The organism is Pseudomonas sp. NyZ480 (assembly GCF_029537255.1).
GTDB classification, from domain to species: domain Bacteria; phylum Pseudomonadota; class Gammaproteobacteria; order Pseudomonadales; family Pseudomonadaceae; genus Aquipseudomonas; species Aquipseudomonas taiwanensis.
The window spans coordinates 1,481,488-1,590,362 of sequence record NZ_CP120626.1; the positions used below are offsets into that span (position 1 = coordinate 1,481,488).

111 protein-coding genes, 7 tRNA genes and 1 pseudogene (2 of these 119 only partly in view) are annotated in these 108,875 nt (G+C 62.1%); 75 read left to right on the forward strand and 44 right to left on the reverse strand.

Annotated elements, in window-relative coordinates; all coding sequences use genetic code 11:
- Positions 1-80, reverse strand: the 5' portion of a protein-coding gene (gene tnpB / locus P3R38_RS06665) for an IS66 family insertion sequence element accessory protein TnpB (RefSeq protein WP_177325242.1). Its footprint begins 121 nt before the window's first position; only the first 80 of its 201 coding nucleotides appear in the window; it begins with the start codon at positions 78-80; the stop codon falls past the left edge of the window.
- A gap of 889 nt (positions 81-969) precedes the next feature.
- On the opposite strand from tnpB, the gene rfbB reads away from it, so the two are divergent.
- The 5 genes from rfbB (at position 970) to P3R38_RS06690 (ending at position 5,061) form a co-directional block, all read left to right on the forward strand.
- The gene (rfbB, locus tag P3R38_RS06670) at positions 970-2,040 is read left to right on the forward strand and encodes a dTDP-glucose 4,6-dehydratase (protein ID WP_023379294.1); all 1,071 of its coding nucleotides are present in this window, start codon (positions 970-972) and stop codon (positions 2,038-2,040) included.
- Entirely contained in the window at positions 2,037-2,942 is a 906-nt protein-coding gene (gene rfbD / locus P3R38_RS06675) for a dTDP-4-dehydrorhamnose reductase (protein ID WP_023379295.1), read from the forward strand. The genes rfbB and rfbD overlap by 4 nt, the downstream gene beginning before the upstream one ends.
- A gap of 8 nt (positions 2,943-2,950) precedes the next feature.
- Positions 2,951-3,820, forward strand: a complete 870-nt coding sequence (gene rfbA, locus P3R38_RS06680) for a glucose-1-phosphate thymidylyltransferase RfbA (RefSeq protein ID WP_023379296.1) — start codon at positions 2,951-2,953, stop codon at positions 3,818-3,820.
- 10 nt (positions 3,821-3,830) lie between these two features.
- The gene (gene rfbC, locus P3R38_RS06685) at positions 3,831-4,379 is read left to right on the forward strand and encodes a dTDP-4-dehydrorhamnose 3,5-epimerase (RefSeq protein WP_023379297.1); all 549 of its coding nucleotides are present in this window, start codon (positions 3,831-3,833) and stop codon (positions 4,377-4,379) included.
- Between the two features lie 349 nt (positions 4,380-4,728).
- Entirely contained in the window at positions 4,729-5,061 is a 333-nt protein-coding gene (locus P3R38_RS06690) for a helix-hairpin-helix domain-containing protein (RefSeq protein ID WP_277686933.1), read from the forward strand.
- A 146-nt stretch (positions 5,062-5,207) separates the two neighbouring features.
- On the opposite strand, the gene P3R38_RS06695 is transcribed toward P3R38_RS06690, so the two are convergent.
- A complete protein-coding gene (locus P3R38_RS06695; RefSeq protein WP_010952850.1) occupies positions 5,208-5,375 on the reverse strand; it encodes a DUF2897 family protein in 168 nt (55 codons plus the stop codon).
- A gap of 183 nt (positions 5,376-5,558) precedes the next feature.
- On the opposite strand from P3R38_RS06695, the gene pyrF reads away from it, so the two are divergent.
- Both pyrF and P3R38_RS06705 read left to right on the forward strand, forming a co-directional pair.
- A complete protein-coding gene (pyrF, locus tag P3R38_RS06700) occupies positions 5,559-6,260 on the forward strand; it encodes an orotidine-5'-phosphate decarboxylase (protein WP_023379299.1) in 702 nt (233 codons plus the stop codon).
- Between the two features lie 82 nt (positions 6,261-6,342).
- On the forward strand, positions 6,343-7,539 hold the full coding sequence (locus tag P3R38_RS06705; protein ID WP_104882835.1) for an O-antigen ligase family protein: 1,197 nt from the start codon (positions 6,343-6,345) through the stop codon (positions 7,537-7,539).
- Here P3R38_RS06705 and P3R38_RS06710 read toward each other — a convergent pair.
- A complete protein-coding gene (locus P3R38_RS06710) occupies positions 7,536-8,426 on the reverse strand; it encodes a glycosyltransferase (protein ID WP_277686934.1) in 891 nt (296 codons plus the stop codon). The two genes, P3R38_RS06705 and P3R38_RS06710, sit on opposite strands and share 4 nt — an antisense overlap.
- A gap of 530 nt (positions 8,427-8,956) precedes the next feature.
- On the opposite strand from P3R38_RS06710, the gene P3R38_RS06715 reads away from it, so the two are divergent.
- Positions 8,957-9,511 carry a serine acetyltransferase gene (locus P3R38_RS06715; protein WP_027907240.1) on the forward strand — a complete coding sequence of 185 codons (555 nt, stop codon included), beginning with the start codon at positions 8,957-8,959 and terminating at the stop codon, positions 9,509-9,511.
- A 97-nt stretch (positions 9,512-9,608) separates the two neighbouring features.
- The gene (locus P3R38_RS06720) at positions 9,609-10,412 is read left to right on the forward strand and encodes a lipopolysaccharide biosynthesis protein (RefSeq protein WP_277686935.1); all 804 of its coding nucleotides are present in this window, start codon (positions 9,609-9,611) and stop codon (positions 10,410-10,412) included.
- A gap of 74 nt (positions 10,413-10,486) precedes the next feature.
- On the opposite strand, the gene P3R38_RS06725 is transcribed toward P3R38_RS06720, so the two are convergent.
- Complete coding sequence (locus P3R38_RS06725) at positions 10,487-11,488, reverse strand: NADP-dependent oxidoreductase (protein WP_023379307.1); 1,002 nt, start codon at positions 11,486-11,488, stop codon at positions 10,487-10,489.
- A gap of 243 nt (positions 11,489-11,731) precedes the next feature.
- Here P3R38_RS06725 and P3R38_RS06730 point away from each other — a divergent pair, with 243 nt between their 5' ends.
- Entirely contained in the window at positions 11,732-12,493 is a 762-nt protein-coding gene (locus P3R38_RS06730; protein ID WP_202675965.1) for an SDR family oxidoreductase, read from the forward strand.
- On the opposite strand, the gene P3R38_RS06735 is transcribed toward P3R38_RS06730, so the two are convergent.
- Positions 12,490-13,656, reverse strand: coding sequence for an MFS transporter (locus P3R38_RS06735; RefSeq protein WP_023379310.1), 1,167 nt, complete (start codon positions 13,654-13,656; stop codon positions 12,490-12,492). The genes P3R38_RS06730 and P3R38_RS06735 overlap by 4 nt on opposite strands.
- 413 nt (positions 13,657-14,069) lie before the next feature.
- On the opposite strand from P3R38_RS06735, the gene P3R38_RS06740 reads away from it, so the two are divergent.
- Both P3R38_RS06740 and P3R38_RS06745 read left to right on the forward strand, forming a co-directional pair.
- The gene (locus tag P3R38_RS06740; RefSeq protein ID WP_277686936.1) at positions 14,070-15,467 is read left to right on the forward strand and encodes a PLP-dependent aminotransferase family protein; all 1,398 of its coding nucleotides are present in this window, start codon (positions 14,070-14,072) and stop codon (positions 15,465-15,467) included.
- A 117-nt stretch (positions 15,468-15,584) separates the two neighbouring features.
- Positions 15,585-17,525: a methyl-accepting chemotaxis protein gene (locus P3R38_RS06745; RefSeq protein ID WP_104882830.1), complete on the forward strand. Its 1,941-nt coding sequence runs from the start codon at positions 15,585-15,587 to the stop codon at positions 17,523-17,525.
- A 297-nt stretch (positions 17,526-17,822) separates the two neighbouring features.
- Here the strand turns inward: P3R38_RS06745 and P3R38_RS06750 are convergent, their stop codons facing one another.
- Positions 17,823-19,019, reverse strand: a complete 1,197-nt coding sequence (locus P3R38_RS06750; protein WP_277686937.1) for a benzoate/H(+) symporter BenE family transporter — start codon at positions 19,017-19,019, stop codon at positions 17,823-17,825.
- Positions 19,020-19,163: 144 nt separating this feature from the next.
- Between P3R38_RS06750 and P3R38_RS06755 the strand changes: the two genes are divergently transcribed.
- Positions 19,164-19,766: a glutathione S-transferase family protein gene (locus tag P3R38_RS06755; protein WP_023379317.1), complete on the forward strand. Its 603-nt coding sequence runs from the start codon at positions 19,164-19,166 to the stop codon at positions 19,764-19,766.
- Between the two features lie 60 nt (positions 19,767-19,826).
- On the opposite strand, the gene P3R38_RS06760 is transcribed toward P3R38_RS06755, so the two are convergent.
- The 5 genes from P3R38_RS06760 to P3R38_RS06780 form a co-directional block, all read right to left on the reverse strand.
- Positions 19,827-20,192, reverse strand: a complete 366-nt coding sequence (locus P3R38_RS06760) for a glutaredoxin (protein ID WP_023379319.1) — start codon at positions 20,190-20,192, stop codon at positions 19,827-19,829.
- A gap of 59 nt (positions 20,193-20,251) precedes the next feature.
- A complete protein-coding gene (gene folE / locus P3R38_RS06765; RefSeq protein WP_023379320.1) occupies positions 20,252-20,797 on the reverse strand; it encodes a GTP cyclohydrolase I FolE in 546 nt (181 codons plus the stop codon).
- Between the two features lie 71 nt (positions 20,798-20,868).
- Complete coding sequence (locus tag P3R38_RS06770) at positions 20,869-21,429, reverse strand: Smr/MutS family protein (RefSeq protein ID WP_027907245.1); 561 nt, start codon at positions 21,427-21,429, stop codon at positions 20,869-20,871.
- A gap of 92 nt (positions 21,430-21,521) precedes the next feature.
- Entirely contained in the window at positions 21,522-21,842 is a 321-nt protein-coding gene (locus P3R38_RS06775) for a hypothetical protein (RefSeq protein ID WP_023379323.1), read from the reverse strand.
- An 87-nt stretch (positions 21,843-21,929) separates the two neighbouring features.
- Positions 21,930-22,520, reverse strand: coding sequence for a cysteine hydrolase family protein (locus P3R38_RS06780; RefSeq protein WP_023379325.1), 591 nt, complete (start codon positions 22,518-22,520; stop codon positions 21,930-21,932).
- 179 nt (positions 22,521-22,699) lie between these two features.
- Here P3R38_RS06780 and prmB point away from each other — a divergent pair, with 179 nt between their 5' ends.
- Positions 22,700-23,608 carry a 50S ribosomal protein L3 N(5)-glutamine methyltransferase gene (gene prmB, locus P3R38_RS06785; protein ID WP_023379327.1) on the forward strand — a complete coding sequence of 303 codons (909 nt, stop codon included), beginning with the start codon at positions 22,700-22,702 and terminating at the stop codon, positions 23,606-23,608.
- 125 nt (positions 23,609-23,733) lie between these two features.
- Here prmB and P3R38_RS06790 read toward each other — a convergent pair whose 3' ends face one another.
- Positions 23,734-24,522 (reverse strand): hypothetical protein, encoded by a 789-nt coding sequence (locus P3R38_RS06790; protein ID WP_023379329.1) that lies wholly within the window; start codon positions 24,520-24,522, stop codon positions 23,734-23,736.
- Positions 24,523-24,627: 105 nt separating this feature from the next.
- Positions 24,628-25,590, reverse strand: a complete 963-nt coding sequence (locus P3R38_RS06795) for an alpha/beta fold hydrolase (protein WP_023379330.1) — start codon at positions 25,588-25,590, stop codon at positions 24,628-24,630.
- Between the two features lie 140 nt (positions 25,591-25,730).
- On the opposite strand from P3R38_RS06795, the gene aroC reads away from it, so the two are divergent.
- From aroC to P3R38_RS06810, 3 genes are all read left to right on the forward strand, one after another.
- Entirely contained in the window at positions 25,731-26,822 is a 1,092-nt protein-coding gene (gene aroC, locus P3R38_RS06800; RefSeq protein ID WP_023379332.1) for a chorismate synthase, read from the forward strand.
- 117 nt (positions 26,823-26,939) lie between these two features.
- Positions 26,940-28,094 (forward strand): MFS transporter, encoded by a 1,155-nt coding sequence (locus P3R38_RS06805; RefSeq protein WP_023379334.1) that lies wholly within the window; start codon positions 26,940-26,942, stop codon positions 28,092-28,094.
- Positions 28,094-28,630 (forward strand): oxidase, encoded by a 537-nt coding sequence (locus P3R38_RS06810; protein ID WP_023379335.1) that lies wholly within the window; start codon positions 28,094-28,096, stop codon positions 28,628-28,630. The genes P3R38_RS06805 and P3R38_RS06810 overlap by 1 nt, the downstream gene beginning before the upstream one ends.
- A gap of 75 nt (positions 28,631-28,705) precedes the next feature.
- Here P3R38_RS06810 and P3R38_RS06815 read toward each other — a convergent pair whose 3' ends face one another.
- Positions 28,706-28,978 (reverse strand): DUF3509 domain-containing protein, encoded by a 273-nt coding sequence (locus P3R38_RS06815; protein ID WP_023379336.1) that lies wholly within the window; start codon positions 28,976-28,978, stop codon positions 28,706-28,708.
- Positions 28,979-29,225: 247 nt separating this feature from the next.
- Between P3R38_RS06815 and P3R38_RS06820 the strand changes: the two genes are divergently transcribed.
- On the forward strand, positions 29,226-29,756 hold the full coding sequence (locus tag P3R38_RS06820; RefSeq protein ID WP_023379337.1) for a hypothetical protein: 531 nt from the start codon (positions 29,226-29,228) through the stop codon (positions 29,754-29,756).
- A gap of 116 nt (positions 29,757-29,872) precedes the next feature.
- Here P3R38_RS06820 and P3R38_RS06825 read toward each other — a convergent pair whose 3' ends face one another.
- Positions 29,873-30,811: a ZIP family metal transporter gene (locus P3R38_RS06825; RefSeq protein ID WP_027907247.1), complete on the reverse strand. Its 939-nt coding sequence runs from the start codon at positions 30,809-30,811 to the stop codon at positions 29,873-29,875.
- Positions 30,812-30,938: 127 nt separating this feature from the next.
- Between P3R38_RS06825 and P3R38_RS06830 the strand changes: the two genes are divergently transcribed.
- The 4 genes from P3R38_RS06830 (at position 30,939) to P3R38_RS06845 (ending at position 34,265) form a co-directional block, all read left to right on the forward strand.
- Complete coding sequence (locus P3R38_RS06830) at positions 30,939-31,130, forward strand: PLD nuclease N-terminal domain-containing protein (protein ID WP_023379339.1); 192 nt, start codon at positions 30,939-30,941, stop codon at positions 31,128-31,130.
- Between the two features lie 167 nt (positions 31,131-31,297).
- A complete protein-coding gene (locus tag P3R38_RS06835; protein WP_023379340.1) occupies positions 31,298-33,373 on the forward strand; it encodes an LTA synthase family protein in 2,076 nt (691 codons plus the stop codon).
- Between the two features lie 148 nt (positions 33,374-33,521).
- Positions 33,522-33,758, forward strand: coding sequence for a hypothetical protein (locus tag P3R38_RS06840; protein ID WP_023379341.1), 237 nt, complete (start codon positions 33,522-33,524; stop codon positions 33,756-33,758).
- Positions 33,759-33,932: 174 nt separating this feature from the next.
- Positions 33,933-34,265 carry a ribonuclease E inhibitor RraB gene (locus P3R38_RS06845; RefSeq protein WP_023379342.1) on the forward strand — a complete coding sequence of 111 codons (333 nt, stop codon included), beginning with the start codon at positions 33,933-33,935 and terminating at the stop codon, positions 34,263-34,265.
- Between the two features lie 27 nt (positions 34,266-34,292).
- Here the strand turns inward: P3R38_RS06845 and P3R38_RS06850 are convergent, their stop codons facing one another.
- Entirely contained in the window at positions 34,293-35,093 is an 801-nt protein-coding gene (locus P3R38_RS06850; RefSeq protein ID WP_023379343.1) for a cytochrome c, read from the reverse strand.
- Between the two features lie 527 nt (positions 35,094-35,620).
- Here P3R38_RS06850 and P3R38_RS06855 point away from each other — a divergent pair.
- Positions 35,621-36,355: an amidotransferase gene (locus P3R38_RS06855; protein ID WP_023379344.1), complete on the forward strand. Its 735-nt coding sequence runs from the start codon at positions 35,621-35,623 to the stop codon at positions 36,353-36,355.
- A gap of 64 nt (positions 36,356-36,419) precedes the next feature.
- Here the strand turns inward: P3R38_RS06855 and P3R38_RS06860 are convergent, their stop codons facing one another.
- The 3 genes from P3R38_RS06860 to P3R38_RS06870 form a co-directional block, all read right to left on the reverse strand.
- Entirely contained in the window at positions 36,420-37,391 is a 972-nt protein-coding gene (locus P3R38_RS06860; RefSeq protein WP_023379345.1) for a magnesium and cobalt transport protein CorA, read from the reverse strand.
- Positions 37,392-37,472: 81 nt separating this feature from the next.
- Entirely contained in the window at positions 37,473-38,192 is a 720-nt protein-coding gene (locus P3R38_RS06865; RefSeq protein WP_023379346.1) for a lysophospholipid acyltransferase family protein, read from the reverse strand.
- A 153-nt stretch (positions 38,193-38,345) separates the two neighbouring features.
- Entirely contained in the window at positions 38,346-39,035 is a 690-nt protein-coding gene (locus tag P3R38_RS06870; RefSeq protein WP_023379347.1) for a crotonase/enoyl-CoA hydratase family protein, read from the reverse strand.
- A gap of 290 nt (positions 39,036-39,325) precedes the next feature.
- Between P3R38_RS06870 and P3R38_RS06875 the strand changes: the two genes are divergently transcribed.
- Positions 39,326-39,415, forward strand: a tRNA-Ser gene (locus P3R38_RS06875).
- A gap of 242 nt (positions 39,416-39,657) precedes the next feature.
- Here P3R38_RS06875 and P3R38_RS06880 read toward each other — a convergent pair.
- Positions 39,658-40,038 (reverse strand): hypothetical protein, encoded by a 381-nt coding sequence (locus P3R38_RS06880; protein WP_023379348.1) that lies wholly within the window; start codon positions 40,036-40,038, stop codon positions 39,658-39,660.
- A gap of 123 nt (positions 40,039-40,161) precedes the next feature.
- Positions 40,162-41,349 carry an MFS transporter gene (locus P3R38_RS06885; RefSeq protein WP_023379349.1) on the reverse strand — a complete coding sequence of 396 codons (1,188 nt, stop codon included), beginning with the start codon at positions 41,347-41,349 and terminating at the stop codon, positions 40,162-40,164.
- A 108-nt stretch (positions 41,350-41,457) separates the two neighbouring features.
- On the opposite strand from P3R38_RS06885, the gene P3R38_RS06890 reads away from it, so the two are divergent.
- Entirely contained in the window at positions 41,458-42,342 is an 885-nt protein-coding gene (locus P3R38_RS06890) for a LysR family transcriptional regulator (protein ID WP_023379350.1), read from the forward strand.
- 74 nt (positions 42,343-42,416) lie between these two features.
- Here P3R38_RS06890 and P3R38_RS06895 read toward each other — a convergent pair whose 3' ends face one another.
- On the reverse strand, positions 42,417-43,166 hold the full coding sequence (locus P3R38_RS06895; RefSeq protein ID WP_023379351.1) for a 3-oxoacyl-ACP reductase family protein: 750 nt from the start codon (positions 43,164-43,166) through the stop codon (positions 42,417-42,419).
- A gap of 117 nt (positions 43,167-43,283) precedes the next feature.
- Between P3R38_RS06895 and P3R38_RS06900 the strand changes: the two genes are divergently transcribed.
- The gene (locus tag P3R38_RS06900; protein WP_027907249.1) at positions 43,284-44,222 is read left to right on the forward strand and encodes a LysR family transcriptional regulator; all 939 of its coding nucleotides are present in this window, start codon (positions 43,284-43,286) and stop codon (positions 44,220-44,222) included.
- Between the two features lie 32 nt (positions 44,223-44,254).
- Here the strand turns inward: P3R38_RS06900 and P3R38_RS06905 are convergent, their stop codons facing one another.
- Together P3R38_RS06905 and P3R38_RS06910 are read right to left on the reverse strand one after the other, a co-directional pair.
- Positions 44,255-44,725 (reverse strand): GreA/GreB family elongation factor, encoded by a 471-nt coding sequence (locus tag P3R38_RS06905; protein WP_023379353.1) that lies wholly within the window; start codon positions 44,723-44,725, stop codon positions 44,255-44,257.
- Between the two features lie 2 nt (positions 44,726-44,727).
- Positions 44,728-45,120, reverse strand: coding sequence for a hypothetical protein (locus tag P3R38_RS06910; RefSeq protein WP_023379354.1), 393 nt, complete (start codon positions 45,118-45,120; stop codon positions 44,728-44,730).
- A gap of 133 nt (positions 45,121-45,253) precedes the next feature.
- Here P3R38_RS06910 and earP point away from each other — a divergent pair, with 133 nt between their 5' ends.
- Together earP and efp are read left to right on the forward strand one after the other, a co-directional pair.
- Positions 45,254-46,381: an elongation factor P maturation arginine rhamnosyltransferase EarP gene (earP, locus tag P3R38_RS06915; RefSeq protein ID WP_277686938.1), complete on the forward strand. Its 1,128-nt coding sequence runs from the start codon at positions 45,254-45,256 to the stop codon at positions 46,379-46,381.
- Positions 46,382-46,429: 48 nt separating this feature from the next.
- A complete protein-coding gene (efp, locus tag P3R38_RS06920) occupies positions 46,430-46,999 on the forward strand; it encodes an elongation factor P (RefSeq protein WP_023379356.1) in 570 nt (189 codons plus the stop codon).
- A 133-nt stretch (positions 47,000-47,132) separates the two neighbouring features.
- Here the strand turns inward: efp and P3R38_RS06925 are convergent, their stop codons facing one another.
- From P3R38_RS06925 to P3R38_RS06935, 3 genes are all read right to left on the reverse strand, one after another.
- Positions 47,133-47,561: an organic hydroperoxide resistance protein gene (locus tag P3R38_RS06925; RefSeq protein WP_023379357.1), complete on the reverse strand. Its 429-nt coding sequence runs from the start codon at positions 47,559-47,561 to the stop codon at positions 47,133-47,135.
- Positions 47,562-47,691: 130 nt separating this feature from the next.
- Positions 47,692-48,147 carry a MarR family transcriptional regulator gene (locus P3R38_RS06930; protein WP_023379358.1) on the reverse strand — a complete coding sequence of 152 codons (456 nt, stop codon included), beginning with the start codon at positions 48,145-48,147 and terminating at the stop codon, positions 47,692-47,694.
- 58 nt (positions 48,148-48,205) lie between these two features.
- Positions 48,206-49,159, reverse strand: coding sequence for a LysR family transcriptional regulator (locus tag P3R38_RS06935; protein ID WP_027907250.1), 954 nt, complete (start codon positions 49,157-49,159; stop codon positions 48,206-48,208).
- A 112-nt stretch (positions 49,160-49,271) separates the two neighbouring features.
- On the opposite strand from P3R38_RS06935, the gene P3R38_RS06940 reads away from it, so the two are divergent.
- A complete protein-coding gene (locus P3R38_RS06940; RefSeq protein ID WP_023379360.1) occupies positions 49,272-50,021 on the forward strand; it encodes a sulfite exporter TauE/SafE family protein in 750 nt (249 codons plus the stop codon).
- Positions 50,022-50,041: 20 nt separating this feature from the next.
- Here the strand turns inward: P3R38_RS06940 and P3R38_RS06945 are convergent, their stop codons facing one another.
- A complete protein-coding gene (locus P3R38_RS06945) occupies positions 50,042-50,893 on the reverse strand; it encodes a LysR substrate-binding domain-containing protein (protein WP_023379361.1) in 852 nt (283 codons plus the stop codon).
- Positions 50,894-50,989: 96 nt separating this feature from the next.
- Between P3R38_RS06945 and P3R38_RS06950 the strand changes: the two genes are divergently transcribed.
- Positions 50,990-51,208 carry a DUF1127 domain-containing protein gene (locus P3R38_RS06950; protein WP_277686939.1) on the forward strand — a complete coding sequence of 73 codons (219 nt, stop codon included), beginning with the start codon at positions 50,990-50,992 and terminating at the stop codon, positions 51,206-51,208.
- A 115-nt stretch (positions 51,209-51,323) separates the two neighbouring features.
- On the opposite strand, the gene P3R38_RS06955 is transcribed toward P3R38_RS06950, so the two are convergent.
- Entirely contained in the window at positions 51,324-52,670 is a 1,347-nt protein-coding gene (locus tag P3R38_RS06955) for a 3-deoxy-7-phosphoheptulonate synthase class II (protein ID WP_023379363.1), read from the reverse strand.
- Between the two features lie 116 nt (positions 52,671-52,786).
- Between P3R38_RS06955 and P3R38_RS06960 the strand changes: the two genes are divergently transcribed.
- Complete coding sequence (locus tag P3R38_RS06960) at positions 52,787-53,542, forward strand: spermidine synthase (protein ID WP_202675971.1); 756 nt, start codon at positions 52,787-52,789, stop codon at positions 53,540-53,542.
- Between the two features lie 377 nt (positions 53,543-53,919).
- Positions 53,920-55,633 (forward strand): annotated as a pseudogene (locus tag P3R38_RS06965) (DEAD/DEAH box helicase).
- Positions 55,634-55,732: 99 nt separating this feature from the next.
- On the opposite strand, the gene P3R38_RS06970 reads toward P3R38_RS06965, so the two are convergent.
- Entirely contained in the window at positions 55,733-56,500 is a 768-nt protein-coding gene (locus P3R38_RS06970; RefSeq protein ID WP_023379366.1) for a class III extradiol ring-cleavage dioxygenase, read from the reverse strand.
- Positions 56,501-56,601: 101 nt separating this feature from the next.
- Between P3R38_RS06970 and P3R38_RS06975 the strand changes: the two genes are divergently transcribed.
- Complete coding sequence (locus tag P3R38_RS06975) at positions 56,602-57,252, forward strand: thiopurine S-methyltransferase (RefSeq protein ID WP_023379367.1); 651 nt, start codon at positions 56,602-56,604, stop codon at positions 57,250-57,252.
- A gap of 117 nt (positions 57,253-57,369) precedes the next feature.
- Here the strand turns inward: P3R38_RS06975 and htpX are convergent, their stop codons facing one another.
- Both htpX and P3R38_RS06985 read right to left on the reverse strand, forming a co-directional pair.
- Complete coding sequence (htpX, locus tag P3R38_RS06980) at positions 57,370-58,257, reverse strand: protease HtpX (RefSeq protein ID WP_023379368.1); 888 nt, start codon at positions 58,255-58,257, stop codon at positions 57,370-57,372.
- Between the two features lie 285 nt (positions 58,258-58,542).
- The gene (locus P3R38_RS06985; RefSeq protein WP_023379369.1) at positions 58,543-59,754 is read right to left on the reverse strand and encodes a pyridoxal phosphate-dependent aminotransferase; all 1,212 of its coding nucleotides are present in this window, start codon (positions 59,752-59,754) and stop codon (positions 58,543-58,545) included.
- A gap of 167 nt (positions 59,755-59,921) precedes the next feature.
- Here P3R38_RS06985 and msrB point away from each other — a divergent pair, with 167 nt between their 5' ends.
- Together msrB and P3R38_RS06995 are read left to right on the forward strand one after the other, a co-directional pair.
- Positions 59,922-60,317: a peptide-methionine (R)-S-oxide reductase MsrB gene (gene msrB, locus P3R38_RS06990; RefSeq protein WP_023379370.1), complete on the forward strand. Its 396-nt coding sequence runs from the start codon at positions 59,922-59,924 to the stop codon at positions 60,315-60,317.
- 12 nt (positions 60,318-60,329) lie between these two features.
- Positions 60,330-60,818 carry a glutathione peroxidase gene (locus P3R38_RS06995; protein WP_027907254.1) on the forward strand — a complete coding sequence of 163 codons (489 nt, stop codon included), beginning with the start codon at positions 60,330-60,332 and terminating at the stop codon, positions 60,816-60,818.
- On the opposite strand, the gene P3R38_RS07000 is transcribed toward P3R38_RS06995, so the two are convergent.
- Positions 60,808-63,162, reverse strand: a complete 2,355-nt coding sequence (locus P3R38_RS07000) for a response regulator (protein WP_277686940.1) — start codon at positions 63,160-63,162, stop codon at positions 60,808-60,810. The genes P3R38_RS06995 and P3R38_RS07000 overlap by 11 nt on opposite strands.
- Before the next feature lie 182 nt (positions 63,163-63,344).
- On the opposite strand from P3R38_RS07000, the gene P3R38_RS07005 reads away from it, so the two are divergent.
- Together P3R38_RS07005 and P3R38_RS07010 are read left to right on the forward strand one after the other, a co-directional pair.
- Positions 63,345-64,232, forward strand: coding sequence for an ATP-binding protein (locus P3R38_RS07005; RefSeq protein WP_023379373.1), 888 nt, complete (start codon positions 63,345-63,347; stop codon positions 64,230-64,232).
- Positions 64,233-64,715: a GAF domain-containing protein gene (locus P3R38_RS07010; RefSeq protein ID WP_023379374.1), complete on the forward strand. Its 483-nt coding sequence runs from the start codon at positions 64,233-64,235 to the stop codon at positions 64,713-64,715.
- Positions 64,716-64,801: 86 nt separating this feature from the next.
- Here the strand turns inward: P3R38_RS07010 and P3R38_RS07015 are convergent, their stop codons facing one another.
- On the reverse strand, positions 64,802-65,569 hold the full coding sequence (locus tag P3R38_RS07015) for a hypothetical protein (RefSeq protein WP_023379375.1): 768 nt from the start codon (positions 65,567-65,569) through the stop codon (positions 64,802-64,804).
- A 334-nt stretch (positions 65,570-65,903) separates the two neighbouring features.
- On the opposite strand from P3R38_RS07015, the gene P3R38_RS07020 reads away from it, so the two are divergent.
- From P3R38_RS07020 to P3R38_RS07040, 5 genes are all read left to right on the forward strand, one after another.
- Positions 65,904-65,979, forward strand: a tRNA-Glu gene (locus tag P3R38_RS07020).
- A 2-nt stretch (positions 65,980-65,981) separates the two neighbouring features.
- Positions 65,982-66,057, forward strand: a tRNA-Gly gene (locus P3R38_RS07025).
- Positions 66,058-66,147: 90 nt separating this feature from the next.
- Positions 66,148-66,223 (forward strand) — tRNA-Glu (locus P3R38_RS07030).
- A 3-nt stretch (positions 66,224-66,226) separates the two neighbouring features.
- Positions 66,227-66,302, forward strand: a tRNA-Gly gene (locus P3R38_RS07035).
- A gap of 54 nt (positions 66,303-66,356) precedes the next feature.
- Positions 66,357-66,432, forward strand: a tRNA-Gly gene (locus P3R38_RS07040).
- Between the two features lie 189 nt (positions 66,433-66,621).
- Here P3R38_RS07040 and P3R38_RS07045 read toward each other — a convergent pair.
- Both P3R38_RS07045 and P3R38_RS07050 read right to left on the reverse strand, forming a co-directional pair.
- Positions 66,622-67,347, reverse strand: a complete 726-nt coding sequence (locus P3R38_RS07045) for a molecular chaperone (protein ID WP_277686941.1) — start codon at positions 67,345-67,347, stop codon at positions 66,622-66,624.
- Positions 67,348-67,412: 65 nt separating this feature from the next.
- Positions 67,413-67,952 carry a fimbrial protein gene (locus tag P3R38_RS07050; protein ID WP_277686942.1) on the reverse strand — a complete coding sequence of 180 codons (540 nt, stop codon included), beginning with the start codon at positions 67,950-67,952 and terminating at the stop codon, positions 67,413-67,415.
- Between the two features lie 390 nt (positions 67,953-68,342).
- Between P3R38_RS07050 and P3R38_RS07055 the strand changes: the two genes are divergently transcribed.
- Positions 68,343-69,875 (forward strand): hypothetical protein, encoded by a 1,533-nt coding sequence (locus P3R38_RS07055; RefSeq protein ID WP_277686943.1) that lies wholly within the window; start codon positions 68,343-68,345, stop codon positions 69,873-69,875.
- Between the two features lie 39 nt (positions 69,876-69,914).
- Here the strand turns inward: P3R38_RS07055 and P3R38_RS07060 are convergent, their stop codons facing one another.
- A complete protein-coding gene (locus P3R38_RS07060) occupies positions 69,915-70,322 on the reverse strand; it encodes a PA2817 family protein (RefSeq protein ID WP_277686944.1) in 408 nt (135 codons plus the stop codon).
- 79 nt (positions 70,323-70,401) lie between these two features.
- A complete protein-coding gene (locus tag P3R38_RS07065; protein ID WP_277686945.1) occupies positions 70,402-72,849 on the reverse strand; it encodes an acyl-CoA dehydrogenase in 2,448 nt (815 codons plus the stop codon).
- Positions 72,850-73,131: 282 nt separating this feature from the next.
- Between P3R38_RS07065 and P3R38_RS07070 the strand changes: the two genes are divergently transcribed.
- From P3R38_RS07070 to P3R38_RS07080, 3 genes are all read left to right on the forward strand, one after another.
- Positions 73,132-73,755 carry a glutathione S-transferase gene (locus tag P3R38_RS07070; protein WP_027907741.1) on the forward strand — a complete coding sequence of 208 codons (624 nt, stop codon included), beginning with the start codon at positions 73,132-73,134 and terminating at the stop codon, positions 73,753-73,755.
- Positions 73,756-73,887: 132 nt separating this feature from the next.
- The gene (locus P3R38_RS07075; RefSeq protein WP_023379389.1) at positions 73,888-74,820 is read left to right on the forward strand and encodes an ABC transporter ATP-binding protein; all 933 of its coding nucleotides are present in this window, start codon (positions 73,888-73,890) and stop codon (positions 74,818-74,820) included.
- Complete coding sequence (locus tag P3R38_RS07080) at positions 74,817-75,596, forward strand: ABC transporter permease (RefSeq protein ID WP_104882817.1); 780 nt, start codon at positions 74,817-74,819, stop codon at positions 75,594-75,596. The genes P3R38_RS07075 and P3R38_RS07080 overlap by 4 nt, the downstream gene beginning before the upstream one ends.
- Here the strand turns inward: P3R38_RS07080 and P3R38_RS07085 are convergent.
- The gene (locus P3R38_RS07085; protein WP_023379391.1) at positions 75,480-76,112 is read right to left on the reverse strand and encodes a DUF2062 domain-containing protein; all 633 of its coding nucleotides are present in this window, start codon (positions 76,110-76,112) and stop codon (positions 75,480-75,482) included. The genes P3R38_RS07080 and P3R38_RS07085 overlap by 117 nt on opposite strands.
- Before the next feature lie 142 nt (positions 76,113-76,254).
- Between P3R38_RS07085 and P3R38_RS07090 the strand changes: the two genes are divergently transcribed.
- From P3R38_RS07090 to murB, 8 genes are all read left to right on the forward strand, one after another.
- Complete coding sequence (locus P3R38_RS07090; protein WP_277686946.1) at positions 76,255-78,492, forward strand: DNA internalization-related competence protein ComEC/Rec2; 2,238 nt, start codon at positions 76,255-76,257, stop codon at positions 78,490-78,492.
- Between the two features lie 126 nt (positions 78,493-78,618).
- On the forward strand, positions 78,619-79,254 hold the full coding sequence (locus tag P3R38_RS07095) for a MotA/TolQ/ExbB proton channel family protein (RefSeq protein WP_023379394.1): 636 nt from the start codon (positions 78,619-78,621) through the stop codon (positions 79,252-79,254).
- Positions 79,251-79,685 (forward strand): biopolymer transporter ExbD, encoded by a 435-nt coding sequence (locus P3R38_RS07100; protein WP_023379395.1) that lies wholly within the window; start codon positions 79,251-79,253, stop codon positions 79,683-79,685. The genes P3R38_RS07095 and P3R38_RS07100 overlap by 4 nt, the downstream gene beginning before the upstream one ends.
- Positions 79,685-80,686: a tetraacyldisaccharide 4'-kinase gene (gene lpxK / locus P3R38_RS07105; protein WP_023379396.1), complete on the forward strand. Its 1,002-nt coding sequence runs from the start codon at positions 79,685-79,687 to the stop codon at positions 80,684-80,686. The genes P3R38_RS07100 and lpxK overlap by 1 nt, the downstream gene beginning before the upstream one ends.
- A gap of 44 nt (positions 80,687-80,730) precedes the next feature.
- Positions 80,731-80,916, forward strand: coding sequence for a Trm112 family protein (locus P3R38_RS07110; RefSeq protein ID WP_003247142.1), 186 nt, complete (start codon positions 80,731-80,733; stop codon positions 80,914-80,916).
- Complete coding sequence (gene kdsB, locus P3R38_RS07115) at positions 80,913-81,677, forward strand: 3-deoxy-manno-octulosonate cytidylyltransferase (protein WP_027907743.1); 765 nt, start codon at positions 80,913-80,915, stop codon at positions 81,675-81,677. The genes P3R38_RS07110 and kdsB overlap by 4 nt, the downstream gene beginning before the upstream one ends.
- On the forward strand, positions 81,677-82,141 hold the full coding sequence (locus P3R38_RS07120) for a low molecular weight protein-tyrosine-phosphatase (RefSeq protein WP_104882033.1): 465 nt from the start codon (positions 81,677-81,679) through the stop codon (positions 82,139-82,141). Before kdsB ends, P3R38_RS07120 begins: the two co-directional genes overlap by 1 nt.
- The gene (gene murB, locus P3R38_RS07125) at positions 82,138-83,157 is read left to right on the forward strand and encodes a UDP-N-acetylmuramate dehydrogenase (protein ID WP_104882815.1); all 1,020 of its coding nucleotides are present in this window, start codon (positions 82,138-82,140) and stop codon (positions 83,155-83,157) included. The genes P3R38_RS07120 and murB overlap by 4 nt, the downstream gene beginning before the upstream one ends.
- A 368-nt stretch (positions 83,158-83,525) precedes the next feature.
- Here the strand turns inward: murB and rne are convergent, their stop codons facing one another.
- Positions 83,526-86,708 carry a ribonuclease E gene (gene rne / locus P3R38_RS07130; protein ID WP_202675985.1) on the reverse strand — a complete coding sequence of 1,061 codons (3,183 nt, stop codon included), beginning with the start codon at positions 86,706-86,708 and terminating at the stop codon, positions 83,526-83,528.
- A gap of 782 nt (positions 86,709-87,490) precedes the next feature.
- Here rne and rluC point away from each other — a divergent pair.
- Genes rluC through P3R38_RS07145 form a run of 3 tightly spaced genes read left to right on the forward strand, consistent with a single transcriptional unit; the run spans position 87,491 to position 90,120 of the window.
- On the forward strand, positions 87,491-88,447 hold the full coding sequence (gene rluC, locus P3R38_RS07135) for a 23S rRNA pseudouridine(955/2504/2580) synthase RluC (RefSeq protein WP_023379401.1): 957 nt from the start codon (positions 87,491-87,493) through the stop codon (positions 88,445-88,447).
- A 3-nt stretch (positions 88,448-88,450) separates the two neighbouring features.
- Positions 88,451-89,131, forward strand: a complete 681-nt coding sequence (locus tag P3R38_RS07140; RefSeq protein WP_277686947.1) for an HAD family hydrolase — start codon at positions 88,451-88,453, stop codon at positions 89,129-89,131.
- 2 nt (positions 89,132-89,133) lie between these two features.
- The gene (locus P3R38_RS07145; RefSeq protein WP_023379403.1) at positions 89,134-90,120 is read left to right on the forward strand and encodes a S49 family peptidase; all 987 of its coding nucleotides are present in this window, start codon (positions 89,134-89,136) and stop codon (positions 90,118-90,120) included.
- A gap of 282 nt (positions 90,121-90,402) precedes the next feature.
- On the opposite strand, the gene P3R38_RS07150 is transcribed toward P3R38_RS07145, so the two are convergent.
- On the reverse strand, positions 90,403-90,981 hold the full coding sequence (locus P3R38_RS07150) for a nucleoside triphosphate pyrophosphatase (protein ID WP_027907749.1): 579 nt from the start codon (positions 90,979-90,981) through the stop codon (positions 90,403-90,405).
- A gap of 96 nt (positions 90,982-91,077) precedes the next feature.
- Between P3R38_RS07150 and P3R38_RS07155 the strand changes: the two genes are divergently transcribed.
- From P3R38_RS07155 to P3R38_RS07210, 12 genes are all read left to right on the forward strand, one after another.
- Positions 91,078-91,605: a YceD family protein gene (locus P3R38_RS07155; RefSeq protein ID WP_023379405.1), complete on the forward strand. Its 528-nt coding sequence runs from the start codon at positions 91,078-91,080 to the stop codon at positions 91,603-91,605.
- Positions 91,606-91,618: 13 nt separating this feature from the next.
- The gene (gene rpmF, locus P3R38_RS07160; protein WP_010223221.1) at positions 91,619-91,801 is read left to right on the forward strand and encodes a 50S ribosomal protein L32; all 183 of its coding nucleotides are present in this window, start codon (positions 91,619-91,621) and stop codon (positions 91,799-91,801) included.
- A 33-nt stretch (positions 91,802-91,834) separates the two neighbouring features.
- Positions 91,835-92,815 carry a phosphate acyltransferase PlsX gene (gene plsX / locus P3R38_RS07165; protein ID WP_023379406.1) on the forward strand — a complete coding sequence of 327 codons (981 nt, stop codon included), beginning with the start codon at positions 91,835-91,837 and terminating at the stop codon, positions 92,813-92,815.
- A 240-nt stretch (positions 92,816-93,055) separates the two neighbouring features.
- The gene (gene fabD, locus P3R38_RS07170; RefSeq protein WP_023379407.1) at positions 93,056-93,994 is read left to right on the forward strand and encodes an ACP S-malonyltransferase; all 939 of its coding nucleotides are present in this window, start codon (positions 93,056-93,058) and stop codon (positions 93,992-93,994) included.
- 15 nt (positions 93,995-94,009) lie between these two features.
- Positions 94,010-94,750: a 3-oxoacyl-ACP reductase FabG gene (fabG, locus tag P3R38_RS07175; protein ID WP_277686948.1), complete on the forward strand. Its 741-nt coding sequence runs from the start codon at positions 94,010-94,012 to the stop codon at positions 94,748-94,750.
- Positions 94,751-94,952: 202 nt separating this feature from the next.
- Entirely contained in the window at positions 94,953-95,189 is a 237-nt protein-coding gene (acpP, locus tag P3R38_RS07180; RefSeq protein ID WP_277686949.1) for an acyl carrier protein, read from the forward strand.
- Between the two features lie 174 nt (positions 95,190-95,363).
- A complete protein-coding gene (gene fabF / locus P3R38_RS07185; protein ID WP_023379409.1) occupies positions 95,364-96,608 on the forward strand; it encodes a beta-ketoacyl-ACP synthase II in 1,245 nt (414 codons plus the stop codon).
- Positions 96,608-97,423 (forward strand): aminodeoxychorismate lyase, encoded by an 816-nt coding sequence (gene pabC, locus P3R38_RS07190; RefSeq protein ID WP_023379410.1) that lies wholly within the window; start codon positions 96,608-96,610, stop codon positions 97,421-97,423. The genes fabF and pabC overlap by 1 nt, the downstream gene beginning before the upstream one ends.
- A 4-nt stretch (positions 97,424-97,427) precedes the next feature.
- A complete protein-coding gene (mltG, locus tag P3R38_RS07195; protein ID WP_277686950.1) occupies positions 97,428-98,603 on the forward strand; it encodes an endolytic transglycosylase MltG in 1,176 nt (391 codons plus the stop codon).
- A 9-nt stretch (positions 98,604-98,612) separates the two neighbouring features.
- On the forward strand, positions 98,613-99,245 hold the full coding sequence (gene tmk, locus P3R38_RS07200; protein WP_027907750.1) for a dTMP kinase: 633 nt from the start codon (positions 98,613-98,615) through the stop codon (positions 99,243-99,245).
- Positions 99,238-100,224, forward strand: coding sequence for a DNA polymerase III subunit delta' (locus P3R38_RS07205; RefSeq protein WP_023379412.1), 987 nt, complete (start codon positions 99,238-99,240; stop codon positions 100,222-100,224). The genes tmk and P3R38_RS07205 overlap by 8 nt, the downstream gene beginning before the upstream one ends.
- Before the next feature lie 34 nt (positions 100,225-100,258).
- Complete coding sequence (locus P3R38_RS07210; protein ID WP_027907751.1) at positions 100,259-101,041, forward strand: TatD family hydrolase; 783 nt, start codon at positions 100,259-100,261, stop codon at positions 101,039-101,041.
- Between the two features lie 256 nt (positions 101,042-101,297).
- On the opposite strand, the gene P3R38_RS07215 is transcribed toward P3R38_RS07210, so the two are convergent.
- Positions 101,298-102,431 (reverse strand): aminotransferase class V-fold PLP-dependent enzyme, encoded by a 1,134-nt coding sequence (locus P3R38_RS07215; protein ID WP_277686951.1) that lies wholly within the window; start codon positions 102,429-102,431, stop codon positions 101,298-101,300.
- 72 nt (positions 102,432-102,503) lie between these two features.
- On the opposite strand from P3R38_RS07215, the gene P3R38_RS07220 reads away from it, so the two are divergent.
- The 5 genes from P3R38_RS07220 (at position 102,504) to P3R38_RS07240 (ending at position 106,104) form a co-directional block, all read left to right on the forward strand.
- On the forward strand, positions 102,504-103,139 hold the full coding sequence (locus tag P3R38_RS07220; RefSeq protein ID WP_023379417.1) for a TetR/AcrR family transcriptional regulator: 636 nt from the start codon (positions 102,504-102,506) through the stop codon (positions 103,137-103,139).
- Positions 103,140-103,324: 185 nt separating this feature from the next.
- Positions 103,325-104,293 (forward strand): radical SAM protein, encoded by a 969-nt coding sequence (locus P3R38_RS07225; protein WP_104884026.1) that lies wholly within the window; start codon positions 103,325-103,327, stop codon positions 104,291-104,293.
- A 66-nt stretch (positions 104,294-104,359) separates the two neighbouring features.
- Positions 104,360-104,965 carry a DUF4823 domain-containing protein gene (locus tag P3R38_RS07230; RefSeq protein WP_023379421.1) on the forward strand — a complete coding sequence of 202 codons (606 nt, stop codon included), beginning with the start codon at positions 104,360-104,362 and terminating at the stop codon, positions 104,963-104,965.
- A gap of 10 nt (positions 104,966-104,975) precedes the next feature.
- A complete protein-coding gene (locus P3R38_RS07235) occupies positions 104,976-105,536 on the forward strand; it encodes a DUF1285 domain-containing protein (protein ID WP_277686952.1) in 561 nt (186 codons plus the stop codon).
- Between the two features lie 151 nt (positions 105,537-105,687).
- On the forward strand, positions 105,688-106,104 hold the full coding sequence (locus P3R38_RS07240; protein WP_277686953.1) for a cupin domain-containing protein: 417 nt from the start codon (positions 105,688-105,690) through the stop codon (positions 106,102-106,104).
- 58 nt (positions 106,105-106,162) lie between these two features.
- On the opposite strand, the gene P3R38_RS07245 is transcribed toward P3R38_RS07240, so the two are convergent.
- Positions 106,163-106,238, reverse strand: a tRNA-Asn gene (locus P3R38_RS07245).
- A gap of 62 nt (positions 106,239-106,300) precedes the next feature.
- Positions 106,301-107,497 carry an amino acid aminotransferase gene (locus P3R38_RS07250; RefSeq protein WP_023379424.1) on the reverse strand — a complete coding sequence of 399 codons (1,197 nt, stop codon included), beginning with the start codon at positions 107,495-107,497 and terminating at the stop codon, positions 106,301-106,303.
- A gap of 286 nt (positions 107,498-107,783) precedes the next feature.
- Between P3R38_RS07250 and uvrB the strand changes: the two genes are divergently transcribed.
- Positions 107,784-108,875 carry the 5' portion of an excinuclease ABC subunit UvrB gene (uvrB, locus tag P3R38_RS07255; RefSeq protein WP_023379425.1) on the forward strand. 924 nt of this gene lie beyond the right edge of the window, so the window shows 1,092 of its 2,016 coding nt (coding positions 1-1,092); the start codon lies at positions 107,784-107,786; its stop codon lies beyond the right edge, outside the window.

Here is a 108,875-nt window from a genome sequence, read left to right on the forward strand (position 1 = left end):
ATCTTCACGCGGTTGCTTGGCTTGTCGAGGAATACCAAAAGCACCGGCTGGACCACGGCCACCTTGATATCAAGCTCCACCAGAGAGCCCGTCGTTGGATTTTCGGAAGTCGACGGGCTTGGGATAGATGTAAATCTTGTCGACTTTGGCGTCGGGCCGCATCATGGTAACTGGTTCCTGAGAAATCGGAGTGTAGTATAGAGCATTGAAAAGCAGCTTTGAATGTAGGGTTCATGGAGCGCTTACTTCGATTCAAACCTTTCGACGCTTGGAACTCGGCTTAGCTCGGACTCGCAGGGTTGTTCGGGCTGAGCCAAGGACACATCCTTCCAATATGCATCCTCCTCCTACGGGCTAAGGATCCTACAATTGCTTAGTTTTCGGTTCGAAGCAGAATCAACGGAAAGGAGAATCTCCTTCTTCGAGATGGATAATATTGCCCTTGGTCGGTTGGTACTTACTGCTCGCACGTGCCCGCACGGAAATGCACCTTGGCAACAAGTTGTTTTGACATGAGATTTATGCTTTGGATCATACCGACTCATGGCGTGAAGCGCGGTTTCAGATAGTGACGCGGACAGTTGCGCAGGGAGGGAAGCCGTCCAGTTGCAAGCTTAGGTTTCGGGCGAACAGTGCCAGCTTGGTTGATGCTGGTCATGAAACTTTTCTAGCAGATCAATGCTAGGAGCCGTACTAAGGTAAGCATCGGGTCTCCAAACTGTGCAGACTGTGCATCAGGCCGGTACGCAGGCAAGCAAGGCCGCAAGGGGACCGAATGGGCAAACGGAGGCGTGGACAATCCCCGTGAGCTAGAATGATTTTCCTGACAGGAATTCGTATTTTTCCGGTGGGAAGCAGTGGAACAGCCGTCAATGCGTAAACGGAATCTTACTGCAACACACTTGCAGCGTTCGCGTTTAGAATTGCTCAGGTATCTCTCAACCTTCAGACACGGAAGCGTTCAACCTAATGACAATTCTAGTAACCGGCGGCGCCGGGTTCATCGGTGCGAATTTTGTTCTGGACTGGGTAAGCCAGTCAGGCGAAACCATCGTCAACCTGGACAAGCTAACCTATGCCGGTAACATGCAGAGCTTGGTTAGCCTAGAAGGTAATCCGCAGCATGTGTTTGTGCATGGTGATATCGGCGATAGGCCGTTGGTAGAAAGGCTATGCCTCGAGCACCGCCCGCGCGCGGTGCTTAATTTCGCCGCCGAGTCGCACGTCGACCGCTCCATTCACGGGCCCCAGGCATTCGTTGAAACCAATGTGGTGGGTACCTTCCAGTTACTGGAAGCAGTGCGGGGCTACTGGCAAGGCCTGGATCAGGTGCAGCGGTCGGCGTTCCGCTTCCTGCATGTTTCCACCGATGAGGTTTATGGCTCGCTGAAAGCCGGTGAGCCTGCGTTCACGGAGACCCATCAATACCAGCCAAACAGCCCGTACTCGGCCAGCAAGGCGGCCAGTGACCACTTGGTGCGTTCCTATTACCACACCTATGGCCTGCCGGTGCTTACCACCAACTGTTCGAACAACTACGGGCCGCTGCATTTCCCCGAGAAGCTGATCCCGCTGATGATCGTCAATGCCTTGGCTGGCAAGCCGCTACCGGTGTATGGCGATGGGCAGCAGATTCGTGACTGGCTCTACGTCAAAGACCACTGCAGCGCCATCCGCTGTGTGTTGGAAGCCGGGCAGGTGGGTGAGGTGTACAACGTCGGCGGCTGGAACGAGATGCCCAACCTGGACATCGTCCATCGCGTCTGTGCGCTGCTCGATGAACTTCGCCCGCGGGCTGACGGGCAACCTTATGCTAGCCAGATCAGCTTCGTCACCGACCGCCCAGGCCACGACCGCCGTTATGCAATCGATGCTCGCAAGCTGGAGCGTGAGCTTGGCTGGAGGCCTGTCGAAACTTTTGAAACCGGCATTCGCAAGACAGTTACTTGGTATTTGGCTAATCAGGAATGGGTCAGTGGCGTAGTGGACGGTACCTATCGTGACTGGGTTGCGCAGCAATATGGAGATAAAAAAGTTTGAAAATCTTGCTGTTGGGGAAGAACGGACAAGTAGGTTGGGAGTTGCAGCGTGCGCTAGCGCCATTGGGGGAGGTAATTGCACTCGATCGCCGAGGCTCCGGAAATTTGTGTGGGGATCTGAGTAACGTCGATCATCTGGCAGTAACAGTGCGCTCGCTAGCCCCGGATGTTATCGTCAACGCTGCAGCCTACACCGCCGTGGACAAGGCTGAGAGCGAGCCAGCAATGGCTGCTCGAGTCAATGCCGAAGCGCCAGGCGTTCTGGCGCGTGAGGCGGAGAGGCTGGGCGCGTGGCTGATCCATTACTCCACAGACTACGTGTTCGATGGTAGTGGTCAGGCGCAATGGCATGAGGACGCCCCAACCAGTCCGTTGTCTGTGTATGGCCGTACTAAACTCGATGGCGAGCGGGCCATTCAGGCCAGCGGTGCTGCTGCCGTGGTGCTGCGTACCAGCTGGGTGTATGCTGCCCGCGGCCATAATTTTGCCAAGTCTATACTACGCCTAGCGGCCGAGCGCGATGCGCTCAATGTAGTAGCAGACCAGTATGGTGCTCCCACCGGCGCAGACTTGATCGCGGATGTTACTGCTCATGTTTTGCGTGGGATTTTCAGCGCGCAGGATGCGAGGCACTTAGCTGGCATCTATCACCTTGCTGCTGCTGGTGAAACTAGCTGGCACGAATATGCTCAATTTGTATTGGCGCATGCCCTCCGTAATGGTGTTGCCTTGAAGGTTGCAGCTGAAAAGGTAGGGGCAATCTGTACCGAAGACTACCCGGGACCAGCGCCGCGCCCGCGGAACTCTCGGCTGGCATTGGCTAAAATCGAAAAGACCTTCAATCTAAAGATGCCGCTTTGGCAACAAGGTGTGCAACGTATGCTGGACGAAATCCAGCGCTAGGGATACTTATGCCACGTAAAGGACTCATTTTGGCGGGCGGCTCGGGAACTCGCCTGCACCCCGCCACGCTATCGGTGTCGAAGCAGCTGCTGCCGGTGTACGACAAGCCGATGATCTATTATCCGCTCAGTACACTGCTTCTGGCGGGTATCCGTGACATCTTGATCATTTCGACGCCGCAAGACACCCCGCGCTTTGAGCAGCTGCTGGGTGATGGTAGTCGTTGGGGAATCAATCTCTCGTATGCCGTGCAGGCGAGCCCGGACGGTTTGGCCCAGGCATTCACGATCGGGGCAGACTTTATTGGTAACGCCGCGTCCGCTTTGGTGCTGGGTGACAATATTTTCCACGGACATGACTTTCAGTCATTGCTAATGAATGCTCACCAGCGAGAGGACGGAGCGTCTGTTTTCGCTTATCACGTCCATGACCCGGAGCGTTATGGAGTTGCGGAGTTTGATAAGAGCGGGCGCGTGTTGTCGATCGAGGAAAAGCCCAAGGTACCTAAATCCAGCTATGCGGTTACTGGCCTTTACTTCTATGATAATCAGGTGGTCGAGTTAGCGCGACAATTGAAGCCGTCGGCACGGGGCGAGTTGGAGATCACCGATCTTAACAATCTGTACCTTCAGCAGCAGCAGCTGCACGTACAGATCATGGGGCGCGGTTACGCCTGGTTAGATACTGGCACCCATGACAGCCTGCTTGACGCAAGCCAATACATTGCCACGATGGAGCGGCGCCAAGGGCTCAAAGTCGCATGTCCGGAAGAAATCTGCTTCCGTGCTGGTTGGATCAGTGCTGAACAGCTTGAGGGGTTAGCGCAGCCACTACTCAAAAATGGCTATGGGCAATACTTGAAGAACTTATTGAAGTGAAGGTATTTTGATGCAGGCTATTGCACTAGCCATTCCTGAAGTTGTGCTGTTTACTCCTAAAGTATTCGGCGATGAGCGTGGCTTTTTTTATGAGAGCTTCAATGCGCGTGTTTTCCTGGAAGCAACAGGATTGCAAGCAGACTTTGTTCAGGACAACCACTCTAAATCAGTAAGGGGGGTGCTGCGGGGGTTGCACTACCAACTGCCACCCCATGCTCAAGGCAAACTGGTACGGGTAGTTCAGGGCGAAGTGTTTGACGTGGCAGTTGATATTCGCCGTAGCTCACCTACGTTTGGTAAATGGGTTGGAACAGTGTTGTCTGCTCAGAATAACCAACAATTATGGATTCCACCAGGGTTTGCACACGGCTTTATCACACTGAGTGAGACGGCGGAGTTTCTTTACAAGACCACAGGGTTTTACTCGGTGCAGAGTGAGCGCTGCATTGCTTGGAATGATCCGCTCATCGCTATTGATTGGCCGATAGACGGTGTGCCTGCGCTGTCTGCAAAGGATCAAATTGGTAAGGCCTTGAAGGATGCTGATTTGTTCGAGTGAGGAGGGCGATTGAAGGGGAACTTTTGATGCGTAAGTACGGGAATGCGGTGGTCCGAGCAGCTAGGCGGGCTTAGAGCTCCATGCAGCCTTTGTTGGCCGGTAGCTGTCTTCGCCATCCTTTACTAAGTCTGCAGACATCATTCCGTAACAACGATGAGGGCTGTTTCCAGGTCTCCTTAGGAAGCATGTAAGCTAGGCGTAGGAAGTTGTACCGCAACAAGTTGTGACGTCTAATCCAGTCACAAATCCCACTGCAATCAAGCTGGTGGTATTGCGCGTGAGTCGCTAGGTTGAAGGGGCAGCGATGGAAACAGCTGCACACCCAATCAACTCAAAGGAGTGACTACTCATGCGCAATACCGTCCTCAATTACCTGCTGCTGCCGTTGTTCGCCGGCCTGTCCTTTTCGTTGAGCGCTGCACCGGCTGAAGTCGGTGCCATGAAAGAGCCTGTGCCGCTGGTAAGCCAGATGGAGGCGCCAGCCGGGCGGCTGGACTTGAACCAGGCCGATGCGGCCACCTTGCAGAAAGCACTCAATGGTATCGGCAAGGCCAAGGCTGACGCCATTGTGGCCTATCGGGAGGCTAATGGGCCTTTCACGTCGGTGGATGAGTTGCTGGAAATCAAAGGGATTGGCAATGCGTTGCTCGAGAGGAACCGGGGCAAGTTAATGGTCGAGTAAGCCTGGAGGTAGCGCCGAACGATTGTTGGCGCTGTTCTCTCAGGGCGTGCTCTGCCGGTAATAGGGCCGTTTTGCAGCCCTATTACCGGCAAGCCGGCGATAGAACCTCCGGATAAGCGCCGTTTGCAGCCCCGGTCGCGCGTCTTTCACCTATCCTGCGCATCCTTGGCATCTGCTTCAGCGTTGCGCTCATGCACTTTCCTGAGCTGCTCCTCCGTCAAAGGCAGCTTCTTCGCCGTATCTCGCAGCAACATCAGCCCACCGACAATCGAGCCGAGGGCTATGATGAGTATCAGCCAGGCATACCAGGGCATCTGTTGTTCTCCTGTTATCATCAATGCAATCGCTTGTACAAATTTTGAGCGATTACCGTCTCCGTTGGTTCAATTATAGGAGCCGGCCCCCGTTGGGCCAATTCTGCTGCCCCATGGCCACCCAAGCCTGTGCCACATCGTTTACAATGCGCGCCGTTTTCGAATTGCCAAGAGACCCAGACCATGTCCGCCTGCCAGACGCCCCTGATCGTTGCCCTGGATTTCCCGACCCGCGAGGCCGCCCTGAAGCTGGCTGACCAGCTTGACCCCGCCCTGTGCCGGGTAAAGGTTGGCAAGGAACTGTTCACCAGCAGTGCCTCGGGCATCGTCGAGACCCTCTGCGCCAAGGGTTTCGAAGTGTTCCTCGACCTCAAGTTCCATGACATCCCCAACACCACGGCCATGGCAGTGAAGGCGGCAGCCGAGATGGGTGTGTGGATGGTCAACGTTCATTGCTCTGGTGGCCTGCGCATGATGTCGGCTTGCCGTGAAGAGCTGGCCAAGCGCAGCGGGCCGCAGCCTCTGCTGATTGGCGTGACCGTGCTCACCAGCATGGAGCGTGAAGACTTGGCAGGCATCGGTCTGGATGTCGACCCGCAAGTGCAGGTGCTGCGCCTGGCCGCTCTGGCAGAGAAGGCCGGTATGGACGGTTTGGTGTGCTCGGCACTTGAGGCTCCGGCGCTGAAGGCGGCACATCCTTCGTTGCAACTGGTCACTCCGGGCATTCGCCCGGCGGGCAGTGCCCAGGACGACCAGCGTCGCATTCTGACCCCGCGCCAGGCACTGGATGCGGGCTCGGACTACCTCGTGATTGGACGCCCGATCAGCCAGGCAGCAGACCCGGCCAAAGCCTTGGCTGCGGTCGTGGCAGAGATTCGCGGCTGAGCCAAACGCAATCACTGAAGTTCAGAAACCGAAATCGTATAGGACATACGATTTCGATGTCCTATTTGTCAGAGAACGCTAAATGTCAGTTGATGTTGCAGTTGAATCGCCAGTTCAGCGCTTGGGTAGCCTGATCAATAGCTACGTTTTGCCGGTAGGGTGGGTGGTCATCCTCACAGGGATGTTCTGGGCTTGGGACCGTGCTGCGTTCCATAAACTGTTTTATATCTTTCTGGCGGTTCCCACGCTGCTGATGCTGGTCAAGCAGCGGGATCTGTTCAGGCCTATGGTCATGAACCCGTTGTTTCTGGCTTTCCTGGCGTTCAGTGCGTACACACTGTTGACCATTGCCTGGTCAGACACCGAAAACTCTACAGGCAGTCTGGTCAAGCGGCCCCTGTACATTGCCATGCTGCTGTTTGCTGCGGGTATCATCAGCCTGCGTTCCCCTACGCAACTGGACCAGTGCACACGGTTCGCGGCGATCTTTGCTGCGATGGCAGCGGGTTTGTCGCTGGCTTACTACCTGTACAGCACTCCAGTGCTAGCCGGTCGGCGGTTGAATGGATACGGTGCGCTCTACAATCCTCTGCTCACCGCTCACGTATTTGGGGCATTCGCGGCCTACTGGTTGGCGTCCTGGTTCCAAGCGCGCAGTCCGTTCAGCCCGCTGCCATTGCTCTCTCTCGCAGTGCTGGGGCTGGCAGTGCTGGCAACGGGTTCGCGTACACCATTGGTTGGCTTGGCTGCCGCTTTAGGCTGGCTTCTGATAGTAGGAGATCGTCGACGTGGTCTGCTGGCCATTGCGGCGGTCGCAATCGCAGCCATCTGCGTGGTACTGGCTTACCCTGAGGCTGTTATCCAGCGTGGTATGTCATACCGTCCGGCTATTTGGATGGAAGCCCTGCGTCAGATCGGTGAGCATCCCTGGCTTGGCCATGGTTTCGACGCTCCGATGACGGTGATCATTCCCGGCTTGACCAAAACCTTGGCCGACCCGCACAACATCGAATTGGGTGTGTTGTACGCGGGTGGCATCGTAGGGCTAGTGCTGTGGATGACGCTTTACGGATTGGCGATGCACTTCAGCTGGCTTTATCGCAAGCACCCCGGCGTTACAATTGCAGCCACTTGGCTGATCTTCGGCTTCGCCTCGGGCCTGACAGAAGGCAGCGCTTTCATGTCACGCCCTAAGGAGCATTGGTTCCTGATCTGGATCCCCATGGCGCTCGTCTATGGCCAATCGCTGATCCACTGGAAGCGCGGTCGGTCTGCTTAAGAACAGACCAGTCGCCACATGCCGCGCAAGGTCTTCCGGTTCCAGTACCTGACCGGGATTTCCGAAAGGATTTCCCGGCTCAGCGCCTTGTCTCGGTTGGCGTACTTCAACACCATCGAGTTACGGAAGTTCATGCACACCTGCTCATACTGTGGGTGGTCCTGGAACACCGCGTAGGTTTGCAACACATTGTCGACCATGAAGCGGCCGTTCTTGAAGGTATTGCTCGGGTGGTCGCGGTATTGCGCCAGCACCTCGCCCAGCACATCGATGTAGTAGCCGGCACGGGTAATCGCCAACTCGATGTACACATCCTCCAACCGAATGCTGTCATGGAAGCCACCCACCTTTTCCAGTGCTTCACGGCGTAGCATCAGAGTTGCCGCCATGGGGCCTGGCTTACGGTCCAGGAACAGGTCATCGAAGTCCAGACGGCGGAAGGGCAGGTTACGGTTGCGCTGCTCGCGTGCGCCCATCACTCGACCATTCTGGTCGATTGTTTCGATATTCGCCGAGCAGATGCCGACTTCAGGTTTCCCTTGCAGGTATGCCACTTGGGTGGCGATACGGTGGGGCAGCATGATGTCGTCAGAGCCGAACGGGACAATCAGCGAGCCTTTGGCACGTGCGATGGCGTCATTCAGGGTGCGCGCCAAGCCTTGGTTGGCCTGGAGTCGCAGGTCGAAGCCATGTTGCGCTTGCAACCGCTTTAAGAGAGTTGGGCTTTCATCTTTCGAACCGTCATCGATAATCAACAGCTCAATGTTTTTATAGGTCTGGTTTAAAACGCTGTTGATACTTTCTTCAATGTAGCGCGCGTGGTTGTAAGACGCGATGATGACTGTCACCAGAGGTGTATCAGTAGCATCGAGACATGGGGCGTGCATAGTTAAGCCTCTAACCTTGACTCTTTACTGCATTCATGGTGTGCAGTTTGTTGGCATTTTTTTACCGCTCGACTGGAAGGCCCAAGGATGGCGGTTTCGCAGCAAGGGTACGCGAAGCCCAAAGGCTTGTACACCTGGGCCGGCTCTGGGGAGCGGCTACCGCTAAGCGGGAGCTACCCAGTGCAAGGGCAGGGTCGAGGACCGTAGCTGTTGTAGTTAGGAACCTACTGATTCCTCCAATCCCCTGTTGATTTTCAACCATTCTTTGGTGAATTCTCCTACTTTCATTCCAATTTCTTGGGCTATTGATTTTGTAACAATGATTAACATATTGCAGGATGTAGTAGCTCAATAGGCTACTTGTCTTTAGCGGTCGCCATTGTGGGTATGGGCTGACTAAGGAGAATGCAAATCCAGACGAAGGTTTCCTTTGGCGTCCGCTGAAAGGAGTGGGCGCGGAGTGCAGCAACCTGCTGCATCTCCGTCGCCATTTGGGCATCATGGCGGGTCGATCCCATTGGTACCCGCGTGTGAACCTCGAAAACCTACTCGAATGCTGGCGGCAGGAAGTCTCCAACAAGAAAAAGCCAGGACGCCGAATCAGCCTGTTGTTCAACATCCTCCGACGCATACGGCGGCACAATAAGCTGCGTTTTCTCTTCAAGTACCGGCTTGCTCAGTACCTAAACGCCCGAGGCGGCCTGGCCAGGAGCTACGCTCGGGGAATGCAGCAGAGGCTCAACCTCAAGTACGGGGTAGACATTGACATCGGCGCGCAAATCGGCCCCGGCCTACGCATCGCCCATTTGCCCGGCGTAGTGATCACTGGCTACGTGACTATCGGTCGCAATTTCTTCATCCGTCAGAACTGCACGATCGGCATCAAGACCCTCGGCCTGGAGCAATACTCACTAACCATCGGCGACAACGTCAGCCTCGGTGCCAACAGCTGCATCATCGCCGACTGCATCAGTATTGGCGACAATGTCGTCATAGGCGCCATGTCGCTGGTGACCCGGGACATCCCGGCGAACACCACCTTTTACAATCCTCGGCAGACGATTCTTCTTCCAATATCGGAATAGTCTGATGGTGGACTGGGGCTGTGCGTGGTTGATCTTGGATGGTTCTTGGTAAACGTTTTGTGTATAGTCCGCCGCGCACGATTTCAGTGGAGGCACGGTGGAAGTACTCAGCGTCAAGAGGCAATCTCTTTGGGGGCCTGTAAGAGATTTCGCGACATGCCGTGGTATCGCCAAAGGGCCGGTGTTTATTGTCGCCTCTGGCTCCTCAGCCAAGGATTTTCCCCTCCAGCGTTTTGCCGACATTCCGATGATCACGCTCAACGGCGCGATCTCGATGTTCGAGGGTAGCGGTATCCGTCCGTTCTTCTATGTATGCACGGACACCGGATTCCCTTTGCAGCAACCTGACCTTTACGCCAGTGCTCTTTCGCTGAGCCGCCGGCTCGCTCTTTGGCCGGACGAGATTGAAGCGGCCCAGACTTTGACCAGTGCTGAAATCTACCCACTAACCAAGGCAAGCCGCTCGACCCTTTACGAATCGGCGTTCAATCCACAGCCGGACCTGGTACGCAGCCGTGAATTCTGGCGTTCGCGCTCACGGACATTGGGCTTCAGCAAGGACCTATCCGCTGGCTATTTCGACGCCCGGACCGTTGCCTATGCCGCATTGCAGATTGCCTACCACGTAGGGTTCACGCAGGTGTTCCTGGTGGGCGTTGATCTGACGCAGGCCGCTGGACGTTTCTACGAAACGGCGGGACGAGCTATTTCGCCTTGTGGCCTGGACGATTACTTCGAAAGCCGCATCTTGCCATCGATGAAGTTGATGGCTGACCGTGTCGTGGACGAACGCTTCTCCGTCTACAACCTGTCGCAAACCTCCAGGATTCCGGATGCAGTGATCCCAAAGGTGTCCGTCGAGCAGGCTGAAGACATCATCTTCTCCGGGCTCAGCTTCTAACCGACAAGCCAAGCCAACGGGCGCAGCGTTCATGCAAGCGTTGCGCCCACCGGGTCATCGGAGAGGGGAAGCTATCAAACCTTCAACACCAACTTCCCAAAATTCTCCCCACTGAACAGCTTCAACAACGTCTCCGGAAACGTCTCCAACCCTTCCACCACATCCTCTTTGCTCTTCACCTTCCCGCTGGCCAGCCACCCGGCAATCTCCTGAGCGGCCTTGCCATACTCCTTGGCATGGTCCATCACCACGAAGCCTTCCATGCGCGCCCGGTTCACCAGTAGCGCCAGGTAATTGGCCGGCCCTTTGACCGCTTCCTTGTTGTTGTACTGGCTGATGGCGCCACAAATGACGATGCGTGCCTTGAAGTTGATGCGGGTCAGCACGGCATCGAGGATCTCGCCGCCAACGTTGTCGAAGTACACGTCCACGCCTTTCGGGCACTCACGCTTGAGGCCGGCGAGCACGTCTTCGGCCTTGTAGTCGATCACGCCATCAAAGCCCAGTTCGTCCTTCAGGTACTGGCACTTCTGCGCACCGCCGGCAATACCGACCACACGGCAACCTTTGATCTTGGCGATCTGCCCGACGAGGCTGCCCACCGCGCCCGCAGCGCCAGAGATCACCACCGTCTCCCCAGCCTTGGGTTGACCGACGTCGAGCAGGGCGAAGTAGGCGGTCATGCCGGTCATGCCCAGTGCAGAAAGGTAACGGGGCAGGGGGGCGAGGCGTGGGTCGATCTTGTGCAGGCCCTGGGGCTCGCCGGTGAAATAGTCCTGTACGCCGAGGGCACCGCTGACGTGGTCGCCCGGCTTGTAGTCGGGGTGGCGGGAGCTGATCACTTCGCCCACGCCCAAGGCCCGCATCACCTCGCCCAGGCCAACGGGCGGGATGTAGGACTTGCCTTCGTTCATCCAGCCGCGCATGGCCGGGTCCAGCGATAGGTAGAGGTTGCGCACCAGAACCTGGCCGTCGCCCGGCTCGGCGGCAGGCACCGCCTCGAAGGTGAAGTCGTCGCGGCGCACGGCACCGACCGGGCGTTTGGCAAGCAGGAAGCGGCGATTGGTGTGGGTCATGACAGGTCCTTTAGGCAGGTGGATGGCTCAATTTACCTTGCTGATGCAGGTGGGTCAGTAACATCACTGACAAGCATGTTAGCCCAACTGCTGCCTTGATGATGCTGCCCAGCCTAAAGGCGGTCTGACTAGACTCTGCTCGATATCCGATGAGCCTTCATCGCCGGCCAGCCGGCTCCTGCAACGGCCTCGGAACCCTGTAGGCGCCGGTGAGGCCGGAGCATCCAACCCAAGGAGCGAGCTATGAGCATGACCTTTTCCGGCCAGGTAGCCCTGGTCACCGGCGGCGCGGCGGGCATTGGCCGGGCGACGGCGCTGGCCTTCGCCCGGGAAGGCCTCAAGGTGGTGGTGGCCGACCTGGACGAGGCGGGTGGCGAGGTGACCGCCATGCGGATTCGCGAGGCGGGTGGCGAAGCATTGTTCGTGGCCTGTGACGTGACCCAGGACGCGCAGGTGCGCCACCTGCATGCAAGGACCATCGAGGCCTTCGGGCGACTGGACTACGCCTACAACAATGCCGGCATCGAGATCGAGCAGGGGCGCCTGGCCGAGGGTAGCGAGGCAGAGTTCGACGCCATCATGGGCGTCAACGTCAAGGGTGTCTGGCTGTGCATGAAGTACCAACTGCCGCTGCTGCTGGCCCAGGGCGGCGGGGCGATCGTCAACACGGCGTCGGTGGCGGGCTTGGGGGCAGCGCCGAAGATGAGCATCTACAGCGCATCCAAGCATGCGGTGATCGGCCTGACCAAGTCGGCGGCCATCGAGTATGCGAAGAAGGGCATTCGGGTGAATGCGGTGTGCCCCGCCGTGATCGACACCGATATGTTCCGCCGCGCCTACGAGGCCGACCCGCGCAAGGCGGAATTCGCAGCGGCGATGCACCCGGTTGGGCGCATCGGCAAGGTAGAGGAAATCGCCAGTGCGGTGTTGTACCTGTGCAGTGATGGCGCGGCGTTTACCACTGGGCACTGCCTGACGGTCGACGGCGGCGCGACGGCCATCTAGGACGACGCCTGGGCTGCCAGCTGTGCCGGGCGTGCGCCGCGTACCAGGGCCACGGCCACACTTGCGCAGCCCAGTAGCAATGCCAGCCCGAACACCACCAGTGCCAGCCGCGGCCCGAGCCGGTCGCTCAGCAACCCGGTGAAGATCACCGGCAGGCTGAAGCCGAAGTAGGCCAGCAGAAAGAACCCGGCGCTGGCGCGGGTCTTTTCTGTGCCGGCCAGGTGGTTCACTGCCGCTAATCCACCCAGGTAGATGAACCCGTAACACGCACTGCTGGCGGCGACTGCACCCAACAGCACTGCCGCCAACTGCCCGTGGTCGGCTCCCCAGGCCAGCAAGGCGTAGCTGCACGGTAAAATCGCAAGTCCCAGCAGAGTCGCTTTGCTGCTGGCCATGCGGCGTGCCATGGGCTGGAACGCCAACCCGCAAGTGATCACGCAAAACGTCGAGACCCCCGACCATTCACTCAGGCCGTGCTGGCGCAAAATGCCTGGCAACAGCGCAATCACCAGCCCCGAGCAGGCCCAGGCCAGCAGAATCGCAAAGCCATAGGCAACGCTGCCTCGGGGGTAGAAGGGCAGGCGCAGCATGGCGCCGCGTTGCGCCTGGCGTGGGTCGGGCAGGCGCCACACCAGCAGCACGGCCAAGGCCGCAAGTAGCAGTTGCAAGTGGAAACTGCCGGGTGTGAGGCTGGCTTCGTGCAACAGGAACAGGCTGGTCAGCGCCGCCCCCAGGCCAAAGCCCAGGGAGGTGCTGGCGGTCACCCAGGTGGCGGCGCGTGCGCTGTGGTCGGCGCCCATCAGTTCGCCCATGTAGGCGGTCGCCGTGGCGGTGGCGAGGCCAGTGCCAAGGCCCAGGCACAGGCGCGCCAAGGCGAGGGTGTGCAAGCCGGGGGCCAGCAGCATGAGTGAGGTCGCGATCATCGACAGCAACAGCGCGGCAATGATCAGTGGTCGTCGCCCGATGCGGTCGGCGAGGCCGCCCAGGGCCAGCAGCACGGGAATGACGCCCACCACGTAGGCGGAGAACGCCACGGCAGTGGCGGCGGCGCCTTGGCCGGAGAGGTCGGCGTAGGCGATGTACAGTGGGGCTGGCAGGTTCACCGCAAGGGTGATCAGGCACAGGGCGAAGGCCAGCAGGGCGGGGGTGGGGTGCGGGGGCATGGTGTTCAGGTCCTGAGTTTATTGGGTTTGCCACAACTTTTTTGGGTGCCTAGCAGATCGAGCGCCGCCCGCGCGGCGCATCGCGAGCAAGGCTCGCTCCTACGTTTGTTTCGGGCCAGTTATGCCTGTGGGATATGCGCGCGACCGCTTTGGCGCATCGTTCGATATCGAGTCGTACCAACAAGTCGGTCGCGCGCGCCTGTCACAGGCGTTATTGGCCCGAAACAAACGTAGGAGCGAGCCTTGCTCGCGATGCGCCGCGCGGCGCTCGATTTTCGTGGCACCTCAAAGCTCAAGTCAGGCCTCTTCTCCAGAATTCCGGTTAGGGTGTCAGTGCGCCCATGCCCCTCACAAGACACACCCCGCATCGATTTATGCTTAACTGTTCGCCAAAAAACAGCGAACACTTGCCCATGCACATCCCCCTGGACCGCGACAGCGCCACCCCTCTGGTGCAGCAACTCACCCAGCACCTCCAAACCTGGATCACCCAGCAGCGCCTGCGCCCAGGCGCGCGCCTGCCGTCGATCCGCACCCTGGCCCGCGACCAGTGCGTCAGCGCGTCCTGCGTGATCGAGGCGTACGACCGCCTGGTCGCCAGCGGCTGGCTGGAGGCGCGCCACGGTACTGGCTTCTTCGTCGCCGAGCGCAAGCCGGGCCTGGTCCTGGATGACGAGCCGACCTGGGGCGAGGGGGGCGACGGCAGATGGCGCCAGTTCCGTGAAGGTCATGACGAGCTGGTGAAGCTGGGCTGTGGCTGGTTGCCCGCCGCCTGGCGCGCCCACGAAGCACTGACCCATGCCATACGCCAGGTCAGCCGCGCCAGTGCGCAGGACCTGTTCGACTATTGCCCGCCCCTGGGCCTGGCCAGTCTGCGCCAGCATTTGCACAAGCGTCTGGCGCGCCAGGATATCAACGCCGGCCCCGAGCGCATCCTCACCACCCAGGGGGCCAGCCATGGCCTCGACTTGCTGGTGCGCACGCTGCTGCGCCCAGGTGACACGGTGTTGGTGGAAAACCCTGGCTACTTCAATCTGTTCAACCTGCTGCGCCAGCACCAAGTGCGCATGTTGCCGGTCCCTCGTACCGTCGACGGCCCATGTGTGGCCACGGTCGAGCGTTTGCTGGCCGAGCACCGCCCACGCTGCCTGTTCGTCAACAGCTTGTACCACAACCCCACCGGCACCAGCCTTACACCCAAGGTCGCCTACCGTTTGCTGGAACTGGCCCGCGAACACGACCTGCGCATCGTCGAGGACGATATCTACGCCGACTTCCAGGAAGGGCCGGCCACGCGGTTGGCGACCCTCGACAGCGAACAGCGGGTGATCTACCTGGCCAGCTTCTCCAAGACCCTGAGCAGTTCGCTGCGGGTGGGCTACATGGTGGCCGATGCACCGCTGCTGGCGCGCCTGGCCGAGTTGAAGATGGTCACCGGCATCGGTACTTCGCGTTTTGCCGAGCAGGTGGTCGGGCAGATGCTCGCCAATGGCAGCTATCGCAAGAGCACCCAGCGCCTGCGGGTGCGCCTGGGGCAGCACATGGCCAGGCTGCTGGGGCAGCTGGAGCAGTTCGGCTGGGAGGTGTTGTGCGAGCCCTGTGGCGGCATGTTCGTTTGGGCACGGGTGCCGGGACTGGAATTCGCGCGCCTGGAGCAACTGGCGCGCGAGCACGACGTGCTGCTCACCCCCGGCAGTGCGTTCGACTACCAGGGCGCTCCCAGCCCATGGCTGCGCATCAATGTCGCTTACGGGCAGGACTCTCGCGCCCAGGCCTTCTTCCAGCACGCAGGACGACCTTCAGCACGCTGAAAACGACACGTTCATAGCTATTTGACACTATTCTGACGTCAAGCCCTTGTGAGCAGGCCAGCGGCATTGCCACTCTTGGCTTTCGGCAAAACCTGACAGGGTGAGGGGAGATCGGCAATGGGCGCGACCAGGCACGGTATTCTGGCCAATCTGGGCATGGCCCGCAAAATGGGCCTTGGTTTTGCCTTGGTGCTGTCGTTGACAGTCGCGGTGGCGGGCATCGGTGTCGTGGCGTTGCACGGTGTCGGCCAACGGTTCGATGGCCTGCGCCAACTGGCCCAGTTCAACACCGATTTATTGCGCTTGCGCCAGCATGAACAAGCTTTTGCGCTGCGCTCCGATATCAAGGAGGCCGAAGCCTTGCGTGCAGGCCTGAAGGACCTCACCGAGCGTGCGCGCAGTTTGCCGGCATTGAGCGGTGCACCCGCTGAGCTCGACGCCTACGGCCAGTCCTTCGAGGCTTTCGTCGAAGTGGTGCAGGCCAAGGAGCTTGCGTTGGACATGGCCAGTTGGGCGGTGTCCAGCGTGGCCAACAACCTCGACGTGCTGCAGTCAGGCCTGGCCGACGATGGTACCTATACCCTGAAGCAATCCCAGGGCCAGCAGGGCGGCGAATTCCTTGAGCAGGCGACCCAGGTGGCGCAGGTGTCGCGATTGATGCTGCAGGCCATGGACGAAGCCCGGGTGCGCCTGGATAAAAGCCGCAAGGGCGAGGAGCAAGGCAGCCAGGAGCGTATCGCCCAGACCGTCGAGGCTGCCAGCTTGGTCGATCAGCTCAAGGGTGCCATTAGCGATGCCGGCTATCAGAGCGTGCTGGGTGAAGTGGCCGGGCACATCGGCAGTTTCTCCGACAAGCTCAACGAATACACCGACCTGCTGGGCAAGGAGCAGGGCATCAAGGCCCAGTTGCAGGCGCGCGCGGCCCATGTCACTGACTTGGTCGACCAGGCCTACGTAGGCCAGGAAAAGGCCATGCAGGGTGAACTCTCCCGAAACGCCCTGGCCATCGCCCTGGCCACAGGCCTGGCCTTGCTGGTCGGGATAGTGGCAGGCTGGCTGATTACCCGTGCCGTGGTCGGCCCGCTCAAGCGCGTGATTGGCCGCGCCCAGCGCATCGCCGCGGGCGAGCTGAGCCTGGAGGAGGAAGCACCTCGTCGTGATGAGGTGGGGCAACTGATGCAGGCCATGCAGCAGATGGCTGCCGGTTTGTCAGGCGTGGTCAGCGGCCTGCAGCAGGGGATCGAGCAATTGGCCGGCAGCGCCCAGGCGTTGTCGGCGGTCACCGAGCAGACCAACCGCGAGGTGGGTAGCCAGAAAGAAGAAACCGAGCAGGTGGCCACTGCCATGCAGCAGATGACCGCCACCGTGCACGATGTGGCGCGCAACGCCGAAGAGGCGGCTCAGGCGGCGCAGTCGGCCGACGACAAGGTTGGCTCCGGGCAGCAGGTGGTGCGCCAGAGCATGCAGCGTATCGAGCAGTTGGCCGCTGCGGCGGAGACCGCCAGCGCCGGTATCGACAGCCTCAGCGCAGAGATCCACACCATCGGTGATGTGCTGGCGGTGATCAAGAGCGTGGCCGAGCAGACCAACCTGCTGGCGCTCAATGCCGCCATCGAGGCGGCGCGGGCAGGGGAGCAGGGGCGTGGCTTCGCGGTGGTGGCCGACGAAGTGCGGGCCTTGGCCCGGCGTACCCGGCAATCCACCGATGAGATCGAACGCCTTGTCGCCAGCCTGCGCGGCAATGCCCAGCAATCGGTCGAGCAGATCCGTGGCAGTACCGAGCTGGTGCGCCTGGCGGTGGCCGATGCACTGCAGACCGAAAGCGCCTTGGGCAGCATTGCGGTGGCGGTGTCATTGATCCAGCAGATGAATCAGCAGATTGCCGCGGCGGCCGAGGAGCAGAGTTCGGTGGCCGAGGAGATCAGCCGCAGCGTCACGCAGATTCGTGGGAGTGCCGATCAGGCGGCATTGGCCATGCAGGACAATGCCCGGTCCAGTATCGAGTTGGCGCAGTTGGGCAGTGACCTGAAGGGGATGGTGGGGCATTTCAGGTTGTAGGGGATGGGGGGTTGGCGGGGTTGGCGCGGTTGGCGGAAGATTTTTGGTGTTTTTGAGATCGAGCGCCGCCCGCGCGGCGCATCGCGAGCAAGGCTCGCTCCTACGTCTGTTTCGGGCCAGTTATGCCTGTGAGATTTGCGCGCGAACGCTTTGGTGCACGGCGCAATATTGGGGTCGTACAAACAAGGCGGTCGCGCGCGCCTGTCACTGACGTTACTGGCCCGAAACAAACGTAGGAGCGAGCCTTGCTCGCGATGCGCCGCGCGGGCGGCGCTCGATCTCAACCGCGACCAATCCCTACCGCCGTACCTCCCGCGGATTCAGGATCATCAACGTAATCACCCCCGCCACGATCCCCCAGAACGCCGAACCGATCGAGAACAACGTCAGCCCCGACGCGGTCACCATGAAGGTGATCAACGCCGCCTCACGCTCCCGCGCCTCGCTCATGGCCACGCTCAACCCGTTCATGATCGAGCCGAACAACGCCAAGGCCGCAATCGACAACACCAGCTCTTTCGGCAACGCCGCGAACAGCGCCGCCAGGGTCGCGCCGAACACCCCCGCAATCCCGTAGAAAATCCCGCACCATACAGCTGCGGTGTAGCGCTTGCTGGGGTCTTCATGGGCATGCGGCCCGGTGCAGATAGCGGCGCTGATCGCCGCCAGGTTCACCCCGTGGGAACCAAACGGCGCCAGCAGCAACGAGGCGAAGCCGGTGGCCGAGATCAACGGCGAGGCCGGCACCTGGTAGCCATCGGCACGCAGTACCGCCACGCCAGGCATGTTCTGCGACGTCATCGCCACCACGAACAGCGGGATACCGATGCTGATGGTCGCCGCCAGCGAGAAGCTCGGGGTGGTCCACACCGGTGTGGCGACCTCCAGCGTGAAGCCGCTGAAGTCCAGCAAGCCCAGGGCCCCGGACAACGCTGTGCCCACCAGTAATGCCGCCAGCACGCAGTAACGCGGCGACAGACGCTTGACCAGCAGATAACTGAAGAACATCCCCAGCACCAGCAGGGTGCGATGTTGGGCTGCGACGAAAATTTCACTGCCGATCTTGAACAGAATGCCCGCCAGCAGGGCCGAGGCCAGGGACGCCGGGATGCGTTTGACCAGGCGCTCGAAGCTGCCGGTCAGGCCGCAGACCAGCACCAGCACCGCGCAAGTGATGTAGGCGCCGATGGCTTCGCTGTAGCTCACCTCGCCAAGGCTGGTGATCAGCAGCGCCGCGCCTGGCGTGGACCAGGCCACGGTAATGGGCGTGCGGTAACGCAGCGATAGGCCGATGCTGCAGATCGCCATGCCGATCGACAGCGCCCAGATCCACGACGAGATCTGCGCGCTGGTCAGTCCGGCTGCCTGGCCGGCCTGGAACATCAGCACCAGCGAGCTGGTATAGCCGGTGAGCATGGCGATGAAGCCGGCGACCACCGCCGAAGGGGAGCTGTCTGCCAGGGGCCGCAGGCGTGCGGATGTGGCGTGGGGCATGGGTAAGTCCTTGTACGTGGATTAGCCGTTTTTTGCAGACTAACGCGAGCGCGACCGATGCTTGCGATACAGCAGGCATTGCAATTAGCCGTACAGTCGCGAACTATTGGGCACAATTGCGCAACTGCACGGGAGAAATGGGCGATGTACAAGGTTTACGGGGATTACCAGTCGGGTAACTGCTACAAGATCAAGCTGATGCTGAGCCTGCTCGACCTGCCGTATGAATGGCACTCGGTGGATATCCTCAAAGGAGAGACCCAAACGCCCGAATTCCTGGCGATGAACCCCAACGGCAAGGTCCCGGTGCTCGAGCTCGAGGATGGCACCTGCCTGTGGGAATCGAACGCCATCCTCAACTACCTGGCCGATGGCACTGAGTTCCTGCCCAGCGAGCCACGTTTGCGTACCCAGGCGCTGCAATGGCAGTTCTTCGAGCAGTACAGCCATGAGCCGTACATTGCCGTGGCGCGTTTCATCCAGTTTTACCTGGGCCTGCCGGATGAGCGTGTGGAGGAGTACCGCAAGCTGCACAAGGGCGGCTACAAGGCGCTCAAGGTGATGGAGCGCCAATTGCAGATGACGCCGTACCTGGTGGGGGATCAATATTCGATCGCCGATGTGGCGCTGTATGCCTACACCCACGTGGCGCATCAGGGCGGCTTCGATCTGGCCGATTACCCGGCAGTGCGTGACTGGTTGGCCAGGGTGGCCAGCCATCCGCGTCATGTGCCGATGAGCGAGTGAACCTGGCCTCGCCTCTTCGCCGGTTTACCTCCGCGAAGAGGCGAGCGGTCGCTATCAGGCTTACGCGAACCGCTTGTCCAGGTAGGCAATGATGTCCTTGGACTCGTACATCCAGGTCACCTTGCCCGCTTCTTCGATACGCAGGCATGGCACCTTCACCCGGCCCCCGCCTTCCAGCAGTGCCTGACGGTGCACAGGGTCGTTCTTCGCGTCGCGCAGCGCCACCGGCACGTTCAAGCGGTGCAGGGTGCGGCGTGTCTTGACGCAGAACGGGCAGGCATGGAACTGATACAGCGCAAGGCCACTGGCCTGCTGCTCGACAAGCGTCTGGGCGGCGGCATCGCGTTTGCGCTTGGCCGGGCGGCTGATCCAGTCGCCGAACACGATAAGCTGGCCGAGGCCGACCCGCAGGGCTTTGACGATCATGGGCAACTCCTGAAAATGCAAAAGCCGACCCATGGGGTCGGCTCGAGGTTACGTGCCGATCACTTGATCAGGCTGAGGAACTCGCTACGGGTGGAGGCGTTTTCGCGGAATTCGCCCAGCATCACCGACGTGAGCATGGTCGAGTTCTGCTTTTCCACACCGCGCATCATCATGCACATGTGCTTGGCTTCGATCACCACCGCCACGCCAGCAGCGCCGGTCACCTGCTGCACGGCCTCGGCGATCTGGCGGCTGAGGTTTTCCTGGATCTGCAGGCGACGGGCGAACATGTCGACGATACGGGCAACCTTCGACAGGCCCAGCACCTTGCCCTTGGGCAGGTAGGCCACATGGGCCTTGCCGATGAACGGCAGCATGTGGTGTTCGCACATCGAATACAGCTCGATGTCGCGTACCAGCACCATCTCGCTGTTGTCGGAGCTGAACAGCGCGCCGTTGGTGACTTCTTCCAGCGTCTGCTCGTAACCGCGGCAAAGGTATTTCATCGCCTTTGCAGCCCGCTTGGGCGTGTCGAGCAGGCCCTCACGGGAGACGTCCTCGCCGAGTTGGCTGAGGATCTCGGTGTAGTTCTGTTCCAGGGACATGGATCTACCTGTGGGTAAAAAATCGCAAAAACGAAGGGTACGGCGGCAAAGGCGGCGCTGCAAGCGCGGCGTTATTCGTCGCGGCCTTCCATCATGGTTCGCTTGAGCATTACATACACGGCACCAGTACCGCCGTGGCGGGCCTGGCAGGAGGTGAAGCCGAGCACTTGCGGGTGCTGGCGCAACCAGGTGTTGACGTGGCTCTTGATCATCGGGCGCTTGCCATCGAGGCGCGCTGCCTTGCCGTGGGTGACGCGCACGCAGCGCACTTCCAGCTTCGTGGCTTCGGCGATGAAGGCCCACAAGGTTTCACGGGCTTTTTCCACGGTCATGCCATGCAGGTCGAGGCTGCCCTCGAAGGCGATCTGGCCAAGCTTGAGCTTGCGGATCTGGCTTTCCTGAACGCCGTCACGGCGCCACATCAACTCATCCTCGGCACCCACGTCGATCACGAACTGGTCGGACAAACCGTCGATGACCAGCGCCTGATCGCTGCGCACGGTCGCCGCTTGGCGCAGGCCAGCCAGTTGCTTGCGATCGGCCTTGGGCTTGCCGACGTCGGCGCGGTCGTGCTTGATCGGCTTGACGCCGCGGACCTCGGCGTGGAACAGGGAAAAGTCGTCGTCTTGCATGATGCCTCCACGTGGGCGGCGTAGTTTACGCGACTGCGGGCCGCTGTGCAGCCTTGTGTCGCCAGTGCTGGCCTGTCGCCGGCGCAGCTCACTCAGTCATGCTTCTTCATCAGGTGCGGTGCCAGGTTCAACTCGCGCCCGCGACGCAAGCGAATGCGGCTGCGCCGCCAGAAGCGCACGCCCAGGTACAGCATGGACAGCCCGACCACGGTCAGGATGGCGGACAGCGGGCGGTTGGCGTTGAGCTCGGCCAGGGCAGGGTAGTTGCCCAGCAGGCCGGCGACGCCAGCCATGGCCAGCAGCACGCCAAGTGTCGCCAGCAGGGCCGAAAGGCCAGCAGCCAGGCGAGCGCCCCAGTTACGCGGCTCTCGCGTACGCAGGTGTTTGGCATCGAAACTGCCTTTGAGCTTCATTCCGAGTTCCTCTGTAGGTAGCCGGAATTGGACCTGGCGCCCGCCCTTGGGTTCCGCCCGTGTGCCGGGCGGTCATGCCGGCCGGGGTCAGATCAGGCTGGCGGTCGGAGCGACACAAGCGAAGTTGTCGGCCATCACGGCCATTTCGCACTGGTGGATCTGTGCAGCCGGAATCACGCTGTCCTTGAACGCCAGGTCGCGTGTCGCCGAGGCGTCTTCCACCAGCGTGCAACGGTAACCATAGTCCTTGGCGCGGCGCACGGTGGTGCTGACGCTGGAATGGCTCATGAACCCGCAGACGATCAGGTCCAGGTGCCCCAGCTCCTGCAGGGTTTCGTGCAGTTTGGTGTTCTTGAAGGCGTTGGGCATGCGTTTTTCGATGACGATTTCACCCTCGCGCGGCTCCAGGCCCGGAATGAACTGGCCGGCAGGCCCCTGCGGGTCGAAGCGGCCGCCGACGGTACCGAGGTGGCGGACGTGGATGATCGGACGGCCAGCCTTGCGGGCGGCGTCGAGCAACCTGGCGATGTTGGCCACGGCCTCGTCCATGCCCGACAGCATGAGAGGACCGCTCAGGTACTCTTTTTGTGCATCGATGACGATCAGGCTGGCTTGGCTCAGCTTGGCCGGCGGATAGTCGCGGCCAGTGAGGCGGAACATCGTGGTTGGAACGGACATCAAGGGCTCCTTGGGTAGGGCTTTTGTATACCTATTCTCCCTTGCCTTGGCGCCAATGGGAATGGTTGACATCGCAGGCAGCATGGTTACTGGCCTGTGGCGGATCGCCGGTGACGCGCAAGGAACATTTGTGGCGGTTGGGCTGTTAGACTTTTGTCATGTCTGAATAGGAGTACCCCGTGATCACATCCCGTCTGCGCACGCTGCGCGACCATATCCGCTGGGCGGTCAGCCGCTTCCATGAGCACGAGCTGTTCTTCGGCCACGGTGCCGACAATGCCTGGGACGAAGCCCGCCTGCTGGTGCTGGGCGCCGTGCACCTGCCCTGGGAGGTGGCCGACAGCTACCTGGATTGCCAGCTCGAGGACGATGAGCGGGTTCGCCTGCAGCACCTGCTCAAGCGCCGTATCGAAGAACGCGTACCCACCGCTTACCTGCTTGGCGAGGCCTGGTTCTGCGGCATGTCGTTCCTGGTCGACGAGCGCGTGCTGGTGCCGCGTTCGCCCATCGGCGAACTGATCGAAAAACGCTTCGAGCCTTGGCTGGCTGCCGAACCTGCGCGCATCCTCGACCTGTGCACCGGCTCGGGCTGCATCGGCATCGTGGCCGCCGATGTGTTCCCCGATGCCGAGGTCGTGCTGGCCGACCTGTCATTCCAGGCCCTCGAAGTGGCCAACCAGAACATCGAGCGCCATGGCCTGGACGGGCGGGTGTACACGGTTCAGGGCGATGGTTTCGACGGTCTGCCGGGGCAGCGTTTTGACCTGATCCTGTCCAATCCGCCGTATGTCGATGCCGAGGACTTCGGCGACATGCCGGCCGAGTATCACCATGAACCAGAAATGGGCCTGGCCTGTGGCAACGACGGACTCGACCTGGTGCGGCGGATGCTCGCCGAAGCGGCTGATCACCTGACCGAAAAGGGCCTGATGATCGTGGAGGTGGGCAACAGCCAGGTGCATGTCGAGGCGTTGTACCCCGAGGTCGATTTCGCCTGGCTGGAGTTCGAGCGGGGCGGGCATGGCGTGTTCATGCTGACGGCCGAGCAGTGCCGCCAGCATCAGGAGTTGTTCAAGGCCAGGGCTTGAGGTGATCCCCTCGCAAGCGAGGTTCGCTCCTACGGTCACCCTGCTGTGTAGGAGCGCGCCTTGCTCGCGATGCGCCGCGCGGGCGGCGCTCGGTCTCACAGGCGCCAGAAAGCTCTAGCCAGCCCTCAGCGTGTAGCAATCCAGATCAACAACCCCGCCTGGAACACTGCAAACGCCACCAGGCAAGTGATGGTAAAGCGCAATCCGCTGTCTTCGCGACGGTACTTGGCCACCCGCTCATCACGCTCGCGCAGCTGCGCTTCCTTTTCCTGCAACTGCTGCTCGGCACTCTGCAGCATGTTCGCTGCATCGAGGATCTCGACCCGCTGCACCTTCTCGCTGTTCCAGCCCACCTTCAGCTGGCCCACCGTGGCTTCGACGGTGCGACCTTTCATGTGCTGAGGGTCGGCGTACTCCACCTCAAGGCCAGTGGCGCGCAGGAACTGGTCGCGGCGCAGGCGTGAATCTTCGTTCAGCGCATCCTTGCTGGGCAGGGTGAAGCCTTCGACCCGGTAGTGCGACCACTTGCGCTGCAGCCATTGCACCGCCTGGGACAACATGAAGCGGCCGAGGCCACGGTTGAGCGGTTCCAGTTGCAAACCGTTGCTGTCACCGATCGTCACCCGGCGCTCGGCGTGGTCCACACGCACATCCAACTGGTTCTGTTCCTTGCGCACTTTCTGCCCTGGCAGGCGGATTTCCATGCGCAGCAGGCTGTGGTCCTTGTCGTGGCGTTCGGCATAGCCGAACTGCACGAAACGCTGCGGCCGTGCACCGCTGTTGCGGTCAGTGGGCAAGGCAGCCAGGCGCAGCAACTGGAAGTGCTCGACGGCCAGGTCGGTCCAGGGCAGCGGGGCGCTTTCCGGGGCTTGCGGCTCTTCGGTCGCGTCTACGGAGGCGGGGGCATCGGTCATTACGGCAGTCCTCATCAGTGCAGCCAGGCTGGGCGCAATGGCGACGCCAGCATCCGGTTATCGGCCGATCCGCCCAGGACGTGAGCGCAATCTATGCCGATACCTTCAGGCCGACGGCAGATGATGGATGAACGTGACGACCCGCTCGCCCAGTTCGCGGGCCAGCGGCAGTTCAGGGTTGAGGTAGCTGTCGCGCTGCTCGCTCATGGCCTTGGGGCTGATGCGCAGCATGTGGTTCATGCCGTCGATCAGCACCAGTTGCGCGTCCGGTTTGGCTGCCTTCAGGCGCTCGGCGTCGGCCACGTCGACCTGCACATCGTTGCGGCCCTGGACGATCAGGGCTGGCATGGGCAGTTGAGCGAAGGCGGCGGCCGGATTCTGCCGCAGCAGCGTGATCAGGTAAGGCTGCACGCTGGGGCGGAATACCTGGCGCAGGGGGGCGGGTACATCCAGGCTGGTCTGTCCTGCCTGCAAGCGGTCGAGCAGCGCGCTGCCGCGGGCGAGTTGGGCAGGCGGCAGGCGCTTGGCCAGTTGCTCGCGCAGCACTTCGGCCAGGGGGCGACCGCTGCCGGCCAGGGTGATCACGGCGCTTGCGCCGGCCTGTTCGGCGGCCAGGCTGGCGATCAGCGCACCTTCGCTATGGCCGATCAGGATCAGTGGGCCAAAACGCGGGTCGGCCTTGAGCTTGCGGCTCCAGGCCACGACATCGGCGACGTAGCGCTCGACGCTGAGGTCGCGCTCGTCCGGTGTGGCCGGTTGGCTGGCGGCGACGCCGCGCTTGTCGTAGCGCACACTGGCGATGTGTTCGTTGGCCAACAGCAGGGCGAGGCGCTTGAGGTTGTCGACCCGTCCGGCGGCAGGGTTGTTGCCGTCACGGTCGGTAGGGCCGGAGCCGGCGATGATCAGCACCACCGGTGGCGGTGTGTCCTGTTGCGGCAGCAGCAGGCTGCCATGCAGCACGCCCTGGCCGGTGTCCAGGTCGATGGGGCGTTGCAGCACAGTAGGGGCGGCGGCCTGGGCCAGGCCGGAGCACAGCAGCAAGAACAAAGCGACCAGGCGCGACATCATGCGGTACTACATAGGGAGGTGTCGGTTGGACCCCTCATTCACGGGAAGGTTCGGCGGGTTGGCGATAGCCCCCTCACACATAGCCAATCCTCTGTATACTGCCCGCTTTCGATCACCTCAGGCAGACTCGCGGAGCGTCCATGTCCGGTAATACCTACGGCAAGCTGTTCACTGTCACCACCGCTGGCGAAAGCCATGGCCCGGCGTTGGTCGCCATTGTCGATGGATGCCCACCGGGCCTTGAGATCTCCCTGGCCGACCTGCAGCACGATCTCGATCGTCGCAAGCCTGGCACCAGCCGTCACACCACCCAGCGCCAGGAGCCCGATGAAGTCGAGATTCTCTCGGGTGTGTTCGAAGGCCGAACCACCGGTTGCTCGATCGGCTTGCTGATTCGCAACACCGACCAGAAGTCCAAGGACTACTCGGCGATCAAGGACCTGTTCCGCCCGGCCCATGCCGACTACACCTACCACCACAAGTACGGCATCCGCGACTACCGCGGCGGTGGCCGCAGCTCGGCCCGCGAAACTGCGATGCGCGTGGCTGCCGGCGCCATCGCCAAGAAGTACCTGGCCACCCAGGGCATCCGTGTGCGTGGCTACATGAGCCAGCTGGGCCCGATCGAAATTCCGTTTCAGACCTGGGACTCGGTGGAAGAGAATGCCTTCTTCAGCCCCAACCCGGCCAAGGTGCCTGAGCTGGAGGCCTACATGGACCAGCTGCGCCGCGACCAAGACTCGGTCGGTGCCAAGATCACCGTGGTCGCAGAGGGCGTGATGCCTGGCTTGGGCGAGCCGATTTTCGACCGCCTCGACGCGGAACTGGCCCATGCCCTGATGAGCATCAACGCGGTCAAGGGCGTGGAAATCGGCGCAGGCTTCGCCAGCGTTGCCCAACGGGGCACCGAGCACCGCGACGAGCTGACCCCGGAAGGTTTCCTCAGCAACAACGCTGGCGGCATCCTGGGCGGTATCTCGTCGGGTCAGCCGATCGTCGCGCACCTGGCGCTGAAGCCGACGTCGAGCATCACCACTCCTGGCCGCTCCATCGATGTGGACGGTAACCCGGTAGAGGTGGTGACCAAGGGCCGTCACGACCCGTGCGTCGGCATCCGCGCCACACCGATCGCCGAAGCGATGATGGCCATTGTGCTGATGGATCACCTGCTGCGCCACCGCGCGCAGAACGCCGACGTCAAGGTCGCCACACCGGTGCTGGGCCAGCGCTGATGCTTCAGTTGGCTCGGTGTTGATCGTACCGAACCTATCGCCGTCCAGTCGGCTCCCGCAAGCACACGGCTGTGGGGGCTGGCTTGCCAGGTATTAATGCACTACCGGCCTGCCCCCATGCCCCCGATTCCCTACTGGCGCCTGTCCAGCTTCTACCTGTTCTACTTCGCCCTGCTCGGCTCCACCGCCCCGTTCCTGGCGCTGTACTTCGACCACCTGGGTTTCTCCCCGGCGCGCATCGGCGAGCTGGTCGCCATCCCCATGCTGATGCGCTGCATCGCTCCGAACCTGTGGGGCTGGCTGGGTGACCGCAGTGGCCAGCGCCTGCTGATCGTGCGCCTGGGGGCGTTGTCGACGCTGGCGACCTTCTCGTTGATCTTCTTCGGCAAGAGCTACGCCTGGCTGGCGCTGGTCATGGCCTTGCACGCGTTCTTCTGGCACGCAGTACTGCCCCAGTTCGAAGTCATCACGTTGGCCCACCTGCATGGCCAGACCTCGCGTTACAGCCAAGTGAGGCTGTGGGGCTCGATCGGTTTCATCCTAACGGTGGTCGGGCTGGGTCGGTTGTTCGAGTGGTTGAGCCTGGATATCTACCCGGTCGCCCTGGTGACCATCATGGCCGGTATCGTCCTGGCCAGCCTGTGGGTACCCAACGCCCAGCCGGTGGAGCAGGGCGAGCGCAGCACGGCCGGGGGCTTTGTGCGCCAGTTGATGGCGCCAGGCGTGATGGCGTTCTATCTCTGCGTGGCGTTGATGCAGCTCAGCCATGGGCCTTACTACACCTTCCTGACCCTGCACCTGGAGCATCTGGGTTACAGCCGTGGGGCCATTGGCCTGCTGTGGGCGCTGGGCGTGGTCGCCGAAGTGCTGGTGTTCATGTTCATGAGCCGGATCTTTGCGCGGTTCTGCGTGCAGCGGGTGCTGCTGGCCAGTTTCCTGTTGGCGGCGTTGCGCTGGCTGCTCTTGGGCAACCTGGCGGGTGAGCCTGCAGTGCTGGTTTTCGCCCAGGTGCTGCACGCGGCCACCTTCGGCTGCTTCCACGCCGCCGCCATCGCGTTCGTGCAATCGAGCTTCGGCGCGCGCCAGCAAGGCCAGGGGCAGGCGCTGTATGCGGCGCTCTCGGGAACCGGTGGTGCGCTGGGCGCTCTCTACTCAGGCTACAGCTGGAAATTGCTGGGGCCGACCTTCACCTTTGGTATGGCCAGCGCCGCAGCCCTGGCGGCAGCCGTTATCATTGCCCTACGTTCGAAACCGACCAGGACACGTCACTGATGAGCATCCTCAGCGTTTTTCACCCGTCCAGCCCGGACCTGCCGAACAAGGTGCTGACCCACCACGATGACATCGCCGCCACCTTGGCCGAGCAGGGCGTGCGCATCGTTCATCGCCCCCATGCCCTTCGTGTGCGGCCCGGCAGTCATCCGGACGAAGTGCTGGAGGCTTGCCGCGAGCACCTCGACCAATTGATGACCGCCCATGGCTGCCAGGCCTTCGCCGTGCTCAACCGCGACGGTGCCGACCTGGCCCAGACCGATCTGCGTGACGAGCATGTGCAGGATGCCGATGAGGTGTTCGCCGTGGTGTCCGGACGTGCCCAGGTTGGCATGCGTTTGGGGGACTACGTCTATGCGGTGCTGTGCGAGAAGGGGGACGAGCTGGTGATCCCGGCAGGCGTCCGGCGTTGGATCGACCTGGGTGACAACCCGTTCTGCGTGGCATTGCGATTGTTCGCCAATGAGCAGGGGCGACAGGCGCGGTTCACTGGCGATGAGACGGCGCGGCAGTTCGCCGGGTTTGACGAGCTGTGAATCAGTGCTTCATCGCTGGCAAGCCGGCTTACCACAGGTAGGTGCAGGCTTGCCGGCGATGAGGCCCGTCAACGTTCAACGGTAGGTTGGCAGTGCGAACCGCTGTTGGCTCTGCAGCATCGAAATCACTGGCAGTTCACTGGCTTGTTCCGCCAGATCGCGACGGATGGCACTGATCGCCCAGGACAGCTGCTCAGCGCTGTGCAACTGCGCGTAGCTCAGCACGCGTCGAGTCACCTTGCCGTCGGCAGCCCGCAAGGTCAGCAGGACGCCGCCGTCGGGTCGAGGCTGGGTGGTGACCTGATAGGCCGAAAACACCGAGACGAACTTTTCCTGGATGAGGTCCATATCAACTCCTGACTGTAGGTGGCAGACGTGAGTGGATATTTGCAGTGACCGTGCCAGTCGCAGTCTTGAATAAAATCCTTTTAAATCAATAAGTTAAATCGTTTCTGTAGTGTGAATATCGTGCAGGATGCAAGGTCGTGCATTTTGCACAGTGCATTTTGCACGGTCGCCGCCATGGCGGGCGGTTAACGGTCAACCGGCGTTTGCGGCTATCCTTGGCGACTTTTCACCCGTTGCAGGCTCCCCCATGAAAAACCAGTTGCTCGAACTCATCAGCCTCATCAGCGCCGGATGCATGCGCGAGGAAGACATCGAGCGCATCGCCGACGAGGCTGCCCAAGCCTACGCCGACCCTGCCGCCTTCCTGGCCGCCAACCCGGACATCAACTACGACGACACTTTCCCCATTCCGCTCGGCGAGTGGGTGGTGCTCGGCAGCTTGCCGGATACCGTGGTGTTCCAGGCAGACACCTATCAGGACCTGTTCCAGCAAATCAGCGACTCGTTCGACAAGAGCGTGCCGTTCACCCTCAAACCCAAGCAATTGGCGCGTGCCGAACCGCTGACCGCACTCAATCGCATCCAGGTGCAGATGGGGGCGCTGAACAAGGAAGCCGGCGGCTACGTGCTGTTGAATTTCAGTCAGTTGCTCGATGATGAGTTGCAGATGGTGATGGTGGGCCAGAACGATCTGGCGCGGGTACTGGAACTGGGCGAGGCGGTTGGCATCAAGGTCGAGCCAGCGCTGGAAGCCCTGAAAGTGGCGGTGCACGTCTGACGTCATCGGCGACTGGCTGATGACAGGGCCCTCACAGGGCAGGTTCCTCCAGCCGTCCAGCACCTGTGGTGCAGACTTGTCTTGGGACAGGGGCGCACAGCGCCCCTCCTTCAGCGTCAACCCAGCGCCGTGTCCAGGAACATCATGACCCCAAAGCCACCCATCAACCCCAGGGTTGCCGCCGTCTGGTGGCCATTGCGGTGGGTTTCGGGAATCACCTCGTGGGAGACCACGAAAATCATCGCCCCTGCCGCCAGCCCCATGCTGATGGGGTAGGCCAGGGCAAAGCCGGTGGAAATCCCCAGCCCGATCACCGCACCCAAGGGCTCCATCAGCCCTGAACCGATCGCCACCAGAGCCGCCTTGAAGTTCGACAACCCCGTGGCGCGCAACGCCAGGGCGACCGCCAGGCCTTCGGGAATATCCTGAATGGCGATGGCGCTGGTCAGCGGCAAGCCGATGGCCATGTCACCGTTCGCGAAGCTCACGCCAATGGCCATGCCCTCTGGCAGGTTGTGCAAGGTGATCGCCAGTACGAACAGCCACACGCGGCTGACCCGCTCGGCGTCCGGCCCGCATGGGCCAGTGCTTTCATGTTCGTGCGGGGTGAAGCGGTCCAGGCCCAGCATCAGCAGCACGCCAAGGCCCATGCCCAGCACCACGGTGAAAGCGGCAGCAGGGCCATTGCCGGTGATCTCGCGGGCTGCATCCAAGCCCGGCAGAATCAGAGAGAAGGAACTGGCCGCAAGCATCATGCCGGCGGCAAAGCCGAGCATCACATCCTGGCTGCGAGCGCTCACATCGCGCATCACCACCGCCAGCACCGCCCCCAACGCGGTAGCGCCGAAACCGGACAACCCGCCCAGCAGCGCCAGGTGCAGGTTGTTGGCATGGTCGCCATTCACCGCGTTCCATAGGCTCGCCGCCAGCAGTATCAGGATCGCCAGCAGGCTTAGCCCCAGGCCTGCGCTCAGCCAGGGCGTGTTCAGGGCTTGTTGCCGCCAGGCGTTCAACCAAGAATGCGCCGTGGCTGTCGGGGAGTGGGCTGGGGGCATGTGAACCTCGATTCAGTCGATACAGGCAGTCTAACCAGTGACCCGCGCGCCAGGCCAAGGATTCCCTTCTATCAGGGCGATAGCCTGACTATGCTCACCCCGACAGTCTTTCAACAGGAGCGTATACATGGGTTCCACATTCAACAGCCTGGTGGGCCTGATCATTCTGGCCCTGGATATCTGGGCGATTCTCAACGTGATCAAAAGTGGCCGCGAAGTCGGCGTCAAGGTCCTGTGGATCCTGCTGATCGCCTTGCTGCCGGTGGTCGGCCTGATCATCTGGGCGATCGCCGGGCCCCGGGGCAACATCCGCTTCTGATCGCCAGCCAAGGGCTGCACCGGTAGCGGGCCGGTGCAGACACCGCTGCAAATGACCCGTGACAAAATTTTCACATTGGTTTAAACACAATCCGCAGCCGCACTTGCTGCGTTGGACTATGCTCAGCACCCTCTTCGCAAACCTGCATTTCTAGGACCTCCCCATTCATGGCTAACCTGGACGCCTTGAAGCAACGAGGCGCGCAAGCGTCATTCGCGCCCACATTGAAATCTCACCTGGCCTATACGCTGCTTAGCGGGCTGGTGATCATGTTGATGCTCAGCCTGGTGCGCGTTGCGCTGTTGGCCTATAACAGCGACATGGTGGGCGATACGCCTGCTGCGACGGTCGCCGAAGGCTTCCTCAATGGCTTGCGCTTCGACCTTCGGGTGGTGGTGTACATCAGCATTCCGTTGCTGTTGGCCATCCTCAGCCCATGGGCCATGGCACGCCGTGGCGTGTTCCGCTTCTGGCTGACGATCGCCTCCAGTGTGGTGATGTTCCTCGGCCTGATGGAGATGGACTTCTACCGCGAATTCCACCAGCGCTTGAACGGCCTGGTCTTCCAGTACATCCAGGAAGACCCCAAGACCGTCCTGAGCATGCTCTGGTACGGTTTCCCGGTGGTGCGCTACCTGCTGGCCTGGCTGTTCGGCACCTGGCTGCTGAGCCTGCTGTTCAAAGGTATCGACCGTCTGACCCGCAGCAGCGCGGCCGTGACGCTCGCCAGCCCCCGCCGTGGTACGCCGTGGTACAACCGCCTGGCGGTGTTCATGGTGGTCCTGCTGGTGGCCGTGGTCGCTGCCCGTGGCACTCTGCGCCAAGGTCCGCCCATGCGCTGGGGCGATGCCTTCACCACCGATTCCAACTTCGTCAACCAGCTGGGCCTGAACGGCACCCTGACGCTGATCGACGCCGCCAAGAGCCGCTACGGTGAAGACCGCGCCAACATCTGGAAGCCGGTGCTCGAGCAGGGCATGGCCACCCAGAGCGTGCGGGAGCAGCTGCTGACCCCGCACGACACCCTGGTGGACGCCGACGAGGCGGCCATCCGCCGTGACTTCGTGCCGCCGGCCGAGCGTACCTTGCCGGTCAAGAACGTCGTGGTGATCCTCATGGAAAGCTTCGCCGGCCATTCGGTTGGCGCGCTGGGCAGCCCGAACAACATCACCCCGAACTTCGACAAGCTGGCCAAGGAGGGTCTGCTGTTCGACCGCTTCTTCTCCAACGGCACCCATACCCACCAGGGTATGTTCGCCACCATGGCCTGCTTCCCCAACCTGCCAGGCTTCGAATACCTGATGCAGACCCCGGAAGGCGGTCACAAGCTGTCGGGCCTGCCCGCGCTGCTCAGTGCTCGTGACTATGACGATGTCTACGTCTATAACGGCGACTTCGCCTGGGACAACCAGTCCGGGTTCTTCGGCAACCAGGGCATGACCACCTTCATTGGCCGTAACGACTTCGTCAATCCGGTGTTCTCCGACCCGACCTGGGGCGTGTCCGACCAGGACATGTTCGACCGTGGCGCCGAAGAGCTGGCCAAGCATGATGGCAAGAAGCCGATCTACGCACTGCTGCAGACGCTGTCCAACCACACCCCTTATGCGCTGCCGAAGGACTTGCCGGTGGAGCCGGTGACCGGCCAGGGCCGACTGGACGAGCACCTGACCGCGATGCGCTACTCCGACTGGGCCTTGGGCCAGTTCTTCGAGAAGGCGCGCAAGGAGCCGTACTTCAAGGACACCCTGTTCGTCATCGTCGGCGACCACGGTTTTGGCAACAGCCAGCAGGTGACCGAGCTCGACCTGGGGCGCTTCAACGTACCGCTGCTGTTGATCGCCCCGGGTATCCAGGAAAAGTTCGGCGCGGTCAATCACACCGTGGGTACCCAGGTCGACATCGTGCCGACCATCATGGGCCGCCTGGGTGGCCAGACCCGTCACCAGTGCTGGGGGCGCGACCTGCTCAACCTGCCTGAGGGTGACCAGGGCATGGGCATGATCAAGCCGTCGGGCAGCGAGCAGATCGTCGGCCTGGTGCAGGGTGATCGTATCCTCATCGAGTCCAAGGACATGAGCCCACGCATGTACCGCTACCAGCTGGGCCGTGAGTTCAAGGCCGAACTGATCGAAAGCCCGGACCAGCCAGACATGGTCAAGCGCCTGGAAGCCTACATCCAGACCGCGACCAAGAGCCTGATGGACAATACCGCCGGCGTCGTGCACGGCGTACCGAAGTAAGTCCCGCATCACCGGCGAGCCGTCTCCATCAGGGGTCGGCTTGCCGCTGATCGCCGCGCTGCACATCCCCCCTGACTGAACAAATCTCCCCGCCGACGGTCAAGCAATTACAGGTTGCACATCCCCTGTATTCCTTGAGGGCATTTCAATGAAAGAGTGGGAAGTCATTTTTGCCGACCAGAAAGGTGAGCCGACCTCGCTGCTACTGCACAGCGACCAATGCCCCAGTGAGGAGGACGCTGCGCGGGCCATTCGTTCGCATCTGTTCCCGGTCATGGACGAACTGGACCTCAACGACTTCCAGGATCGCACCCATTCCCCTACTGCCCGCTGGCTCAAGGAGCATAGCGGCGTGACCATCACCCGAATCTGTCCCGCCCCCTGAAGCCGCCTGGCTGGCGCGCTGCCGTGGCAGGCACTACGCTGGTGTGAGGTGCCGGCCGTTCAGCAGGTCGGCACCCCCTTGGTTCGCGTCTCGCATCAGCTCGATCTGACCGGTTCTGCCGGCAGGTGCGTAGTGCACGGAAAGTCTATCCATTGCTTTGCAGGAGGACGTTTCATGAGCAGCCAGAACGACGATATCAGCAGCAATGTCCTGCGCCAGATGAAAGCAGGCGGTTTCGACTTCACCCGCATCCATCCCATTGAGTTCTATGCCGTATTCCCCGACGAAGCCGGTGCGCGACGAGCCGCCGGACAGTTTCGCGGCGAGTCCATCAACGCCCAGGTGCGTGAGCTGGACGACGGCGTCTGGCACCTGGAACTCAGCAAGGTCATGTACGCCACTTACTGCGGCATTGGTGCATTCGAGGAAGCCTTCGAGGCCGTGATCTCGCCCTTGGGCGGAGAGCTCGAAGGGTGGGGCGTCAAACAGGAACGGCCCATCGCCTAGCGATGGGCGCGGCCTTGCCTCAGGCCCTCAGGGCTTGCGCAAGGCCATATGCCCCAAGTAAGCCAGCAACGCGTCCAGCGCCTGATCACTCAACACATTTTCGGCAAAACCCGGCATCCTGGCCTGTGGCCAGTGCCGCAGGCTTTGCGGGTCGCGAATGTACTGGCGCAGGAACGCCGGCTGGAAATACTCGGTGGGGTTGTGCGGCAGGTTCAGGTCCGGACCGAACTGCGCATCGCCAGCGCCATTGAGCCGGTGGCACGCCAGGCAGTTCTGTTGGAACAGCGCAAAACCCTCGCGTACCGGGTCATTGGCCGGTAAGCGCGGGTCGGGCAGCAGGGCTGGGAAACGCTGTTCCACGGGCGCCAGGCGGCGCAGGGTGGTGATCTGGAACGGCCATTGTTCCGGGCGAATCCCGCTCGCCTGCGGTTGGGTCCAGACCAGGTAGAACGGCCCGGCACTGGGCTTGCCGTCACCCAGCGCCGGCCAAGGGGCAGCCGGGTCCTCGACCGCCAGCCAGGCTTGTGCCGGGCCATGCTGCAGCAGTGGCCCTGCTGGCATTTCGGCGGCAAAGCCATCCAGCGCCACGGCTTGCAGATGGTCGTTGTCGCTCACCCCGTCCAGCAGTGCGGCCAGAGGCACCGCGCGGTAATGCATGGGGCGCTTGTACGAGACATCCTGCTCGATGCTGATGTCTTGCGCCTTGGGGTGGTCGAGCAGGTCGCGGCTGCTTAACTGACGCGGCGTATCGCCCAGTTCAAGGTGCAGTTGCGCCGCCTTGAGGGGCAGGCTGAGAAGGAGGGCTAGCAGAGCAAGGCAGACGCGCATGGGAGGTCTCCAACCATCAAGGTTGGCAGGTTACCTGTGCATTGCCTGAAAAGGCCACAGCCACCATCATCCGAACAAGCGGGTAAGGTTCGGGAGAATCAGCAGCAAAGTCGTGGCGAAGAGAATGAGCCCAGCTTGGCGAATTTTCGATTGTCTGAACATGGCTGACCGCCTTCTTGTTGTTATTCCTGAATACCCGTTGGCTTCCTTGTCGCGCTTCGGGTCGATCACAGTGGCGCGCCTGGCGCCCACTCTGTTTGCCTCTTGTTACTGCATATACAACCAAAGGTAGGGGTTACGTCATCCATACCAGAGAACCCTTTGTTCTAAAAGATGAGCAAATTGCTGAAATACGGTTATGAGGCCAAAGGCCAGCTTGCTGGCATCCTCTGGCTAGACCGCTGCGTACCCGGGACCAGGACGCCGACGAAATGTGACCGTTCGTCAGTGCAGCCTACTTGCTTGTACGTGCCTTTCGCGTCAGTCTCTACAGCAGATTCCCACCCATGTCGTTCAGGACTATCCCTATGTCGTTACGCATCTGCATCCTTGAAACCGATGTCCTGCGACCTGAGCTGGTCGCGCAGTACCAGGGCTACGGAAGGATGTTCGAGCAGCTGTTCTCGCGTCAGCCCATTGCCGCCGAATTCGACGTGTACAACGTCATGAACGGTGACTACCCACCCGATGGCGATAAGTTCGATGCCTACCTGGTCACAGGCAGCAAGGCTGACTCGTTCGGTGATGACCCCTGGATCCAGACCCTCAAGGCCTACCTGCTCAAGCTTTATGAGCGTGGCGAGAAGCTTCTGGGCGTGTGCTTCGGCCACCAGCTCCTGGCGTTGACCCTCGGTGGCAAGGCCGAACGTGCCGACAAGGGTTGGGGGGTGGGCATCCACCGTTATTCGCTGGCAGCCCATGCGCCATGGATGGACCCGGAAGTGTCAGAACTGACCCTGCTGATCAGCCACCAGGACCAGGTGACCGAGTTGCCCGAAGGCGCCACGGTGATCGCCTCCAGCGATTTCTGCCCGAATGCTGCCTATCACATTCGTGACCAGGTGCTGTGCTTCCAGGGCCACCCAGAGTTCGTTCACGACTACTCCCGGGCACTGCTCGACGCGCGCAAGGACTTCCTGGGGCATGAGGTGTACCAGAAGGCCGTTGCCAGCCTGGCCTCGGAGCACCAGGGAGACCTGGTCGGGGAATGGATGATGCGCTTCGTTGGGCAGACGGCGAAGGCCGGCGATAACGCCGCGTGATCGCCAGCCAGCCGGGTCCTGAGGTAGGAGCCGGCTGGCCGTCGACGGGGCTGCGCGACAGCCTCTACAACCACCCCGACCGCTTGAAACTGGCATACAGCGCCGTACACCCCACGCCAATCAACCCCAGCACGCCAAAGTAGCCATAGTGCCAGCCCAGTTCCGGCATGTTCTGGAAGTTCATCCCGTAGATGCCGGCAATCGCCGTGGGGAAGGCGAGAATCGCCGCCCAGGCGGCGAACTTGCGCTGCACGATGCTCTGCCGTGACGACTCCAGCAGCATGCCGATCTCGATGGTCTGGCTGGCGATGTCACGAATGCCGGCCAAATCCTCCATCTGCCGGGTGACATGGATCTGCACGTCGCGAAAGTACGGGCGCATGTTCTTGTCGATGAACGGGAAACTCAGGCGCTGCAGTTCCTCGCTCACTTCCACCATCGGTGCCACGTAGCGGCGCAGGCGCAGGATGTCGCGGCGCAGGCTGTGCAGGCGCTGGATGTCTTCTTCCTTCAGCGAGCCGCTGAGCACGCTTTGCTCCAGCTCCTCGATTTCGCCATGAATGGCTTCGCTGACGGGCTGGTAGTTCTCGGTGACGAAGTCGAGCAGCGCGTACAGCACGAAGTCTTCGCCATGTTCCAGCAGCAGGGGGCGCGCCTCGCAGCGTTGACGCACCAGGGCGTAGGATTTCGAGTGGCCGTTACGGCACGTGATGATGTACCCGTTGCCAGCGAAGATATGGGTTTCGATGAATTCCAGCTTGCCTTCATGTCGGACGGGGGAGTAGGTGACGATGAACAGGGCGTCGCCGAAGGTTTCCAGCTTGGGGCGGCTGTGCTTTTCCAGGGCATCTTCGATAGCCAGTTCGTGCAGGTTGAACTGGCACTGCAGGTTGGCCAGCTCCTCGGCGTTGGGCTCTTCCAGGCCGATCCAGACGAAGTGCCCTGGCTTGCGTGCCCACTCGCTGCCTTCGTCGATGCTGATGTTGGTGACTTTTCTGCCGGCGCTGTACACCGCCGATGCCACGACTCGCCCCATGGTTGTCCGCTTTTGTCGGTTGAACACGTCCTACAGCTTGGGCCGTGAAGGGCGCGAGAGCAACCTGTCGGTTAGGCGAAGTCAGGCATGGGGCAGTTCGTTTTCCATGTGGTCGATGCACTGCTGCATTTGCGTGCGGCAGTGTTCGATCAGGGCCGGCAGGTCTTGCTGGGTCATGCCGGTGGTGGCGATGGGTGGCAGCGACCGCACGATCACCGTGCGCTGGCGCCAGCTGTTGAGACTCAGGCGTCGGGCGTAGCGGCTGACGCACACCGGCACGATTGGCACACCGGCTTCGACGGCCATGTGAAAGGCGCCTTTCTTGAACGCCAGCAGCTTCGCTTCGGGGTTGCGCGTGCCCTCCGGGAAAATCCAGATCGAGGTGTCGTTGCGCAGGGTACGGGTGGTCTGCTGCATGGCTTTGCGCGCCTGGTAGGCGTTCTGGCGGTCGACCAGCACGTTGCCGCCAAGCCAGAACAACTGGCCGAACAGCGGAATCCAGCCCAGGCTTTTCTTGCCGATGGCCACGGTCCGCTGCGGTACCACATGGCCAAGGATGAACAGGTCGAAGTTGGACTGGTGGTTGGCGACGATCACGCAACCGGGGGGCTGGTCCCACAGCGGGCCCACTTCGGACTTGACCTTGATGCGCATCATCCAGGTGGCCGGCAGGCTGTACAGTCGGGCAAAGATACGGCTGTTGTCGGGGTTGAAAGGGCGGCACAGGCCAATGACCAGGCCGACGGCACCCACCAGCAGAAAGTGCAGCCCCAGCAGGAGCATGCGAAGGGAATAAAGCATGGTACGACTCACACCAGACAGTCGCGGCGCAGTGTACGGCTGTGCACTGTTTGGGGCAAACCTTGGGTGAGCGCCTGTGAAGGTCTCATTGTCGTGGGAGCAGCCTTGCGTCGCGACAGGGCGCTCCCACAGGGGCGGCATCCTTGGTGGGGCTCAACCCATAGGGTTCTGGTCCGCCAGGATTGCTTCATCCAGGGCATCCAACAGCCCTTTGCGCACTTTCAGCTTGGTGTTCTTGTGGGCCAGCATGTTGAGTTTCTTCAGCTCACGCGCCGCCGCCAGGGCGGCTTCCTGCAGCTGCTCGGCAGGCACTACCTTGTCGAGGAAGCCAGCGTCCACGGCCGCCTGCGGGGTGAATACCTCGGCATTGTTGACCGCACGCTGGAACGCGGCGCGGCTCAACCGGTCCCGTGCCAGCTCGATGCCGGCATGGTGCATGGTCATGCCGATCTGCACTTCGTTCAGGCAAATCTTGTAAGGCCCTTCGACGCCGATGCGGTAGTCGGCCGACAGCAACAGGAAGGCACCCTTGGCCACGGCATTGCCCGGGCAGGCGACGATGATCGGGAACGGGTGCGAGAGCAAACGGCGGGTCAGGGTCGAGCCTGCGGTCACCAGGCCGATGGCTTCCTTGGGGCCCGCGGTCATCACCTTGAGGTCGTAGCCCCCGGAAAGAATGCCCGGCTGGCCGGTGATGATCACCACTGCTCGTTCCTGTGCTGCGCGATCCAGGGCTGCGTTGAAGGCCACGATGACATCCGGCGAGATGGCGTTGACCTTGCCGTTGTTCAGGGTCAGGGTGACGATGCCGTCTTCGGCGTGGTAGGTAATCAGCTCGCTCATGGCAGAGTCCTTTGGGTAACGTGGCAACGACGTTACCCAGCACCGCCAGCCAGGTAAAGCAGTAAGGCTGACCAGTCAGTCAGCGTTTGCGCGCCATGCCTTGCCGTGTCGGGGGAGGGCGTCAGGAGAGGGTAAAAGCGCAAGCGAGATTGGCAGCATTGCCCTGCCAAGCGAGGTTTTTCGGAGAATTTGCTTAAGCGCATGAAAATTCTGAAAAAAATGCTTGCCAAAGGAAAAGCCTTCTACTAAATTAGCGCGCCTCGACAGGCTGAATAGCTTGAAGAGAAAACGGTGAAGTGTCCGAGTGGTCGAAGGAGCACGCCTGGAAAGTGTGTATACGAGAAATCGTATCAAGGGTTCAAATCCCTTCTTCACCGCCACATTCTGCGAAAAGCCCCCGAACTGAAAGGTTCGGGGGCTTTTTGTTTTGGGGCTCACAGGGGTTCATCGGGAGATCTTTTCGGCTGTGAGATCGAGCGCCGCCCGCGCGGCGCATCGCGAGCAAGGCTCGCTCCTACGTTTTTTTCGGGCCACTGAGTCCTGCGGGATTTGCGCGCGACCGTTTTGGGTGACCGGCGCGTAGGAGCGAGCCTTGCTCGCGATAGCGGCATCACCGCAATACTCAGTCGTTAGAGGCCGGATGCCGATGGCGACGCCAACTGTCATCGATCTTCGACCAGGTCTTGCCGTCGGTGATGGCCATCAACTTGCGACCATCCTTGAAGGTGGCGAGGAAGGTCGCTTCCTCTTCCTTGCCGCCGAGCCACAGCCCGGCCAGCAAGCCGACCGGGCCTGCCACCAAGGCACCCGCCACGCCCCAGCCGATCGCGGTACCCAGGCTGCGGCTGGACTCAAGGCTGGCGAGCCTGAGGTCGGTGATTCGTGTGAGAGAAATCCGCTCGCCGGGCGAGGGGCTGCGGGGGGTCTTGAGAGTGAGCGCTCCATTGCGGTACTCGCCTTCACCTTGCAAGAAATCGCCGGATTGAACCGTGAGCCTTGTCATTGAGTCGTCCTGTCGGGAAAGGGTCTTGACCAACACCTACTGAGCCCCTCCTTGGCCGGCAAGTCAACGATCGGGCGACGGAGGGTCGTGGCGGTTGGTCGCGGTCCTGCCGGCAGGCGTGGCTCAGGTAAGTTGTAGCGCACGCTTGCGTTTGCGCTCGGCCATTGCCCAGACCAACAGTGCCAGCGCCCCAATGGCAAGGCCGGCCGTGACGATGCCCATCCAGCCGTGGTGCTGGAACAATTGCGTTCCCAGCAGCGAGCCCAAAGCGCCGCCAATGAAGTAGCACGTGATGTACCCGGCATTGAGCCGTGTGCGGGCTTCTGGACGAAGGGCAATCACCGCGTTCTGGTTGCTCACATGCACCAGCTGCACCGCCAGGTCGAGTACCAGCACGCCCAGTAGCAGCGCCAGCAGGGACTGCTCGGCAAAGCCCAGAGGCACCCACGACAGCATCAGCGCGACCAGGCCGACGGTGGTGCCCAGTGAGCCCTTGCCGCGGTCGGCCAAACGACCTGCCCAGTTCGCCGACAGCGCTCCCGCCGCGCCAGCCAGGCCGAACAGCCCGATCACGGCATCCGAATAGTGGTAGGGCTCACTGGCCAGGAGGAAGGCCAGTGGCGTCCAGAACAGCGCGAACAGGCTGAATGCCAGCAGGCCAAGCAAAGAACGCAGGCGCAGCACCGGTTCTTGCACGAACAGGCGGAACACCGAACCGATCAGTGCCGGGTACTTCAGCCCGGCATGGCTGTTGTGCTGCGGCAAACTGCGATAGAGGGCGATGGCGGATACCGCCATGAGGACGGCCGCGAGCACGTAGATACTGCGCCACCCGCCGAGTTCTGCCATGAAGCCTGCAGCCGTGCGGGCCAGCAGAATACCCAGCAACAGGCCGCTCATCAGCGTACCCACTGCACGGCCCCGCTGGTCTGGCGCGCTCAGGGCCGCGGCCATGGGCACCAGAATCTGCGCCACCACCGAGAACAGCCCGGTCAGTGCCGTGCCCAGCAGCAACCAGGGCAGGCTCGGCGCGCAAGCGCTGATTACCAGGCCCAAGGTCGAGATGGCCGTCATCACCACGATCAGTCGGCGCTGTTCGAACAGGTCGCCCAGCGGTGCCAGCAGCAGCAGGCCCGCGCCATAACTGAGCTGGGCGGCAATGACGATGCTACCGGCACTGGCGGTGCTCAGGCCGAACTGTTCGGCGATGCTGTGCAGCAGTGGCTGGGCGTAGTAGTTGCTGGCCACGGCCAGGCCAGTGGCGGTGGCCATCAGCAGGATGAGGGCGCGACTGAGGGTAGGGGTGTTCATGAGCATCTCGTTGCGGGCAGAAATCAGTGGGCGTCAGTATCGGGAAGTCTTGAGAATGACACCAATGTATAGTTTTCAGCTTGTCCATCTAAAAAGCAGATTGATTCGATGAACCTCAAGCAGCTTGAGTACGCCCTGGCCGTCGCCGACACCGGCAGTTTCACCCGTGCCGCCGAGCGCTGCCACGTGGTGCAATCGGCGCTCAGTCATCAGGTTGCACGCCTGGAGGCGCAGTTGGGCGTGAGCCTGTTCGAGCGCAGTTCGCGGCGGGTGCGCCTGACCCACGCAGGCGAAGCATTCGTTCTCAGTGCGCGTCCGGCCGTGCAAGCTGCCCGACGGATTGCCGATGACGTCGCGGCGGCCTGTGGCCAGGTGAGGGGGCGTCTGTCGATTGGCGAGATCAGTTCGCTCACGGCGTTGGACCTGGTTGATCTGCTGGCGGTGTTCCACAGGCGCCATCCGGATGTGGACGTACGCTGGTTGACCGCCAAGAGCGAGCTGCTGGTGGCCGATGTGTGCGAGCGGCGCCTGGACGTTGGGTTCATCGGTCTGTGGCAGGGCGAGGAGCCGCAAGGGGTGCGCCACCGTCTGTTGGCACGGGAGGAGTTGGTGGCGTTGTTGCCACCCACGCACATCCTGGCTGGCCGTGGTCAACTGGCGCTGGCTGACCTGGCGAACGAGGTCTTGGTGGACTTCCCCGAAGGCACGGGGGCGCGGCGCCAGACCGACGAGGCGTTCCTGGCGGTGGGCGTGCAGCGGCGGGTGCAGTTCGAGATCGGCCATATTCGTCTGGTCGAGAAGTTCGTGCAGCGCGGTATGGCCGTGGGGCTGGTGCCGGAGCGACTGGCCGAAGGCATGCCGGGTGTGGCGGTGGCGCGCCTGGGAGATGCGCCGGTGCGTCATTTGTACGCGGTGTGGTCGCAGAGCCCGACGCCGGCGGCGCGGGCGTTTCTCGAAGTCATGGAGCAGCACCTGCTGGCGGATCGGGCCTGATCGCTGGCTAGCCAGCTCCCACGGTGGGCTATCTGTAGGAGCCGGCTTGCCGGTGATAAAGCCCCAGCCGAATCTCAGGCCGCAAACCCACCATCTGCCGTCAGGCTGGCCCCGGTGATGTAGCCAGCCTCCGGTCCTGCCAGGTAGGCGACGAAGCTGGCGATTTCATCCGCCTGCCCGTAACGCCCGATGGCCATCAATGGAATGAGGCTTTCCGCAAACTCCCCGCTGGCCGGGTTCATGTCGGTGTCCACCGGGCCAGGTTGCACGTTGTTCACCGTGATGCCCCTTGGCCCCAGGTCGCGAGCCATGCCGCGGGTCAGGCCGACCAGGGCGGATTTGCTCATGGCATAGGGGGCGCCACCGGCGAAGGGCATGCGTTCGGCGTTGGTACTGCCGATGGTGATGATCCGCCCACCTTCGCTCATGTAGCGTGCTGCCGCCTGGCTGGCGACGAACACGCTGCGCACGTTGACTGCCAGCATGCGGTCGAATTCGGCGAGGTCGAACTCGGTGATTGGCGCCACCGCCAGCACGCCGGCGTTATTGACCAGGATATCGAGGCGGCCGAGCTGTTTTACCGTGTCATCCACAGCCATTTGCACGGCGGCTGCATCGGCACTGTCGGCGCGCAGCGCCAGTGCCTGGCCGCCTTGCGCGTTGATTTCCCGGGCCAGCTCTTCGGCGGGGCCGGCGGAGCTGACATAGGTGAAGGCGACCTTGGCGCCCTCACGGGCCAGACGCCGCACGATCGCTGCGCCGATACCGCGCGAGCCGCCCTGGACCAGGGCGACCTTGCCTTCGAGTGTGAGTTGCTTGGACATAGTGATCTCCAGTGGAAAGCCAGGCCGTATGCCGTGGATGGACGCAGTATCAGTCGTCGATTAGGTGCTGATAAGATGGCAATCACTATCAGCTGAGTAAACATTTGGTTGCCAATCATGGCCATGGAATCGTTCAGCGCCATCGAGTGTTTTATCCGTAGCGCCGAGGTGGGTAGCTTCGCCGAGGCGGCCCGCCGGCTGAGCCTCACGCCTGCCGCAGTGGGCAAGCATGTCGCCCAGTTGGAGGCGCGCCTGGGTGTGCGTCTGTTCCAGCGTAGTACGCGCAAGCTGACCCTGACCGAAGCCGGCCAGCGCTTTCTGGGCGAGGTCAGCGACAGTTTTCGCACCATCCAGCACGCCATAGCCAACCTGGCCAGTGCCGAGGGCCAGCCTGCCGGGCTGCTGAGGGTGAGCATGGGCACGGTGTTCGGGCGCTTGTACGTGGTGCCGCTGTTGGGCGAATTTCTGCGGCAATACCCAGCGATCACACCGGACTGGCATTTCGATAACCGTCAGGTCGACCTGATCGGCCAGGGTTTCGATGCGGCCATTGGTGGCGGCTTCGATCTGCCCCTGGGCGTGGTGGCGCGCAAGCTCACCCCGGCCCATCGGGTTCTGGTGGCGGCACCTGAGTACCTGCTGCGCCATGCGCCGATAGACGGTCCGCCGTCATTGCAGCGTCACGATGGCATTTTCATCCGTTCGCCGCAGACCGGTCGGGTGCGTTCCTGGCCGTTGACCAGCCGTTGGCAAGACCAGCAGCCGTTGCTGATGCGACAGGCCATGACCATGAGCGACTCAGATGCCGCTTGCGCCGTGGCGCAGCAGGGGCTGGGGGTTGCCCTGGTCAGCCTGCCGTTCGCCGTGCCCTACCTGGAGGCCGGAAGGCTGCAGCGGGTGCTGCCGGATTGGTACGTGGACGACGGGCACATCTGCCTGTACTACGCCGGGCACAAATTGCTGCCGGGCAAAACGCGGGCGTTCATCGATTTCGTGGCGCAGCAGTTCGCCGCGCAGGGGTTGGCGACGCGGTTCGATGCCTTGCAGGCGACGTGAAGGAATCGCTGCTTGCCGGCGGTAAAGTACTGTCAGTCGACCTCGACGATAAACAGCGCCTGGTTGCCCAGGATGATTTCATCCTCGACCCGCTTGCCAACCAGTTGCTGGCCCAAAGGCGACCGAGGGGTAATGACGGTTACCCGTTCATCCCCCTCGCCGATCTTCAGCCCGGCGGCTTCCGGCCCGAGGAACAGCACCCGACGTGCGCCATCTTCATCCTCCAGCGTCACCAGGTTGCTCACCTGTACCCCGCGCGACGGGTCGTAGTCGCGCAGCACCAACTGCTGGTAGGTCAGCAATGCCTGACGAATCTCGGCCGTGCGCCGGGCCTGGCCGGTGGCCAGGTACGAGGCCTCGAGGCCCAGGGTGTCGTACTTGTTCTCGGCGATATTCTCTTCAGCCGTGGCGGTTTCGTAGGCGCTTTGGGCAGCGCGACGCAACACGTCCATGTCGTGTTCCAGGGTGGCGACGATCTGGGCAAGGAGGGCGGCTTTGTTCATGGTCAGTAGCAGAACTCCAGGACATTGGCCTGGCTCTTGTCGGTTGGCGCGGTGCGGTTCTGTTGCAGCCAGAACTGGCACTTGGGGCTGTTGAGATTGCGTGGGTTGCCTTGGGCAGCTTCGGCGGCCTGTTGCATTTCCTGCTTTTGCAGGATGTCTTTGTAGCGTTCGAACATCTCGCTTTGCGCATCGGCTGGTTGCACAGGTGGTGCAGCGGGGTGCGCGTAGGTGGGGGCGACGGCCTGGGCCACCGGCTGTACCTGGTCGGGCCAATACTGCAAGGCCAGCCATAGGCTCAGGGCGATGGCCACGGCGCCCAGCCACAGGCCGAAAGCCACGCACAGGATCAGTTGCAGTGGCTTCAGGGTGATTTTCAGTTCACGGTGGCGGGGCATGGTGGCCTCCTGGCAAGGCGGGACGAGCGGGTATTGTCGCATGGCACCGAGGGTTTTTTCAGCGTCGGTGCTTTTGTCGGGGACAATTTATGCGCAGAATCCGCTGCTTTTCCGTACGACGAGGGTAGGGCACATGAAGGCCACCTGGGACATTTTCTGCACCGTCGTCGACAACTATGGCGACATCGGCGTGACCTGGCGCCTGGCCCGGCAACTGGTGGCCGAGCACGGCCTGGCGGTGCGCCTGTGGGTGGATGACCTGCAGGCCTTCGTGCGCCTGTGCCCTGGCGCCGACCCTGCGGCCGACCAGCAGTGGCAGCAAGGCGTCGACGTGCGCCGCTGGCCGACCGACTGGCGGCCAGTGAACGCCCCTGAGGTCGTGATCGGCGCCTTTGGCTGCCGCTTGCCGCCGGCCTACATCGACGGGTTGAGGCCCACTTCGACGTTATGGCTGAACCTGGAATACCTCAGCGCCGAGGACTGGGTGGAAGGTTGCCATGGCTTGCCTTCGCCGCAGCCCAGCGGCCTGCGCACGGTGTTTTTCTTTCCCGGTTTCAGCGACAAGACCGGCGGCTTGCTGCGCGAAGCCTCCTTGCTTGTGCAACGAGAGGCCTTCGAGGCCAGCCCCGGGCTACGCGAGGCGTTCCTTAACCGGCTGGGAGTGCACCCCCAGGCCGATGCCCGCTTGGTTTCGCTGTTCGCCTACGAGAACTCGCAGCTGAGTGGTTGGCTCGATGCCATGGCCGAGGCAGAGCGGCCCACCCACTTGCTGGTGCCGGAGGGGCGTATCCTGGGTGACCTGCAAGGTTGGCTGGGGGAGGCATCGTTGGCCCCGGGCGACCTGCGCCGCAAAGGCGCGTTGACAGTGCAGGTGCTGCCTTTCGTCAGCCAGGACGACTACGACCGCGTGCTCTGGTGCTGTGACTTCAATGCCGTGCGGGGCGAAGACTCCTTCGTCCGCGCCCAGTGGGCAGGGCGGCCGCTGCTGTGGCACATCTATGTGCAGGACGAGAACGCTCACTGGGAAAAACTTGAAGCGTTCTTGGCGATTTATCGACATGGGTTGTCGGAAGAAGCCGGTGAAGCACTGGTCGAGCTCTGGCGTGCCTGGAACATGCATCGCGACATGGGCGCCCCGTGGCGCGGGGTGCTGGCCCACTGGGACGAGCTGCAGGCGCATGCCCGCCATTGGTGCACCAAACAGGCCGCTCAGCCGGACCTTGCCATGACGCTGGTACAGTTTTACCGAAATTGGCTATGATACGCGGCCTCGATTTTTATAAATCCATCCAGATTCGGATACTTTGTAATGAAAACTGGTAAAGAACTGAAACCCGGTACCGTACTGCGGATCGACAACGACCCGTGGCTGGTACAGAAAGCCGAATTCACCAAGTCCGGTCGCAACAGCGCGATCATGAAGACCAAGCTGAAGAACCTGCTGACCGGCTACAAGACTGAAACCGTCTACTTCGCCGACGACAAGCTGGACGACGTGATCCTCGATCGCAAGGAAGTGACTCTGTCGTTCATCAGCGGTGACGCCTACACCTTCATGGACACCACCGACTACACCATGTACGAACTGAACGCCGAAGACATCGACGCCGTTCTGCCGTACATCGAAGAAGGCATGCAGGACATCTGCGCCCTGACCATGTACGAAGAGAAAGTGGTATCGGTTGAACTGCCGACCACCATCAGCCGTCAGGTCGTCTACACCGAGAACGCTGCTCGCGGCGACACCTCGGGCAAGGTCATGAAGCCTGCCAAGCTGGCCAACGGTACCGAAGTACAGGTTGCCGACTTCATCGAAATCGACGAGTGGATCGATATCGATACCCGCGACGGCAGCTTCAAGGGCCGTTCCAAGAAGTAAGACTTCTTGCGATACGCAGAAAACCCGGCCTAGGCCGGGTTTTTTTTGCTTGCGAGAATCTCGCCCGCTGGCGGATCTTCGCTTTTGCAGGGACCGCGCAAGCCTCTGTTGTGTCAGAGGCTGCGCGCATCCATCACACCGTCACATGCAGCCGCACATCCACGTTACCGCGAGTGGCGTTGGAATACGGGCAAACCTTGTGCGCCTTCTCGACCAAACCTTCGGCATCGGCCTGCGCCAGACCTGGCAGGTTGATGTGCAGGTCGATGTCCAGGCCAAAGCCACCTGGGATCTGGCCGATGCCCACGTTCGCGGTGATCGAGGCATCGGCTGGCAGGGCTTTCTTCTCCTGACCTGCGACGAATTTCAGGGCGCCGATGAAGCAGGCCGAATAACCGGCAGCGAACAGTTGCTCGGGGTTGGTGCCGTCACCGCCCGCGCCGCCCAGCTCCTTCGGGGTGCTCAGCTTGACTTCCAGCTTGCCGTCGCTGGAGCGGGATTTACCGTCGCGCCCGCCAGTGGAGGTGGCTTCGGCGATGTACAGCGGAGTGACCTTTTGCATGTTGAGCCTCGCTTGAGTGATGTGCGCCGGGGCGCTGAGTGGGTACGGGATTTAATTTAGCGCGCAATTAGTTAGTGCGCAAGATAAATCTTTGACCATTCATCCGAACGGCCACCTCAGAGCATAGTCCTCAGAGGTTCTTCTGCAGGTTGTCGCGTAGTTCCAGCAGTTCGGCTTGCAGCTGCTGCAAGCGTTCCAGGCTATGACCGCTGGCCTTGAGGATGCACTGGGGCACGCTGCGCGCTTGCTGGTGGAGGGCACGGCCCTTGTCGGTCAGTTGCACCAGGACGACGCGTTCGTCTTCGCGACTGCGGGTGCGCTTGAGCAAACCTTCGCTTTCCAGGCGTTTGAGCAGGGGGGTAAGCGAGCCGGGGTCGGTGAGCAGGCGTTGGCTGATTTCGCCCACGGTCAGGCCGTCCTGCTCCCAGAGCACGAGCATGGCCAGGTACTGCGGGTAGGTCAGCCCCAACGCCTGCAGCAGCGGCTTGTAGACCTTGGTCATCAGCAACGAGGTGGAGTGCAGGGCGAAGCAGACCTGGTTATCCAACAGCAGCTCGTCACAGGGGGCTTTGGGGTCGGCGTTCATGCAGATCCTTGAAATTGATCAATGTGAAAATCTAGCACGCTGATGATTGGCGCGCTCATTACCAGCGCAATTCGCTTCGCAAGGCCAAGTCCCAAGGTGGAACCGGGCTGAAGCGGCTCTTGAGAAATTCGAGCAGTAAACGGCTGCGAGAGTTCGTTTCATGTTCAAGGCGCAGTGCGTAGATGCCGCTGGACTCAGGCTCGGGCAGGCCGCCTTCGCAGAACAGCGGTATCAGTTCACCGCGCAGCAGGTAGTCGCTGATCAGCCAGGTGGGCAGGTGCGCGACACCCAAGCCTGCCAGTGCGCCGAACAGCAGCGTTTCGGCGTTGTTGGCGGCCATGCGCATGCGCTGCGGGCGATACAGGCGGGTTTGTCCCGCGACCGTGAAGCGCCAGGCGAACGGCGGCGCGAGCCCGTCCCAGTCCAGGCCGTCGTGGTCAGGTAGCTCGCTGGGGCAAGCCGGTACGCCACGGTTGGCCAGGTAGGCGGGGCTGGCGCAGGCGATACGCACCATGTAGGCCAGCGGTGTGGCGACCAGTCGGGTGTCGGCCAGGGGACCGGCGCGCAGCACCAAATCCACCTCGCCCAAGTGGCTGCCATGCAGGTCGACGAAACTGTCGATCAGGCGCAGTTGTACATCCAGGCCAGGGTAGGCCACCAGGAAATCGGCGATGGCCGGCGCCAGGTGACGACGGCCGAATGCCGCCGGGGCGTCGATGCGAATCAAGCCTTCCGGGGCATTGCTCAACGACACTGCCTCGGCACGGGCCAGGCGCAGCTCTTCGATGATGCGCCGGGCGCGCTCGGCGAAGGCATTGCCAGCGGGGGTGGCACGCACGGCATGGGTGCTGCGCACGAACAGTCGGCTACCGACGGCCGCTTCCAGGTTGTCGATGCGCCGCGCCACCGCCGAGGGCGTCAGCGGGTGACGGCGGGCGGCGGCCGAGAAGCTGCTGGTTTCCAGCACATCGAGAAACAGGCTCAGTTGTTCGGTCAGGGTGTCGGGGCTCATGGCGACTCTGCTTTGCGAAACACGCATAGCCATTGTGCGTTGCTGTGCGTTTCCCCGCCAGCCCTGACTGGGTAGCATGCTTGAATTCCAAATACAGGCGGATGAGGCCCTGATGATCGAGTGGTTGATGTATGTCGCGCTGGGCGCAGCCCTGGGTACCCTGGGTGGGCTGTTCGGCATTGGTGGAGGGTTGATCGCGATCCCGGCGTTGGGTGTGTTGTTCGGCCTCGATCAGCAATTGGCGCAGGGCACCGCGCTGGTGATGGTGGTCCCTAACGTGTTGCTGGCGCTGTGGCGTTATCACCAGCGCAATCGCATCGAGCTGCGCCATGCACTGCCGCTGTCACTGTGCAGCCTGCTGTTCGCCTGGTTAGGGTCGATCTGGGCAGTGGGGATCGACGCGCAGTCGATGCGCCTGGGCTTCGTCGGCTTTCTGGTGGCCCTGGCCATCTGGAACGTGGCGCGGATGTTCCTCAAGGTGGCGCCACCCTCCGCCGAGCTGCGCTACCCCTGGCCGTGGCTGGGTGTGCTGGGCAGCTTCTCGGGCGCCATGGGGGGATTGTTCGGGGTAGGCGGGGCCGTGGTCGCAACGCCGATCCTCACCAGTGTATTCGGTACCACCCAGGTGGTAGCCCAAGGGCTGTCCCTGGCCTTGGCGGCGCCGAGCACGGCGGTGACCTTGCTGACCTACGGTGTGCACCACAGCGTGAGCTGGAGCGTGGGCATCCCACTGGCGGTGGGGGGCTTGCTCAGCATCAGTTGGGGTGTGCGGCTGGCCCATGCACTGCCCGAGAAAGTGCTACGGGCGTTGTTCTGCGTGTTTCTGGTGGTGTGCGCGGCGATGCTTGGGTTCGAGCTATAGCCGACAGTGGTGGCCCGCGGTCATTTGAACCCTTCCACGATGTAGTCGGCCATGCAGTCGGTAATCGGTGACTGGCTCTGCGAATTGCGCAGCAGCATCACATTGGCCAGCGGCAACTGCGGCAAACCGCTCTGTTCGCCAAGAATGCGCACATTACCGCCAATCAGGCTCTGCAGCTGCGCTGTCACCGCCAACCCAGCGGTGACGATGGCGAAGATCGCCGCCAGGCTGGGGCTTGTGTAGGCAATGCGGTAGTCGATGCCCTGGGCCTCCAGGGCATTGCAGGTCCAGGCGCGGCAGAAGCAATCGGTGTTGAACAACGCCAATGGCACGGGCCGCTGCTCGTGTGGGCAGAAGCCTTCGGCAGCGGCCCAGACCAGCCGCTCCTGGCGCAGCAGCTGGCCGACTTCGTTACCCGGCTCGCGGGTGACGATGGTCAGGTCCAGGTCCTGGCGCAGCATCAGTTGCTTGGACGAGTCGCAGTGCACTTCCACCTGCACCAGCGGGTAAGCCTGGGCGAAACTCGACAGGATCGTCGGCAGAAAACGCATCGCATAATCGTCCGGCGTGCCGATACGCACCACGCCGACCATGTGTGGCATGCGCAGGGTATTGAACACCTCGCCGTGCAGCTTGAGGATGCGCCGGGCATAACCCAGCAACACTTGCCCTTCGGCGGTCAGGCGCACCTGGCGGCCGTCGCGCTCGAAAAGCTGGCGTTGGAGGATGTCTTCTTCCAGGCGCTTCATCTGCATGCTGACTGCCGACTGCGTGCGGTTGACCACCTCGCCGGCGCGGGTGAAGCCGCCTTGTTCGGCAATGGCGACGAAGGTGCGCAGCACATCGGCATCGAGACTCTGATAGTGGGACATTGCATCAATCTCCGAGATGCATGGCATCAGAAACATTCGTTGGATTGATCTTAAGCCTGGGATGAGACTGGAGCCATCAACACGGAGGGCCTCACGATGAAAGGTCATGTCAGCAGCATCGAGCACACCACCTTTTCCCTGAACCACCTGTGGCATGTGGCGATCGAGCGTTTGGCGCGCTGGCTGCAGTTGTATCGCCAGCGTCAGGAGTTGGCTCGCCTCAGTGACGCGACGTTGCAGGACTTGGGGTTGAGCCGGGCCGATATCCAGCAAGAGGCGGATCGGCATTTCTGGGACGATCCGCTGCGTAGATGAGGGTAAGAGCCTGTGCTGGCCGGAAACAAACGTAGGAGCGAGCCTTGGTCGCGATGCACCGCGCGGGCGGCGCTCGCTCTCACGAACGCCCCCGCTTTCAGCCAACCGCTCCCGCTCAGCGCCGCACTTGCTTGAGCGTCTCGGCGATCAGGAACGCCAGCTCCAGTGACTGGTCGGCATTCATGCGTGGGTCGCAATGGGTGTGATAGCGGTCTGAGAGCGCGTCTTCGGTGATCGGCCGGGCGCCGCCGATGCATTCGGTGACGTTCTGTCCGGTCATCTCGATATGAATCCCGCCCGCATGGCTGCCTTCGGCCTGGTGCACCTGGAAGAACTGTTTCACCTCGTCCAGGATCTGCGCAAAGTCACGGGTCTTGTAGCCGCTGCTGGCCTTGATGGTGTTGCCGTGCATCGGGTCGGAGCTCCACAGCACCTTGCGCCCCTCGCGCTCGACGGTGCGGATCAACCCCGGCAGGTGGTCACCCACCTTGCCGGCGCCCATGCGCACGATCAGGTTCAGCCGGCCCGGGTCGTTGTCCGGGTTGAGGATGTCGATCAGGCGGATCAGTTCTTCAGGGTTCATGCTCGGCCCGACCTTCACCCCGATCGGATTGTGCACGCCGCGCAGGAACTCGACATGGGCACCATCCAACTGGCGGGTACGGTCGCCGATCCACAGCATGTGCGCCGAACAATCGTAGTGGTCACCGGTCAGGCTGTCCTGACGCACGAAGGCCTCTTCGTAGTTGAGCAGCAGCGCTTCATGGGCGGTGAAGAAACTGGTTTCGCGCAGTTGTGGGGCGCTGTCCAGGCCGCAGGCGCGCATGAAGGCCAGGGTCTCGTCGATGCGGTTGGCCAACTGGTGGTACTTGTCGGCCAGCGCCGAGTTGGCGATGAAGTCCAGGTTCCACTTGTGCACCTGATGCAGGTCGGCGAAACCGCCCTGGGCGAAGGCGCGCAGCAGGTTGAGGGTGGCGGTGGCCTGGTGGTACGCCTGCAGCAGGCGCTCCGGGTCCGGCACGCGGCTTTTCTCGTCGAACCCGATGCCGTTGACGATGTCGCCGCGGTAGGCGGGCAGGGTGACGTTGCCGATGGTTTCATCGCCTGCGGAGCGAGGCTTGGCGAACTGCCCGGCCATGCGCCCGACCTTGACCACCGGGCAGCCGGCGGCGAAGGTCATGACAATGGCCATCTGTAGTAGCACCTTGAAGGTGTCGCGGATCTTCGCGGCCGAAAACTCGGCGAAGCTTTCGGCGCAGTCGCCACCTTGCAACAGGAAGGCCCGGCCTTCGGTGACCTCGGCGAACTGTCGACGCAGCTCGCGTGCTTCGCCTGCGAACACCAGCGGCGGGTAGCTGGCCAGGGTCTGCTCGACCTTCAGCAGGTGCGCGGCGTCGGGGTAGGTCGGTTGCTGCTGGATCGGCAGGGCACGCCAGCTGTCAGGGCTCCACGGTTGGTTCATCACGGGCTCGGTCTTGTCGGTTGTAGGCTGTTCGTCATGGTAACAGTTGGCGGTGCGCTTGTTGCGTTGCAGGTGTTGACGGACAATGCGCGTTTTTGTGTGGGCAGGTGGCAGTGATGGCGACGGAGCGGGAAGAGCGGCTACTGGCCCGGGTCGAAGATGCCTTTGGCGTGATCAGCGTGTACGAGGTGGACGACTACCGTTTTCTCGAGTTCGGCGATGCGATCGAGCAAAGCTGCGTGTTCACCGCCGACCCCAGCTGGCTGGAGTACGACTACACCCGTGCCATGCTGGTGGGGGCGCTGTGCCACGCACAGCCAGAGAGTGCGCTGTTCCTGGGGTTGGGGGCCGGTACCCTGACCCAGGCCTGCATGAAATTCCTGCCGCTGGAGGACATCGAAGCCATCGAACTGCGCCCGGATGTGCCGCGCCTGGCCATGGAGTACCTCGGGCTGGACGATGATCCGCGGCTTTACGTGCGTATCGGCGATGCCCTCGAGTTGCTGCCGAGCGCGGAAAAAGCCGACCTGATCTTCGTTGACCTGTACACCGACCACGGACCGGGTGTCGGGCACCTGGCCTGGCGGTTCCTGGAAAACTGTCAGCAGCAACTCAACCCCGGCGGTTGGCTGGTGATCAACCAGTGGGCCAACGACGATGGCCGGCCGCTGGGTGCGGCGTTGCTGCGCGGGCTTTACCACCGGCATTACTGGGAGCTGCCGGTGAAGGAGGGCAATGTCATCCTGCTGGTGCCTGCGGACCTCGAGCAGACGTTGGACCTGGACGGGGTGCGGGCACGCGCCGAAGCGCTGGCGCCGCGCCTGGGGTATAGCCTGGAGAGCCTGATCCGGGAAATTCGGCCAGCGACCTGAAACCGTGTTGCGCTCTTCGCGGGTAAACCCGCTCCTACGGGGACTGCGCCGTGCTCCAGGGCAGTGGGCTCTTCGGAAGCGGGGCAGGAAGGGGGCTGCTGGAGAAAAACGTTTCAGCCGGTATCGATTGATGGCCTGATACTGGCTACCCAAACTGAAAAATTTCCTCACTGTCCCCTTCAATTCGGGTATAGTACGCGCCGGTCTTTTAGCGGACCTCAAAATCAGGTGGTGCAAATCCTCCGAGTCCAGCTTCGGCTGCGCGTCCGCTAGGCGGACCTTCCCACGTATTCATTTTCAATCGTTTTCGCAAATCCCCGCCGCCAAAGCTGCCTGGGTGACCGTTTGGTCTTTCAAGGCATGTGCAGCTTTGGAGCATGGGTCTTTGCGGATGCACCTAGAGGCAGACCCATGACCCAGGAAACCGGCGGATTCGCCGCTCTCGAACTCAATCCGAACATTGTTGCTGCCGTACTGGCTACCGGCTACGAAGAGCCGTCCGCCATTCAGCAACAGTCGATCCCGATCATCCTCGCCGGTCACGACATGATCGGCCAGGCGCAGACTGGCACCGGCAAGACCGCTGCCTTCGCCCTGCCGATCCTCAACAAGATCGACGTGAGCAAGCGCGAACCGCAAGCCCTGATCCTTGCGCCAACCCGTGAGTTGGCGCTGCAAGTAGCTACCGCATTCGAAACCTACGCCAAGCAGATGCCGGGCGTTAACGTCGTGGCCGTGTACGGTGGTGCCCCGATGGGCCCACAACTGCGTGCCATCCGTAACGGCGCGCAAATCGTCGTCGCTACCCCTGGCCGCCTGTGCGACCACCTGCGCCGCGACGAGAAAGTCCTGTCCACCGTTCAGTACCTGGTACTGGACGAAGCGGACGAGATGCTCAAGCTGGGCTTCATGGACGACCTCGAAGTGATCTTCGACGCCATCCCTGAATCGCGCCAGACCGTGCTGTTCTCCGCCACCCTGCCGTCTTCGATCCGCAGCATCGCCGAGCGCCACCTGCGCGAGCCGAAGCACGTCAAGATCCAGAGCAAGACCCAGACCGTCACCGCGATCGATCAGGCCCACCTGATGGTCCACGCCGACCAGAAGATCCCGGCTGTGCTGCGTCTGCTGGAAGTGGAAGAGTTCGATGCGCTGATCGCCTTCGTACGCACCAAGCAAGCCACCCTGGACCTGGCCTCCGCCCTGGAAGCCAAGGGCTACAAGGCTGCCGCGCTGAACGGCGACATCGCCCAGAACCAGCGTGAGCGCGTCATCGACTCGCTCAAGGATGGCCGTCTGGACATCGTCGTCGCCACCGACGTCGCGGCCCGTGGTCTGGATGTTCCGCGCATCACCCACGTATTCAACGTGGACATGCCGTACGACCCAGAGTCCTACGTTCACCGTATCGGTCGTACCGGCCGTGCTGGCCGCGATGGCCGTGCGCTGCTGCTGGTTACCCCGCGTGAGCGTCGCATGCTCCAGGTGATCGAACGTGTAACCGGTCAGAAAGTGGCCGAGGCCCGTCTGCCGAACGCGCAGGCCGTACTCGATGCCCGCATCAAGAAGCTGACTTCGAGCCTGGCGCCGCTGGTGGCCGAAGCGGAAGCCACCCATGGCGAACTGTTCGACCGTCTGACCGCCGACCTCGGCTGCAGCCCACGCGCACTGGCCTCGGCCCTGCTGCGCAAGGCCACCAATGGCCAGGCTCTGGATCTGGCGGCTGTCGAGCGTGAGCAGCCGCTGGTGCCAAGCTTCACCCCGCGTGAGCGCAGTGGTGAGCGTGGCGACCGTGGTGAGCGCAGTGAGCGTGGTGACCGCGAGCGTCGCGCGCCGATGCCGCTGGCTGAAGGTCGCGTTCGTTGCCGTACTGCGTTGGGTGCCCGTGACGGTATCGCCGCCAAGAACCTGCTGGGTGCGATCCTCAATGAGGGCGGCTTGGCTCGCGACGCCATCGGCCGTATCCAGGTTCGTGACAGCTTCAGCCTGATCGAACTGCCGGAAGACGGCCTGGAGCGTCTGTTGTCCAAGCTCAAGGACACCCGTGTGGCGGGCAAGCAGCTGAAGCTGCGCCGCTACCGCGAGGACTGATCCTGGCGCCATGAAAAAATCCCCGGCCTAGGTCGGGGATTTTTTTGCCTGCACGCTCAGCTTTACCGGCAGGCGGCGGCCTGCCGGCAAGAGGTCCCTTCAGTCGAATCGATAAATGTCCATCCCCAGGGCCCCCAAGGTGAACCCCTGGTGCACCACGGCAAACCGCTTTCCGGCCCCCAGGGCAAAGAACAGCGGCAGCAAATGCTCATCGCTGGGATGGTTGCGCACCGCAAACGGCGCCTGGTGCCGGTAATCCAGCAATGCAGCTTGGTCATCCTCGGCCAGGCGCGCCACCACCCAGTCCCTGAAGGCCAACGCCCAAGGCTCGATCACATCCGGCCCGGCGTGCCAGTCCAACTCGCCCAGGTTGTGGGTGATGCTGCCCGAACCGATCAGCAACACACCTTCCTCTCGCAGCCCCGCCAACGCTTGGCCGACCTTGATCTGCAGCGCCGGGCCCATGTGGCTGGGCAGTGAAACCTGAATTACCGGAATGCCCGCATCCGGGTACATGAGCGACAGCGGTACCCAAGCACCATGGTCGAACGGTCGCTGCGGGTCCAGGCGGGCGGGCAGGCCGGCCTTGGTCAACCGTTCGCTGACCTGGCCGGCCAGGCCAGGTTCGCCCGGCGCCGGGTACTGCACCGCATACAACGCGGCGGGGAAGCCATGGAAGTCATGCCAGGTCCCTGGTTGCGCACTGCCGGTCACCCGCAGTTCGCGGCTTTCCCAGTGCGCCGACACCACCACGATCGCCTTTGGCCGTGGCAAGGCGTTGGCCAGACCAGCCAGGGCCGGACCGCTGGCGCCGGGTTGCAGGGCGAGCATGGGGGAGCCGTGGGAAATGAACAGGCTGGGCAGCATGGTGGTGTCCTGGCGGTTAAGATGCTGACATCTTCGATCAGATACAGATCGAATTCCAATATAAGATTTTAGCGTTATCTATCGAATAACCAGGAGGAAAGATGGACGCGGCGTTCTGGCATCGCAAGTGGGCCGACAACCAGATCGGTTTTCACCAGGCCCAGGTCAACCCCTATCTGCAGCGGTATTGGCCAGCGTTGGGGTTGGCACCCGGTAGTCGGGTATTGGTGCCGCTGTGTGGCAAGAGCCTGGACCTGGCGTGGCTGGCAGGGCAGGGGCACCGGGTGTTGGGGGTGGAGTTGTCGCGGCGGGCGGTGGAAGACTTCTTCCGCGAGCAGGGGTTGTCGGCCGAGGTATCGCAGCAGGGCGTATTCGAGCTCTGGCAGGCCGGCGCGGTGCAAGTGTTGTGCGGGGATGTCTTCGCCTTGCAGGCCGAGGATGTCGTCGACTGTGTCGGGCTCTACGACCGGGCCGCGCTGATTGCCTTGCCCCCTGAGATGCGGGAGCGGTACATGGCGATGCTGTCGAATATCCTGCCTTCTGGTGGTCGAGGGCTGCTGGTGACACTGGACTATGACCAGGCCAAGCTGGAGGGGCCGCCGTTTTCGGTGGGGGATGAAGAGGTGCGGCGCGGCTTTTGCGCTTGGAAGGTGGAGGCGTTGGAGGCCGTCGAGGTGATCGAGGAAAGTCCGAAGTTTCGCCAGGCTGGAATCGCGAGCTTGCTGGAGCGCGCCTATCGGCTAGGGTTTTGATCGATAGCGCGCAGGTCCCGGACGCTTTGCGGGTAAGCCCGTCCCCACAGGTGTTGGTGGGGAGAGGTAGGCGTAAAAAAAGGGCGACCTGAGTCGCCCTTTTCATACCTCGACCCATCAACCGCGGCGACGCAGCGCCTCGATGCGGTCTTCCAGTGGCGGGTGGCTCATCAGCAAGCCAGCGAGGCCATGCTTCAGGCCGCCGTTGATGCCGAAGGCACGCATGGTATCAGGCATGTGCACCGGCAGGCCTTGCTCCACGCGCAGGCGCTGCAGGGCGCCGATCATGGCGTTGGTACCGGCCAGTTGTGCGCCAGCTTCGTCAGCGCGGTATTCGCGGCGACGCGAGAACCACATCACGATCATGCTGGCCAGAATGCCCAGCACCAGCTCGGCGACGATGGTGGCCACGTAATAGGCGATACCCTGGCCTTCCTCGTTCTTGAAGATGACCTTGTCGACGAAGTTGCCGATGATCCGGGCGAAGAACATCACGAAGGTGTTTACCACGCCTTGCACCAGCGCCAGGGTCACCATGTCGCCATTGGCCACGTGGCCGATTTCGTGGGCCAGCACGGCACGCACTTCATCGGGCGAGAAGCGCTCCAGCAGGCCTTGGGATACGGCGACCAGCGCGTCGTTGCGGTTCCAGCCGGTGGCGAAGGCGTTTGCCTCGTAAGCTGGGAAGATACCCACCTCGGGCATCTTGATGCCGGCCTCGCGGGACAGCTCCTCGACAGTCTGCAACAGCCACTGTTCGTGACGGGTGCGCGGCTGGGTGATGATCTGGGTGCCGGTGGTCATCTTCGCCATCCACTTGGAGATGAACAGCGAAACGAGCGAACCGGCGAAGCCGAACACGGCGCAGAAGACCAGCAGGCTGCTGAGGTTGAGGTCAACCCCATTGGCGGCCATGAACCCGTTGAAACCGAACAGGCTCAGGGTAATGCTTGCAACCAGCACCACCGCAAGGTTGGTGGCTACAAACAACAGAATGCGCATCATGGTTGTTACGTTCTCCTGACGGATGAGTTCGTTGCGTATGCGGGGTATATAAGGGGCCTGTCGCGCCGATTCAATCGGGCGACTATTTCAAACTGTGTACGGCGGAGTATGGCAGAGGATATCGCGGGGGCTGTGAGCTAGAGCGTTGCAGGATGTAAGAAACATGCTGAGAGGGCTGTCGGACGTTGTTTCATGGCCCTAAGCAAGCGTAGGAGCGAGCCTTGCTCGCGATGCGCCGCGCGGGCGGCGCTCGATCCACGCGCCGCCACGAACCCCAAGCCGACCCTACTGCGAATACCCCTTCAGGAAATTACCGATGCGGCCAATCGCCTGCTCCAGGTCATCCACACGTGGCAAGGTCACCACGCGGAAGTGGTCCGGCCACGGCCAGTTGAACGCGGTGCCCTGAACGATCAGTAGCTTTTCCGACAGCAGCAGGTCGAGCACGAACTTCTCGTCGTTGTGGATTGGGCACACTTTCGGGTCGATCTTCGGGAACGCGTACAGCGCGCCCATGGGCTTGACGCAGCTCACGCCTGGGATGGCATTGAGCAACTCGTAGGTGCGGTTGCGCTGCTCCAGCAGGCGCCCTGGCGGCAGCACCAGGTCGTTGATGCTTTGGTAGCCGCCCAGGGCGGTCTGGATGGCATGCTGGGCGGGCACGTTGGCGCACAGGCGCATGTTGGCCAGCATGTCGATACCTTCGATGTAGCTCTGGGCATGCTGCTTGGGCCCGGAGATGATCAGCCAGCCGGAGCGGAAGCCAGCGACCCGGTACGATTTGGACAGGCCGTTGAAGGTCAGGCACAGCAAGTCCGGGGCCAGCGAGGCGGTGCTGATGTGCACGGCCTCGTCGTAGAGGATCTTGTCGTAGATTTCGTCCGAGAACACCACCAGGTTGTGCTGGCGCGCCAGTTCCAGCATGCCCAGCAGCAGTTCCTTGGAGTACACCGCGCCGGTCGGGTTGTTCGGGTTGATGATCACCAGGGCCTTGGTGTTCGGCGTGATCTTGGCCTTGATGTCTTCCAGGTCCGGGAACCAGTCGGCCTGCTCGTCGCACAGGTAGTGGACCGGTTTGCCGCCGGCCAGGCTGACCGCAGCGGTCCACAACGGGTAGTCGGGCGCTGGGATCAGCACTTCGTCGCCGTTGTTGAGCAGGGCCTGCATCGACATCACGATCAGCTCGGACACACCGTTGCCGAGGTAAATGTCCTCGATACCGACGCCTTCGATCTGCTTCTGCTGGCAGTACTGCATCACCGCCTTGCGCGCGCTGAACAGGCCCTTGGAGTCGCTGTAGCCCTGGGCGGTGGGCAGATTGCGGATCACATCCTGGAGGATTTCGTCCGGTGCCTCGAAGCCAAACGGCGCCGGGTTACCGATGTTCAGCTTGAGGATGCGATGGCCTTCCTCTTCCAGGCGCTTGGCGTGCTTGAGCACTGGGCCGCGAATGTCGTAGCAGACATTGGCGAGCTTGTTCGATTTGCTGAACTGCATGATGTGATCCCGATTGAGAAGTCGCAGGCGCCGCCGTCGAAAGGTTTGAAAGGGCGGGGCGCGGGTGCCAGACTTGGAGCCTTGCACACGAAGCCGACTAATATACGTGCCACCCGCGCCCTGGAAAAGACGGCGCAGCGTGAAATTCAGCCTGCCGAGGTCACCTTATGCAAAAGATCGACAAAACCCTTGAAGAATGGCGTGCCATGCTCGACCCGGCCCAGTACCAGGTGTGCCGTCTCAAGGGCACTGAGCGGCCGTTCAGCGGCAAGTACAACAGCGAACGGCGCGACGGCATCTACCATTGCATCTGCTGCGACCTGCCATTGTTCGACGCACAGGCCAAGTTCGATTCCGGCTGTGGCTGGCCCAGCTTCTACCAGCCGATCGAAGACAGCGCGATGATCGAAATCCGCGACACCTCCCACGGCATGATTCGCACCGAGGTCACGTGCGCCCGCTGCGATGCCCACCTGGGCCATGTGTTCCCCGACGGCCCGCCACCGACCGGGCTGCGCTACTGTATCAATTCGGTGTGCCTGGACCTCAAGCCGCGTGACTGAACGGAGCTGAACATGGCTGGATCGATACTCGACATTCCCTGCGTGACCCTGGGCGGTGAGCACAAGGTGCTGGGCGACTTCGCCGGCAAGGCACTGCTGGTGGTCAACACCGCCAGCCAATGCGGCTTCACCCCGCAGTACAAGGGCCTGGAGCAGCTATGGCAGCAGTACCGTGATCGTGGGCTGGTGGTGCTGGGCTTCCCGTGCAACCAGTTCGGCCAGCAGGAACCGGGCGATTCGCGGGAAATCGCGCAGTTCTGCGAGCGCAATTTCGGCGTGAGCTTCCCACTGTTTCGCAAGATCGACGTCAACGGCCCTGGCGCCCACCCGCTGTTCGTCGAGCTCAAGCAGCGCGCCCCAGGCCTGCTGGGCACCCAGAAGATCAAGTGGAATTTCACCAAGTTCCTGTTCGACCCGGCCAGCGGCAAGGTCAAGCGCTACGGGCCAACCACCAAGCCCCAGGCCCTGGAGGCAGACATCGAGCGTTTGCTCAGCCGTTGACCGGTACCCAATGGTCGATCAGCGCCAACAGCTCCTCGCGGCGGAACGGCTTGGCCAGATAGTCGTTCATGCCCGCCGCGCGGCAGCGCTCGCGCTCCTCGGGCATGGCATTGGCAGTCAGCGCGACGATGGGCAGCTCAGGCCAGCGACCGCTCTGACGAATCCGCCGGCTGGCTTCGTAGCCGTCCATCACCGGCATGTTGCAGTCCATCAGCACCATGTCGAACTGATTTTCCTCGAGCATCTCCAGCGCCTCGGCGCCTTGGGTGGCGAGCTGCACCTGGCAACCGAGCTTGGCCAGCATGCCCTTGGCCACCAGTTGGTTCACCGGATTGTCCTCCACTAACAGAATGCGCGCGCGGCCTTCCTCAAGTGTGGCGCTGGGGTTGGCCAGTGGATGTTCGGGGGCCTGTCCTTGCAGGGTGCGGCGCAGCATCTGGTACAGCGGATTGCGCGCCAGCGGACGGGCCAGTTGATGTAACGGGGCGAGCAGGCTGGACTGTTCGCTGGGCAGGAAATTGCCATAGGCGGTCACCAGCAGAATCGGCGCCTTGAAGGCTGGGCGCAGGTCCTGCAGGTGGTCCAGGTCATCGGTGATCAGCACGTCGACGGCTTTCATCCGCACGTTGCTGGCATCGTCATGACGGCTGTAGTGCAGGCCCCAGGCGGGCAACAGGCTCTGCAGCAGTTCGCCCAGGCCGCTGCCGGCGCGGGTCAGGGCCACCACCTGGCCGTGCAGCGGCGCTGGCGCGATGGCTTCGGTGTGTGCGGCCAGTGGCAGGTCGGCGCTGAAGCGGCTGCCGAAGCCCGCCTCGGACTGGATGTGCAGGTGCCCTTGCATGGCTTTGCACAGGTTGCGGGTCAGCGCCAGGCCCAGGCCGGTGCCGCCGTACTGGCGGGTAATGCCGGCGCCTGCCTGGATGAAGGGCTGGAAGATGCGCGCCTGGGCTTCCTCGGGAATGCCGATGCCGGTGTCGTGCACTTCCAGGCGCACACCGCCGACGATGACGCTCAGGCGCACGTCGACGCGGCCGAAACGGGTGAACTTCAGCGCGTTGGACAACAGGTTACTGACAATCTGCCGCACGCGTGTCGGGTCGCCGAGTACCATGCTGGGGAAGTCGTTGGCGATCAGGCAGGTCAGTTCGACGCTTTGCGCGGCATTCTGCGACAGCAGGTTGGCGGTGTCCTCGATCATCGCGGCCATGTCGAACGGAATGCGCTCTAGCTCCAGCTGGCCGGCATCGAACTTGGACAGGTCGAGGATATCGTTGAGCAGCTCGACCAGTACCTTGCCCGAGTCGTGGGCGATCGACAGCTGCTGGCGCTGCTCGCCGGCCAGCGGGCTGTCCAGGGCCAGGGCGATCATGCCGAGCATGCCGTTGAGCGGGGTGCGGATCTCGTGGCTCATGTTGGCCAGGAAGGCGGCGCGGGCCTGGGCCATGTCCAGGGCACGCTGGCGGGCTTCTTCCAGTTCCTGGTTGGACTGGCTCAGGCGACTGTTGCTGGCCTTCAGCTCAGTGGTGCGCGACGAGACGATGTCTTCCAGTTCATTGAGGTACTGGGTGAGGCGGTTCTCGGCACTGCGCCGCTGCTGGATTTCGGTGGCCATGCTGACGAACTGCTGGTTAGCGACCTTCACCAATACGCCGATCTCGTCTTTTTCGTGACCGTGCGGGCAGTCCACCCGGGTTTGCCTGCGTTGGCCCGCGTCGTTGCTGAGCGCGCCGATGACGGTCACCAGGGGTTTGGTCAGCATGAAGTAGAACAGGGCCAGGAGGATGCCGGTAAGCACCAGGCTGCGGGCGAAACCGTTGACCAGGGTGACGCCGGCGCGGTCGAGGAAGCGGCTGCCGAAGGCGTAGGTGTCCACGTCCAGGTAGAGGGTGCCCAGGTACTCGTTGGGCATGTGGGTCAGGAACAGGCGGTCCTGGAACTGGCGCTGTTCGCCGAACAGGAAGTCACTCAGCGGCCGGTAGCGGTCCTCCAGGCGCGAGCGTTGCACGTCGGCCAGTACTGTGTCGTTGTTGTCGATCAGCCGCGCGCGGATGACGGCTGGCGATTGCAGCAGGCCACGCGTCAGCTCCAGGGCCAGTTCGGCGTCGATGTTGTAGGCGATGCGCGAGGCCGGGTTGTGGCTGATCTGTAGCAACGCCTGCACTTCGCGGTTGATGGACGCGTCTTCACTGGCATAATCAATGCCGATCTGGATGAGACTGAGCAATGTTCCCAGGATGAAGCCGACCAGGACTGTCAACCGGGCTTGCTTGTATGACAGGCGATTGGTGAACTTGATATCCATGGGTCCCGAGCCGGTTTCATGTCCCTTGCGCTGCGCAAGCATAGCCGATCAGCCCCGGCTGCTGGCGGGTCTGTCAAACATTCAAACTTGATTGTTGTTGGTTGTACCGGTGTCTTCGCGGGTAGACCCGCTTATACAGGCCGTAGCCACCTTTCAGGGGGCTGGATTGTTCGCGACAGGGCCGGTACCGCCGTAAAACTCATGTTGTCTTGCTAGGAGTCGTCATGGACGCCCGCTTGTATGCTTTCCTGGAACGCGCCGAATCGGTACTGGCGCGTCTTGAACCCCTGTTGCCAGCACCACGCCCGGACATCGACTGGCATACCACCCTGGCCGCCCGCTGGCAGCGCGACGGCCGCACCGGTTACCTGATGCCGCTGGAGGTCAGCCTCGACATCCGCCTGAGCGACCTGATCGGCGTCGACCAGCAGCGCGACCAGCTGGGCCGCAACACCCATCAGTTCATCAACGGTCTGCCGGCCAACCATGCCTTGCTGTGGGGCTCGCGCGGTACTGGCAAGTCGTCGCTGGTGCGTGCGCTGCTGGCCGAACATGCCGGTGCCGGTCTGCGCCTTATCGAAATCGAGCGCGATCACCTGGCCGACCTGCCGCGTGTGGTCGAACAACTGCAGACGCTGCCGCAGCGCTTCATCCTGTTCTGCGACGACCTGTCGTTCGAAGCTGGGGAGGGCGACTACCGGGTGCTCAAGAGCGTGCTCGACGGCTCGCTGGAGCAAGCCCCGGACAACGTGCTGCTGTACGCCACCTCGAACCGCCGCCACCTGGTCCCGGAAAAAGAGAGCGACAACGAAAACTGGAAGCGCGTCGATGGCGAGCTGCACCCCAGTGAAGCGGTGGAGGACAAGATCGCGTTGTCCGACCGTTTTGGCCTGTGGCTGTCGTTCTACCCCTTCACCCAGGACCACTTCCTCAATGTGGTGGAACATTGGATCGGCCAGTTGGCCGCCAAGGCCGGGTTGCGCTGGCAGCGTGACGAAGCCCTGGATATTCTCGCCGTGCGCTGGGCAACCGGGCGCGGCAACCGTAATGGCCGTTGTGCCTATCAGTTCGCCCGCTATTGGGTCGGGCTGCAATTGTTGGAGCAGAAATAAATGATCGACCTCAACGCCAGTGGCACTGGCCTCGATGGCTATGACCTGCTGGCTGCGCAAGTGCAGGCGCTGTTCGCCGACGAGCGCGACTTCATCGCCAATGCCGCGCAGTTTTCCGCGTTTCTCTACCACCAGGTGGATGACCTGAACTGGGCGGGGTTCTACCTCAATCGCAACGAACAACTGGTGCTCGGCCCGTTCCAGGGGCAGGTGGCCTGCGTGCGCATCCCGTTCGACAAGGGCGTGTGCGGGGCGGCGGCGGCAACGCGTCAGACCCAGCGCGTGGAGGACGTGCACGCATTCCCAGGGCATATCGCCTGTGACAGTGCGTCGAACAGTGAGTTGGTGATTCCGCTGGTCAAGGAGGGCAGGCTGATTGGCGTGCTGGACCTGGACAGCCCGAAGCTTGCGCGTTTCAGTGAGGCGGATCAGGTGGGGCTGGAGCGTTTGGCAGCGATTTTTCTCGACTTGACCGACTGCTGAGACCGCAGCGTCGGGGTATTCACCAGAATGACTGAAGCTGGCGAGCTGCCTTTTCGCGCCCCAAGGCTGCTCACCAGCTTCCGCGCTCAGTCGTAGATGACGCGCTTCTTCCAGGTCTCTTCTTCATCGGTCTTGAGCCCTTGGGTCAGCGCGTTCTCGTCATTCTCGGCCGGCTCCATCTTGTCCAGCACCTGGGCATTGGCCCGCGCCAACAGTTTTTCCAGATAAGTCAGCTGCTCTTCGTAGAGCTTCGGCTCAGGCTGCTTGCGCAGGTACTGCACGCCCCGTTCGAACGCCAGGCGTGCCTGGCCGGGTTGTTCCTGTTGCAGGGCCTGCTGGCCGAGGTTGTTGAAGAACTCGATATGCAGCAGCACCAGGATATGGCGGATTTCCTTTACCCAATACTTGCCCTCGTTGGTTTGCAGGACGTTTTCCTGGGTGGCGCGGACGATCTGGGTGTGCAGTGCCTCAAGCAGAAACCGCACGTCCTTGGCCTTGACCTCGGTCTGGATCGGGCTTGGCGGGTTGTTCACCGGAATCTGCTCGCCCTTGGCGACCAGGCCTTCGAGCTCGGCGATGCGCGCTTTCAGGTCGCCGTTGTGCTTGTCCAGTGCCAACTGGCGCTGGTTGAGGTTGAGCTCGAGCCGGGCGAGCATCAGCTTCAGCGCTGGCGTCATGAACTGGCCTGGGAAGGTTTCGGTGATTTCGCCACAGCGGCGTACACGGTCGGCCAGCTCGACCTTCAACCGGGCGCGTTCGAGCTTGCTGTTTTCGACCACGTTGTTGAGGTAGCCGATCACGATCAGCAACGCGATGCCCGCCACGATGAGCAGAGTGATCAGAAGTGGTGTCACCTTTAACGCCTCATCAAGAAGTTTTGCTTTATTGAGTGTAGTGAGTTCGCCGAGGGGCGAACAGCGCAGCCTGGCGGACGACTCTGTGTCGGCTCGGGCTGCGTTATCTAAAGCCTGATGGCACTTTGCTTGGGCTGCGTCAGAAAATCAACGTCAATCCTCGGACGCCCCTTGCCGTGGCCGGCCCGAAGGGTGGAAGTCATTGATTTAAATAAATTTCTACAAAGGGGTTGACGACCTGCCAAGGCATCCATAGAATGCGCGCCACTTGCAGCGTAAAGCACACAGCGAAACGCAGCAGGGAGTGAAAGCAGCATGTGAATGCTTGCAGCGTGTCCCCTTCGTCTAGTGGCCTAGGACACCGCCCTTTCACGGCGGTAACAGGGGTTCGAGTCCCCTAGGGGACGCCAATGCGGGAATAGCTCAGTTGGTAGAGCACGACCTTGCCAAGGTCGGGGTCGCGAGTTCGAGTCTCGTTTCCCGCTCCAGTTTCTCCGGCAACGCCTTGTGGCGCGGCAGGAAAAGAAAATCCAGGCTGAATCGTGAGGTTCATGTGCTGGTGCACTGAAAAGTGTTGTGTCCCCTTCGTCTAGTGGCCTAGGACACCGCCCTTTCACGGCGGTAACAGGGGTTCGAGTCCCCTAGGGGACGCCAAATGCGGGAATAGCTCAGTTGGTAGAGCACGACCTTGCCAAGGTCGGGGTCGCGAGTTCGAGTCTCGTTTCCCGCTCCAGTTTCTAAAACTATGGCGTCCATGACGGTGTAGTAAGTTGTAAAAGCTTCAAATGCGGGAATAGCTCAGTTGGTAGAGCACGACCTTGCCAAGGTCGGGGTCGCGAGTTCGAGTCTCGTTTCCCGCTCCAATGCAAAACGCACCAAGGAATATTAAGTTCCTTTGGTGCGTTTTTTTATGCCTGCGAAATAGCCTGGCCATGGCTATCAGGCCATGGCCAAGTCCCTTAGGGGCTTCATGTGTAAGTCTCCTTGATTTTTGTGATTCGCAATAGCGAACGAGCCCGTAGGGCTCGATCAGAGGTGTTGGGAGGGCATGCTCAGGGACGGCTCGACAACGCTTTCTGCATCACCGGGGTGGCGACCCCATAGTCATTGATGGTGGTAAAGGTCAACTGCAAGGCATCTACCGATTTGATACGGGCAAGGTCATAAACCTGCTGGCCGTACGGCGGCGCCATGGCCATGGCCTGGATAGCCTCCGTTTGGCCTGCAGAGCTGACTTCCAGGCGGCCGAACGTGTAATGGTAGGGCGTCGGGTTGTCTACCACTAGCTGGACACGCCCAAGGCCTTGGCGCACGGACCACTCCAGCTCACCGATTCGGTCGGCGGGCCGATCTTTCAATTGGCTGGGGCGGTAGAAAAGCTTGAGGCGTGTACGCAGCGCAATGTTGAGTACGTTTGCATCCCCAGGGACTATTTCGGGGATTTCCTGCACATTGAGGTAGAACAGCGTTTCCCGGTCATCAGGCAGCTTGTTGGGCAGACGGTTGATCTGCACCATCTGCTCCTTGCCGGGGTCCAGGCGAAACAACCCGGGCGAGGTCGCCAGGGGGACGGCTGTATCGGTATCGTCCTTGGCGGTGTTGACCCAGCTTTGTACTGCATAGGGACGTGGGCTGGGGTTGGCGATCACCACCGAGGTATTGCGTTTGTCGCTGTCGAAAACGATACGTGTGGTATTGACGGTCAGCGCTGCTTGAGCGGGTTGCAGAATGGCTGCGAAGCAAAAACCCAAGGCAAGGCGGCGCAAGCGAATTTTCATCTGGCGATACCTTCAGAACGGGATGAGGCAACCCTGGGCAGCTTCAGCTCGACCAGGGCGCTTTTTCATGGGATGTCGACAAGGAATTGCACGTCGGTGTTGGCGGCGCCGGCGCTCACGCCGGCGCCAACTGACTTGTACGCGGCCGAGAAAATCATTGTAGTGGGATCGGTGTCATCCAGAGGGTAGCCCTTGGACGGTGTGCCGTTGTTTACTTGCGTGCCTTCATCGTCTTTGATGATCAAGGCCAGGTTCTTGGCTCCACCTGGCTCCAGTGCATACAGCGCACTCCCAGTACCCGCGGCGCCATAGGCGCCAGTAAAGGTAACCGTGGCGCTGCTACCCTGAGTGACGGTGCACCCGTTACCTGGGGTGACACGCATGCCAAAGGTGCGCAATGCGGCTTCATCACCTACGACTTTGAACTCCGAAACGTTGACGTTACCCATCTTGATGCGGGCAGCCGGGGTGTTGGACACTGGGTCGATGATCACGATCGGGCAGGTGCCAGCATGCACCTGGCCATAGAAGTTGATCGAGCCGGTATTGGCCAGTGCAGCGCTGCTGGTCAGGCCAAGCGTCAAGGCGAGAAGGGTTTTGTTCATAGGGAACTCCGGATTAAAGTGCGTGTAGCATGAGTTGGATCAAACTGCCGGAAGCAGGATGTGCGGCGGCAAGCAATATGTGAGATTGGCTTCAATGCGTATGTAGGAATAATCTGAAGTATTGTGGGCATGAGGTGATCTTCTAGATTCGCAGTAGTTGTTCGATAGGCTACGGCTCTTTTCCCGCGGTCGATTTTCATAGATCGTGGAAGGGCTGTGTGATTGCGTCAACTGATAGAATTGTCAGTTGCCAACCCATAGGGGTCATGCATGTCGAGCGGCAGTTATCGCAACGTGACGCCATGGCTGACATATCGACTGATAAAATTGACAGTAGACTTGGTTTGTTGGCTGATATTTACTTGGAGCCCACACTCGAGGGGGTCCGATATGAAAAATGCCAAGAATGCTACCGTTACTGGCTCACCGTCCGCCGGGGCACCTTTGTTAAATATGTGGACGGACCTGGCGTGGGTGAATGCGCTGTGGTTGGAAGTCATTCATGATGATTTTCTGATTGAGTCACTGTTGAATCCCAGGCCTCCTGCCAAGGGAAGGGAAGGGTCGGAGACTTTGCTAAGGAAGTTCTCCCGTGTTGAAATCATCGGTACCGGCAACGTGTTTACCGAGGTATTTCTTTACCCATCCCGTGAGTTTGTCATGTTCATGAAAGAGCTCAATAATCTGGGCGCGAAACAGATCTTACGGTTGACTGAGGTGAGTGTCGCTGAAGCGAAGCTTAGGGTTTCGTTGCGTATGGATAGCAGCTGCCTCAGGTACCGGGCGCAAGATGAAAGTGTGCTGAGTATCGAATGGACGAGTGGGGCCCGCTATGCCTTCTACGACCCGAAAGACTCACGCGTCCCTGCTTCACTCCCCGAAGGCTATGCTGAATACTATGATCGGCAAAAGAAAATCGACATCGCGATTCTGCCACGCGGGGTCAATGCGAAACTGCAAGATCTTTACATCTATATGCTTACAAGTGAGAGCCTGCGCGATAGGCATTTCCTTTTTTACCAGCAGCCCCAAGCATATGAAAGTTTGGTAAGCGAGGCACAGCAGACCTCTGCGTCCGAGTCCCTGGACGCCTTGTATGCCCTGTTTCCACAATCTGAATTCCCAGAGCTGGCGGCCGGTAGAGCGCCAGCTGACAATGCATGGTTCAGTCATCTGGTTACACCGCCGGGCTCGGCTGAGCTCGAGGGAGGAATGATGACCCCAGCAGGGTGGCAAAGTTGCTATAAGAAAGCCCCCGAGAAGCCGTGGGCCTCCGCTACGGTCGCGGTTGCAGAGCCACTCTACAAAATCGCTCCGCATTCACTGATTATCCACGCCGGGGGTGAAAAGGAGCGACTGGGTTTTGTCGCTGCTCCAATGCCTGGTGCCGTTTGGCGTGTGGCGGGTGACGCAGGTGGTGCGCTTGTCAAAGAGGGTAACGATCACTTCTATGTGTCTGCCATACGGCCACCCGGCATCGTCTATAACGAACAATCGGGTGAAACGTTGATCCCCGCCGCTACCAGGGCTAGTTTGGCACGGGTGCCCGCGCGCACGGACGTTGTGACGGCTGAGGGAGGTGGATTTAGTACTTCTGTATCTTTCGTCACGACATTCGTGCACCCCACGCATTTCATCCGATTTACCCAGCGAGGCGATGCGTTGCAATTGAACTGCTGTTACTTCAACTTAGACAGCGACGAGGTTGCTGTGCCGCCCAAGGATACCGCATGGCATATCCTTGCAGGCAACGGTGAGGTATCGGCGGAAGGTGTGTTCACCCCTGCGGCGGTAGCGGCCAGTGCTGTGACGGTCGTGATGGCAGTGGACACGGGCAGCCTCGATGAGTGGCGATTCGCGGTGACGATCATTCCCTCGCCATTGCTGTCTCTGCGCGATGTATTGCGGCTACAACAAGAGTGAACATTGTTGCCTGAGGCGCATTGCTCGATGCCAATGGAGTCAGTGTTGGCTCCCTGGCCGCAGGTTCAGCAGCTGTTTCTCCTGGTTCCAGTCGAACGGCTCATCGTTCTGCTCGGCTTCGTAGCGGCGTTCTTCAAGGCGTTGATACAGGTCCAGTTCGTCATCGGGCATGAAATGCAAGCAGTCGCCACCAAAGAACCACAGCAGATCACGAGGTACCAGATGAGCGATCTGCGGGTAGCGCTGGATGACCTGGCAGATCAGGTCCTGGCCCAGGTATTGGCTTTCCAGCGGATTCTGCGGCAGCAGGGCCAGCAGCTCGTCGAAACGTTCGAGGAACAGGGCGTGGCTTTCCTCCGGTACCTGCTCGGCTTCACCCAGGGCCACCAGGATGGTGCGCAGGTGGTTGAGCAGTTGCAGGTGATATTCCAGGTGGGGGGTGGCCATGGGGACAGTCCTCGGGGTGGTTGAAACGGGGGCGGAGTATACGCCGGTTGGGGAAGAGGCCGCAAAACGGCCCCTTGGCTCAACGTACCTTGCCTGGTTCGGGCAGCAACTGTGCCTTGTCGAAGGCATCCACATCGATCACCACTCGTCTTGCACGCTCTGCGTCATGCAAGCGCTGCCCTTCACTCGGCTGAAGCACACCCACTTCGACCGCCGCATCGATGGCAGACTGCTCGGGTGCGCGCGACACCTTGCCCTCCTTGGTCGCCTGATGCAGTGCCCCGCGTAATGGCGCGGTGTCGTCCAGCAGATCGCTGGCCCGTTGCAAAGCCGCCACCGGGTCATCTTCTGCTTGCGGACGGAAGCAACCGGCCAGCAGCTCTTCCAGTGCCGGATCGCCCTTGCGTCGCCCAATCAGCTCGGCCACTTCGGCATCCAGCTCGTCGCTTGGGCCGTTGTGACGACGGCCGAAAGGGAACACCAGCACCCGCAGGGCGCAGCCGATGAAGCGGTTGGGGAAGTTATCGAGCAACTGGTCCAACGCCGTTTCCGCCCGGCCCAGGCTTTCTTCCATGGCCCAGCGCAGCAATGGCCGCATAGGTTCCGGCGATCCCAGATCGTGATAGCGCTTGAGCGCGGCTGACGACAAGTACAGGTGGCTGAGCACGTCGCCCAGCCGTGCACTTAGCCGTTCCCGGCGTTTGAGCGCACCGCCAAGCAGCATCATCGACAGGTCCGCCAGTAGAGCAAAGGCGGCAGCCTGGCGATTGAGGGCGCGGAAGTAGCCCTGGCTCAACGTATCGCCCGGTACTTTCTCCAGGCGCCCCAGCCCCAGCCCGAATATCAGCGTACTGGCGGCGTTGCCGGCGGCGAACAGGATGTGTTTCATCAGCAGGTCGTCGAATTCCTTCAGAGCCTGGTCACTGTCTTCCCGGCCGGCCAGGGCCATCTCCTTGAGCACGAACGGGTGGCAGCGAATGGCGCCCTGACCGAAGATCATCAGGTTGCGCGAAAGGATGTTGGCGCCTTCGACGGTGATGAAGATCGGCGCCCCTTGCCAGTTGCGGCCCAGGTAATTGTTCGGCCCCATGATGATGCCCTTGCCACCGTGCACGTCCATGGCGTGCTGGATGCATTCGCGGCCACGCTCGGTCAGGTGGTACTTGAGGATCGCCGACAGCACCGAGGGTTTTTCCCCCAGGTCCACGGCCTTTGCTGTCAGCAGTCGGGCACTGTCCATCAGCCAGGCGTTGCCGCCAATGCGCGCCAGCGACGCCTGAATGCCCTCGAAGGCTGCCAATGGCACGTTGAACTGTTCGCGAATGTTGGCGTACTGGCCGGTGACCAGGCTGGTGTACTTGGCCGCACCGGTGCCAACGGCCGGCAGCGAGATCGAGCGGCCCACCGACAGGCAGTTCATCAGCATCATCCAGCCCTTGCCGAGCATGGCCTGGCCGCCGATCAGGAAGTCCAGCGGTACGAACACATCCTTGCCGCTATTGGGGCCGTTCATGAAGGCAGCGCCCAGAGGCAGGTGGCGTCTGCCGATTTCGACCCCAGCGGTGTCGGTGGGGATCAGGGCCAGGCTGATGCCCAGTGCTGTCTCTTCACCCAATAGATGGTCCGGGTCATAGGCCTTGAATGCCAGCCCAAGCAACGTCGCGACGGGGCCGAGGGTGATGTAGCGCTTCTCCCAGTTCAGGCGCAGGCCGAGCACTTCTTCGCCGTTCCACTGGCCTTTGCAGATGATGCCGGTGTCGGGCATCGCGCCGGCATCGGAGCCGGCCAGCGGGCCGGTGAGGGCGAAGCATGGGATCTCGTCGCCGCGTGCCAGGCGCGGCAGGTAGTGGTTGCGTTGCTCGTCAGTGCCGTAATGCAGCAGCAGTTCGGCGGGGCCCAGCGAGTTGGGCACCATCACCGTCGAGGCCAGGTCGCCGCTGCGGGTGGCGAGCTTCATGGCTACCTGCGAGTGGGCGTAGGCCGAGAAGCCTTTGCCGCCATATTCCTTGGGGATGATCAGGGCGAAGAAGCCCTGTTCCTTGATGTACTGCCAGGCTTGGGGCGGCAGGTCCATGTCCTGACCAATCTGCCAGTCGCTGACCATGGCGCAAAGCGTTTCGGTAGGACCATCGATGAATGCCTGTTCTTCTTCGGTCAACCTGGGCGCTGGGTAGGCGAGCAGGGTGCCCCAGTCGGGGCGGCCGCTGAACAGTTCGCCGTCCCACCAGACGGTGCCGGCTTCGATGGCTTCGCGTTCGGTCTGCGACATCGGCGGCAGGGTCCGTTTGAACCAATTGAACACCGGGCCGGTGAATACCTTGCGCCGCCATTCCGGCAGTGCCACCAGGGCAGTCTTCAGGGCCAGCACGATCCACAGTAGCGCCAGCAGCCAGCCGGGTGCGCTGCTGAAAATGCTCATCAGCAGCACATAGGCCGCCATGGTGCCGAGAATCTGCAAGGGCGCCAAGCGCCGATGCGTGAGGTACGCTGCGCCGATCACCAGCACCACCAACCACAACAGCAACATAATCGGTCCTCCTTGGAACCAGGGGCTTGAGCCGTCCCAGATAGCTTAGACGCATCGCTGTGAACGACAGGTTCACAACAGTGACAGGGTGTGGCGGTGGGAGTTTCAGTTGTTTGTTTGCCTGTGCCGGCTCTTTCGCGGGTAAACCCGCTCCTAGAGGAATATCGATGGCCTGAAGGTTGGGGCGATCCTGTAGGAGCGGGTTTACCCGCAAAAGGGCCGGTACAGGCGGCGAAGGTCTGGAGTAGACTGTGCCCCTCCCGCATTCATAAGGACGTTGCCATGCTGAAGATCTGGGGCCGCAAGAATTCGAGCAATGTGCGCAAGGCGCTGTGGATCGCCCATGAGCTGGGCCTTGATTTCGAGTCCATCGATGCCGGCGGTGCCTTCGGCGTGGTCAACGAGCCGCACTACCGGGCTCGCAACCCCAATGGCCTGGTGCCCCTGCTCGAAGACGGCGACCTGACCCTGTGGGAATCCAACGCCATCGTCCGCTACCTGTGCGCAGAATACGGTGCAGAGCAGGGCTGGTACCTGGACGACCCGCGCCAGCGCGCCCTGGCGGACAAATGGATGGACTGGACCACCTCATCCTTCGCCGGCCCGTTCCGCCCATTGTTCTGGGGCCTGCTGCGCACCCCCGAAGACCAGCGCGACTGGGTGGCGATCAATGCGGCGCACAAGCAATGTGCCGAACTGCTGTCGATCGCCGACCAGACCCTGGCCCACCAGCCATACCTGTCCGGTGACCAGATCGGCATGGGCGACATCCCACTGGGTTGCTTCATCTATGCCTGGTTCGAAATGCCTATCGAGCGCCCGGAAATGCGCCATCTGGAGGCTTGGTACGCGCGCCTGAAACAGCGGCCCGCCTACCAGGCAGCGGTGATGACTGCGCTGACTTGATGCCGCTTCGATAGTCACTATCAATAGACATGACTGTACTTGTGCGGCCAGGCCTTGCACCATGGCCGCACTCACTGCGCCAGTGACCTGCCCTGGCGTGTCCTGACCTTTTCACTCGGTACGTGACCCGCTATGAGTTCCGCCCTGTCCATCCGACAGCTGACCAAGACCTACGGCAACGGCTTCCAGGCCCTCAAGGGCATCGACCTTGACGTCGCCGAAGGTGACTTCTTCGCCTTGCTTGGCCCCAACGGTGCTGGCAAGTCCACCACCATTGGCATCCTCTCGACCCTGGTCAACAAGACCAGCGGCACGGTGAGCGTGTTCGGCCATGACCTGGACCGCGAGCCAGCGGCGCTCAAGCGCTGCCTGGGCGTGGTCCCCCAGGAATTCAACTTCAACCAGTTCGAAAAGACCTTCGACATTGTCGTGACCCAGGCCGGTTACTACGGCATCCCGCCCAAGGTGGCTAAGGAGCGCGCCGAAAAGTACCTGACCCAACTGGGGTTGTGGGACAAGCGTGACGTGCAGTCGCGTTCGCTGTCCGGCGGCATGAAGCGCCGTCTGATGATCGCCCGCGCGTTGATCCATGAGCCGCGTCTGCTGATTCTCGACGAGCCGACCGCAGGTGTGGACATTGAGCTGCGCCGCTCGATGTGGAGCTTCCTCACCGAGCTCAACCAGAAGGGCATCACCATCATCCTGACCACTCACTACCTCGAAGAAGCCGAGCAGCTGTGCCGCAACATCGGCATCATCGACCACGGCACCATCGTCGAGAACACCAGCATGCGCCAGCTGCTGGGCAAGCTGCACGTCGAGACCTTCGTGCTGGACCTCAAGCAAGACCTGGCCAGCGCACCGACATTGCAAGGATACCCCTGCCGCTTGCTGACCCCGCACACCCTGGAGGTGCAGGTGGACAAAGATATTGGCATCACCGCGCTGTTCGGCCAGCTGGCGCTGCAGAACATCGAGGTGCAGAGCCTGCGCAACAAGACCAACCGACTCGAGGAGCTGTTCGTGTCCCTGGTGGAAAAGAACCTGTCGAAGGTGGCCGTATGAGTGTGGAACTGCGCACCAACTGGGTCGCCCTGAACACCATCGTCTACCGCGAAGTACGGCGCTTCCTGCGCATCTGGCCGCAGACCCTGCTGCCGCCTGCGATCACCATGGTCCTGTACTTCGTCATCTTCGGTAACCTGATCGGCCGGCAGATCGGCGACATGGGCGGGTTCACCTACATGGAGTACATCGTCCCGGGCCTGATCATGATGTCGGTGATCACCAACTCCTACGGCAACGTGGTGTCGAGCTTCTTCGGCAGCAAGTTCCAGCGTTCCATCGAAGAGCTGATGGTGTCGCCGGTTTCGCCGCACACCATTCTGGTCGGCTACGTGCTGGGTGGCGTGCTGCGGGGCCTGGCAGTGGGTGTGATCGTGACCATCCTGTCGTTGTTCTTCACCCATTTGCAGGTCCATCACTTGGGGGTGACGGTGGTGGTGGTGGTGCTGACCGCGACCATCTTCTCGCTGCTGGGCTTCGTCAATGCGGTGTTTGCGCGCAACTTCGACGATATCTCGATCATCCCGACCTTCGTGCTGACGCCGCTGACCTACCTGGGTGGGGTGTTCTACTCCATCAACCTGCTGCCGCCGTTCTGGCAGACCGTGTCGCTGGCCAACCCGGTGCTGCACATGGTCAACTCGTTCCGCTACGGCATCCTAGGGGTGTCGGACATCAGCATTGGCACGGCGATCACCTTCATGCTGGTCGCCACCGCAGTGCTCTACGTGGTGTGCGTTCGCCTGCTGGTCAGCGGCCGCGGCATGCGCGCCTGAGGCCTTGCACCGGCATTGGCGGCGGCGCCACTGCCGGCCCACCCACCAGCGCCAGTAGGCCATGGTGGTGAAGTAGGCAAGGATGCCGAGGACGATTCCGCATACCACCGAACCCAGCAGGAAGGGCTGCCAGAGGGTCGACAGCTGGTCGGTGATCCATTCGAAGGTCAGGTCGTCGGGCAGCGTGCGTGCCGGTGTCTGCAGCAACCAGGCACCGGTCATGTAGGTGACGAAGAACACCGGCGGCATGGTCAGCGGGTTGGTCAGCCACACCAGGCTGACCGCGATCGGCAGGTTGCCGCGCACCGGAATGGCCAGGCTGGCTGCCAGCAGCATTTGCATGGGAATGGGAATGAGCGCCGCGAACAGGCCAACCCCCATGGCCCGCGCCACCGAGTGGCGGTTCAGGTGCCAGAGGTTCGGGTCATGCAGCAGCTTGCCGAAAAAGCGTAAGGACTTGTGTTCCCGAATGCTGGTCGGGTCCGGCATGTAGCGTTTGAAAAGTCGGCGCGGCATGTAGGCTCCCGGGGCGTTGATAAAGGCAGTATGCCCTGATTCCATCTCAGCCTCGTTCAGAGTTTGTGACAATTGTTGAGCAAGCTCAGGCGCCAATTCGTCTATGCCTCAGAAGGTATTTTCGCTTCTGGAGCTCTATCTCATGCGCAAAGGGATGCTTGCGCTCGCCATTGGGCTGTTGTGCCTGGGGTTTCTGCCGGCCTTGCCGTCGGTCGGCTGGCTATTGCTGTTGCTGTGCTGTGGCTTGGGCTGCCTGTGTGTTCGGTGGTGGTCGGTCGCCTGTTTTCTGCTGGGCGTGTGCTGGGCCTGCTGGTCGGCCCAGCAGGCCCTGGATGATCGGTTGGCGCCGCAGCTCGATGGCCGTACGTTATGGCTGGAGGGCAGGGTGGTCGGGTTGCCGACTCGCACCGCGCAAGGCGTGCGTTTTGAGTTGTCGCAGCCACTCTCGCGCCGAGCCGAGTTACCGACCCGTCTGCAACTGAGCTGGTTCGACGGTCCGCCGCTGCGCGCGGGCGAACACTGGCGTCTGGCCGTCACCTTGCAGCGCCCGACAGGCTTGCTCAACCCCCATGGTCCGGACCGCGAGGCAAGCCTGTTGGCCCGACGGATCGGCGCAACCGGCACGGTCAAGGCCGGCGAGAAGCTGTCGTCCGTAGCGGGCAGTTGGCGCGACCAACTGCGTCAGCGGCTGCTCGCGGTCCAGGCACAGGGCCGTGAAGCCGCGCTGGTTGCCTTGGTGTTGGGCGATGGAGCGGCATTGGCCCGGGACGATTGGCAAACCCTGCAGGCCACGGGCACGGTGCACTTGCTGGTCATCTCCGGGCAACACATCGGTCTGGTGGCCGGCCTGCTGTACGGGTTGGTCGCCGGGCTGGCGCGCTGGGGGCTCTGGCCTCATCGCCAGCCTTGGCTGCCGTGGGCCTGTGGCCTGGCCATGGCGGCGGCGCTGGGGTATGGCGGGCTGGCGGGGTGGGGCGTGCCGGTGCAGCGAGCCTGCTTGATGTTGGCCGTGGTACTGGCCTGGCGCCTGCGCTTCCGCCACATCGGTTCCGGGATACCCTTGCTGTTGGCGCTCATCGCGGTGCTGTTGTTCGAGCCATTGGCTGCGTTGTTGCCCGGGTTCTGGTTGTCTTTCGCCGCGGTGGCCGTACTCATTTACTGCTTCAGCGCACGTCTGGGTGGCTGGCGACCCTGGCAAGCCTGGACCCGTGCGCAGTGGGTAATCGCCATTGGCCTGCTGCCAGTGTTGCTCGCCACAGGGCTGCCGGTCAGCCTGAGTGCGCCCCTGGCCAACCTCTTTGCAGTGCCCTTGATCAGCCTGACGGTGTTGCCGCTGGCGTTGCTCGGCACGCTGCTGCTGCCATTGGGCAGTGTGGGCGAGGGCTTGCTGTGGCTGGCGGGTGGCTTGTTGGAGCTGCTCTTCTGGCTTTTGGGCAAGGTGGCGGGTTGGCGTTCTGCCTGGATGCCCGCTGCATTGCCCCTGTGGGCATGGCTGTTGGTGGCGGGCGGGGCACTGCTGGTGTTGTTGCCCAGAGGCGTGCCACTGCGTGGCTTGGGTGGGGTGATGCTGCTGGCCTTGTGGGTACCGCCAGAGCAGGTGCCGCAGGGGCAGGTGGAGGTCTGGCAATTGGATGTCGGCCAAGGGTTGGCGGTACTGCTGCGAACCCGAACCCACAGCCTTCTGTACGATGCAGGGCCAGCACGCGGTGACAGTGACCTGGGTGAATGGGTGGTGCTGCCGACCCTGCGCAAGCTGGGGGTGAGCCGCCTGGACATGATGCTGATCAGCCATGCCCATGCCGACCACGCCGGTGGCGCGCAGGCTGTGGCGCGCGGGTTGCCCATCGGGCGCCTGCTGGCGGGAGAGGCACAGGCGCTGTCTGGAGCGCAGCCCTGCGTCAGCGATGAGCGCTGGGAATGGGATGGCGTGCGCTTTTCGCTGTGGCGATGGCCCGAGGCGCAAGGCAGCAATGACCGCTCTTGCGTGCTACTGGTCGAGGCGCAAGGCGAGCGGCTGCTTTTGGCGGGTGACATGGAGGCGGGTGCCGAGCGTGCCTGGCTGGCCGCCAGCGAGCAGCCCGACATCGACTGGTTGCAATCGCCCCATCACGGTAGCCGCACGTCGTCCACCGAGGCTTTCATCAAGGCCACCAAGCCGCGTGGCGTGTTGATTTCGCGAGGGCGCAACAATGGGTTTGGCCATCCGCACCCGCAGGTGATCGAACGCTACCGGCGCCATGGCGTGGTGATTCATGATACGGCGGTGGAGGGGGCATTGCGCTTGCGCCTGGGGCATCGCGGTGGGGTAGAGGGCCTGCGTGCGCAGCGGCGTTTCTGGCGTGCGGCAGCCCCCTCGCCATCCAGCCAGGTACCGCGCTGATGCCTGTGGGAGCCGGCTTCGCGGCGATAGGGCCAGTGCCGTCGGCACAATTCCCTGACCTCCGGCAGATGAGCCCCCTCCGGTCCTATGGTAGAGTGGCGGCCTTTTTCCGAAGGGGCGTTTACTGTGTGGGAATTGGTCAAGTCCGGCGGTTGGATGATGCTGCCGATCATTCTGAGCTCCATCGCCGCCATGGCTATCGTCGTCGAGCGCCTGTGGACCCTGCGCGCCAGCCGTGTCACTCCGCCGCACCTGTTGGGCCAGGTGTGGATCTGGATCAAGGACAAACAGCTTACCAGTGACAAGCTCAAGGCCTTGCGCGCCGACTCGCCGCTGGGTGAAATCCTCGCCGCAGGCCTGGCCAACTCCCGCCATGGCCGCGAAATCATGAAAGAGTGCATCGAGGAAGCCGCCTCGCGCGTCATCCACGAACTGGAGCGCTACATCAGCACCTTGGGCACCATCGCCGCCATGGCTCCGCTGCTCGGCCTGCTGGGCACCGTGTTGGGCATGATCGACATCTTCAGTGCCTTCATGGGCTCGCAGATGACCGCCAATGCTGCCGTGTTGGCCGGGGGGATCTCCAAGGCCCTGGTCACCACCGCTGCGGGCCTGATGGTCGGTATTCCGGCAGTGTTCTTCCATCGCTTCCTGCTGCGCCGCATCGATGAGCTGGTGGTCGGCATGGAGCAGGAAGCGATCAAGCTGGTGGAAGTGATCCAGGGCGACCGCGAAGTGGAAGTGGCTGGAGGCAAGGCGTGAAGTTCCGGCGCAATCGCCAGCGGGAGAACGTCGACATCAACCTCGCGTCGCTGATCGACGTGGTGTTCGTGCTGCTGCTGTTCTTCGTCGTCACCACCACCTTCACCCGCGAAACCCAGTTGCGGGTCGAACTGCCCGAGGCCGCCAGTGCAGAGCAGCCACCAGCCGACCAGGACAAACTGGTGGAAATCACCATCAGTGCCGATGGCGTGTACTCGGTGAACAACCACCTGCTGCCCAAGAGCGACCTGGCCACCCTGACCGAGGCCATCGAGCGCGAATCCGGTGGTGACACTACGTTGCCACTGGCCATTAGCGCCGATGGCAAAACCCCGCACCAGGCCGTGGTCACTGCGATGGATGCTGCCGGTAAGCTCGGTTTCAGCCACCTGCGCATGACCACTGTCGAGGCTGCCCAGGGGACGCCTTGATGGCCTTCGCCGACCGTCTGCTCGCGGCCTGGTATGCCGGGCACCCGGCCCTGGCCCTGCTGCGCCCGCTCGAAGCCTTGTACCGGCGTGTGGTGGTGGGCAAGCGCGCGCGATTTCTCAGCGGCGAAAGCCCCAGCTACCGTGCGCCGGTGCCGGTCATCGTGGTGGGCAACATCACCGTCGGCGGTACCGGTAAGACACCGATGATTCTGTGGTTGATCGACCACTGCCGCCAGCGCGGGCTCAAGGTCGGCGTGGTCAGCCGTGGCTATGGCGCCAAGCCGCCGCAGTTGCCGTGGCGCGTCAGCGCCGAGCACAGTGCCGAACAGGCCGGCGACGAGCCGTTGCTGATCGTCCAGCGCACAGGCGTGCCGTTGATGATCGACCCAGACCGCTCCCGCGCCGTGCAGGCGCTGCTGGCCAGCGAACCACTGGACCTGATCCTGTGCGACGACGGCATGCAGCACTACCGCCTTGCCCGCGACCTGGAACTGGTGCTGATCGACGCCGCCCGTGGCCTGGGCAATGGCCGCTGCTTGCCGGCTGGGCCCTTGCGCGAGCCAGCCGAGCGCCTGCAGGCGGCCGATGCGGTGCTGCTCAACGGCGCCAGCGCTGACCGCGAGGGTGGTTTCGCCTTCAGCCTGCAGCCCTCTGCGCTGGTCAACCTGCGCAGTGGCGAGCGTCGTGCGCTGGACCATTTCCCTGCCGGCCAGGCACTGCACGCCGTGGCGGGCATCGGCAACCCCCAACGTTTCTTCAACACCCTCCTAGGGCTAAACTGGCAGCCGGTGCCGCATCCTTTCGCTGACCACGCGCAGTTCAGCGCTGAAAGCCTGGCCTTCAGCCCGCCGTTGCCGCTGGTCATGACCGAGAAAGATGCGGTCAAATGCCGGGCCTTCGCAGCGGATGACTGGTGGTACCTCACCGTCGAGGCGCAGCCCTCGCCAGCGTTCGTCGGCTGGTTCGACGGCCAGCTGCAGCGCTTGCTGCCCCAGCCCTGAGCCCTTATTCAACACACGGCCACCTGGCCTCAAGGACGCTTTCCATGGACACCAAACTGCTCGACATCCTGGCCTGCCCGATCACCAAGGGCCCGCTCAAGCTCAGCGCCGACAAGACCGAGCTGATCAGCAAGGGTGCAGGCCTTGCCTACCCGATCCGCGATGGCATCCCGGTTATGCTGGAGAGCGAGGCTCGCACCCTGACCGACGACGAGCGTCTGGACAAATGAACCTGAACTTCACCGTGGTCATTCCGGCCCGCCTGCGCTCCACGCGCCTTCCGGGCAAACCGCTGTTGCCGATCGCCGGCAAGCCGATGATCCAGCACGTCTGGGAACAGGCCCGCAAGAGCGGTGCCAACCGCGTGGTGATCGCCACCGACGACAGCAGTATCGTCGAAGCCTGCCAGGCATTCGGCGCCGAAGTGCTGATGACCCGTGCCGACCACGAGTCCGGCACCGACCGTCTGGCCGAAGTGGCGGCCCACCTGGGACTGCCTGCCGATGCCATCGTGGTCAACGTGCAAGGCGACGAGCCGCTGATTCCCCCGGTGATCATCGACCAGGTGGCGGCTAACCTGGCGGCCCACCCGGAAGCGGGCATTGCCACCCTGGCAGAGCCGATCCACGAGCCGCAGGCGGTGTTCAATCCCAACGCGGTCAAGGTGGTCAGCGACAAGAACGGGCTGGCCCTCACGTTCAGCCGCGCGCCACTGCCGTGGGCTCGCGATGCTTTCGCCAAGGACCGCGATCGACTGCCCGAGAGCGTGCCTTACCGCCGCCATATTGGCATGTACGCCTACCGCGTGGGCTTCCTCCAGGACTTCGTCAGCTGGGGCCCATGCTGGCTCGAGCAGACCGAGGCACTGGAACAGCTGCGCGCCCTGTGGCATGGCGTGCGTATTCACGTCGAAGATGCGATCGAAGCGCCAGCGGTGGGTGTGGATACCCCTGAAGACCTGGAGCGCGTCCGGCGCTTGCTGGAGGCCTGATGCGCGTTCTGTTCGTCTGCCTGGGCAACATCTGCCGTTCGCCGACCGCCGAAGGGGTGCTACGCCATCAACTGCGGGCCGCTGGCCTGGCCGACCAGGTGCACGTGGCCTCGGCCGGCACGGCTGAATGGCATGTGGGCAAAGCCCCTGACAGCCGCACCAGCAAGGCGGCGCTGGCGCGTGGCTACGACCTGTCGCGGCAACGTGCGCAGCAGGTGAAGGCGGCGCATTTCGCCGAGTACGACCTGATTCTGGCCATGGATGAAAGCAACCTCAGCCACCTGCGCGCCCTGCGTCCGCATACGGCAAAAGGCGAGCTGGACCTGTTCCTGCGCCGCTACGGTGCTGAGCTCGACGAAGTGCCAGACCCTTACTACGGTGGGGCAGAAGGTTTCGAGCGCGTGCTGGACCTGATCGAAGCGGCATGCCGCGAGCTGGTCGTGGAAATCAAGGGGCGGTTATGACGGCGCATTGGCAGGAGCAGGTATCGCTCAAGGCCTACAACACCTTCGGCATCGACGTGAAGGCACGATATTTTGTCCAGGCCCACAGCGATGCCGAAGTGCGCGCGGCGTTGGCCGAGGCGCAGCAGTGTAACGTGCCGGTGTTCGTTCTGGGGGGAGGCAGTAACCTGCTGCTGACCCGCGACATCGACGCACTGGTGCTGCACATGGCCAGTCGCGGCCAGCGGGTGTTGCTGGACGATGGCAGTCGCGTGGTGGTCGAGGCCGAGGCCGGTGAGCCCTGGCATCCTTTCGTGCAATCGACGTTGGCGAAGGGTTTCAGTGGTCTTGAGAACTTGAGCTTGATCCCCGGCACCGTTGGCGCGGCGCCAATGCAGAACGTGGGTGCCTATGGCGTCGAGATCAAGGACGTGTTCGCTGGGTTGACCGCGCTCGACCGGGAAACCGGCGAGGTGCGGGATTTTGCCCTGGAAGAATGCGCGTTCGGCTACCGTGACAGCGTATTCAAGCGCAACCCAGGCCGCTGGCTGATCTTGCGCGTGCGCTTTGCCCTGAGCCGAGCCTTGCAGGCGCATCTGGATTACGGCCCGGTGCGCCAGCGTCTGGCGGAGCAAGGCATCGAACAGCCGACTGCGCAAGCGATAAGCGACGCGATCTGCAGCATTCGTCGCGAGAAATTGCCTGATCCGGCCGAGCTTGGCAATGCCGGGAGCTTCTTCAAGAACCCGGTGGTACCCGCAGCGGTGGCTGAGCGAATTCGTGCACAGCATCCAGGCGTGGTGGCGTATGCCCAGGCCGATGGCCAGGTCAAGCTGGCGGCGGGTTGGTTGATCGAACAGGCGGGCTGGAAGGGCTACCGTGATGGGGATGCCGGCGTGCATCGGTTGCAGGCGCTGGTGCTGGTCAATCATGGCCAGGCAAGTGGGGCGCAGTTGCATGATCTGGCGCGACGGATTCAAGCGGATATTTACGAACGGTTTGGGGTTGAGTTGGAGATGGAGCCCAACCTCTACTGAGGGCTGGGGTTGCCTTGCGCTTGTCTTGGGTTTAGAGGTGGTGGGTAAATCGAGCGCCGCCCGCGAGGCGCATCGCGAGCAAGGCTCGCTCCTACGCTTGTTTACGGCCAAACATGTCTGTGACAGGCGCACGTGACCGCTTTCTTGCGTCGTGTGACAGAGCGCTCGCGCGCAAATCCCGCAGGACTCATTGGCCCGAAACAAGCGTAGGAGCGAGCCTTGCTCGCGATGCGCCGCGCGGGCGGCGCTCGATCTCAAAGCCGCTGAAAAACCTCCGACAAGCGCATCCATCCTCAAACCAAAACGCTCCCCAAGAAAAAGCCCCGCCCAGTTTGCACTGGCGGGGCTTTTTCACTCAGGCGATGGCATCAACCGTGGTGTGGCTTCTGCTCGTCAGCGGTTTCCAGCGCTGGCTCTCCAGCCGACGCAGCCGCTTCTTGCGCAGCCTTGGCCGCTGCTTCGGCTTCGAGGCGGCGGCGGCGCACTTCACGTGGGTCGTTCGGTGCACGGCCGTTTGGCAGCATCACGGTAGCAGGTGCTTCAGCCGCTGCTGGCTCGGAAACCACAGGGGCGGGCTCGGCCGCTACTTCGGGCTGGGCTTCGACCGCCGGGGCCTCGACCACGGGCTCGGCAACCGGGGCCGCTTCAACGACCACAGGTGCCTGCTCGACTTCGACGGCAGGTGCTTCAACGGCGGCTACTTCCGCCGGCGCTTCGACAACCACCGCAGAGGCTTCTTCTACCGCAGGCTGTGGCGCGACTTCCACTGCCGGCTCGACACTGGCTTCAACCGGAGCGACCGGCTCGCTGACTGGCTGTTCGACCGCAGGGGCAATCGCCACTTCTTCAGCCTGTTCAGCCTTGACGCTTGCTTCAACCTGCTCGGCAGCCTGAGGCGCTTCGACGGTTTCAGTGCTGGCGACTTCAGCGGTGGCACGCTCTGCCTGCTGATTGGCTTCGGCCTCGGCGGTGGCGCTGATGTTGCTGGTGGCGACCGCGGCGGTGACGGCCAGGCCGGCTGCCAGTTCGGCACCCAGCTCGGTGGCCTGGTGCTGTTGTGGCTGCTCTTCGCTGCCTTCTTCCTCGCTGCCTTCGATCAGCTCGCCGTTGGCATTGCGCTGGCGCTCACGGCGGTTGCTGCGACGACGCTGACCGCGCGAACGGCGGCGTGGGCGCTCGCCATCGGCACCTTCCAGCTCGTCCTGCAGTTGCTCTTCGTTCGGCAGTTGCTCTTCGGCCTGCTCCGCAGCCTGTTCGCTAGCGCGAGGCTGGCGCTCCTCACGCGGTGGGCGCGGCGCACGCTCCTCACGGGGGGCGCGTTCTTCGCGTGGAGCGCGTTCTTCACGCGGAGCCCGCTCTTCGCGTGGTGCTCGTTCTTCACGCGGAGCGCGCTCTTCACGTGGCGCGCGTTCCTCACGCGGTGCACGTTCTTCGCGAGGCGCACGCTCTTCACGCGGTGCGCGTTCTTCTCGGGGCTGACGTTCTTCACGCGCGGTCGGTGCGGCGTCCAGCGGTTCGCGCAGTTCGCGTACCCGCTCTTCACGGTTGGCACGGCGATCTTCGCGGGGTTGGCGTGGTTGACGCTCCTCGCGTGGGGCGCGCTCTTCGCGGGCGACACGCTCCTCGCGCGGTGCACGTTCCTCACGCGGCTGGCGCTCTTCGCGGGGGGCGCGCTCGGCACGCTCTTCACGCGGCTTGCGTTCGTCGTCGCGACGGCCGTTTCGGTTGCGGCTCTGCTGGCGACCGTTACGACGCTCTTCGTTGCGTTGAGGGCGTTCGGTAGCGGGCTTCTCGGCGGCGACCGCTGGCGCTGCGGCAGGCTCTTCCTTGCCGGCGAACAGGCTGACCAGCGACTTCACCAGGCCTTTGAACAGGCTTGGTTCTGGTGCGCTCGGGGCCGGGGCCGGGGCGGGTGTTGCGGCAGGCTGTTCTTCAGCGCTCGGGACCGGTGCGTTGGCGCGGGCCGGGGCGGTCTTGACAGCGGCTTCCTGACGAACCAGGGTGCGGGTGGCGGTCGGCTGCGGCGCTTCTTCGGTCTCGGCGGCGGCGATTTCGTAGCTGGACTGGTTGTTCAGCACGTCCGGGTTGTCGTCGCGCAGGCGCTGGACTTCGAAGTGCGGTGTCTCCAGGTGATCGTTCGGCAGGATGATGATGCGCGCACGGGTACGCAGTTCGATCTTGGTGATCGAGTTGCGTTTCTCGTTGAGCAGGAAGGCCGCGACCGGGATCGGCACTTGGGCGCGAACCTCGGCGGTGCGGTCTTTCAGCGCTTCTTCTTCGATCAGGCGCAGAATCGCCAGCGACAGCGACTCGACGTCACGGATGATGCCGGTGCCGGAGCAGCGTGGGCAGACGATACCGCTGCTTTCGCCCAGCGACGGACGCAGGCGCTGACGGGACATTTCCAGCAGGCCGAAACGCGAAATGCGGCCAACCTGGACACGGGCGCGGTCGGCTTCGAGGCATTCGCGCACGCGTTCTTCGACGGCACGCTGGTTCTTGGCCGGGGTCATGTCGATGAAGTCGATGACGATCAGGCCGCCGATGTCGCGCAGGCGCAGTTGGCGGGCGATTTCCTCGGCCGCTTCCAGGTTGGTCTGCAGGGCGGTTTCCTCGATGTCGCTACCTTTAGTGGCGCGCGCCGAGTTGATGTCGATGGACACCAGGGCTTCGGTCGGGTCGATCACGATCGAGCCGCCGGACGGCAGGTCGACGACGCGCTGGAAGGCGGTCTCGATCTGGCTTTCGATCTGGAAACGGTTGAACAGCGGCACGCTGTCTTCGTACAGCTTGACCTTGCTGGCGTACTGCGGCATGACCTGGCGAATGAAGGTCAGGGCTTCTTCCTGGGCGTCGATGCTGTCGATCAGCACTTCGCCGATGTCCTGGCGCAGGTAGTCGCGGATGGCGCGGATGATGACATTGCTTTCCTGGTAGATCAGGAAAGGCGCGGCGCGATCCTGGGATGCTTCCTTGATGGCGGTCCACAGCTGCAGCAGGTAGTCGAGGTCCCACTGCATTTCTTCGCTGCTGCGGCCCAGGCCGGCGGTGCGCACGATCAGGCCCATGTCGCCGGGAACGGTGAGGCCGTTCAGGGCTTCGCGCAGCTCGTTGCGCTCTTCGCCTTCGATGCGGCGGGAGATACCACCGGCGCGCGGGTTGTTGGGCATCAATACCAGGTAGCGACCAGCCAGGCTGATGAAGGTGGTCAGGGCGGCGCCTTTGTTGCCACGCTCTTCCTTCTCGACCTGGACGATGACCTCCTGGCCTTCGCTGAGGACTTCCTTGATGTTGACGCGGCCTTCAGGGGCTTTCTTGAAGTATTCGCGGGAGATTTCTTTCAGCGGCAGGAAGCCGTGACGTTCGGAGCCGAAGTCGACGAAGGCGGCTTCGAGGCTAGGTTCGATCCGGGTGATCTTGCCTTTGTAGATGTTGGCCTTTTTCTGCTCGCGGGCCCCGGACTCGATGTCCAGGTCGTAGAGACGTTGGCCGTCCACCAGGGCTACACGCAACTCTTCGGGTTGAGTCGCGTTAATCAGCATTCTTTTCATGTTGTACCGTCGGTTTCCGGGCTGCCGGAAACGGCGTTCGGCACACACGACTTCTCATGGTCGGTGCCAAGGTGCGCAAAGGGTGGTAAGGCCACCCCCGTGTCTGGCGACGTTCGGCACCAGCCGGTTGCCCAGCCTGCCGTTGTCGCGACGACGCGTCCTGTTTGCTGCGGTGTCATGAAGCCTGTGGTATCCGAATCAACCAAGCAGGCCTCGTGCACTCAGTCAGGAGGAGGAATCAACCGTCAGCCGTGGACGCCCGGAGGCATCTGTTCAGGACCTTATCCGCTCGCCGGCCATTCAGTGGGCCGGTGGCCGGACGCGGTGCTACACGGTCCGAGGGCTGTGCATCTCCACCCTGCACGTATCCCTGATAATTCGGGTGCTGCCGCGCGCTGAATCCGCAACGGGTTGCATTTTTCGCCAGCGCATGTTCTGGGCTGGCGCCATTCATGTCCGAGGCAGGTATTTCCGAAGCATTCGCCAAACGTTGCGTGGAAGCGACGGGCGGGCAGAGGTGCAGCGAAAAGAATCGGGTAAGCAGGTGAAACACCGCACTTGTCGTTTTTTTTCGGTCTTCTCTACACAGCGCTGGTGGCGATTCCAGGCAATTCGGTAAACTGGCGAAAACCCCGTCGGACGGCCTCGCGTCCTCGAGAATTGCGTTGGTCAGGGCCGGCGAAGAGCCTGGTGCCGCTGGCCTGCCGCTTTTGGCGGCGTTCGCGACTATAGCAGTAATGATTAAGTGCTTCAATTCCATAAAAAATTGTTATGATCCCGCCATGACGACCAATACCCCTCCGACTTCCGGCGTTCAGCTGATCGAAGTCGCGCCGGAACTTGCCGGCCAACGCATCGACAATTTTCTCATTACGGCCCTCAAGGGCGTGCCCAAGACACTTGTGTACCGCATCCTGCGCAAGGGTGAGGTGCGGGTGAACAAGGGGCGGGTCAAGCCTGAATACAAGATTCAGGCCGGCGACATCGTCCGTGTACCGCCTGTCCGGCTGCCTGAGCGCGACGAGCCAGCGCCGGTCGCCCAGGGCTTGTTGCAGCGGTTGGAGGCGGCCATCGTCTACGAAGACAAGGCGCTGATCGTGATGAACAAGCCGGCTGGCATCGCCGTGCATGGCGGTAGCGGCCTGAGCTTTGGTGTGATCGAAGCGCTGCGTCAATTGCGTCCGGAAGCCAAGGAGCTGGAGTTGGTGCACCGCCTGGACCGCGACACCTCTGGCCTGCTGATGATTGCCAAGAAGCGCAGCATGTTGCGCCACCTGCATGCCGCGTTGCGCGGTGATGGCGTCGACAAGCGCTACATGGCGCTGGTGCGCGGACATTGGCCGACGTCCAAGAAGCAGGTGAGTGCGCCCTTGCAGAAGAGCAACCTGCGCTCCGGTGAGCGTATGGTCGAGGTGGATGAAGAGGGCAAGGAGGCGTTGACGCTGTTCCGCGTCCTGCGCCGTTTCGGTGAGTTCGCGACCATCGTCGAGGCGCGTCCGATCACCGGTCGTACCCATCAGATACGCGTGCACACCTTGCATGCCGGTCACATGATTGCCGGCGACAGCAAGTATGGTGACGAAGATTTCTCCCGCGAGATCCGCGAGCTGGGTGGCAAGCGCCTGTTCCTGCATGCCTATGCCCTGACCGTGCCGCTGCCGGATGGTGGTGAGCTCAAGCTCGAAGCGCCCGTGGATGAAATGTGGGCCAAGACCATTGAACGCTTGAGTGCGAGCTGATCCATGCGAAGCCGTTACGAGCTGTTGATCTTCGACTGGGACGGCACTCTGGCCGATTCCATTGGTCGCATCGTTCATGCCATGAACGTCGCTGCCGAGCGCGCTGGCGAGTTGCCAAGTGATGATGAGGCGGTGAAAGGGATCATCGGCCTGGCGCTAGATGAGGCCATTGCCACGCTGTATCCGCATCTCGATGCTGTGCAGGTTGAACGTTTCCGTCAGCACTATGCCAATATTTACGTGGCTCTGGATCAACAGCCTTCGCCGTTGTTCGACGGCGTGGTGGAGTCGCTGGAAGCGTTTCGTGCCGAGGGCTACCGCTTGGCGGTGGCCACTGGCAAGGCCCGTCGAGGCCTGGATCGGGTGCTCAAGGCCAATGGCTGGGAGCACTTTTTCGATATTACGCGTGCGGCGGATGAGTCGCGCGGCAAGCCGCACCCGCTGATGCTCGAGCAGATTCTCGGCCACTGCCGGGTCGATGCCGGGCGTGCATTGATGGTGGGGGATTCGGCATTCGACCTGCAAATGGCCAGCAATGCCGGCATGCACTCGGTTGCAGTGGGTTATGGCGCCATGTCGCTGCACGCGTTGGCCGAATTTGGCCCGCAAGTGTGCATCGATCATTTTTCTCAGTTGCGCGACTGGCTGTCCGGTCCCGCGCACGTTCAATTCCAAGGTAGGTGAGCATGGCTGACGAATGGAAGGCGCCCGAGCCCGAAGGTGACGGCGAAGAGCGCAAGAGCTGGAAGTTGCTGGAGAAGACCCTGCTGGCGGGTGTTCAGGAGCAGCGCCGCGCCCGCCGCTGGGGGATTTTCTTCAAGCTGCTGACCTTTCTCTACCTGTTCGGCATCTTGTTCCTGTTCATGCCGATGATGGATGTGGACAAGGCGGCTTCGCGCAGTGCCAGTCACACCGCGCTGGTCGAGGTGCGTGGGGTGATTGCCGACCAGGAAGCAGCCAGCGCCGACAATATCGTCAAGGGGCTGCGCGAGGCGTTCAGGGATGCCAAGACCAAGGCCGTGGTGATGCGCATCAACAGCCCGGGGGGCAGTCCGGTTCAGGCGGGTTACGTGTATGACGAGATCCGGCGTCTGCGGGCCGAATACCCGGCTATCAAGCTCTATGCGGTGATCAGCGATCTGGGGGCTTCCGGTGCCTACTACATTGCCAGCGCCGCTGACGAAATCTATGCCGACAAGGCTAGCTTGGTGGGTTCTATCGGGGTTACCGCGGCGGGTTATGGCTTCGTTGGCTCGATGGAGAAGCTCGGTGTCGAGCGTCGCACCTATACGGCAGGCGAGCACAAGGCCTTCCTTGATCCGTTCTCGCCTGAGAAGCCTGAGGAGAGGGCGTTCTGGCAGGGTGTGCTGAACACCACGCATCAGCAGTTCATCGCCATGGTCAAGCAGGGGCGGGGCGATCGTTTGAAGGACAAGGAGCATCCGGAGCTGTTCAGTGGCCTGATCTGGTCCGGTGAGCAGGCCAAGGCGCTGGGGTTGGTGGATGGCCTGGGCAGTGCCAGCTATGTGGCGCGTGAGGTCGTTGGCGAGAAAACACTGGTGGACTTCACTGTGGAAGAGTCGCCGTTCGATCGGTTCTCCAAGCGCATTGGTGCCAGTGTGGCGGAGCACCTGGCGATGTGGATGGGGTTCCAGGGGGTTCAGTTGCGTTGAGTGATCGTCGCGCGCGCTGAGGTGGGTGTGAGATCGAGCGCCGCCCGCGCGGCGCATCGCGAGCAAGGCTCGCTCCTACGTTTGTTTCGGGCCAGTAACCCCAGCAATAGGCGCGCGCGACCGCCTTGTTTGTACGGCTCAATATCGCGCCCAGCACCAAAGCGGTCGCGCGCAGATCCCACAGGCATAATTGGCCCGAAACAGACGTAGGAGCGAGCCTTGCTCGCGATGCGCCGCGCGGGCGGCGCTCGATCTCACTCGCGCCGAAGCCCCCAGGCCGTACTAGGGCACTGCCACCCCCTCAACCTTCAACATATCCACCAGCCGAATCAACGGCAGCCCGATTAGGCTGGTCGCATCGCACCCATGGGTGCTCTTGAACAAACTCACGCCCAACCCTTCTGCCTTGAAGCTGCCCGCGCAATCGAGTGGTCGTTCCGCTTCCACGTAACGCTCCACGCGCGCTCGATCCAGCTCTCGCATCGTCACCGTGAACGGCACGCAATCGACCTGGCATTGCCCTGTGGCGCTGTTCAGTAGCGCCAGGCCGGTCAGGAAGGTCACTTGCTGTCCGCTGGCCTCCAGCAGTTGCTCGCAGGCCCGTTCGAACGTATGGGGCTTGCCGAGGATCTGTTCGCCGAGCACCGCTACCTGGTCGGAGCCGATAATCAGGTGGTCCGGGTAGCTGACCGCCAGTGCTTGCGCCTTCTGTCTGGCAAGACGTCGAACCAGCTCCGTAGCCGGCTCGTCATCAAGCCTGCGCTCGTCTACGTCGGGGCTTGCCCAGATAAAGGGCAGGCGCAGGCGCTCAAGCAGTTCGCGCCGATAGGGAGAGCTGGAAGCCAGTAACAAGGGAAGCATGATAGACTCCTGATCGTTTGAACCGAATTCTAACATGTGAGATGCCGCCGAATTTCCTTTGACAGGGGCGGGGGGCATCCCTAGAATGCTGCGCCTATGTTGAATGACCCGATTCCACCTCACGTTGACCCGCGCAAATTAGCCGATCGTGGCGTAACCATTAATGGTTCGCTGCTACTCGCTGATTTGGAAAGACTCTGCGACCCGCTTTCCGACGATGTCGGTACGGTGCAGGCGAAGTTCGATTTTGAACGAGATGAACAGCACGTGGTGGTTATCCACAGCGAGCTGGATGTCGAAGTCAAAATGGTTTGCCAGCGTTGTCTTGAGCTGGTCACCCTGCCGATTCACAGCGAATGTACATACGCTGTGGTGAAGGAGGGTGCGAATACCCAGTCGTTGCCGAAAGGCTATGACGTGCTGGAACTGGGCGAAGATCCTTTGGATCTGCAGGCATTGATCGAGGAAGAGCTTCTGCTCGCCTTGCCAATCGTGCCTGCTCATCATCCGGAAGAATGCCAGCAGCCGGCGGGCGCAGACGAGCCCGAATCGAGCAAGGACGAGGTATCGCGGTCCAACCCGTTCAGTGTTTTGGCGCAGTTAAAGCGTGACCCAAACGTTTAGGAGTTAATCAATTATGGCTGTTCAGCAGAACAAAAAATCCCGCTCTGCCCGTGACATGCGCCGTTCCCACGACGCCCTGTCGGAAAACGCGCTGTCGGTAGAGAAAACCACCGGTGAAGTACACCTGCGTCACCACGTGTCGCCAGAAGGCGTATACCGTGGTCGCAAAGTGATCGACAAGGGCGCTGACGAGTAATCCTTGTCCGCTCAGATCATCGCGATCGACGCAATGGGCGGGGACTTCGGTCCCCGCAGCATTGTCCAGGCAAGCATTGCCTGCCTTTCGGCTACTCCCTCGCTACACCTGACCCTCGTCGGTCAACCCTCCCTCCTCGAAGAGCTTGTCAGCGGCCTACCGGCTGCGGATCGCGCGCGCCTGCAGATTGTTGCGGCCAGTGAGGTGGTCGGCATGGACGAGCGGCCCTCCCAGGCGTTGAGGGGCAAGCCGGATTCGTCGATGCGCATTGCCCTTGAACTGGTGCGTGATGGCAAGGCCCAGGCCTGCGTGAGCGCTGGCAACACCGGGGCGTTGATGGCGCTGTCGCGCTTCGTGCTCAAGACCTTGCCCGGCATCGATCGGCCGGCCATGGTGGCGGCGATCCCTACCCAGACGGGCTACTGCCAGTTGCTCGACCTGGGCGCCAATGTCGACTGCAGCGCCGAAAACCTCTACCAGTTCGCCGTGATGGGTTCGGTGGCCGCACAGGCGTTGGGTATTCATCGCCCGCGCGTGGCGCTGTTGAATATCGGCACCGAGGACATCAAGGGCAACCAGCAGGTCAAGCTGGCGGCCACCTTGCTGCAGAATGCCCGGGGCCTCAACTACGTCGGTTTCGTCGAAGGTGACGGCCTGTACCGCGGCGAAGCGGATGTGGTGGTGTGCGACGGTTTCGTCGGCAATATCCTGCTTAAGTCCAGTGAGGGCCTGGCGACCATGATCGGTGCGCGCATCGAGAAGCTGTTCAAGGGTGGTGTGCTATCGCGTGCCGCCGGTGCCTTGGCCATGCCTTTGCTCAAGCGTCTGCAGGACGACCTTGCGCCTGCACGGCACAATGGTGCCAGCTTCCTGGGGTTGCAGGGTATCGTCATCAAGAGCCATGGCTCGGCGGGCGTGCAGGGTTTCCAGAGTGCGATCCAGCGAGCGTTGATCGAGATTCAGGAGAACCTGCCGCAGCGCCTGCATGGTCGGCTTGAAGACCTGTTGCCTTAGTTTGCCGGCATTGGCCGCTTCGCAGGCAAGCCGGCTTCTGCATGGCGCGCACGCTTGCGGTGTGCGCCTTCCTGTTGGTGATGAGGTCGCGGCTGACACGACAAAGGCCTTAGGCATATCGCCGATGAAGTGCTTAAATGTGACCGCTTGGTCTGCGTCTTCATCCAAGCTTTCAGATTCCGCGTCCGGCCCAAGGCCCGACGCACCCTATCCGACGACAAGATCATAAGGGCTTGTTCAATGTCTGCATCCCTCGCATTCGTCTTTCCCGGTCAAGGTTCCCAGTCGCTGGGCATGCTTGCCGAGCTCGGCGCCGAGAAGCCGGTGATCATCGAGACCTTCAAAGAGGCCTCTGACGCTCTGGGTTACGACCTGTGGAAACTGGTCCAGGAAGGCCCGGAAGAACAACTCAACCAAACCGACAAAACCCAGCCGGCCATCCTTACCGCCTCCATCGCGTTGTGGCGCCTGTGGCTGGAAGAGGGCGGCGCGCAGCCAGCCTTCGTTTCTGGCCATAGCCTGGGTGAGTACAGCGCGCTGGTCGCCGCTGGCAGTCTGTCGCTGAAGGACGCCGTTCGCCTGGTCGAACGGCGCGGTCAGCTGATGCAAGAGGCCGTGCCTGCTGGTCACGGCGCCATGGCAGCGATCCTTGGCCTGGATGACGCCGTGGTCGTGGAAATTTGTGCAGAAGCGGCTGAAGACGAAGTGGTCAGTGCGGTCAACTTCAACTCGCCGGGCCAGGTGGTCATCGCCGGTAACAAGGCTGCGGTCGACCGTGCCATCGAGCTGTGCAAGGCCAAGGGTGCCAAGCGCGCCCTGCCGCTGGCGGTCAGCGTGCCGTCGCACTGCGCCCTGATGAAGCCTGCCGCCGAGCGTTTCGCCGAATCGGTCAACGCCATCGAATGGAAGGCCCCGCAGATTCCGGTCGTGCAGAACGTCACCGCCGCTATCGCCGCCGACCTCGATACACTCAAGCAGGACCTGCTGGCGCAGTTGTACCAGCCGGTACGCTGGGTCGAGTGCGTGCAGACCCTGGCGGCCAATGGCGCCGTCAACCTGGTCGAATGCGGCCCTGGCAAGGTTCTGGCAGGCCTGAACAAGCGTTGCGCGGATGGCGTGACCACTTACAACCTCAATACCCCTGATGCCGTCGCTGCCACCCGTGCGGCGCTGGCCTGATTTGGAGAAGCTTGCATGAGCCTGCAAGGTAAAGTTGCACTGGTCACCGGCGCCAGCCGTGGTATCGGCCAGGCCATCGCCCTCGAGCTGGGCCGCCAGGGCGCGACCGTGATCGGTACCGCCACTTCGGCTTCCGGCGCCGAGCGCATCGCTGCCACCCTGAAAGAGCACGGTATTGCCGGCACCGGCATGGAACTGAACGTCACCAGCGCCGAATCCGTCGACGCCGTGCTGTCCGCCATTGCCGAGCAGTTCGGCGCTCCGGCTATCTTGGTCAACAACGCTGGCATCACCCGCGACAACCTCATGCTGCGCATGAAGGACGACGAGTGGTTCGACGTCATCGACACCAACCTGAACAGCCTCTACCGTCTGTCCAAGGGCGTGCTGCGCGGCATGACCAAGGCGCGTTGGGGTCGTATCATCAGCATCGGCTCGGTGGTCGGTGGCATGGGTAACGCAGGTCAGGCCAACTATGCCGCCGCCAAGGCCGGTCTGGAAGGCTTCAGCCGCGCCCTGGCCCGCGAAGTCGGCTCGCGTGGCATCACCGTCAACTCGGTGACCCCAGGCTTCATCGACACTGACATGACCCGTGAACTGCCAGAAGCGCAGCGCGAGGCTCTGCAGAAGGAAATTCCGCTGGGCCGCCTGGGCCAGGCCGAGGAAATCGCCAAGGTGGTTTCCTTCCTGGCATCCGACGGCGCAGCCTATGTCACCGGCGCTACTGTGCCGGTGAACGGCGGGATGTACATGTAAACTGCAACTCAATGTGACGGATTGCTTAAAAAAAGAGTCATACTCCGAGCCTAAAATCCGTTATAAAGCTGCAACCAGATTCCAGGCAGAGGCTTGGTCGAGTCATACGAAGGTGTGTTTCGCTTGAAAAGCGAACGTCTTTCTATAAACTTGGACACCGGCCAGCTGCCTGACATATGTCCATTAGGAGTGAAAACTAGGTATGAGCACCATCGAAGAACGCGTCAAGAAAATCGTCGCCGAGCAACTGGGCGTCAAGGAAGACGAAGTGACTGCTGAGAAGTCCTTCGTCGATGACCTGGGTGCCGATTCGCTTGACACCGTTGAGCTGGTGATGGCTCTGGAAGAGGAATTCGAGACCGAAATCCCTGACGAAGAAGCCGAGAAGATCACTACCGTTCAAGCTGCTATCGACTACGTCAAAAACCACCAGGCTTAAGACGTTTTAGTCGACGCTTCTTGTCGGGAAAAACCGCACTGCCTTTGCCGGCGTGCGGTTTTTTCTTTGCGAGGCGCCTGCGTCGCGCAACGAGCATCGAGAGCTTGTTGCCATTTCATTCCGTTGCCTTGAATGCAATGGCAAGAAACTCTGTTATTAGAAAAGGAGAGTACTGTGTCGCGTAGACGCGTCGTGGTCACCGGTATGGGTATGCTGTCGCCACTGGGTACCGATGTACCGAGCACCTGGCAGGGCATTCTGGCTGGCCGCAGTGGCATCGGTCCGATCGAACACACGGACCTGTCTGCCTACTCCACCCGTTTTGGCGGCTCGGTGAAGGGCTTCGAGGTCGAGCAATACCTGTCGGCCAAAGAGGCTCGCAAACTTGACCTGTTCATCCAGTACGGCCTGGCGGCCGGCTTCCAGGCAGTGCGTAACGCCGGTCTGGAAGTGACCGATGCCAACCGTGAACGCATTGGCGTGGCCATGGGCTCGGGGATCGGCGGTCTGACCAACATCGAGGACACTAGCCGCACCCTGCACGAGCAGGGGCCGCGCCGTATTTCGCCGTTCTTCGTGCCGGGTTCGATCATCAACATGATCTCGGGTTTCCTGTCGATCCACCTGGGTCTGCAGGGGCCGAACTACGCCATTGCCACCGCGTGTACCACGGGTACCCATTGCATCGGCATGGCTGCGCGCAACATCGCCTACGGCGAAGCCGACGTGATGATTGCCGGCGGCGCCGAAATGGCCGCTTGCGGCCTGGGCATGGGCGGCTTCGGCGCCTCCCGCGCGCTGTCTACGCGCAATGACGAGCCGACCCGCGCCAGCCGTCCCTGGGACAAAGGCCGTGATGGCTTCGTGCTGTCCGATGGTGCCGGTGCCCTGGTACTCGAAGAGCTGGAACACGCCAAGGCCCGTGGCGCCACCATCTATGCCGAGCTGGTTGGTTTCGGCATGAGCGGCGACGCGTACCACATGACCTCGCCGCCCGACTCCGGTGAAGGCGCTGCCCGCTGCATGGCCAATGCCCTGCGCGATGCCGGTATCCAGCCTGAGGAAGTGAGCTACATCAACGCCCACGGTACGTCTACCCCCGCCGGTGATGTCGCCGAAGTGGCCGCGATCAAGCGCGTGTTCGGCGAACATGCCTACAAGCTGGCCGTGAGCTCCACCAAGTCGATGACCGGTCACCTGCTGGGTGCCGCCGGTGCGGTGGAGGCGATTTTCAGCGTCCTGGCCATCAACAGCCAGATGGCGCCGCCTACCATCAACCTGGACGAGCCGGATGAAGGCTGCGACCTCGACTTCGTGCCCCACGAAGCACGTAGCATGAATATCGACGTTGTACTGTCCAACTCCTTCGGCTTTGGCGGCACCAACGGTTCGCTGGTGTTCCGCCGGTTCGCCGGTTGATGCACAGCTGGATCGACGGCCAGCCTGCGACTGCGGTCAATCTGCAGAATCGCGGCCTGGCCTACGGCGATGGCCTGTTCGAGACCCTCGCCGTGCGCAGTGGGCGGCCCAGCTTGCTGGAGGGCCACTTCGCCCGCCTGGCGCTGGGTTGCCAGCGTCTGGGCATCGACGCCGACCTGGCCCTGGTCCGCGATGAAGTCCTGCGTTATGCCAGTCAGCTCGGCGACGGTGTCGCCAAGCTGATCCTCACCCGAGGCGATAGTCAGCGCGGCTACGCTCCGGCTCCCGGCGCTGCCCCCCGGCGCATCCTGCAAGCCAGCCCGCTGCCCAGCTATCCTGAGCAGCATGCCGAACTTGGCGTGCGCTTGTTCGAGTGTCAGACCCGCCTCGGGGAACAACCGCTGCTTGCCGGCCTCAAACACCTCAACCGCCTCGAGCAGGTGCTGGCCCGCGCCGAATGGCAGGACAGCGAACATGCCGAAGGCCTGATGCGAGATGGGCAGGGCAGGGTGATCGAAGGGGTCTACAGCAACCTGTTCATGGTGCGTGACGGCGTGTTGCTCACCGCCGATCTGCGTCGTTGCGGCGTGGCTGGCGTGATGCGTGGGGCCTTGCTCGAACAGGCACAGGCGCTGGCAATCCCGGTGCAGGTCCGTGACCTGGCCTTCGGCGAGCTGCAGCAGGCGGACGAGGTGTTTGTCTGCAACAGCGTCTATGGCATCTGGCCGGTGCGGGCATTGGCTGCGCTGAACTGGTCGCCGGGGCCGCTCACTCGTAAACTGCAGGCCGTTGCCCGTACGTTACTGGAAACCTGAATTCGTGAGACGCAAATTCCTGCTGCTGCTGGAAATGGGGTTGATCCTGGCTGGCCTGGCATTCGGCTGGTCGGCCTGGAAAGTCAACTCGGTGCTGGAGCAGCCTCTGCAAGTGGCCCAAGAGCGCTTGCTCGATGTGCCCAATGGCACCACCCCGAACCGCATGTTCTACCGCATGCAGAACGAGGGGCTGCTCGACGATGCCCTGTGGTTGCGCCTGTATTGGCGCTTCAACATGGCTGGCACCCCTTTGCACACCGGCGAATATCGCCTGACCCCCGGCATGACCGTGGGTGAATTGTTGGACGCCTGGCGCCGCGCTGACGTGGTGCAGTACAACCTGACCCTGGTGGAAGGCTGGACCTTCCGCCAGGTGCGTTCGGCCGTGGCCAAGCACGAGAAGATCAAGCACACCCTGGACGGACTTTCGGATTCGGAAGTAATGGACAGGCTCGGCCATACCGGCGTATTCCCCGAGGGGCGCTTCTTCCCTGACACCTATCGCTTCGTACGCGGCATGACCGATGTCGAGCTGTTGCAGCAGGCGTACATGCGTCTGGAAGAAGTGCTCGCCAAGGAGTGGGCCGAGCGCACGACCGACTTGCCCTACCGTGACCCTTACCAGGCGCTGATCATGGCCTCGCTGGTGGAAAAGGAAACCGGCATTCCTCAGGAGCGTGGCCAGATCGCGGGTGTGTTCGTGCGCCGCTTGCGCCTGGGCATGATGCTGCAGACCGACCCCACGGTGATCTACGGCATGGGCGAGCGTTACAACGGCAAGATCACCCGTGCCGACCTGCGCGAGCCGACCCCTTACAATACCTACACCATGACCGGCCTGCCGCCGACGCCGATCGCCATGGTCGGACGCGAAGCGATCCATGCCGCGCTCAACCCGTCCGATGGTTCCAGCCTGTACTTCGTCGCCCGCGGCGACGGCAGCCACGTGTTTTCCGATGATCTGGACGACCACAATTCGGCCGTGCGAGAGTTCCAGCTCAAGCGCCGCGCCGATTACCGCTCCAGCCCGGCACCGCAAGGCCAGCCTGGCGCCAGCGAGACGACGCTGGCACCGGATGCGCAGTCCGAACCCGAACCAGGCGAGTCGCAAGAGCAGGCGCCATCTTCTGAAAGCGAAGCGGCGCCGGCCAATGAGCCAACGCCCGACGAACAACACTAAGGACTGCCTGTGAGCGGCTTGTTTATTACCCTTGAAGGCCCCGAAGGCGCGGGCAAGAGCACCAATCGCGACTACCTGGCGGCGCGTCTGCGTGAGCAGGGGCTGGATGTGGTGCTGACCCGTGAGCCCGGTGGTACACCGTTGGCCGAGCGAGTGCGTGAGTTGCTGCTGGCGCCCAGCGATGAAGTGATGGCCGCCGACACCGAGCTGCTGCTGGTGTTCGCTGCGCGTGCCCAGCACTTGGCCGAAGTGATTCGACCTGCGCTGGCCCGGGGTGCGGTGGTCCTGTGCGACCGTTTCACCGATGCCACCTACGCCTATCAGGGGGGAGGGCGTGGCTTGTCCGTCGAGCGTATCGCCCAACTGGAACAGTTCGTCCAGGGCGACCTGCGCCCGGACCTGACCCTGGTCTTCGATCTGCCGGTCGAAGTCGGGTTGGCCAGAGCTGCCGCAAGGGGCCGTCTGGATCGCTTCGAACAGGAGGGCCAGGCCTTCTTCGAAGCTGTTCGCCAAGCCTACCTGCAGCGTGCCCAGCGGGCGCCGCAACGCTATACCTTGCTTGATGCCGCACAACCGCTGGACGCGGTACAGCGCGCCATCGATGGGTTGCTGCCAGGCATCCTGGAGCGCTGCCGTGGCTGAGGCCTACCCCTGGCAGCAGGCAATCTGGCAACAGCTGGCAGGCCGTAGCCAGCACGCCCACGCTTACCTGCTGCACGGGCCGCAAGGCATCGGCAAGCGAGCCCTGGCCGAGCGTCTGATGGCTCGCCTGCTGTGCCAGCACCCTCAAGGGCTGGATGCCTGCGGTCAGTGCAAGTCCTGCTTGTTGCTCAAGGCCGGCAGCCACCCAGACAATTTCGTGCTGGAGCCGGAAGAGGCCGACAAGCCCATCAAGATCGACCAGGTGCGCGAACTCGTCACCTTCGTCGTGCAGACCGCGCAACTGGGCGGGCGCAAGGTGGTGCTGATCGAGCCGGTGGAGGCGATGAACGTCAATGCTTCCAACGCCTTGCTCAAAAGCCTTGAAGAGCCTTCCGGCGACACGGTGCTGCTGCTGGTCAGCCATCAGCCCAGCCGCTTGCTACCGACCATCAAGAGCCGTTGTCAGCAGGTCGCCTGCCCGCAACCGAGCTTCGCCCAGAGCCAGGCCTGGCTGGCCACGGCACTGGCTGAGAGTGACGAGTCGGAGCGTGACGAGCTGTTGACCCTTGCCGCTGGTTCGCCGTTGTTGGCGGTCAGCCTGCAGGCCCAGGGGGTGCGCGAACAGCGCGCGCTGGTAACCGATGGCGTCAAGAAGTTACTCAAGCAACAGCTGTCACCGAGCCAGTTGGCCGAGGCCTGGAACAGTGTGCCGCTGCTGCTGCTGTTCGACTGGTTCTGCGATTGGTCGCATCTGATCCTGCGCTACCAGTTGACCCAGGACGAAGAGGGTTTAGGCTTGGCCGATATGCGTAAGGTGGTGCAGTATCTGGCCCAGAAGAGCCGGCAGGCCAAGGTCCTCGAAGTTCAGGCGTGGATTCTCGAGCAGCGTCAGAAGGTGCTGGGCAAGGCCAACCTCAACCGCGCCCTGTTGCTGGAAGCGTTGCTGGCCCATTGGCAGCAACTGCCGGTTTCCCGCTGACTTTCAATCGTTCTTCCATGTGTGCCTACTTCCCATGCTTGTAGATTCCCATTGCCACCTCGACCGTCTTGACCTGAGCGCCCATCAGGGCTCCCTCGATGCCGCCCTGCAGGCGGCCCGCGAACGTGGGGTCGGGCATTTTCTGTGCATTGGTGTCAGTGCCGAGAACGCCGGGGCGGTCAAGGCCTTGAGCGAGCAGTATGCCGATGTCGATTGTTCGGTGGGCGTGCACCCGCTGGACCTGGCGCCGGACGAAACCCCAGCGCTTGAGTGGTTGCTGCGCGAACTGGCCCACCCCCATGTGGTGGCCATTGGCGAGACGGGGCTGGATTATCACTACGAGCCGGAAGCTGCGCAGTTGCAGCAGGCCTCGTTCCGTCTGCACCTGGAGGCCTCGCGTCAGACCGGCAAACCGGTGATCGTGCACACCCGCGCAGCGCGGGCCGATACCTTGGCGTTGCTGCGCGAGGCAAACCTACCGCAGGCCGGTGTGCTGCACTGCTTCACCGAGGACTGGGACATGGCCAAGGCGGCGCTGGATCTGGGCTATTACATCTCCCTGTCCGGGATCGTCACGTTCCGCAATGCCGACGCCCTGCGCGAAGTGGCCCGGCAGGTGCCGGTCGACCGCTTGCTGGTGGAGACCGACTCGCCGTACCTTGCGCCCATTCCGCACCGGGGCAAACCCAACCTGCCGCAATACGTGCGAGAAGTGGCTGAGTACGTGGCATCGCTGCGCGGGGTCAGCTTCGACCAGTTGGCCGAGCAGACCACCGCCAACTTCAAGCGCTTGTTCCCCTTGGCTCGCGTAGCCTGAGCGCGCAAGACCGGTTGGTCGCTGAGGCCGAGGTCGGCGCACGGGCAAAAAAAACCCGGGTTCTGGGGGGGAATCCGGGTTAAGACCATTAGGAGTAAAACAAAGGTACGCGGTCCCTGAGCACCTTTATCGGCGCGCCACTTGGGGGGGATGCGCCGCGCCAACACTTCAAGTATTGGTCAGGTTTGGCGCAGTGCCAGTGTCTGTTGGTCGTTTTTTAAACAGATTTGGAATACGCCGGGGATCCATTCCTTCCTCAACGCATGGCCAGTCGCCGTACTTGTTGGATAGTCTCGTCGATAAGGCGCTCATCGGTGTAGAAATGGGGTGAAAAACGCACTCCGCCACCGCGCAGGGCACAGATCGTCCTTTCGGCACTCAGCGCCTGATACAGCTCGGTACAGGGGCGTCCCTTGAGGCTGATGGTGACGATGCCGGCCCGTCTCTGCGAGGCCGCAGGCGTATGCAGGCAGACGCCGGGTATGGCGGCGAGGCCCTGGTACAACTGATCGACCCGTTGCCCGAGCAGTCGCGCTACTTTTTCCATTCCCACGTCTTCCAATAGCGAAAGGCTTGCCTCCAGCGCGCAAGCACCCAGCATGTTGGGGCTGCCGCATTCGAAGCGGCGGGCGCTGCGGGCCGGTTGCCACTGGCGGCGCTCGAAGTCGCCCAGGTGTTCCAGCATGTGCCATCCGTAGGCATTGAGGCGCAGCTGCGGGCGCAAGGCGGCGCGGCAGTAGAACACGCCAAGCCCTTCGGGGCCGAGCATCCACTTGTGGCCGTCGGCCATGGCGAAATCGCACTGGTACGCCTGCACGTCGAAGGGCAAGGCGCCGATCTGTTGGATGGCATCGATGCAGAACAGCACCTGGCGCGCCTGGCAGCCTTCGCCAAGGCGCTCGAGGTCCAGGCGCAGGCCGCTGCCGAACTGCACGGCGCTTATCGCCAGCAAACGCGTATGGCGGCCACAAGCATTGAGCAGTGCCGCTTCGGGGTCGGCGCCTGCAAGGCTTACCTGAACCACTTCGACCCCTTGATCGGCCAAGGCTTCCCACACCACGCGATTGGAGGGAAATTCCTCGTCGCTGATCACCACCTGGTCGCCGGGTTGCCAGTCGAGGCCGAAAGCAACCAGCGAAAGCGCTTCCGACGTGTTCTTCACCAAGGCAATGTCGCCTCGGGAGGGCGCGTTGAGCAGGCGGGCCAGGCGTTCGCGCAGGCGCCGCTCGGTGGCGAGCCAGGCCGGATAGTCGCTGGCGCCCTGCGCAACGTTCTCCTGGGCGAAGCGAGCTACGGCGTGGCTGGCGCGTCTTGGCCAGGGGGCGACCGCGGCATGGTTCAGGTAGCGCAAGCCCGGGGACTGGTCGAACTCATCATGAAACATAGACATGGTTGGAAGATCCGTGCAATTTGCCGCCAGTTAGGCATAATAAACCGCTTCGATTGTCATCCAGTCCTTCCTATGCAGAAAGAACCTCGTAAGGTCCGTGAGTTTCGCCGTCGCGAACAGGAAATCCTCGACACGGCGCTCAAGCTGTTTCTCGAACAAGGTGAAGACAGCGTCACCGTCGAGATGATCGCCGACGCCGTGGGCATCGGCAAAGGCACGATCTACAAGCACTTCAAATCCAAGGCGGAGATCTACCTGCGCCTTATGCTCGATTACGAGCGCGATTTGAACGGGTTGTTGCATTCGGCCGATGTGGACCGTGACAAGGAAGCACTGTCACGGGCCTACTTCGAATTCCGTATGCGTGACCCGCAGCGCTACCGGTTGTTCGACCGCCTGGAAGAAAAGGTGGTCAAGGGTAACCAGGTGCCGGAAATGGTCGAGCAGCTGCACAGCATTCGTGCCTCCAACTTCGACCGCCTGACCCAGCTGATCAAGGGCCGTATCAGCGAAGGCAAGCTCGAAGACGTGCCGCCCTATTTCCATTACTGTGCAGCCTGGGCGCTGGTGCATGGCGCCGTGGCCCTGTATCACTCGCCGTTCTGGAGCAATGTCCTGGAAGATCAGGAAGGCTTCTTCCAGTTCCTGATGGATATAGGCGTGCGCATGGGCAACAAGCGCAAGCGCGACCCGGAAACCGCGAACTGAAGCCTTCCGTCCATAGGCCCAGCGCCAGATCGTGATATTGGCGTTGTCCCGGTGAGGCGGGGTAACCGCGAAGGAGCGCGCAGCGGCTCCGTTCAATTGTGCCCGGCATGGAACAAGGGGCTTGCAAAAACCTGATTTATGAGTCAGGTTTTGCCAGCCCCGATTCATCCATGCCGGAGTTTTTCATGATCGTCGATCGTCAAGGCAGGCGTTTTCGTAACCTGCGTGTCAGCCTCACGGCTGCCTGCAACTACGCCTGCACGTATTGCGTACCGGACGGCAAGCGTCTGGTCGCGGCACAGGACGAACTGTCGGCAGAGGCACTGGCGCGGGGTGTGGCCTACTTGGTCGAGGCCGCAGGTATCGAGCGTCTACGCATAACGGGCGGTGAGCCACTGATCAGTCCTCGCCTGGACGCATTCCTGGCGGCGGTCGCCCGGCTCGGTCTGGAAGACATCACGCTGACCACGAATGGTCAGTTGCTCTCGCGCAAGTTGCCACAGTTGCAGGCAGCTGGCGTTCGCCGCCTTAACGTATCCCTCGATACTCTCGATCCACAGGCGTTCCGGCGCATTGCCCGCGGCGGCGACTTGGCGACCGTGTTGGCTGGCATGGAGCAGGCCAGTGCGATGGGCATGCAGATCAAGGTCAACATGGTGCCGATGCGCGGGCAGAACCTGGACCAAGTCCTGCCGCTGCTTGACTATTGCCTGGCGCGAGGCTTCGAATTGCGCTTCATCGAATTGATGCGCATGGGCCATCTGGCCCGAGACCCCAATGCTTTCCTGCAGCATTTCGTCGGCCTGGAGCAGTTACTCGACCTGATCGGTCGCGAGCACGCCCACCACCCGGTCGATGCGCCAACGGATGCCACCGCGCTGCGCTACCAGATCCCGGGTAAAGGTGTTTTTGGTGTGATCGCCAACGAAAGCGTGCCGTTCTGTCGGAGTTGTTCGCGGCTGCGCCTGTCATCCACCGGTTGGCTGCACGGTTGCCTATCTTCCAGCAACCGTCACTTTATCGGCGACTTGCTGGAACAGCCCCGTCACCAAGCGCTGCCTGCCCTGCAACGATTGCTGGTCAAGGCCCTGGCCGATAAGCAGGCACTGGCTTTTTCCGGGGGCGTGACAGTGATGAAGGTGATTGGCGGCTGACTCTGGCGCAAAAGCTGCATCCGCTGGCTATTCGCCGGTTTTTCGTCGCCGGCCATTGGAGGAAAGATGCGTAGCCTGGTCTTGCTGCTGGCGCTGATGGCGCTGGGCGGCTGCATGAATGTCAGCGATATGGGCGAGGGCGTCCGTTACCACATGAGCGATGCCGGGTTGTTGGACCACAGTGACACGCGCCGCTCGCTGTCGATACGGCTGCAACCCGATTCGTTCATCTTCATCGGTCAGGGCGCATTCATGCCACCCGGCAAGGGGCCATTGCCGCGGCAGAACGTGGTGGCCGAACAGGCGTTCAAGAGTTTCGTCGAATACTTCCCACTGGTACGCCGTGCCCAGGGGCCGCTGGGCCTGGAAGAAGCGATCGCGCAGGCGCGCTCGGTGGGCGCCGACTATGTGCTGTATACCCGCTTCGCCCGTACCGACGATCGTATCGGCAATGGCGACGAGTGGTACGACGAGCAAGCCGTCGACCGTCTGGGGTGGGACACTGGCGTCGTGCAGATGATGCTCATCGAAACCAACAGCCGGTATTTGATCGATACCGTGCGCATCAAGAGCCGTGGCGGTTTGTTGACGTTCCACGACAACACCCCGGAGGATTTGCTAGCTGCGCCAATGCGCGAGTACGCTCGTAGCCTTCTGGGTATGAGCGAGTGAGGGCAGGGTGATGACGGATTCCGGCAAGGCCAACGATCTTCTGGCGCAGATTCCCAAGCAAAAGGGATTGCCGCCCGTGCATCTGTGGAACCCGGATTTCTGTGGCGATATCGACATGCGCATTGCCCGTGACGGTACTTGGTACTACTTGGGTACGCCCATCGGGCGCAAGCCAATGGTGCGGCTGTTCTCCACCATCATGCGTCGCGACGGCGATGACTACTTCCTGGTAACGCCGGTGGAAAAGGTCGGCATTCGCGTCGACGATGCGCCATTCGTCGCCGTGGCGCTGGACGTGGAAGGTTCGGGTGAGCAGCAGGTGCTGCGCTTTACCAGTAATGTCGATGACCTGGCTGAAGCTGGCCCGGAGCATCCCCTGCGGGTCGAGATAGACCCGGTTACGCAAGAGCCTGCCCCGTACGTGCTGATGCGCGGCAACCTCGAGGCGCTGATTCACCGCAATGTGTTTTATCAGTTGGTGGATCTGGCGGTGCCACGTGTCATCGACGGCGAAGAGTGGCTTGGGGTCTGGAGTCGCGGCGAGTTCTATCCCATCGGGCTCAATGGCTGACGTTTCCTGGGGCTCATCGGCGGCAAGCCGGCTCCCGCAGGAGGCGGTCTAGGCCGCGACTGATCGGCCTCCTGGTTTTCCTCTGAATTGGCCGTTTGCCGCGTGCACGCCTGGGCCTAACCTGCTGGCAAATACCCATCAGGAGACGCCCATGAAACCCGCTCATCTTTCAATTGCCTTGTTCATCGCCGCGGGCCTGCTCGCCGGCCAAACGTCCGCGTGGGCGCATGGCGAAGCCGTCGACCAGGTCAAGGTGCTGCAGGAAAAACGGCCCTCCAATGCTCCCGGCAAGAAAGCCGTCATGCTCACCGTCAGCTACGCGCCTGGGCAGGCGTCGCCCGCACATCAGCATCCGGGCGCGGTGATGGCTTATGTACTGGAAGGGGCGGTGGTCTCGAAGCTCAACGATGAGCCGGAGAAAACCTACAAGGCTGGCGAGTACTGGTACGAGGCTCCAGGCACCGTGCACAGCGTGTCGCGCAGTGCCAGCAGCGGTCAAGCGGCCAAGTTGCTGGTGTGGAGCCTGGTGGACGAGGGCAAGCCCGTGACCGAACCAGTGGGCAAGTAACGAGCGCAGAAACGAAAAAGCCTCCAGTGCTTGCGCAACTGGAGGCTTTCTCAGTGTTTGGCTCCGCGACCTGGACTCGAACCAGGGACCCAATGATTAACAGTCATTTGCTCTACCGACTGAGCTATCGCGGAATCTGCGGGTATGATACCGGCTACCAAGGGGAAGTCAAGCTACCCCTTGGTAAATCAAGCAGTTACAGCACTTCCACGATGGCCTTTGTAACCACGTGAATGTTGCTTTGGTTCAGCGCGGCGACGGCGATACGGCCGGTGTCCAACGCATAGATGCCGAACTCTTCCTTCAGGCGCTTGACCTGGTCGACGGTCAGGCCCGAGTACGAGAACATGCCCGCCTGGCGGCCCACGAAGCTGAAGTCACGCTTGGCGCCGTATTGGGCCAGCAGCTCGACCATTTGCTTGCGCATGCCATGGATGCGCTCGCGCATCTCGGCCAGCTCGTCTTCCCACATCTGACGCAGCTCGGCGCTGTTGAGCACGGTGGCGACGATGGTGGCGCCGTGGGTCGGCGGGTTGGAGTAGGTGGTGCGGATCACGCGTTTGACCTGGGACAGCACGCGGGTGCTCTCGTCCTTGGAGCCGGTGACGATCGACAGCGCGCCGACACGCTCGCCGTAGAGCGAGAACGACTTGGAGAACGAGCTGGAGACGAAGAACTCAAGGCCCGACTCGGCGAACAGGCGCACGGCGAAGGCGTCTTCGGCGATGCCGGCACCAAAGCCCTGGTAGGCCATGTCGAGGAACGGTACATGGCCCTTGGCCTTGACCACGTCCAGGACGTTTTTCCAGTCTTCGAGTTTCAGGTCGACGCCCGTCGGGTTGTGGCAGCAGGCGTGCAGGACAACGATCGAGCCCGATGGCAGGTTTTTCAGGTCCTCGAGCATGCCGGCGCGGTTGACGTCGTTGCTCGGGGCATCGTAATAGCGGTAGTTCTGTACCGGGAAACCTGCGCTTTCGAACAGGGCGCGGTGGTTTTCCCAGCTTGGGTCGCTGATGGCGACGACGGCGTCAGGCGACAGGCGCTTGAGGAAGTCGGCGCCAATCTTCAGAGCGCCGGTACCGCCAACGGCCTGCACGGTGACCACGCGACCTGCGGCCAGCAGTGGCGATTCGGCGCCGAAGATGAGCTTTTGCACGGCCTGGTCGTAAGTCGCGATGCCGTCGATCGGCAGGTAGCCGCGGGAGGCGTGCTGGGCGGCACGCTGGGTCTCGGCTTCGATCACAGCGCGCAGCAGCGGGATGCGGCCTTCCTCATTGCAGTAAACGCCTACGCCCAGATTGACCTTGTCGGTACGTGGGTCGGCGTTGAATGCTTCGTTGAGGCCCAGAATAGGGTCGCGGGGTGCCAGCTCGACAGCGGAAAACAGGCTCATTGTTACCTTGGCTCTGAATGGAGTGTGATAGGGCGTACACGCTCCAGCCGAATGCACTGAAGCGGTGCACAAAAGGGGAGTCAGTATAGTGATACCCGCCGGTCACTGCGACAGTCTGGCACAGCTTTTCAGGCGATTTGGGCAATTATTTTTCGACCATTGGTCGAAATGCCCGGTCCACATTATGGGTTGCCCACTCCAGGGTCGCGAAACCGACGCCACGCGGCCACATTTGGGTATAGACTACTGGCTAAATTTACAGTTGCTGCGTTGCGCGAGGCCTATCATGTCCGAGTTCCAGCTCGTTACCCGTTTTCAGCCGGCCGGCGACCAGCCCGAGGCCATTCGTCAGATGGTCGAGGGCATCGAGGCCGGGCTATCGCACCAGACGCTGCTTGGGGTGACCGGTTCGGGCAAGACCTTCAGTATCGCCAACGTCATCCAGCAGGTGCAGCGCCCGACGCTGGTGCTGGCGCCGAACAAAACCCTGGCTGCGCAGTTGTACGGAGAGTTCAAGGCGTTCTTCCCGAACAATGCGGTGGAGTATTTCGTTTCCTACTACGACTACTACCAGCCGGAGGCCTATGTACCGTCGTCGGACACCTTCATCGAGAAGGATGCCTCGATCAACGACCATATCGAGCAGATGCGCCTGTCGGCGACCAAGGCGCTGTTGGAGCGGCGCGATGCGATCATCGTGACCACCGTCTCGTGCATCTACGGTCTGGGCAGCCCCGAGACTTACCTGAAAATGGTCCTTCACGTGGACCGTGGCGACAAGCTCGACCAGCGTGCACTGCTGCGGCGTCTTGCCGACCTGCAATACACCCGCAATGAAATGGATTTCGCCCGTGCCACGTTCCGGGTGCGTGGGGATGTGATCGACATCTTCCCGGCCGAATCGGACCTGGAAGCCATCCGTATCGAGCTGTTCGATGACGAGGTGGAGAACATCGCCGCCTTTGACCCGTTGACTGGCGAAGTCTTCCGTAAGTTGCCGCGTTTTACCTTCTACCCCAAGAGCCACTACGTCACCCCGCGTGAAACCCTGTTGGACGCGGTGGAGGGCATCAAGGAGGAGCTAAAGGACCGGCTTGAGTACCTGCAGAAGGCCAACAAGCTGGTGGAGGCACAGCGTCTCGAGCAGCGCACCCGCTTCGACTTGGAGATGATTCTCGAACTTGGCTACTGCAATGGCATCGAGAACTACTCGCGTTATCTCTCCGGCCGTCCGGCCGGCGCGCCGCCACCCACGCTTTACGACTACCTGCCGCCAGATTCCTTGCTGGTGATCGACGAGTCCCATGTCAGCGTGCCGCAGGTGGGCGCCATGTACAAAGGTGACCGCTCCCGTAAGGAAACCCTGGTCGAATACGGT

What these genes read in the sequence shown, in the direction of transcription:
- P3R38_RS06950 (WP_277686939.1), top strand. Translation starts at nt 50,990, where the DNA reads ATGAAAGGTCATGTCAGCAGCATCGAGCACACCACCTTTTCCCTGAAC.
- P3R38_RS06730 (WP_202675965.1), top strand. Translation starts at nt 11,732, where the DNA reads ATGAGCATGACCTTTTCCGGCCAGGTAGCCCTGGTCACCGGCGGCGCG.
- folE (WP_023379320.1), bottom strand. Translation starts at nt 20,797, where the DNA reads ATGTCCCTGGAACAGAACTACACCGAGATCCTCAGCCAACTCGGCGAG.
- P3R38_RS06895 (WP_023379351.1), bottom strand. Translation starts at nt 43,166, where the DNA reads ATGTCCAAGCAACTCACACTCGAAGGCAAGGTCGCCCTGGTCCAGGGC.
- acpP (WP_277686949.1), top strand. Translation starts at nt 94,953, where the DNA reads ATGAGCACCATCGAAGAACGCGTCAAGAAAATCGTCGCCGAGCAACTG.
- P3R38_RS07075 (WP_023379389.1), top strand. Translation starts at nt 73,888, where the DNA reads ATGAGTTCCGCCCTGTCCATCCGACAGCTGACCAAGACCTACGGCAAC.
- P3R38_RS06710 (WP_277686934.1), bottom strand. Translation starts at nt 8,426, where the DNA reads ATGCACGCCCCATGTCTCGATGCTACTGATACACCTCTGGTGACAGTC.
- aroC (WP_023379332.1), top strand. Translation starts at nt 25,731, where the DNA reads ATGTCCGGTAATACCTACGGCAAGCTGTTCACTGTCACCACCGCTGGC.
- P3R38_RS07210 (WP_027907751.1), top strand. Translation starts at nt 100,259, where the DNA reads ATGCTTGTAGATTCCCATTGCCACCTCGACCGTCTTGACCTGAGCGCC.
- P3R38_RS06925 (WP_023379357.1), bottom strand. Translation starts at nt 47,561, where the DNA reads ATGCAAAAGGTCACTCCGCTGTACATCGCCGAAGCCACCTCCACTGGC.
- P3R38_RS07005 (WP_023379373.1), top strand. Translation starts at nt 63,345, where the DNA reads ATGGACGCCCGCTTGTATGCTTTCCTGGAACGCGCCGAATCGGTACTG.
- P3R38_RS06810 (WP_023379335.1), top strand. Translation starts at nt 28,094, where the DNA reads ATGAGCATCCTCAGCGTTTTTCACCCGTCCAGCCCGGACCTGCCGAAC.
- P3R38_RS07215 (WP_277686951.1), bottom strand. Translation starts at nt 102,431, where the DNA reads ATGTCTATGTTTCATGATGAGTTCGACCAGTCCCCGGGCTTGCGCTAC.
- P3R38_RS06725 (WP_023379307.1), bottom strand. Translation starts at nt 11,488, where the DNA reads ATGACCCACACCAATCGCCGCTTCCTGCTTGCCAAACGCCCGGTCGGT.
- P3R38_RS07080 (WP_104882817.1), top strand. Translation starts at nt 74,817, where the DNA reads ATGAGTGTGGAACTGCGCACCAACTGGGTCGCCCTGAACACCATCGTC.
- P3R38_RS06705 (WP_104882835.1), top strand. Translation starts at nt 6,343, where the DNA reads ATGTCAGTTGATGTTGCAGTTGAATCGCCAGTTCAGCGCTTGGGTAGC.
- P3R38_RS06960 (WP_202675971.1), top strand. Translation starts at nt 52,787, where the DNA reads ATGGCGACGGAGCGGGAAGAGCGGCTACTGGCCCGGGTCGAAGATGCC.
- rfbB (WP_023379294.1), top strand. Translation starts at nt 970, where the DNA reads ATGACAATTCTAGTAACCGGCGGCGCCGGGTTCATCGGTGCGAATTTT.
- P3R38_RS06770 (WP_027907245.1), bottom strand. Translation starts at nt 21,429, where the DNA reads ATGCAAGACGACGACTTTTCCCTGTTCCACGCCGAGGTCCGCGGCGTC.
- murB (WP_104882815.1), top strand. Translation starts at nt 82,138, where the DNA reads ATGACGGCGCATTGGCAGGAGCAGGTATCGCTCAAGGCCTACAACACC.
- P3R38_RS07045 (WP_277686941.1), bottom strand. Translation starts at nt 67,347, where the DNA reads ATGAAAATTCGCTTGCGCCGCCTTGCCTTGGGTTTTTGCTTCGCAGCC.
- P3R38_RS06780 (WP_023379325.1), bottom strand. Translation starts at nt 22,520, where the DNA reads ATGTCCGTTCCAACCACGATGTTCCGCCTCACTGGCCGCGACTATCCG.
- msrB (WP_023379370.1), top strand. Translation starts at nt 59,922, where the DNA reads ATGCAAAAGATCGACAAAACCCTTGAAGAATGGCGTGCCATGCTCGAC.
- P3R38_RS06910 (WP_023379354.1), bottom strand. Translation starts at nt 45,120, where the DNA reads ATGCCCCGCCACCGTGAACTGAAAATCACCCTGAAGCCACTGCAACTG.
- P3R38_RS06860 (WP_023379345.1), bottom strand. Translation starts at nt 37,391, where the DNA reads ATGGGGCGAGTCGTGGCATCGGCGGTGTACAGCGCCGGCAGAAAAGTC.
- P3R38_RS07000 (WP_277686940.1), bottom strand. Translation starts at nt 63,162, where the DNA reads ATGCTTGCGCAGCGCAAGGGACATGAAACCGGCTCGGGACCCATGGAT.
- P3R38_RS06855 (WP_023379344.1), top strand. Translation starts at nt 35,621, where the DNA reads ATGTCGTTACGCATCTGCATCCTTGAAACCGATGTCCTGCGACCTGAG.
- P3R38_RS07140 (WP_277686947.1), top strand. Translation starts at nt 88,451, where the DNA reads ATGCGAAGCCGTTACGAGCTGTTGATCTTCGACTGGGACGGCACTCTG.
- P3R38_RS06975 (WP_023379367.1), top strand. Translation starts at nt 56,602, where the DNA reads ATGGACGCGGCGTTCTGGCATCGCAAGTGGGCCGACAACCAGATCGGT.
- P3R38_RS06830 (WP_023379339.1), top strand. Translation starts at nt 30,939, where the DNA reads ATGGGTTCCACATTCAACAGCCTGGTGGGCCTGATCATTCTGGCCCTG.
- P3R38_RS07090 (WP_277686946.1), top strand. Translation starts at nt 76,255, where the DNA reads ATGCGCAAAGGGATGCTTGCGCTCGCCATTGGGCTGTTGTGCCTGGGG.
- earP (WP_277686938.1), top strand. Translation starts at nt 45,254, where the DNA reads ATGAAGGCCACCTGGGACATTTTCTGCACCGTCGTCGACAACTATGGC.
- plsX (WP_023379406.1), top strand. Translation starts at nt 91,835, where the DNA reads ATGGGCGGGGACTTCGGTCCCCGCAGCATTGTCCAGGCAAGCATTGCC.
- P3R38_RS06745 (WP_104882830.1), top strand. Translation starts at nt 15,585, where the DNA reads ATGGGCGCGACCAGGCACGGTATTCTGGCCAATCTGGGCATGGCCCGC.
- P3R38_RS06930 (WP_023379358.1), bottom strand. Translation starts at nt 48,147, where the DNA reads ATGAACGCCGACCCCAAAGCCCCCTGTGACGAGCTGCTGTTGGATAAC.
- P3R38_RS06850 (WP_023379343.1), bottom strand. Translation starts at nt 35,093, where the DNA reads ATGCGCGTCTGCCTTGCTCTGCTAGCCCTCCTTCTCAGCCTGCCCCTC.
- P3R38_RS06760 (WP_023379319.1), bottom strand. Translation starts at nt 20,192, where the DNA reads ATGATCGTCAAAGCCCTGCGGGTCGGCCTCGGCCAGCTTATCGTGTTC.
- P3R38_RS06865 (WP_023379346.1), bottom strand. Translation starts at nt 38,192, where the DNA reads ATGCTTTATTCCCTTCGCATGCTCCTGCTGGGGCTGCACTTTCTGCTG.
- P3R38_RS07085 (WP_023379391.1), bottom strand. Translation starts at nt 76,112, where the DNA reads ATGCCGCGCCGACTTTTCAAACGCTACATGCCGGACCCGACCAGCATT.
- efp (WP_023379356.1), top strand. Translation starts at nt 46,430, where the DNA reads ATGAAAACTGGTAAAGAACTGAAACCCGGTACCGTACTGCGGATCGAC.
- P3R38_RS07225 (WP_104884026.1), top strand. Translation starts at nt 103,325, where the DNA reads ATGATCGTCGATCGTCAAGGCAGGCGTTTTCGTAACCTGCGTGTCAGC.
- P3R38_RS07250 (WP_023379424.1), bottom strand. Translation starts at nt 107,497, where the DNA reads ATGAGCCTGTTTTCCGCTGTCGAGCTGGCACCCCGCGACCCTATTCTG.
- P3R38_RS06825 (WP_027907247.1), bottom strand. Translation starts at nt 30,811, where the DNA reads ATGCCCCCAGCCCACTCCCCGACAGCCACGGCGCATTCTTGGTTGAAC.
- P3R38_RS06840 (WP_023379341.1), top strand. Translation starts at nt 33,522, where the DNA reads ATGAAAGAGTGGGAAGTCATTTTTGCCGACCAGAAAGGTGAGCCGACC.
- lpxK (WP_023379396.1), top strand. Translation starts at nt 79,685, where the DNA reads ATGGCCTTCGCCGACCGTCTGCTCGCGGCCTGGTATGCCGGGCACCCG.
- P3R38_RS06795 (WP_023379330.1), bottom strand. Translation starts at nt 25,590, where the DNA reads ATGATGTCGCGCCTGGTCGCTTTGTTCTTGCTGCTGTGCTCCGGCCTG.
- P3R38_RS06880 (WP_023379348.1), bottom strand. Translation starts at nt 40,038, where the DNA reads ATGACAAGGCTCACGGTTCAATCCGGCGATTTCTTGCAAGGTGAAGGC.
- fabD (WP_023379407.1), top strand. Translation starts at nt 93,056, where the DNA reads ATGTCTGCATCCCTCGCATTCGTCTTTCCCGGTCAAGGTTCCCAGTCG.
- rluC (WP_023379401.1), top strand. Translation starts at nt 87,491, where the DNA reads ATGACGACCAATACCCCTCCGACTTCCGGCGTTCAGCTGATCGAAGTC.
- P3R38_RS07050 (WP_277686942.1), bottom strand. Translation starts at nt 67,952, where the DNA reads ATGAACAAAACCCTTCTCGCCTTGACGCTTGGCCTGACCAGCAGCGCT.
- htpX (WP_023379368.1), bottom strand. Translation starts at nt 58,257, where the DNA reads ATGATGCGCATTCTGTTGTTTGTAGCCACCAACCTTGCGGTGGTGCTG.
- P3R38_RS07060 (WP_277686944.1), bottom strand. Translation starts at nt 70,322, where the DNA reads ATGGCCACCCCCCACCTGGAATATCACCTGCAACTGCTCAACCACCTG.
- P3R38_RS06690 (WP_277686933.1), top strand. Translation starts at nt 4,729, where the DNA reads ATGCGCAATACCGTCCTCAATTACCTGCTGCTGCCGTTGTTCGCCGGC.
- rne (WP_202675985.1), bottom strand. Translation starts at nt 86,708, where the DNA reads ATGAAAAGAATGCTGATTAACGCGACTCAACCCGAAGAGTTGCGTGTA.
- P3R38_RS07070 (WP_027907741.1), top strand. Translation starts at nt 73,132, where the DNA reads ATGCTGAAGATCTGGGGCCGCAAGAATTCGAGCAATGTGCGCAAGGCG.
- P3R38_RS07155 (WP_023379405.1), top strand. Translation starts at nt 91,078, where the DNA reads ATGTTGAATGACCCGATTCCACCTCACGTTGACCCGCGCAAATTAGCC.
- kdsB (WP_027907743.1), top strand. Translation starts at nt 80,913, where the DNA reads ATGAACCTGAACTTCACCGTGGTCATTCCGGCCCGCCTGCGCTCCACG.
- P3R38_RS06790 (WP_023379329.1), bottom strand. Translation starts at nt 24,522, where the DNA reads ATGACCGATGCCCCCGCCTCCGTAGACGCGACCGAAGAGCCGCAAGCC.
- P3R38_RS06935 (WP_027907250.1), bottom strand. Translation starts at nt 49,159, where the DNA reads ATGAGCCCCGACACCCTGACCGAACAACTGAGCCTGTTTCTCGATGTG.
- P3R38_RS07220 (WP_023379417.1), top strand. Translation starts at nt 102,504, where the DNA reads ATGCAGAAAGAACCTCGTAAGGTCCGTGAGTTTCGCCGTCGCGAACAG.
- P3R38_RS06755 (WP_023379317.1), top strand. Translation starts at nt 19,164, where the DNA reads ATGTACAAGGTTTACGGGGATTACCAGTCGGGTAACTGCTACAAGATC.
- rpmF (WP_010223221.1), top strand. Translation starts at nt 91,619, where the DNA reads ATGGCTGTTCAGCAGAACAAAAAATCCCGCTCTGCCCGTGACATGCGC.
- P3R38_RS07145 (WP_023379403.1), top strand. Translation starts at nt 89,134, where the DNA reads ATGGCTGACGAATGGAAGGCGCCCGAGCCCGAAGGTGACGGCGAAGAG.
- P3R38_RS06750 (WP_277686937.1), bottom strand. Translation starts at nt 19,019, where the DNA reads ATGCCCCACGCCACATCCGCACGCCTGCGGCCCCTGGCAGACAGCTCC.
- rfbA (WP_023379296.1), top strand. Translation starts at nt 2,951, where the DNA reads ATGCCACGTAAAGGACTCATTTTGGCGGGCGGCTCGGGAACTCGCCTG.
- P3R38_RS06815 (WP_023379336.1), bottom strand. Translation starts at nt 28,978, where the DNA reads ATGGACCTCATCCAGGAAAAGTTCGTCTCGGTGTTTTCGGCCTATCAG.
- P3R38_RS06775 (WP_023379323.1), bottom strand. Translation starts at nt 21,842, where the DNA reads ATGAAGCTCAAAGGCAGTTTCGATGCCAAACACCTGCGTACGCGAGAG.
- P3R38_RS06955 (WP_023379363.1), bottom strand. Translation starts at nt 52,670, where the DNA reads ATGAACCAACCGTGGAGCCCTGACAGCTGGCGTGCCCTGCCGATCCAG.
- P3R38_RS06945 (WP_023379361.1), bottom strand. Translation starts at nt 50,893, where the DNA reads ATGTCCCACTATCAGAGTCTCGATGCCGATGTGCTGCGCACCTTCGTC.
- P3R38_RS06970 (WP_023379366.1), bottom strand. Translation starts at nt 56,500, where the DNA reads ATGCTGCCCAGCCTGTTCATTTCCCACGGCTCCCCCATGCTCGCCCTG.
- P3R38_RS06740 (WP_277686936.1), top strand. Translation starts at nt 14,070, where the DNA reads ATGCACATCCCCCTGGACCGCGACAGCGCCACCCCTCTGGTGCAGCAA.
- P3R38_RS06940 (WP_023379360.1), top strand. Translation starts at nt 49,272, where the DNA reads ATGATCGAGTGGTTGATGTATGTCGCGCTGGGCGCAGCCCTGGGTACC.
- P3R38_RS07150 (WP_027907749.1), bottom strand. Translation starts at nt 90,981, where the DNA reads ATGCTTCCCTTGTTACTGGCTTCCAGCTCTCCCTATCGGCGCGAACTG.
- P3R38_RS06835 (WP_023379340.1), top strand. Translation starts at nt 31,298, where the DNA reads ATGGCTAACCTGGACGCCTTGAAGCAACGAGGCGCGCAAGCGTCATTC.
- P3R38_RS06845 (WP_023379342.1), top strand. Translation starts at nt 33,933, where the DNA reads ATGAGCAGCCAGAACGACGATATCAGCAGCAATGTCCTGCGCCAGATG.
- P3R38_RS06905 (WP_023379353.1), bottom strand. Translation starts at nt 44,725, where the DNA reads ATGAACAAAGCCGCCCTCCTTGCCCAGATCGTCGCCACCCTGGAACAC.
- pabC (WP_023379410.1), top strand. Translation starts at nt 96,608, where the DNA reads ATGCACAGCTGGATCGACGGCCAGCCTGCGACTGCGGTCAATCTGCAG.
- P3R38_RS06735 (WP_023379310.1), bottom strand. Translation starts at nt 13,656, where the DNA reads ATGCCCCCGCACCCCACCCCCGCCCTGCTGGCCTTCGCCCTGTGCCTG.
- P3R38_RS07230 (WP_023379421.1), top strand. Translation starts at nt 104,360, where the DNA reads ATGCGTAGCCTGGTCTTGCTGCTGGCGCTGATGGCGCTGGGCGGCTGC.
- P3R38_RS07235 (WP_277686952.1), top strand. Translation starts at nt 104,976, where the DNA reads ATGACGGATTCCGGCAAGGCCAACGATCTTCTGGCGCAGATTCCCAAG.
- P3R38_RS07110 (WP_003247142.1), top strand. Translation starts at nt 80,731, where the DNA reads ATGGACACCAAACTGCTCGACATCCTGGCCTGCCCGATCACCAAGGGC.
- P3R38_RS06820 (WP_023379337.1), top strand. Translation starts at nt 29,226, where the DNA reads ATGAAAAACCAGTTGCTCGAACTCATCAGCCTCATCAGCGCCGGATGC.
- P3R38_RS06995 (WP_027907254.1), top strand. Translation starts at nt 60,330, where the DNA reads ATGGCTGGATCGATACTCGACATTCCCTGCGTGACCCTGGGCGGTGAG.
- P3R38_RS07120 (WP_104882033.1), top strand. Translation starts at nt 81,677, where the DNA reads ATGCGCGTTCTGTTCGTCTGCCTGGGCAACATCTGCCGTTCGCCGACC.
- P3R38_RS06885 (WP_023379349.1), bottom strand. Translation starts at nt 41,349, where the DNA reads ATGAACACCCCTACCCTCAGTCGCGCCCTCATCCTGCTGATGGCCACC.
- P3R38_RS06900 (WP_027907249.1), top strand. Translation starts at nt 43,284, where the DNA reads ATGGCCATGGAATCGTTCAGCGCCATCGAGTGTTTTATCCGTAGCGCC.
- fabG (WP_277686948.1), top strand. Translation starts at nt 94,010, where the DNA reads ATGAGCCTGCAAGGTAAAGTTGCACTGGTCACCGGCGCCAGCCGTGGT.
- P3R38_RS06890 (WP_023379350.1), top strand. Translation starts at nt 41,458, where the DNA reads ATGAACCTCAAGCAGCTTGAGTACGCCCTGGCCGTCGCCGACACCGGC.
- P3R38_RS06695 (WP_010952850.1), bottom strand. Translation starts at nt 5,375, where the DNA reads ATGCCCTGGTATGCCTGGCTGATACTCATCATAGCCCTCGGCTCGATT.
- P3R38_RS07065 (WP_277686945.1), bottom strand. Translation starts at nt 72,849, where the DNA reads ATGTTGCTGTTGTGGTTGGTGGTGCTGGTGATCGGCGCAGCGTACCTC.
- P3R38_RS07240 (WP_277686953.1), top strand. Translation starts at nt 105,688, where the DNA reads ATGAAACCCGCTCATCTTTCAATTGCCTTGTTCATCGCCGCGGGCCTG.
- P3R38_RS07055 (WP_277686943.1), top strand. Translation starts at nt 68,343, where the DNA reads ATGAAAAATGCCAAGAATGCTACCGTTACTGGCTCACCGTCCGCCGGG.
- P3R38_RS06870 (WP_023379347.1), bottom strand. Translation starts at nt 39,035, where the DNA reads ATGAGCGAGCTGATTACCTACCACGCCGAAGACGGCATCGTCACCCTG.
- rfbC (WP_023379297.1), top strand. Translation starts at nt 3,831, where the DNA reads ATGCAGGCTATTGCACTAGCCATTCCTGAAGTTGTGCTGTTTACTCCT.
- pyrF (WP_023379299.1), top strand. Translation starts at nt 5,559, where the DNA reads ATGTCCGCCTGCCAGACGCCCCTGATCGTTGCCCTGGATTTCCCGACC.
- P3R38_RS06805 (WP_023379334.1), top strand. Translation starts at nt 26,940, where the DNA reads ATGCCCCCGATTCCCTACTGGCGCCTGTCCAGCTTCTACCTGTTCTAC.
- P3R38_RS06985 (WP_023379369.1), bottom strand. Translation starts at nt 59,754, where the DNA reads ATGCAGTTCAGCAAATCGAACAAGCTCGCCAATGTCTGCTACGACATT.
- P3R38_RS07010 (WP_023379374.1), top strand. Translation starts at nt 64,233, where the DNA reads ATGATCGACCTCAACGCCAGTGGCACTGGCCTCGATGGCTATGACCTG.